Raw genomic sequence first — 115,343 nt, 5'->3', positions numbered from 1 at the left:
TTATCTGTTCGCACCTGACGCCTTAGAAATGTACCCAGATGGCAAACGCAGTCAGACACAGATCGAAGTCATGGGCTTATCTGACATCCTATGTGGCGCATCGCGTCCAGGTCACTTTGTTGGCGTTGCCACCGTGGTAACAAAATTGTTTAATATTGTTCAGCCAGACTGTGCCATATTCGGTAACAAAGACTTCCAACAATTAAAAGTCATTGAAGACATGGTACGAGACCTAAGTTCAAACGTGCGTATCATAGGCGTTGACACCGCTCGTAACGACGATGGACTTGCCATGAGCTCACGAAACGGCTACCTAACAGAAGAAGAAAGACGCATTGCACCAGCAATGTATCAAACACTGCTATGGGCGAAAGAGGCGCTCCTAGCAAACCGTGCGAGTCACGAGGACATTCGCGAACAAGCTCAGCAGAAGCTTGAAGCGGCTGGTTTCCGTCGTGATTATTTCGAAATCCGCGCACAAGATAATTTACAAACACCGTCAGAAGAAGAGAAACGCCTGGTCATTTTGGCTGCGGCACACTTAGGCAGTGCACGCTTGATTGATAATTTGCGTGTAGAGCTATAACTTTGATTTCTAGGGAGATTGTAATGGGCTCACCCACAGAATTGACTGCTTGGCAGAAATTAACAGAGCACAAACAAGAAATGGCGTCTGTTAACATGACATCTTTGTTCGCCGCAGACCCCAAACGTGCCGAAAAATACACGACTCAAGCGGCAGGTTGGACATTGGATTACGCAAAAAACCGCGCCAATGAAAAAACCCTGTCGTTACTGACGGATCTAGCAAAAGAGGCAGGGTTAGAGAGCGCTATTAAAGGCATGTTCAGCGGCGCGCATATTAACAATACCGAAGATCGCTCTGTCTTACACATCGCTCTACGTGCTAGCCAAGCGCAAGAAACACTGCTAGTAGATGGCGTCAACGTCCTCGCCGAAGTACGCGCAACACTGAAACAAATGGAACAATTTGTTGCCCAACTACACAGCGGCGAATGGAAAGGCTACACAGGCAAACGCATTACTGATGTTGTCTCTATCGGCATCGGTGGCTCTTACCTTGGCCCCAAAGTGGTTGCAGAAGCCCTAACACCGTACAAAAAAGACGACATCAAGGTTCACTTTGTTGCCAATATTGATGGTTCAGACATCACAGGCAAACTAAAACAAGTCAACCCTGAAACCACCGTTTTTGTGATTTCATCTAAAACGTTCGGCACTTTAGAAACCTTATCCAATGCCAACGCGGCGCGTGACTGGTTCCTAAGCAACGGCGGCTCACAAGAAAACGTCAGCAAACATTTCGCTGCCGTGAGCTCCAACGTGAAAAAAGCCGTTGATTTCGGCATGGCGAAAGAAAACATCTTCCCAATGTGGGACTGGGTTGGCGGACGCTACTCTCTTTGGTCAGCGATTGGCTTACCTGTTGCTATTGCCGTTGGCATGGACAACTTCTACGCCTTGCTAGACGGCGCTCACCAAATGGACGAGCACTTCCGCACCGCCCCGTTTGAAGAAAACCTCCCCGTTATCATGGGTACGCTGGGCGTGTGGTACATCAACTTCCACAACGCCCAAACCCACGCCTTGATTCCTTACGACCATTACCTTCGCGCCATGCCCGCTCACATTCAACAGCTCGACATGGAAAGTAACGGTAAAGCGAATCTATTAAACGGCGATGGCGTAGAAACCGACACAGGCCCAATCATCTGGGGTGGCGCTGGCACCAACGGTCAACACGCTTACCACCAGTTATTGCATCAAGGTACTCGCCTTGTGCCAGTAGACTTTATCGCCCCATTGGCGTCTCACAACCCCATTGGCGAACACCACACACAATTGTTTGCTAACTGCTTAAGTCAGTCGCAAGCCTTGATGGTGGGTAAAACCCTTGAACAAGCAGAGCAAGAGCTTCGCGATGCTGGCGCAACAGACGAACAGGTTGCCAAGATTGCACCGCACAAAGTGATCAACGGCAACCGCCCAAGCAACACGCTACTGACCGACAAAATGACACCCGCCACCGTGGGGGCGTTAATCGCGCTTTACGAGCACCGCACTTTTGTCCAAGGTACCATTTGGGGCATCAACTCATTCGATCAATGGGGCGTTGAACTGGGCAAAGTATTAGGAACCGACATCTACAACCGCCTAGTTAGCGACAGCGACAACAGCGCACTGGATGCCTCCACCCAAGCACTGATCAACGCGTTCAAAAAAGCTCAATCTTAACCGTTTAGCTTTTTATACAGCGCTACTAAAAACACCAGCCGAGGCTGGTGTTTTTATTTATCTTAGAAACAGAACAAATCGTAGGACATCATAAGCGACAGCGTAATGTGCCATTGAAAGCGAAACTTTCATGTAGATTGCAGCTTCAACCCGACAACTCTTCCCTACATCACACGACACCAAATCGTAGGGCATCATAAGCGACAGCGTAATGTGCCGTTGAAAGCAAAGCTTTCATGTAGGTCGCGGCCTCAGCCCGACAACCTCTCTACATCACATGACACCAAATCGTAGGGCATCATGAGCGACAGCGTAATGTGCCGTTGAAAGCGAAACTTTCATGTAAGTCGCGGCCTCAGCCCGACAACCTCTCTACATCACATGACACCAAATCGTAGGGCATCATGAGCGACAGCGTAATGTGCCGTTGAAAGCGAAGCTTTCATGTAGGTCGCGGCTTCAACCCGACAACCTCTCTACACGTCAAAACCACTGGCCTAAAGCAAATCATAAATGAAGAAGTATAGCTGCTAGAACCAGTGCTCAAGAGTACTTTCAAAATTACACTCACACATCCTTAACTAATCCTGAATATCTCTCCACCTCAGAGACGCTTTCAGAGACCAAATTATCAACATGGGCGAATAATTTAACGAATAATCTTAGGTCAATATTAAGGCATTTTATTGTAACTTAAAAACAGGTATAAAAGTTTCTTAAAAGGTGTAATAGGCGATACAATCAATGCGATCTAGAAACTGTTTGCAAATCTAGCTTTTTATTGATCGTTTCTTTGAGTTTTTCCACGCCCCGATAGCCTGAACCCGATGAGACAAATGACTCTTCTCCAAATATGAGTTATGGCAGCGGTTTAAGATCGTGTACATCCGCGGATATTGTCGTAATGCTGTGTACCGATCCTCGTTTCACATCGATACCAATATTTGCTTTCAGGCCAAATAAACATTGCTTTCCCTACTGCGTTTAATGTTTTCAGAATCTTGTGTTTTGAGCCGAGCTAGCCACTTCAATGGTGGTTGCATCAATGATCGTGCCTTCTTTGAAGTAAATACCAGTATCAGACAACCATTTATGTACTCATTCATATGGCCAAGAAAGAGTTCTTTTCGGGTTTCTCGACGTTTGCTGGTAAATTCAGTATCGGCGAAGGAGAGCTTGTTCATGCTGGAGATGAATCATCGTTGGCTTAAGTTGGCAAGATTATCTCATGTTCCCGACTTAATCGCATATTCCCTAATTTACAGTTCACTTATCAACGCCAGTTCTTATTATCTTTTCTGGGATCACTTTATAGAGACATAAGAAAGTAGAAATGCTCTATGCTACGTATGTGCCATTATCCACCTACATATCTCTAGTTTCTAATTACAATCACCTTAGTCAGCATTAATTAATACTCATTTTCAAACCTACATCGTTAAATATATCAACCATTACCAGCTCTATTTATTTGAAGTTACGCCATTACCCCAACTATTCCACTTTCCTTCTAGGAAAGGCTTTTTTGTAATCTATATTTAAAATTGAAAATATAGATTGGCGATAATTTTCCTGTATTTTATGAGTTTTTTCATAGTGCTGAGTACGGATAGATACAATTCTATTCATGAATAAATGTTTATCTTTCGAGTAATTTTTTACCATAAATTCCAGCTCAGATTTCATGTGAAAATCAAATTTTTCTGCACTATCTAAAAGGTAAAAATATTTAATCAGGTGGTATGCCGCTGTGGACTTTTGATCACAAAGACTAATAATGATTCCTTTGAGTTCAGGTTTATTTATGGCTTTCACTGATTTTTCAATAGACATTAAAACCCACAACATAGCTCTTACCGTTAATAAGCTTTTAATCTTCTCTTTAAGAACAAACTCGGACTCACTCGCATCGTATTCATCTGATTTTTTATACTGTTCAAACACATAGCTTGCTAGTGCATCTATTTCAGAAGAGTTCGCGACAATAACAGATGCCATCCGTAAACTTGCATCGCAGATAATCTCAATAATTTCCTGCAATTTAGCTTTTTTTAAACTTCCCGTCTTGTTTTTCAAAATCTGACTTAGTATTTCAATATTTTTATTACATTGAAATACTTGATGCATCATCTTGTCTGCGGCTGCTATACTTTCAACTTCACGATCATCTTGATGGTGGGCTTCTTCATGTTTGGTTCTATTCTTTCGATCTATGGTACGCTCTTCACTTACCTCACCAGTTCTTGCTATCTTTTCTGGGATCACTTTGTTGACGATCGCTGAAAAAATAACAGTTTCTTCTTTCGAAAGCGTAACTGGTTCAACATTATCAATAACACATGCTGTATGAGTAAGTATTTCATCAATCAAATCCATATCATTGGCATGATGAATAGTGAAAATCAGAATTAGTGAGTTATGCTTAGCAAAACTTGAATTGACCATTTCATGAATAGCATCTTTGTTCGCTTGATAATTTTCGGCTAGATATTTACCGAGAAAATAGTAATAAGTGTAGGCGATAGTGAACTTAACAGAGCTATTTGATTGAAAAAGTAACCCAGAACTATCAAAAAGTCGGTTCTTAACCGATTCTTTCATTAAATATTCATTTGAATAATCTCTATAAAATTCTGCAAATTGAAACTCTGAAAGTTGCGAGTTATCACCTTTCTTAAATATTTCATATGCAAAATTAGAGCAAAAAGTGAATGCGGATCCAATTGCGCTATCTTCATTATTAATACCGGACTTAATTAACCTAGCAAGTATTAATGCATGATAGCAGTGACCATATGCTGAAATCTTTAAATCCTCAGGCATAAAACTTTCAAAAGTCTGTAGAATAGATAAAATAAAAAAAGGATAGCGAGGAAGTACCTTATTATTGATTACAATAGCATTTACTTTATCTTCTAATTTGTCAATTAAAGTATAATCGACCTCGTCCGTGCCATCTTTAAGAGAGACCCATTTTTTAATTAGCTCTTCTTGTTTGCTATGACAAAATGGCTTTAAGTTTATCTCTCGGAATTCAGCAAACCTTTCGTCGTCAGAGTAGTAAGATTCATAAATATCAGAGCTAGAAAAGACAGAAATGTTAACGAAGTGTTCTTCAGCATATTTAATGAGCTCGGCACATTTAGAGTCTTTCGATAAGTTATCAAAATAGATACGTTTGTTTGTACTCTCAAACCAACAATTGAAGTCTCCGGTTTGCTGGCTGAAGAAAATTTCCTGTAGTATTTTACGTTTATCTTTACCTGTACCGACTTCATCAAAGTCAACCATTAAGCTAGGCTGCGATTGATCAATATCATTGATATAGAGCCAAGAACAAAACTTTGTTTTTCCTGACTGACTATCCCCAACAACAAATTGCCGACTTTCAGAATGAAAACCGGCAGCATCATCGATGTCTATTTCAAGGCCATTTTTGTTAACTGGGTATGCATAAAGATTTGGGAACACAAATATTTCTTTAAGAGAAATATCGTTTTCTTTGGCAGAGCAAAACTCAATATTGCAAAGACGAGACTTAGTAGCTTCATTTAGCTGGAAGTTTTTTTTTAACTCGTTAGCAACAGCTTTGATTCTTTCGTATACATCATGCCATGCTTCCTCTCTGCTCAACCAAGTGGAAACAGGCTTACCTTCATAAGGTATAGCCTGATATACTGACATATTATCAAAATCAAGCCACCCACATGTTTTTGCAATAATTGGTATTAATTGCTTGTTAGGCTGTGTTTTAGAAAATTCTATAGCTTTATGCCACTCTTCAATACAAGCATCAGAGCTAAGCCAGTTGGGAGTCACTAAAAAGACTACTATTTCAGCCTTTTCAAGACTTTTCAATATTTCAGATTTCCATGGTTGCCCTGCCAATATTTTACCGTCATGCCACTGTTCGATTATCCGATTTCTAACCAACATAGATAAATGGACTTCCAGCTCACGCCTATCGTCATTATCTTTATGGCAGTAACTATAAAAAAAACTAATCGGGTTATGTTCCATTGCTTTTTTCCTTGTTAGTCAACACGACTAATAAAAAAATAATTCAAAATATATTTTTTACTTAAAACGTAATTAAATATACTTTACCTAACTCAATGTCATTCTCAGTTGATCTTGAAGCTCTTCTAGATGAACAACTAATACATGTTGATAGTAATCAAGAATTTTTCGAAATATCGTTAAGAGGCACTAGCTCTAAAAGTAATTATTCTAATTTATCTATACGACCGCTCCTCCATGAATAGGTAATGAAATGGTGAGCTTCTTTAAAGTTAACCAAGTTAACCAAGTTAGCCTAAAATACAGACTAACTCAATTAATATTAGCAAATATAGCTCCAGCAGTATTGTAGTGGCCGCACGCAGGGCGAGTACAAACTTTTGGTTATATAAAATACCATTTAGTTTGATGCGAAATAACGACGGGAAGTAACTGGATTTAGAGGTTATCTTGTGCTTCGATTGACCCGAATTCACATGTAATAGGATGTCCCATTGGAACTCATTCGCAGCCTCGGTCAAGTTAAAGAAACGCGTTCACACATCAACCAAGTCTACCCAATACAAGAGGTCAGCTTTCTGTTGCTAGTCGCCGTTAGTTGTGGTCATCAGGGCTGGTCTGATATCGAAAATTTCGGCAACGGCAATCTGGAGTGGCTACGACGTTATTTTACTTACGAAATTGGCATTCCAACTTGCCAAAATATTGCCTGTGGCGGTTAGGGTCAGATGAAAATTAACTCTGTTACTTAGCCCCCCAATAACATGATTTTTTTATTGAGTAGTGATGCGCATCACGCTACACTTCATTCATGATTAAATCATTTAAACACAAAGGCCTTAAGAAGTACTTTGAAACAGGCAGTGCTTCCGGCATTCAAGCAAAGCATAAAAGTAAGTTACGTATGCAACTTACTGCAATTGATACCGCCCAAGAAATTGATGACATCAATTTACCCGGTTTTAAGTTACATCCCTTAAAAGGTGACCGTGATGGGATTTGGTCTATTACTGTAAACGGTAATTGGCGCATTACTTTCGAGTTTATTGATGGCAATGCTTATATTCTCAACTATGAGGACTACCACTAATGAGTATGCATAACCCTCCGCACCCAGGTGAATTCATATATAACGTCTATCTTGAACCTGCAGGCTTGAGTTGTCGATATTTAGCCAAACAACTGGATGTGGCTTCTTCGACGTTAAATCGAGTTTTAAAAGGTCAAAGTGCTGTATCACCAGAAATGGCGCTGCGTTTATCAAAAGCATTAGGCAGAACACCCGAAAGCTGGTTAGCTATGCAAGACAATTATGATCTTTGGCATGCAAAGCAGCACCTAAATTTAGCCAATGTACATGAAGTCAATTTCGCAATGACTTGAAGCCAAGCATTCCTACGCCATGTGTTAGCAAAACATTATGGCAAGTTATCAAACTCGATTAGACAAAAGAACTCTGAAAAGATACAAAGCAATAAGTTTGCTATCAGCATGAGTAAAGAGACAAAATCAGGAAGGAGCACTTATTATTGGTCTTGTAGATTTAAAATTAGCCGTAACGAATGCCGAGGCTTGGAAGTCGACTATCCTTGCCAAAATTGGCAGTGCCAATATCAAGGTAATGCGCATGGACGGCACACCATATCCAGACGAATCACATGATTACCCAGAAGGGCTTTTAGTTGTTGATGGTCAACTCAACCTTAAAGTAGGCTCGGACGAGATTACAGTTCGCGCGGGTGAGATTTTTATTGTTCCAGTTGGCATCGCACATTCCGTGACTTCGGGCAGTACAGGTACATTGGTTATTCTTGATGCATAAACCCTAGCCAATTAAGGTCAGGTGAAAATTAACTCAGTCGTCTCTTTCAACTGCCTGCGCTGTATCAAAAAATACCATCAAAATACAACTCCCCTCTTTTCAGTGCTATTCTTTTACCCAATCGCGGAGGATATACAATGACTCAAATAAACAGAAACATCGTTGAAGATGCGTTATCGCTCTCAACGAACGAACGGGTAGAGCTTGTCGAAAAGCTACTTGAAAGCTTAGACGCACCGAATGCTGAGCTAAACGCTATTTGGGCACGAGAGGCAGATGCTCGGATTGAAGCGTATGAAAAAAAACAGCTAAACTCCAAGCCCTTGTCTGAAGTGCTAAGTAAATATAAATGAACGTAGAATTTTTAGACATCGCCGAAAGGGAACTCGATGATGCCTTCAAATACTATGATGGTATTTATAAAGGCCTAGGATTGAGATTCATTGCTGAACTAGAGTCGTCGATAGAACGAATTAAATTACACCCAGATGCTTGGCAAAAAGCCAGCGCAGTTACGAACAAGTGCTTACTTAACCGATTCCCATATTCAATTATTTATCAAATTAAAGGCGACTTGTTACTGGTCGTTGCTATTGCCTCTAGCCACCAAAGACCTAACTACTGGGCTAATCGAACGAGTAGCTAGAACGAAAACAAAAACTCAATAGTGATATCTCAACTGAGCGATCAAAATCGCATCATCTTGATATTTATAAACAATTCGGTGTTCATCATTGATGCGACGAGACCAATAGCCTGCAAGGCCATGCTTTAAAGGTTCAGGTTTACCAATCCCTTCATAAGGCTCGCGCTGAATCTCTTTAATCAGCAAATTAATCCGCTTTAATACTTTCTTATCTGTGCTCTGCCAGTAAAGATATTGATCCCAAGCCGCGGTAGAAAACGTGAGTTTCACTCGATTAATTCTCTTTCAACACCTTTCCCAGCTTCCAGTTCAGCAATAGACTCCAACAAAATTCTGGCGTTCGCTGGTGAACGTAGCAAGTAGGTCGTTTCTTGCATGGCTTCATAATCTTCTAACGACATCATCACCACTGGGCTTTCGCTTTTACGCGTGATAATGACTGGCGAATGATCATCACAAACCTTAGCCATTGTCTTAGCCAAGTTAGCCCGAGCAGTGGTATAACTAATAGCATCCATCATTTATTTCCTGTACTTAATTCTGTACCACTGAGTATAAAGTAAACACCTAAAGTAAATCAACAACTCACCCGCAGCCGCGATCAGTGAAACCCTTCTAATCAGGTAGTAACACCAATCCATACCTCGCGTTCCTGCCGCCGCCTTCTAGGCGATATAAACAGCCTTTTTCAACCAAGTCACCAAGGTCTCGAGTGGCGGTGGCTTTGGAGCTGCTGGTGATGCTGATGTATTTTTTGGCACTAAGTTCACCTTCGAAGCCGTCGGATCCAGCATTAAAGAGCTTGTTAAGTACTTTCTTTTGGCGTTCGTTCAGTTCGGTGTGTTGATGTTTTTCCCAAAATCTGGCTTTCTTCAATACAAAGTCGACTTTCTGAGCAGCTTCTTGCTGCGCGAATAGAACGGAGTCGACAAACCATTTTATCCAGTCGGTAATATCTAAATTGAGTTGGCTGGCTTTGTTTAGTCCATCGTAATAGGCGTTTTTGTCTTTCTCGATTATCGTCGATAAGCTGAGTAATGGCGGTCGGTTGAGGTCTTGAGCCAATGCCATTTCGGCAATCGCTCGCCCTACTCGACCGTTGCCATCATCAAATGGGTGGATGGTTTCAAACCACAAGTGCGCAATCGCTGAGCGAACAGGACCAGAGAGAACGATCTCTCTCTCTGCTTTTAATGGGTTCGAGCAGTTAAACCAATCTAGAAATCGGTTTATTTCTGTATCGACTTGATGCGCTGGCGGCGCTTCGTAATGCACTTTCTCATAGCCAATTGGGCCTGAGACGATTTGCATAGGTTCTGTGGAATCTCGCCATTGACCGACTTTAAGGCTACGAGGCAGCAGACTGTTTTCTTGCTGCGGAAGGACTAATTGATGCCAATGAAACAAAGTGGCTTTTGTGAGTTCTCCAGCGAAGCTATTACGCACGTCGACCATCAACGCCGCCATGCCTTCTGCCCGCGGATCAGCGACTCGCGTTGGTGGATTACTCAAGCCTAAGAAGTTCTTGATAGAAGAGCGCACGTCTTCACGATCCAAACGCTCGCCTTCGATCTGGCTAGTGTTTATGGCTTCGCTCACCATGAGGTCGATATAAGCATCGTACTGCAACGTCTTTTCCAGTTGGCCTATTCCACCAGACAAACGACCAGCCTCTAATGCGTACTGATACAAAACATTTTGGCATTGCGTTTCATCAAAGGTGAAGTTTGGCCAATCAGGATGTTGCCAGCTGTATTTCATAATATGAGCCGATTAAGTAAACTATTCAACTCAGGATATCATTATATTATGAGCCGAATAAACTTATTATTCGGCTCAAGGTTTTTATTTAGTCGCCAGCGGAAGTCATCAAGACACAACGCCTGACTTTTCAATGCTATCTTTTCACTTAATCAATTGGACAAAGAACGTTAGAAAAGATACAAAAACCACCAGAGCAACAAACGAATTCAAGAAGGAGCGTAGAGGATTAAAATGGTAGATTTTACAAATGGTAAATGGATTTTTGAGCCAAAATTGAGTGAGGTGAGTCTAGACTCAGTCTCTATAACCACTGAGCCGAACACGGATCTCTGGCAACGTAGCTACTATGGCTTTCGTAATGACAATGCTCCCGCATTACAGATCGAATCTGGTGAAAACTTCACCTTTACCGCAAAAGCCAGTTTTATTTACCAAACTCAATTTGATCAATGTGGTCTTATTATCTATCTCGATAGTGAAAATTGGTTCAAAGCCTCAATTGAATACGAAAACCAAGCATTTTCAAGACTAGGAAGTGTCGTAACGAATTTTGGCTATTCAGATTGGGCCACATCAGACATCCCTCTACCAAAAGAAATCTGGTATCGCTTAAGCCGCCGAGGGGCAGACTTTCTGATTGAATCATCATTTGATGGTATTGTTTTCAATCAAATGCGCGTATTTCATTTGCATCAGCTTGGTGAGACAACAGTCGAAATGGGCAAATGCAACCCGCCACAACCCGCAGAGAAATCGGTAAAATTTGGTGTATATGCGTGCAGCCCTCAGAATTCATCTTTTACCGCTACATTCACCGACATGAGTTTAGAGCCGTGTAAATGGCTAGCCCACTCCGCCTAAACCCAACGTCAAAGATGAAATTTGGCCAATCAGGATGTTGCCAGCTGTCTTTCATCGTGTGAGCCGATTAAGCGAATTATTCGGCTCACATGGGAATTGGTCTAGGAAACCGCCCTCACCAACCAACCTTTCATCTCCTCTAAGTCGTTTTTATGGTCTGGAAAGCGCTCAATAAGCGAGTCGACGCAAGCGGCGATGGCATCTGGTCGATACATTACGCCAATCAGTTTTTCTGCCAGTTGTTCGATTGGATCTGGGAACAAGCTGTCGGTGAAGGTTTGTGCCGCAGTAATGTGCGCGTTATTCAGATCGAGGTGAATCTCCACGCCACCCCATTTAAAGCGTTCGTCTAGCGTGTGGGTAAATTGAGGCGATTTACCAAAGTTCCAATCCCAACTTTGTTGCTGTTCAAATTTTTCAAGGAATCCTGGCAGATCAGGCAAGGCTTCAGGAGAAATTTCTTCTATGACGGGTGTTGTTTCATCAAAGTATTCACAAAACGCTTCGACAATAGCGTCACAGACACGCTGATGGTCAATCGTCGGATACAAGCTGTTTAGGTTGGTGACTCGAGAGCGTACGGAAGTAATGCCTTTCGACTGGAGCTTTTTTACATCAGGATTGAGATAATTGGCTAATCGGCTTAAATCTGCGTGCAGCAATAATGTACCGTGGTGAAAGCCACGATCTTTGGTTTCTTTGTAGGCGGAGCCAGAGAATTTACGCATCTCTTCTCCTTCTCCCACCACTAAATCGTTTCGACCATTGGCGTAGCCTTCAATGCCAAGTTTTTTCAAGCCTTGCAACACTATCTCAGTAGACACTTCTTTGTTGTATTCCGGCTTACCAGCCATGAAGGTGAAATTTGTATTACCCAAATCATGAAAAACCGCGCCGCCACCACTTTGGCGACGCGCAAGATGAATCTTATCTTGCTCCATATTACTAATATTGCATTCTTTCCAAGGGTTCTGAGAGCGACCAATTACCACAGTGTCGGCATTACGCCACAGAAACAACACGCGCTGATCCGCTGGCATAGAGCGAAAAATACAATCCTCTACTGCGAGATTAAAATGAGGGTTATTGGAGTGGGAAAGTAGAATTCGACTAGCCATGACACTTTCTCTTTAAATATCGGTAAATAAGTACACTCGATGTTAATAACATCCGTTCTTATTTACAACGACTTAGTTAGCCGCAAAGAAAAAAGGACAAACATAAAAGGGTAAATCACTTCTAGCGATTTACCCTTTTTAATAAAGACTTAAAAATAAGTGCTTTTATAGTCTAAATTTAGCGACTTCTTGGTTAATTTGTCGCCCTAAATCATGCAATTTTTTAGCCTGTTCGGCGGCAAGTTTGCTTGCATCTGACATCTCATCACCAACACCTCGAATGGTTTCGGTGTTGCGGCTAATTTCAAGTGTAACAGAAGATTGCTCTTCAGCAGCCGTCGCAATTTGTGCTGCCATATCATTGATTTTGTTAATAGAGTCAAGGATTTGTCCCAAACTTAGATTGGCCTCTTCTGCATCTGAAACACTCTGATTGGCCATTTCCTTACCTCTATCGGTCGCTTTGACAGCACTTTCTGCAGAAGCTTGTAAAGACTCAATCATACCTTGAATTTCTTGAGTTGAGCTATGCGTACGTTGCGATAAAACCCTTACCTCATCAGCTACCACAGCAAAGCCGCGACCTTGTTCACCAGCCCTGGCCGCTTCAATTGCTGCGTTTAGTGCAAGCAAGTTAGTTTGCTCAGATATGCCACTAATAGTTGATAAAATAGAGTTAATACTTTGCACATGCTTATTTAAGTCACCAATAATTTGACTTGCTCGGCCCACTTCTTCCGCTAAAATTTCTGTAGAGCGTTGACTTGTCTCAACTTCTTTACGGCCTTTCTCTGTTATCGAAACACAATCTCTAGCAGAATAAGCTGTTTGCTCTGCATTGGTAGATATTTCTTGAGTCGCAGACGCCATCTCTGTCACTGCAGTCGCTATCATGTGAATTTCACTTTGATGGCGTTGCAACCTCTCGTTTTGCTGATCTGATACTTTAGATACACCACCAGCTTCAGACAGCAAATCTTTAGAGGTATCACTCAAACGACTTATAATGCCATGCAACTGCTCGACAAATCGGTTAAAACTCGTAGCCAATTGACCAATTTCATCGCCACTTTTAACCTCTAACCGAATCGTTAGATCTCCATTGCCATTTGCAATTTCATCTAAGCTTTTAGTAATGGTGCTGAGATTTTCCAACATTACCTTCAATAACAAAGACATAATAATCAAAATGACGACCAAGATGATAAAACTAATAATTACCTGACTTATAAGCTGACTGCGTACTGGGGCAAATAATGTCTCTTTATCCATTACTAATATAAGAGACCAGTTTGAATTAGGGATAACTGTCGCATAAATAAGTCGATCACGACCATCTAATGACATATCTTGAAGCGTACGTTTAGAAACAAGTTTCTCTAACAAACTGCCAGCAAAGTTTTCATTTAGCTCTGACGCTTTTTTACTTTGTAATGTCGAATCCGGATGCGCAACTATTTGGTCACTTTTGTCGACCACTACAGCGTAACCATCACCTGGAACGTTGAGCTTACTAACAAAGAGTGTAAGTTGTTCTAGGGTAAGGTTGGCACCAATAGCACCAATAAACTGATTATCTTTTTTTACGGCTTCTGATAATGTAACGACATACTCATTGGTACTGGCAGAAACAAATGGAGATGCCAAAAAGCGTCCATTAGACTCTTTTGCCCCTTTATACCAGCTTCGAACACGAGGATCATAGTTAGGTGGATTCAAATTAGGATCATTGCGATACATTTCGCCTTCTTCATTACCAAAATAAGTAATGGAGAAACCTAACCCTTCTCTGACTTGGTCTAATAATATATAAGGTTTAATTTCAGGATGTTCTGCGATACTTTTCGCTAATTTAGATACCGCATTTTGTCTATCTTTGAGCCAGTTCCCTACGTTATCGCTAAATACTTCAGACACAAGATCAACTTCCCCCTCAAGAGCTGACTCGATATTTTTTTGTAACGTAGTAACACTTTGAATAACTAAAGCTATAAAAAAAACAACAAAACAAATAACAGTAATGACAAGAATTTTTTTGCGTAGTGAGAAATTTTTCATAATACCAATCCATCGACCTTAAAGAGACATGCTTTCGCAGGCACAAATTTCATTTATTTTAATTTTAGATAAGATTTGCATACACCTTCAATAGACTAAAAACGCGCTCCATAGGTCAATAGCTATTACCATCGATCATAGAATAACCAATCAATTAAAGTCAAAAAAACTTAGTTAATTATTGTGAGTTGACGTTAGATTTTGTGTACTAAAAATAGACTCCTATCAATAAATTTTAGGCATAAAAAAACCACGATGTTTTCACACCGTGGTTTTTAGGAAAGAGCCTAATACATTAAATGTATTCGACTTTTTCAATCTCATATATTACTTCACCACTGGGAACTTGAATGGCGACTTCGTCACCTTCCTCTTTCCCGATTATGGCTTTTGCGATTGGCGATGCGTAGGAGATTTTCTTCTCTTTTACATCCGCTTCATCATCACCGACGATCTTATACGTGACGGTTTCTTCGGTATCAACATTAAACAGCGTTACTGTCGTGCCGAAAATCACTTTGCCTGATACTGGCAAAGATTTCACATCAATCACTTGTGAATCAGCCAACTTACCTTCGATCTCTTTAATACGACCTTCAGCAAATCCCTGTTCTTCACGAGCAGCATGATATTCTGCGTTTTCTTTTAAGTCGCCATGTTCACGCGCGGTTGCGATGTCCGAAATCACGCGAGGACGGACGACAGTTTTCAAGTGATTCAGCTCTTCTCTAAGACGAGCTTCACCTTCTACTGTCATTGGTACTTTTTTCATTATTTCCCCAAGTGCAAATCTTGCAGTCTTCTTACTTTTGTTTCACCTGTTAGGCTAATCGCCATACTCGTTGCTTCAGCACCAGCCAATGTCGTAGTGTAACAAACCTTGCGCTGTAAAGCTGTACGACGAATAACAGAAGAATCTGCAATCGCTTGCGTACCAGACGTGGTATTGATGATGTAATCAATCTCGCCATTTTTCATCATATCCACGATATGAGGGCGACCTTCATTCACCTTGTTCACTTTACGAACTTCAACACCATGTTCCGTTAGGTATTTCGCTGTGCCTTCTGTACCAACAAGGTCGAAACCAAGCTCAGCCAGACGACGAGCCACATCAACCGCGCCTTCTTTGTCCATATCACGAACACTGATAAAAGCACGACCAGAGGTTGGCAATACCGTACCACCGCCTAATGCGGCTTTACCAAAGGCCTCAGCAAAAGTATCACCTACACCCATGACTTCACCGGTAGACTTCATTTCAGGCCCAAGAATCGGATCGACGCCTTGGAACTTGTTGAATGGGAAAACCGCTTCTTTCACGCTGAAGTAAGAAGGAATGATTTCTGTGGTGAAACCAAGTTCTTCCAGTGTTTTACCTGCCATCACCAAGGCAGCAACTTGCGCCAAAGAACGACCGATACACTTAGACACGAAAGGCACAGTACGTGATGCACGAGGGTTCACCTCGATCACATAAATCTCGCCATCTTGCACCGCAAGCTGAGTATTCATCAAACCAACAACGCCAAGCTCCAGCGCCATGTTTTTGATCATCTCACGAATGTCATCTTGCACTTCTTTTGACAAAGAATAAGGAGGCAAAGAACACGCAGAGTCACCAGAGTGAACGCCCGCTTGTTCGATATGCTGCATAATGCCGCCAATCACAACTTGCTGGCCATCACTAATACAGTCGATATCAATCTCAATCGCCGCATTCAAGAAGTGATCTAGCAAGACAGGGCTGTCGTTAGACACTTTCACGGCGCTGGTCATGTAACGCATCAATTCTTTTTCGTTATACACGATTTCCATCGCACGACCACCTAGAACATAAGATGGACGAACCACTAGCGGGTAGCCGATTTCAGCGGCTTTCGCAGCCGCTTGATCAACACTGCGAACGGTCGCGTTATGAGGCTGTTTGTAGCCCAAACGCTGAATCATGCTTTGGAAACGCTCACGATCTTCTGCACGGTCAATAGACTCAGGCGTAGTACCAATGATTGGCACGCCTTCGTTTTGCAAGGCACGAGCAATTTTCAGCGGTGTTTGACCACCGAATTGAACGATCACGCCTTTTGGCTTTTCTTTACGAACGATTTCTAACACGTCTTCAAGCGTGACTGGCTCGAAGTACAAACGGTCAGACGTATCGTAATCAGTCGATACGGTTTCAGGGTTACAGTTCACCATAATGGTTTCGTAACCGTCATCGCGTAGGCCTAACGCGGCATGTACACAGCAGTAGTCAAATTCGATACCTTGACCGATACGGTTTGGACCACCACCAAGAATGATGATTTTTTCACGATCCGTTGGCGCTGCTTCACACTCGTCTTCGTACGTTGAGTACATGTAAGCCGTGTTGGTCGCAAATTCTGCCGCACAAGTATCAACACGCTTATAAACCGGGTGAACGTTCATCAAGTAACGACGCTCACGCATCGACTTTTCCGTCACACTCAACAAGCTAGCAAGACGCGCATCAGAGAAACCTTTGCGTTTTAGACGACGAATCACGTCGTACGTCATGTCGATCAGACCTTTGTCTGCCAACGCCGCTTCTTCTTTGATCAAGTCTTCGATTTGCACCAAGAACCAATGGTCAACGCCAGTAGCTTCGTACACTTCATCAACGGTCATACCAGAACGGAAGGCATCACCAATGTACCAAATACGGTCAGAACCCGGAGATTGAAGCTCGTAAGCCAATTTCTCTTTGCTGTTTTCTTCCGCGAAATCCAACTGAGGATTGAAACCGTCAGAACCTACTTCTAAGCCGCGCAAGGCTTTTTGCAAAGACTCTTGGAAAGTACGGCCAATCGCCATCACTTCACCAACCGATTTCATTTGCGTCGTTAGACGATCATTGGCTGTTGGGAATTTCTCAAAAGTGAAACGAGGAATCTTGGTAACAACGTAGTCGATTGCTGGCTCGAAACTCGCTGGTGTTTGGCCGCCAGTGATGTCGTTTTGCAACTCATCAAGGGTGTAACCAATCGCCAATTTCGCCGCGATTTTTGCAATCGGGAAACCCGTTGCTTTCGATGCCAAAGCGGAAGAACGAGACACACGAGGGTTCATCTCGATAACCACCAAACGACCTGTTTTTGGGTCCATACCGAACTGTACGTTGGAACCACCCGTTTCTACACCGATCTCACGCAATACCGCCAAAGAGGCATTACGCATGATTTGATATTCTTTATCGGTCAGGGTTTGTGCTGGCGCAACCGTGATAGAGTCGCCCGTGTGAACGCCCATGGCGTCAAAGTTTTCAATCGCACAAACAATGATGCAGTTGTCTTTTTTGTCGCGGACAACTTCCATCTCGTACTCTTTCCAACCAATCAAAGATTCATCGATGAGCAATTCGTTGGTTGGCGACAAGTCCAAACCACGAGTACAGATTTCGTCGAACTCTTCCATGTTGTACGCGATACCACCACCGGTGCCGCCCATGGTGAAAGAAGGACGGATAATACATGGGAAGCCAACTTCCGCTTGCACTTTCAGCGCTTCTTCCATGTTGTGAGCAATACCCGCACGTGGACATTCAAGACCAATAGAGCGCATCGCTTTATCAAAACGGCTACGATCTTCCGCTTTGTCGATCGCATCGGCTGTTGCACCGATCATTTCCACATTGTATTTTGCTAATACACCGTGACGCTCAAGATCTAAGGCACAGTTCAGTGCCGTTTGACCACCCATCGTCGGTAGAACCGCATCTGGACGCTCTTTTTCAATGATCTTTTCTACGGTTTTCCACTCGATTGGCTCGATGTAAGTCGCATCGGCCATCGCTGGGTCTGTCATGATAGTGGCTGGGTTAGAGTTCACCAGAATAACGCGAAAGCCTTCTTCACGAAGCGCCTTACACGCTTGCGCACCCGAATAGTCAAACTCACAAGCCTGACCGATAACAATAGGGCCCGCACCTAAAATTAAGACGCTTTTTATGTCAGTACGTTTTGGCATAATATTTCGCTCCGCTCCTACTTTTAGGCTTTAGTGGCTTTGATGTTTTCAATAAACTGATCGAACAGAGGCGCCACATCGTGTGGGCCTGGGCTCGCTTCAGGGTGACCTTGGAAGCTGAATGCACTCTTATCAGTACGTGCGATGCCTTGCAAAGAACCATCGAACAAAGATTTGTGAGTCATCACAAGGTTAGCTGGCAAAGTCTCTTCATCTACCGCAAAACCGTGGTTTTGGCTGGTGATCATCACTGTGCCTTTTTCAATCGCTTGCACCGGATGGTTTGCACCGTGGTGACCAAACTTCATTTTCTTCGTTTTCGCGCCAGAAGCCAAAGCCAACAGCTGATGACCAAGACAAATACCAAAAACAGGAATATCCGTTTCTAAAATTTCTTTAATAGCTTGAATCGCATAGTCACAGGGTTCTGGATCACCAGGACCATTTGATAAGAAAACACCATCTGGATTCATCGCCAAAACATCTTTTGCGGGCGTCTTCGCTGGCACCACCGTTAAACGGCAGCCACGCTCAACCAACATACGCAAAATGTTACGTTTTACACCGTAGTCATAAGCCACTACGTGGAAATCAAAAGATTCTGGTGTGGTGTGACCTTTCACAAGATCCCACGTAGACTCTGTCCATTGGTACGCTTTCTCAACCGTTACTTCTTTGGCTAGATCCATGCCCTTCAAGCCTGGGAACGCCTTGGCAGCAGCAACCGCAGCCGCTTCATCTAGGTTTTCACCTGCCATGATGCAACCAGCTAATGCGCCTTTCTCACGTAGAATACGCGTTAGCTTACGTGTATCGATGTCAGCAATACCCACCACGCCTTTGCGTTTCAAATAAGAGTCTAGAGACTCTTGTGAACGCCAGCTACTTGCTACTAGAGGAAGATCACGAATGATCAAGCCTTCACACCAAATTTTGTCGGATTCTTCGTCTTCAGAGTTAACGCCAGTATTCCCGATGTGGGGATAGGTCAGGGTGACCATTTGTCGAGCATAGGAAGGATCAGTAAGAATCTCTTGATAACCAGTCATCGAAGTGTTAAATACCACTTCAGCCGTTGAGGAGCCATCTGCTCCGATCGACACCCCTTTAAAAATCGTGCCGTCTTCCAGAGCCAGAATCGCTGATGTTGCCAAAGGAACCTCCCATTTAGAGCCTTTCAGGTTGCAAAAAAGCGAGATAAACCGGCGGCTCATCTCGCTTTTAAGAAATTGCGTTTTTGCCGTGCATCTGTTGATGGATAACCAACAGATCTCGCGTTCAAAAAATCTGCCTAATTCTACTCTTATACGCCTTTAGCGTCCACCGAATTGCCGCCAAATCTGGTAAAAACACGGAATTTGCCTGCATTTTTTCTTGACTTCTTAGTCAAGAATAAGCAAGACGCAAAATAACCTCTTTAGCACAACAATCCATCGGCCACATTTTTAGCGGCATCGTATCCCTTTAAGTTACCCAACACAGTCAATGAGAAAACCATCGCCGCCGCAGGACCTTTACCAGTCAAAATATTACCGTCCATCACCACAGGCTCATTGGCAATGTATTCTGCGCCAATCAGTCCTTTTTCAAATCCTGGGTAACAGGTTGCTTGTTTATCAACCACAAAACCATGGGTACCAAATACCACGGCTGGTGACGCACAAATCGCCGCTAATAAAGCGTCTTGAATGTCATGTTTTTCCAACATATCGATCAGCAATTCGCAATCACGCAAATGTTCCGCTCCGGGCATGCCACCCGCCAGCACAACCGCATCAAAAATCTGATCCGCCACATCGGTCAATACCACATCAGCCTCGAGCTTTGTGCCATGCGCCATCACAATGTGCTTTGACTCATGAATACTCGCCACCGTAACGTCTACACCGCCACGTCGCAATACATCGATAATCGTAATGGCCTCAATATCTTCATTGCCATTAGCAATAGGAACCAATACCTTGCTCATACTTTACCTCTTTCCAATACATTAAATTCATAAAAGCGTTAAACAACGACTTCGTTTAAAGGCTTTCTATTTTCAGTGTAAACAAACAGGCCGCTTCGCGCCCGAGCGCTGTTTGCCCTTTTTTTTCTATTTGATAATAATTTTTCCGACGCCCAACCAACTCGAACCCCATGGATTCGTAAAGCAAAATAGCGCCGTGATTCGACTCGCGCACTTCTAACAAGAGCTCATTAACGCCTTGCTGCACGACCGCATCTGACCAAACCATGATCAACTTTCTAGCCAGCCCCTGTCTACGGAAAGAGGAATCAATCACAATTAATTCTAATTCGGACTGATCAAGCACCACCGATGCAGTTAACCATCCAACGATGGATTTTTGTGTGGCATCCCCTAATTCAACCAGCCAATTTTGGCGTATCTGCAACGCCTCCGCGACTAAACCTTCCCCCCAAGAATGAGGGTTAGACAAGGCATCAAGCTGAATAATGGGCTGTAAATCGGACTCCGTCGCCAGACGAATAGAAATAGAAGGTATCATAAAATAGAACGCCTCATGGAAGGCTAAAGATTAACGGAAAAGGCTCGACTGCATAACGTCCCATGCTTCCTTGCGCAATTCGGGGATACGATACAACTCAGACAAACTGACAATACGCGCGGTAGGATAGTGTTTTAATGGGCTTTCAGGTGCTAAGTCTTCCACCAGCTGAGTGATTTGTGCACCAGCCAGTACCAACAATGGCGTGTCAGGAAAGTCTTTTACTAAACGCCCCACATAACTTTCCAAGGCGCCAAATAACCAATCTGTGCGCTTCCAAAAATGGGGATTTTTCAAAGCACCTGGCCACGAAAATGCACTGCCCTGCCATTCATTAATCGGCTGTTTCAATAAGGCTTGACCCATTTTTAACGCCAAACGTTCTATCTCTTCCGCTTGAGAGAATACTTCGGGTACATCGCTCAAAATCAACAGCTTATTTGATAAAGCATAAGCATAAATATTGAGCCGCGTGATGTGAGTATTCAAAGCTGGATCTGGCTCAACCACAATATCGACAGCCAACTCTTCGATTGGCTGTAAATCTTCAACAATGATTTCCGGTCCTGCATTTAACTGTTCACGCAAATGATGCACCAAGGGGTCTTTCTCATCCGTAGCGCGTTTCTCAACTGGAACAGAAACGGGTTCTACTGCCTTAAACCCCGCAGATGATGGCGGCGGAACAAAGCCCGCAGCGGCCTCAACGGCAATCGGCCAGGGCTGAATCGGCATAAACACCGTCCCTGTCACGCTGTCTGAAGAAGACAGCCAAGACACCACCCCCATTTGCGCTAAGCAATGCGTTTGAAAAGCCTGTTGAGGTGGTAATTCGCGGGACATAATAACCTTAATCGCAGTCGTAAAAGTGCACATTCATCGAGTTGAATATTGGTAAGCAAATATACTCGCTTACGCCAATAGATGCCACTTGATGGCCTAAAGCTTGCTAGAGATCTTTACGCAACAGCTGTGTATAATCACGGCCAATTTTGAGAAAACTCCTAAAAGGTATAAAAACATGGTGTCTTTGTTATCTCGTTTAATAGTGATCGCTGCGGTTTCAATAAGTAGTAGCCTAAGCTTCGCCAACAACTTGCCAGACCTAAAAGGTCGCACTATTTTAGCCGTCACGGAAAATGCCTACACGCCACTTAACTTTGTCGACCCAGCCACTGGCGAAGGCATAGGTTGGGAATACGATGCCATGAACGAAATTGGCAAACGCTTAAATGCCAAAATCGAGTGGCATCTAAGCAGCTGGGACACAATGATCCAAGCCGTCAAACAAGGCCAATACGATGTCGGCATGGACGGCATCACCATTAATGAAGAGCGTGCCCAGCAAATTGACTTCACCATTCCTTATATGACGTCTCAACAGTTCATGTTAGTTCGCGCGGATGAAGATCGCTTTAATGATGCCAAATCCTTTGCGGCCAACCCAGATCTTCAGTTTGGCGCGCAAGCTGGTACCACCAACTTTTATGTCGCCGTCTACGATGTGCTTGATGGCGATGAAAGCAACCCACGCATTACCTTATTAGAAACTTTTGGTGCTTCCGTCCAAGCCCTAAAATCTGGCGATGTGGACAGCGTATTAATGGACGCCGCATCGGCTCGTGGTTACATCGGCGCCAATCCGGGTGCGTTTAAAATCGTTGGCGGTCCATTGGGCTCCGAAGACTTTGGTTTTATCCTAACCCCCGGCTCAGACCTTGTTAAACCCATCAATGCCGCCATCGAAAGCATGAAAAAAGACGGCACACTGGATGCGTTGAACAAAAAATGGTTTTTCGACTATAACCAGTAAGCCCAACGTCATCAGCACAGAGTAACGGATCGTCTACTGTTTAGACCGTCCGTTTTTTTATTAATGACGACCAAGGAATGGTCCTGCTATGAATTGATTATGCCCTTTAAAAACACCGTAGAACGCACACCTTGGTGGTTAGTCTCTATCATCATCCTTGCTCTGATTCTATTATGGAACATGGTGGCGGACGAAAGCTACCAACGCATCGCCAGCGCCCTTAGCGAAGGACTATTCACCACCATTGGGGTCACATTTGCGGCTTTTATTTTGGCCAGTTTGCTTGGTTTACTCATTGCACTGGCTGGGTTTTCTCGTCATCGCATACTTCGTGAATTCGCCCGTTTTTATGTGGAAATCTTCCGCGGCATTCCCGTCCTAGTGCTCTTATTCTACATCGCCTTTGTCGGCGCACCGGAAATGGTAAAATTCTATAATTGGGCATTACAAATACCGATTGAAGCGGGCTGGATAGAAAAAGCCACGACAAGAGATTTCTCTCTACTGTGGCGCGCCATTATCGCCCTTGCCATCAGCTACAGCGCCTTCATTGCCGAAGTATTCCGCGCAGGGATTCAAGAAGTTGGCACAGGACAAATAGAAGCCGCAAAAGCATTAGGCTTATCCAACTGGCACCGCTTCCGCCTCATCACCCTACCCCAAGCCATGCGCAAAATCTTACCGCCCCTTGGCAACGACCTCGTCGCCATGATCAAAGACTCCGCACTCGTCTCGGTATTAGGCGTACAAGACATCACCCAACTCGGCAAAGTCTTCAGCTCCTCCACCTTCCAATTCTTCGAAACCTACAACGTCGTCGCCTTCATGTACCTCGTACTCACACTCAGCTTATCGTTATTGATCCGCGCCTTTGAAGCGCATTTGAGACGCAATGATCATCATTGATTAAAACGAGAAAAGCCAACACTAGGTTGGCTTTCGATGAATAACTAAGGGTCATTCTATTTCGTAACGGATACTGACTTCATCATCTTGTCTATTAGCTTCATATTCATACCCCTTAGCTAATTCATCTAGTAATCTAGCTGTTGTGGGATACTTACTTCTAACTTTATCTGCATAGCCTTTATACCGATCAACTAGTACTCTTTCCTGACGACCTCCCTCACTAAATGCTCTTGAAGTCACGCCTCTATTGTTATAAACCCCTGTTGAGAAACCCCGGCGAATGATATCTGAGTCTTGATCTTCAAGCAGTTCACAAACTGAGAAACAAGGCCATATATCTTCTTGTTCATGTGGACACTGTGATATCCACTCTCCAATGATAGTATCAGTTACTGTTTCTCTGTCGTGATCTCGTCCAAGCTTACGTGTCTCTGCAACCCAAGAGTTGAATTGACTCTCATCAATCGTATTATTCTCCAATTGTCCAGGCACACCTTTTATATGATGTAATATTCTCCAGGAAAATTCGGCAAGATTTTCATTCGATATAAAGCCATCATCAGCATTTAACAACTCTCCTTTTATTGGATGAGAATGACGGATTAATTCAAAAAACATTTTCGGGTTAATTAATAGTTCTTTTTTTAAATTAGGTGGAGTGAGTTGCTCAGTATCATATATTGAAAAATAGATAAACTCTAAATAAGCCAGTTCGCTTTGTGAAAAAAAAGTACTCTCTGACACACTCTCAATTGCTTTTCTTACACTGTAAGAATCAGGAAAATCGACACCTTCCTCTACAACCGTCATCATACTTTTCAAGATATTATAAACCAGCTTTGGCTCAGTCTTTATAAAGTCATGTGGAAGCATCGAGAATGCAGAAATATAACGATGATTTTCAATATATTTCAATAAAATCAACTCAAATACATCATCACTTATACCAAATTTAAATTGCACCTTACGCCAGTAGCTATCCTGCACCTCACGATTCTGCCTATCAACAAGTTCAAATGTCTGTTTGATTGGCCGCAAACATGTGAAAAGAGATACTTGTTGATCAATATTCAAACCAAAATCTGCTATTTTTTCTTCTAGTATAGCCAAAAGCCTTACTAAATTTTCATTTTCCACTGCGTTTATGATGCCTGATACAAATGCATCTTTATACTTAGCTCCTTCTTCCAAGAACTGTTCTATTAACAATTGAACTAATGCTTCTTCTGTTAAACCAAGGTCGCATTTTACTAAATGAAAACCTAATAAATGCTGTTCATTGACTAGAGTTCGAAACTCTTTAATACCTGAAACACCGCGTTCAAATACAATATGCTTAATGGCCTCAATTCTACGTTGAGAGAGCAACTCCTCCATAGCACGAAAATCCCTTCTATCTCCTTCCGGTAAATGCCCCCCTAAACCAAATAACCAACGATAGCGAATAAACAAGTCCTCAGGTTGATTCGAAAAATATATTTTCTCCAATTCTTGGAAGCCTTCATCAATTTCATCATTAACTTTTTTTCTTTGCTGAAGATTCAAGAGCGATCTCAATTCCATAAGGGTTATTTCTTTATCTAAATCGTCAAAATCAGCAACACTCCTCACTAAACTAATTAATCTCTGCTTGAACTCACCCTCAAATGCAAAATAATTTTTCAGTAGCTTGGCTATTCGTTTGGGCTTTCCAACTGCTAACTTGAGAATTGTCTCTCCTATCCAAGATAAGTAATGAGGGTAATAAGTTCCTTTTTCCGAATCACTTCCAGCATCATCCTCTCGCCATTTTGGTTTAGCATTCTGCATCCAAAAACCACCCAATGGACTTGGAACCAAAGAAAGTAGAAACGTCCATGAAAAATCAGGATACTTGCGAATAACTTGCTCCAGTATTTCTATTTTTTGTTCTGGAATTGCTAATGTTGCTGCTGACACAGCTCTATAAAAAGACTGCAATGTAGAAAATGGAGAATTTGACCAGTTTGATTGCTTAGGTATTTTATTAAGCTCTATTAATATATAAGTGACTCTAGGTAATTTACTGGCATTCCAAGCAATTACTTCAAGAGACCACAATAGCCCGCTGTACCAACACTGGCCCATTGCTCCAGAACTGGTTGTATTTGTTATCAATGCTGTGACAGATTTGTCTGGACGACGTAAGCTCTTTTCTAAACAATCAAGGTAAACGTCAGGTGATGCCTCTGCCAAACGAGGCAGGTAACTTGAAAGAGACATCCAACGGCTTTCATCGACATCAAATAATAATTCTCTTACTAAATCATCAATACCGCGACTAATCTCTCGACTATTCGAAGAACCTGAATTCTCACCAAATACCTTTAACCTACTTAGAGAATCCAATATTGATTCAATTATTACCCCTGATTCATTTCGTACTTTTTTATAAATAGCTGCCATGAACCTCTGCTCTTCCGGCAGTTCCAGCTGAGGATCATCTAGTTCTAATATTGACTTACAAAGTATAAAAAACTGACAAAATAAAGACGAAGGAATAGTCGGGGTAATTAAATACAATAATTCTATCGGGGATTTAGCTTTCCATATATTACTTATATTTAAAACGGGAGAGTCATCTATATTCACTAACTTCGCTAAAGCATTTTCGATAATACAATAAGGCTTATTAGTAAGTGCTTCAATAAATGCTACATCGCCTTTTTTGTCAGAGCTCCATGCTCCAATTAACATAAGTATCGCTAAGCAATCACTATCATTTTTTTCTATCCAGCCGGGAGTCTTAATTGCTGGGTTATTAGCTTTAATCCTTCTATATACAGACCAAGATCGGCCTGTAGAAGACGTTAATCTCCTAGCATCACTCTCCTCTTCTCCTAGTTCAATCAGTGCTTTTTTAAAGTCATCAGGCTTCAGTCTAGTCACCACGATTCTGTTAGCAGCATTTTCAAAAGGGGTGTGCGGATCACCATGACAAACTGGTTGGATAACTGTCATCCCTTCCCTTGAGCTAGGAGCATATTTTGAGCCATAAGTATCAGAAATACATAATTTAATATTGGGATTGCGGTCAACAAAGCGCCAACCTTCATCTTCGGTGACACATGCCGCATTACTCTGGATTGGATGATCACTTAAAACTGAACAACAAAAAGCAATTGCTTCTTCTCGGCTATCCGCCTCAACTACAATAAGTGGCTTTTGATGTTCTATTAATTCTTTTAGTTTTTCGATTGCAGGTTGTCTTTCAGACGTAATAGCTTGTCTGGATATGGGTGGACTAGAAGCTTTACTCCAAGATACCCAAAATTTACTTAATGATGTAATGCCAAATCCAGTTAGACCCAATATTTCAGCGAATTCGATAGCAACGCTGGGAGTATTCTCAAGCCAAGTTTCTATATCATCCGCATCAATCACTGATACTGTTTGCCATTCGCCTAGAGATGTTTTTTCTTGTTGCCATATCTCCTTCTTATGCCACCGTCTAGGAGAAACAAAAACATAGTGTGTATTTTCTCTTTCTAATTTTGGTAGTTGCTCTACGCGCTTATTGAAATCATCATTCGCTTTTGAAGTGATACCAGAATTACAACCAATTTCCCAAACTGAGTCGCCCTCAGGAACCCAAACACTAGCACTGCTTGATGTAACTTTTCCATCCCAGCCTGGCCGATATATTGAATCTCCCGCAGGCATAGCTAACGCTGTCAGCTGATTCGTTGACGAAATAAGTTTACGAATCAGACGTGGAAGTTCAGCTTGAGCATCGCGAGTATCACCCCACGCCTCAATTTGATTTGCTGTTATCTTCATAACTTAACGACTCCCTCCGCAATACGATTAGATGACTTCCTAACTTCTGGCGCTTGGCGCTTGGCGCTTAACTAGAAGTCCTGATTAATTCTTTTGATACTAAGACGCTTTTCCATTTACCACCACAAAAAAACAACGTGAAGTTAGTTTTTGAATGATGTAGATGGAAACAAGAATAGCCCGCCACCAGCAACCCAAACACTCGAGTGAATAACATTCCGACGAGGTAGGCGGTAGTTTCGAGGAGGAATGTTATTCGGTCGGTGGGAATCAACGCAGTTCGAGTAACAAGAACAACCCCATCCTAGCCTTCCCCTTGAAAGACAAAAGGGGAAGGAACAGAGACGCATCGCCAATAACTCGAACATCATGAGCAAATAACATTCCGACGAGGGAGGCGGTAGTTTCGAGGAAGGAATGTTATTCGCTCTATGATTACAGCAGCTTAGCCATTAAACACTGGGATAATGTCTCTGCCGTATTTGGCGATGATTTCTTCTTCGTCGCCGCTGTCTAGGTAGATGTTGAATTGCGTGGTTCCCGCTGTTTCTAGGTCTTTGATCTTGGCGATATGGTCTTCGACGCTTCCCAATACACAGAAGCTTTTGACGATATCTTCGGTGATAAAATCGAGATATGGGTTGTCGCTTTGGCCGTGTTTTGAATAATCATAACCGCGACGTTTTTCGATGTAATCGGTTAAGCTTTTTGGCACTAAACCTGAATCACTGCCATATTGCTCAACGATGTCTGCTACATGGTTGCCGACCATGGCAGGGAACCATTTGGTGTGTTCGATACAATAATCCATGTCACCAAAATACGCTGGCGCGGCCGCTTGAATTTTGAAGTTGGACATATCACGACCTGCCTCCACTCCAGCGTTAATAGCTTGATCCTTAAACCATTTTACCAAATCTGGATCACCAATTTGTAAAATCAAACCATCACCAACTTCACCAGCGGTAGCCAAGGCTTTCGGGCCATACGCGCCAATCCACACAGGCAATTCATAACCTGTCGCCCAGGGCAATTTAACCGGTTCTGGGCATTCGCCGTATTCCACTTCTTCACCACGCACCATGGCTTTTACCTTGATGGTAAATTCCGCAAGACGCGCCAAGGTCGCAGGTTTTTTGCCCATTACTCGCATGGAAGAATCACCACGACCAAGACCGATGTCGAAACGGCCATTACTTTGATGCGCCAAGCTGGCGTATAAGCTAGCCGACAAAGACCAGTCACGAATATTTGGGTTGGTCACACAAGGGCCAAATCGCATGGTTTTAGTGTGTTCCATACACATCGCCATGGCGACAAACGACTCACGCCACAGGATATGTGAATCGTAAAACCAGCAATAAGTGAAACCCGCCGCTTCCGCCTGACGAACAAGATTTCGTGCGCGATCTGGGCTGACGAAGCCTTTAAACGTAATACCGAATTCCATAATGTGTTCCTCTTGTGATTATGCTTTTTTAATATTTTTAAAAATTAAATCTGTTCTAAATAACTTTCCGCGATGCACTGACCACAGTAGCCATAAACTAGTGTCCATCTGGTGGGCAGATACGCACCCCCGCATGACTAAACGGCACATCTTTCGACATGTTCAATCGAATCAAAATCGGCGTTAGCGCTTCTACGCAGCGAGCACTGTCTGCCAAGCCTGCGTTGTAGGCTTTGGTGCCCATTTTTTCGATCAAATCCATAACGCGTTTTTTCGCTTCAAGGTCATTGCCGCACACCAAGATGTCGCAGTTGATGGCACGCGATAAGTCATTCAAAGTCACTGCAGAGACGTTATGTAAGGCGCCCACCACAGGAATGTCGTCGCCCAATAACAACTGCGCCGATTCCGTTACCGAACCTGCCTCTGGCATCACCACGACTTTTGGATTACCTGGCGCCAATGGCACAACAATGTCGACCAAGGTTTTGCTAACCAGCAATGGCGCTAAGGCAGTTAAGGTGTCGTCATGTCCACTGTAAGGCACCGATAAAATCACCAAGTCGTCTGCGGCTTTGGTGGCGTCTTCCATCGACAATCCCGTAATGTCAGCTTTGCAATCCAGTTCCGCCAACTTAGTGACAAGCTGCTGCGCGGTTTCTGCTGCCTTGGCGGGATCACGAGAACCCAATACCACGCTGATACCAGCCAACGCCAAACGCAAGGCCAGCCCTTTCCCTTGCGGACCGGTTCCGCCAATGATGGCGACTTTATTGCTTACTTCATTTTTCATCGAAAAAGATCCTCGTTGTGAGCACGAATCAGGTCTCGGCTCGAACTGTCGGTTTTTGGCCAAGATAGGCCACGAAAAATAATCACTGGCGATTTAGCCCTTTTCTCCATTAACAACCCAGACGCCGCCGCAACTTCATCGGCAAAGGCCGGCACAGTGACACTCAACGGTCGTCCAAACGCATCCAGCTCACCCAACATGTGAACCACACCCGGCACATTCGCCAAGCCAATCGCCACGTTGGTTTGCCCCAGCCGCCACGGACGACCAAAGGTGTCGCTGATCACCACGCCCAAATCACAGCCAAAATGCGCCTCTAATTTGTGACACAGTAATCGCGCACTTTTGTCTGGGTCTTCAGGCAATAAAATCAGTTGTCCGGGATGATCGGCATTCGATTCATCCACCGCCGCATTGGCGCAGATATAGCCATTTTTATGCTCGGCAATCAGCACGCCCTCTTCTTGTTCAGGCCGTTTCATCGCTCGCACAATTCGGCTTGATTGAGAGAGAATCACCTCGACTTTACGCGGGTCTTTATTGACGGTTTTCGCCAACTCTATCGCCTCTTCACTAGGGGTAATGTCATCTAAATAGGCGAACGCACCTTCGCTTTTCGACACCACTTTTTGCGCGATGACCAGAATATCTCCCGCCAACAAGGTTTGATTTTGAGCACTTAAGGTATCAATAATGATTTGCGCCAAATCATCGCCTTCTCGAAAGTTCGGTAAGCCCATTAGACGAAACATGCTCATAGAATCAGGCATAGTGGTGTTCCTTAACGAACGTCTTCTTCATCAATGACGAACCCGTGCTGCGCCATGCTTTAAAGCGCTCAGGTTGACGGATCACGGCGACTTGCAGGTCTTCGCTCTGATCAATATCCAAGGCAAGATTGCTAAGATGAAGACTGCGACAAGCCAGTCGGTTATTCAGGGCGTTGGCTTGGTGAACCGCGGCAGAATCACAGCCGTATTCAAATTGAATGGCATCCGGTGGTGATGTCAGTAAGGCATTGGTGCCGCCATCTTTGGCAACCGCAATCACCACACTGGCGTCTTTTGCGGCCGACATCAGCGCGACAAATTCCGCAGGATCGAGCATGGCAATATCACTCGGGACAATCAGCATGCTGTCGTAACCCGTCTGTTTTACCCAATCACAGGCAAAATCCAACGCGCCGTTTAAGCCGTTTTCCCCATCATCAAATAAGGTGTTGGCTTCATAAGTCTGAGCAATCGCCAACACATCAAGAGACTCGCTGACCACCAGCACGTCTAACATGGGAAAGTGACGCTGAAAAAACGCTAGGGTGTTTTCAAACAGCGTGAGAGACAAACTTTCACGAGCTGCATCCGACAAGCTACCAACCAATCTTTGTTTGGAACGTTTAGGCGCTTTCATCGGAATCACCACACAAAGCTTGTCCACGAAAAAAGGAACCATTGAAGATGATGTTTTTAAAAAAGAAGTCATTAGGCCGCCCTCTGCTTTTGATGAGACAAAGCAAACTCGACCACTTTCGTGAGTAACGCCGTTTTCTCCTCAGGGGTTTTCATTAAGGTTGGTGTGACTAATACATCCAGACCTTGCGCTTGCAACCACGCGGCGTCTTGCTGATCAAGATCGTCAATCACAATGGCCTGTAAGAATGTGCTGTAACAGTCATAGATGCCTTTTGAATCAACGCTTTTGCCCGCATTTTCAAGCATTTTATCCGCTGGGCCTTTTACTGTTTTTCCACCAATTAAAGGTGAAATGGCAATAATATAAGCACCGCTTTTTTCCACCGCTTGCTGAATGTCCGGTACGGCGAGAATCGCTCCAATGCTAACAATCGGATTACTCGGCGCGATTATAATCAGGTCGCTACTGGCAATTTGCTCTAAGGCTTGAAGCGTTGGTTTGGCTTTTGCGATGCCTTGATACTCGATATCCAGCACGTCAGACTGACAATGTTCACGCACAAAAAACTCTTGGAATGACAACCAACCCTGTGGTGTTTTCACTCGGGTTTGCACTACATCGTTGGTGGGCAACAGGATAGGTATGCTGACGCCATGACGTTTTGCCAAGCGTTCTGTTATTTCACTGGCGCTGACGCCTTGGTGCTTTAAATTCGTTCGGTAAATATGCGTGGCGAGATCCAAATCCCCCAGAGTCATCCAAGTGTCTTGCCCTAAGGCTTTTAGCTCGGTGAGTACTTGATGCGTTTCGTTTTGACGTCCCCAACCTTGCTGACGGTCGATCTGATCGCCCAAGGAATAAATCAGCGTATCGATATCTGGCGAGACCCAAAGACCGTGAAATTCATCGTCGTCAGCAATGTTGCCAATGATCTTGGTCGAGCTGGCGTATGGACTTTTTGCCAAACCTTCGGCGGCTTTCGCACCACCTACACCACCCGCCAATAAGGTAATTTTCAAGTCTGACATCACGCAACCCCTTGAATCGCAATGCGGTTCGCTAATGGTGCTTTGATGCTATTGGCGGCTATTGGGTAATCTTTTACGATGTCATATTTGGTGCTGCGCTGTACCGCATGCAAACCCGCTGCGTGAATATTGGCCACCATGTCTTCTGGGAAGACTTCTTGACCATGCGTTGCCCCAGCCGCGCGGGAAATGCTTTCATTCATTAGGGTGCCGCCCAAATCATTGGCACCGGAACGCAGCATTCTGGCGGCTACATCGGGGCCCATTTTTACCCATGAGGCTTGAATATTATCGATATGACCTTGCAGCATCAGGCGAGCAATGGCGTGCATTTTGAAATGCTCGTCTTGCGTTGGGCCAGGGCGAACCTTGTCTGGGCTGTCCTTGTATAAACGAGTTTCGTAATGGATAAAACCTAACGGCACAAACTCAGTAAAGCCACCGGTTTCCTTTTGAATATCGCGCAATAATTTAAGGTGATTGGCCCAATGGATCGGCTGATCTACATGGCCGTACATAATGGTCGACGTTGTCGGCACGCCAACCGAATGGGCGGCTTTGATAATGCGTACCCACTCTTCTGTAGTAAGTTTATTTTTGGTCAGTTGTTTACGTACTTCGGTATCTAGAATCTCTGCCGCCGTGCCCGGCATAGAACCCAAGCCAAGATGTTTTAACTCGGTCAAAAACGCCTCTGGTTCGAGGCGGCCTTTTTTGCAGCCATACCAAATTTCAAATGGCGAAAAGGCGTGAATATGAATCTCTGGCACACGTTTTTTCACCGCAACAATCAACTCACGGTAATAATCAGGGCCAATATCGGGATGCAATCCGCCCTGAATACAAACTTCTGTCGCGCCGCGATTCCAAGCTTCTTCGGCTCGATCAGCCACTTGCTCAACGGTTAAAAACTCCGCTTCTTTGTCGCCTTTTTCTTTGGCGAAGTTGCAAAATCGGCACCCCATGTAACACACATTGGTAAAGTTGATATTGCGGGTAATCACAAAGGTGCCCACATTCCCGACGCGCTTTTCACGCACTCTGTCAGCCGTATCGAGTACCGCTTGCGCTTCTGCGCCTTGCGTAGCAAACAAAGTACAAGCGTCTTCGACGCTCAGCTCTTCGCCCAATAAAGACTTATGCAAAATTGTTCGAACGGCGTCGCTTACTTGAGCATTGTGTGGCATTAACGAAAATAGGTTCATGCGATGACTCCTCCACTTACTTGAGCTGCATGGCTAACCAGCGACGCGACTCGTTGCGTTAAATTAGGGGTTAGATATTTATTGTCCTGCTGCTGGAAACGGTCATAAATGGTCAAGCGTTCTGCCAGCGAATAGCCCAACCCTTCACAAGCTTGCGCGACACTGCTTATTTGCGGCCAGGCTCTTTCTGGGTTGATAAAATCTTTGGTCAAAGGCGAAATGCCGCCCCAATCGTTGATGCCAGCATTGATGTAACAGCCGTATTCGACTTCCAAATTAGGCGGCGCTTGTATGCTGATGTCATCTGGCAAGATCAAACGGGCAACGGCGATGGTACGCTTCATGTCGTCTAAATTGGGTTCTTGATAGTCGGCCATCGCGGTGCCTGCTTTGGCGCGAAAGTTCTGAATAATGACTTCTTGAATATGTCCATAGGCCAAATGACGATCACGAATGGCGATAAGACTGTGTACTCGGTCTGCCCAGCTTTCACCAATGCCAATCAGAATGCCTGTGGTAAAGGCAATATCAAGGCGACCCGCTTGCTCTATGGTGTCGAGTCGACGTTTGGGAGTTTTATCTGGGCAAGCATAATGAGCTTGGCCTTTCTTAAGTAACGTATTTGACACATTTTCTAGCATCATACCCATGCTAGCCGCGACGGGTTTCAAGCATTTCAGCTCGTCAAAAGACAAAGCGCCTGCGTTAACATGCGGTAATAAGCTGGTATGAGTTAAGACACTTTCACATTGATCATGCAGATAATCTAAGGTGCTGCGATAACCCAAATGAGCCAATAGATCACGGGCTTTTTGATAACGTTCTTCGGGGCGCTCTCCCAAACTAAACAAGGCTTCTTTACAATCGAGTGCTGCGCCCTCGTGCGCGGTTTTTAGCACTTGCTCTGGCGTCATGTAATTGGCGTGAGGTGAATCTGGCGATTGTACAAAGGTGCAATAACCGCAGGTATCACGACACATATTGGTCAAAGGTATGAAGACTTTTTTGGAGTACGTAAGTTGTTTACCCCAAGCGTTATCACGCTTTTTGGCGGCTTCTTGGCAGAGTGCGTACAAGTCTGGCCCAGTCGCAAACTCATAAGATATGGCTTCAGAATCAGAGATCATACTCACTCCACGCGTTGATGATTAGAAGAGATTAAATTAACTTTTTTTACCATTTGGTATAAAAATTAATAGCAATCATTTTGCGTGGAGTAAATTGTTTTTATTAGTGCAAAACCCGCCCCAATAAAGGGCTAGCGCTCTAAAGTTCAGTTAAGTAAAAACTTAACCAAGAGGTTAAGATGATGAAAAGTGGCATTTTTCTGCACATTCTAAATGCACATAAAACACTCAAAAAAACTTAAATGGAGGAGAAAACTCGTCTGAAAATATTTTTAATTATTTTTTTTGGCACCAAGAGCGCGCACAACAAAATCCGTCACCGCTAACTCTGCTCGCTCAAAGTCCGCCTCTTCAAGGCGACTTTTGCCGAGTAAGACTTCCATTTGCACCGAGAAATCCGCGTAAGTTTGGGTGGCCGCCCATATGGTAAAAAACAGATGTTCGGGATCGATTTCTTCAATTAACCCTTTATTTATCCAAGACTTAACCAATACAACATCACGGTCGAACTGAGGCTTTAAATGGCTAATGAGGTACTCTTTTAAGACAGGTGCACCACTGATAATCTCATGGGCAAACACCTTAGAACCATTTGGATACAGTCGAGAAAGCTGCATTTTTTCGCGCACATAACGACGAATAACGGCTTCGGGGGTATCGCCTTGAGCTTCTAAAAAAGAAAGCTTTTCAATCCATATATCGAGCATCTCTTTCAACACGCGTTGGTACAGTAACTCTTTGTTTGGAAAGTAATAAATAAGATTTTGCTTAGAAATATTGGCCGTCGCCGCAATGGCTTCCATAGAAGAACCGCTATAGCCTTTTTCAGCAAAAACGAATTCGGCAGAACGTAATATACGCGACTCTAACTCTTCTCTATTCATTGATTGTTTTGTGCGTTTCACTTTTTTCTCAACCAAAATCCAATCTGCCTTACATCAAAAGATGCTCTTTTTTAAGTCTTATAAGACGCTGTTTTTATTAAATATTATCTTTTAAACAGGCTTTAAAATAACACAGTCAGATGCTTCAAACGAGCCTTTCTCAGCAAAGTTGATTAAAACTTGGCCTACTTATTGCTGACCGGAAAGACAAGTTGTTGATATTTTTTTATCGGCATTTTTTACCTTTTGGTAAAGATATTGGAAACAGAAGTAGGAGCTAGTAATGCAAGACCTTCGTATCAACAAGCAGCGCCTTTGGGACACCTTAATGGAAATGGGCGACATTGGCGGTACAGAAAAAGGCGGTTGTAACCGTCTTGCAGGAACAGACTTAGACAAGCAAGCCCGCGACCTTTTTGTATCTTGGTGCAAAGCCTGCGGCTGTAGCGTTGAAGTCGATAAAATCGGCAATATCTTTGCCCGTCGCGCGGGAACAAACAATGATTTACCGGCTGTCGGCACCGGCAGTCACCTTGATACCCAGCCGACTGGCGGTAAGTTCGACGGAGTCTTTGGTGTGCTTTCTGGTGTTGAAGTACTGCGCACATTACATGAAAACAACATTGAAACCCCCACTGCGATGGAATTTTCCGTTTGGACCAACGAAGAAGGCTCACGTTTTCAGCCTGCGATGCAGGGCTCTGGTACGTATGTGGGTCGCTTCGATTTGGAAACCGAATTAAACAAAACCGACGTCAATGGCATTCGCCTCGGCGACGAGTTAGAGCGCATTGGTTATTTAGGCGAGATGGAATTAGGCAGCCGACACATGGGCGCATTTTTCGAAGCGCACATCGAACAAGGGCCAATTTTAGAGGATGAAGAAAAAGCCATTGGTATAGTTCGACTAGGCCAAGGCATCCGCTGGTACAACATTGAAGTGGTCGGTCGCCCTTCTCACTCTGGCACCACGCCTATGCATCTTCGCAAAGACGCCATGCTCGCAGCGGCGGCTATCGTGACTGAAATGAATGCCATCGCACTGCGCCATGAAAATGGCTTAGGCACGGTAGGCTTTATGCAAGTTTGGCCAAACTCCCGCAACACCATTCCGGGCAATGTGAAATTCAGCGCCGATCTGCGCAACCCTAAGCCGGATGTTTTGCTCACCATGCACGAAGAACTCGTGGCGTTTTGCAAGGAAATCGCCCTCGATCATGGCGTTGAAGTGAACCTTGATCCTTTCTGGTATTTCGCACCTGTCGAGTTTAACGCGTCCGACGACGTAAAAGCCGCCGCAGAAAAGCTCGGTTATAGCCATATGGACATTTACGCAGGTGCAGGACACGACGCTTGCTACATGGCGGATCTGGTGCCAACTGGGATGATATTCACGCCTTGTTTGAATGGCATCAGTCACAACGAAGCGGAATACAGCTCACCAGAAGAATGCGCCGCTGGCGCCAACGTGCTGCTGCACGCCATGCTCGAAGCCAGTGAACGCATCGCCAAAGAGCACCAATAAAGCATATGTATAAGTCATTGAAAGACAAGAGAAGACAACAACGAACCATTGAATGAAATCATCCCCATAATCAGAAAATAGAAAAGGTGGCAATCATGACCAGCAAGTCTGTTAAACAAGGTGAGTTTTATGAGTTGGAGGTTGGTAGCGACCTGCAACAAAGTTCAGCGTATAACGACGATTTAGCGCCAACCAAAGTCAAAGATCGTACATGGAGCAAGTGGCATATTGCCGCGTTATGGGTCGGTATGTCGATTTGTGTACCAACTTATACCTTGGGTGGTGTTCTAACCGCCTACTTCGGCTTGTCGGTGATGGAAGCCTTGTTTACCATTCTTGTGGCTAACATTATCTTGCTGGTGCCACTGACACTAAACGCCTATCCTGGTACAAAATTCGGCATTCCCTTCCCTGTGTTATTACGTTCATCCTTTGGCATGGTTGGCTCTAACATTCCTTGTTTGATTCGTGCCTTGGTTGCGTGTGGCTGGTTTGGAATTCAAACCATGTTTGGCGGCCTAGCGATTCATTTATTCTTATCTGCCGTGTCGGATGGTTGGGCAAGTTTAGGAGGCGTCGGAGAAGTGATCGGCTTCTTCATTTTCTGGGCGCTGAACATGTACGTGGTGATCCGTGGCGCAGAATCGATTAAATGGATGGAAACCTTATCTGCACCCTTGTTATTGATCGTTGCCATTGGCCTGATGTTTTGGGCAAGCGACAAGGTCTCCTTTACTGAACTACTGGCCACACCAGCAAGCCGTCCTGCCGATGCGGGCTTTATGGGGTATTTTCTTGGTGGTCTCACCGCCATGGTGGGCTTCTGGGCCACCTTATCATTGAATATTCCCGATTTTAGCCGCTATGCAAAATCACAAAAAGATCAGGTCATTGGTCAAATCGTTGGCTTACCTATCACTATGTTCTTTTTCGCGGCCTTAGGCGTGGTGCTCACCGCTGCGTCTACTACATTGGTTGGCGAAACGATTTCTGATCCAATCTCTTTGATTGGTAAAATCGACAGCCCATTCTGGGTCGCTGTCGCTATGATCTTGATCGTGATTGCGACACTTTCCACTAACACTGCCGCTAACGTGGTGTCTCCCACTAACGACTTTCAGAACTTAGCCCCAAAACTGATTAATCACACTCGTGGTGCCTTGCTTACAGGCTTCATTGGTATTTTGCTAATGGGCTGGGAATTACTCAAAAAATTAGGTGCCTTGGAATCCGATGTTAGTGTTGAAGGTATGTATTCCAACTGGCTATTGGGGTATTCAAGTTTACTTGGTCCAATCGCCGGCATCATGATTGTCGATTATTTTTTAATCAAACGTCAGCATTTAGATTTGGTCGCATTATACACACCAGACAGCCTTTATCCTGCCTTTAACAACGCAGGGCTGATCGCCTTTGCCGTACCTGTTTTGATTACGCTAGTAGCATTGAATGTACCAACACTGGGCTGGTTTTATAACTACGGCTGGTTCACTGGTGCTTTCACTGGTGCCATCGTGTATTTCATCCTTGCCAACATGCAAACGGCTTCGGCCACTCAAACTGACGCGTTGCCGTCATAACTATCATTCCCTCAGCGGCATCGCTTGATGCCGCTTATATTTTTCAACTGGAAAAGGACGACACATGAGTAGTCTATTTATAAAAGGTGGGACGATCGTCACCCACGAAGAAAGCTTCAAAGCCGACATTCTTTGCAAAGACAACAAAATCGTCGAGATCGGTGACATCAGTGTGCTACCAAACGATGTTGAAACCATTGATGCCACTGGCAAACTCATCATGCCAGGCGGTATCGATCCACATACTCACATGCAGTTACCTTTCATGGGCACAGTCGCAAAAGACGACTTTGCTTCAGGCACAGTGGCGGCGCTCGCCGGTGGCACCACCACTATTATCGACTTTGTCATTCCCAACCCTCAGCAGTCCTTGTTAGACGCGTATCATCAATGGCGTGATTGGGCGAAAAAAGCCCATGCAAATTACAGTTTCCATGTCGCCATTACCTGGTGGGATGACACAGTCGCAGAAGAAATGAAATTATTGGTAAAAGATCATGGGGTAAACAGCTTCAAACACTTCATGGCTTACAAAAATGCCATCATGGCGACCGATGATATTCTAGTGGCGAGCTTCACCAAGTGCCTAGAGCTTGGCGCCATTCCTACCGTTCACGCCGAAAATGGTGAGTTGGTGTATCACTTACAAAACAAACTCATGGCGGAAGGCATGACAGGCCCAGAAGCGCATCCTCTATCGCGCCCTTCTTCTGTCGAAGGCGAAGCCGCCAACCGTGCGATCAGCATTGCTAACACACTCGGCGCGCCAATCTATCTTGTGCACGTTTCCACCGAAGAAGCGGTCGACGCCATTCGTTACGCCAAAGATCACGGCCAAACTGTATTTGGCGAGGTGTTAGCAGGTCATCTCACCGTTGACGAAAGTGTGTATCAGAACCCAGATTGGGCCACGGCGGCGGCGCATGTTATGAGCCCTCCGTTTAGACCCAAACACCACCAGGATGCCCTTTGGAAAGGGGTTCAAGCTGGCACATTACAAACCACCGCCACCGATCATTGTGCTTTCTGTGCGGAACAAAAAGCCATGGGCAAAGACAACTTCGCACAAATTCCGAACGGCACAGCAGGCGTGGAAGAACGTATGATGGTGCTCTGGGAAAAAGGCGTCAACGAAGGCAAAATCACCATGAATGAATTTGTCGCCTTAACTTCGACCAATACGGCGAAAATCTTCAACATCTACCCAAATAAAGGCTGTATTCGTGTTGGGGCTGATGCCGATTTGGTGATTTGGAATCCTGCCGCAACTAAAACGATTTCCGCGAAAACCCACCATTCGAAAATCGAACACAGTATTTTTGAAGGCATGGAAATCCATGGTGTGCCAGAAACCACGATTTGTAACGGCAAACTCGCTTGGCATAACAATGTACTGATGGCCGAATCTGGCGATGGGAAATACATAGATCGGCCAGTATACGCGCCTTTCTACGAATCATTAAGAAAGCGCAAAGAACTGAATAAACCCAAAGCCGTTGTGCGTTAAAGATAAGCAAAAACAACCTCATCCTAACCTTCCCCTTAAAAGAAGGTGTCGCAGGAGGTAGTCAGCGAAGGTTGGATAAGTTTTGTAGGTCGCGGCTTTAGCCCGACAAGACGTGAATTGTCGTAATGCGTTTTTTGTCGGCATAAATGCGCGACCTACAAGATCAACGGAAGTCGTTTTGCGACCCCCTATTGAAAGAGGAAACTAAGCGCTAAAAAACGAAGGTAACCAAAGCCTGTAGCACGACAAAAGACATAATGCCGGCCAAAATGTCATCCAGCATGATGCCGAAGCCGCCATGGACGTTTTTATCAACCCATGAGATAGGCCAAGGTTTCAAAATATCGAATAGGCGAAATAACACAAAGCCCAGCACGATATAAAACCAACCCGCAGGCGCCAGCCACATGGTGATCCAGAAACCAACAAATTCGTCCCAGACGATACCAGCATGGTCATGTACGCCCATGTCTTTCGAGGTTTTACCACAAAGATAGATTCCCACCAGCGATGTCACTACCAGTACGATGAAGTACGCTGTGGCGGTTAAATCTTGTAGGAACCAGATAAACAAGGGCACAGCAGCAAGCGTACCAAAGGTTCCTGGTGCTTTTGGCGCGGCACCAGAGCCAAGGCCAAATGCCAAAAAATGTATCGGATTACGCCATACCGACGCGGGGGCAGAGTTTGCCATGAAGCTTTACCTACTCGTTAAATTAAAAATTAGAAGTGTTGCCAGCCTGTTATCTCGCCATCATAGTTTTGAATCACAAAACCCTTGTCGACAATTTCCCCCACCTTGGTACAAGGCAAGCTAAGTGTTTGAGTAATCAAGGCTATTTCAGCGGCTTGTGCTTTTGGTGCGGTGAAGCACAATTCGTAATCATCGCCACCCGTTAGCGCCAATGCCACCGCCGTTTCAGGTTGCCAACGACTTAACTCAGAGGAAATCGGCACACGATTCGCATCGATATTCGCACCAACACCAGAGGCTTTGAGTATATGCTGGATATCTTGCGCAAGGCCATCGGAAATATCCATCATGGCATGCACCACGCGCTTCAGTGCCATACCGGCAATTAGCCTTGATTGCGGTCGCCAGTAACGATCATAAAAATAATCAAAGCGCTCACTCGATACTTGCAACTCACCCGTCACAATCGGCACCGCGGCCGCGGCATCACCAAGCATTCCCGTCACATAAATATCATCACCGACTTTTGCCCCACTGCGCTTTACTGCCATATCGGGTTCCACATAACCGTGCACTTGTAGCGTGATGGTTAACGGCCCTTTCGTGGTATCACCGCCCACTAAGGCCAAGCCAATCGGCTCAGCCAGTTCCGCCATGCCTTGCGCTAGACCCGCTAACCATTGCGGATCAGATTCAGGTATCGTCAACCCCAAGGTGAAAAATGCGGGCTTGGCCCCCATGGCCGCCAAGTCACTCACACAGCTTGCCACCGCACGGTAACCAATATCCACAGGATCCGCATCGAAAGGGAAATGTCGCCCTTCGACCAAGGTATCCATGGAGAATACCAAACTCTGACCTTGTGGCACTTGCACTTGCGCGCAATCATCACCGATACCCAACAAAAGATCTCCACGCCCTTGCGTACTCGCCATGACAGACGCTTGAAAGATATTTTGTATCAACTCGAATTCTCTCAACAGAAGATCCTTGCTTATCTCAATTAAAGGTTAAATAAAAGGCATTTGCTGAGCAGTAAACGCACGTCTATTTTAAAACAGAAAGGATACCGTAATGTCAGCAGTCTGTCAGAAGCAAAAAGGGCAGATTGCTGAGTACAACCTGCCCTTTTGGGAATGCATCATTACCACAGTAAAAAAGCGTTAATCTTCAGAACGCTTAGCCCGTGTCTTAGGCGTTGGGATCACTTCTAGATAAAAAGATTTCCAATGCTGGCTTTGTGCCGAGCTAATATTGGTATTGATATCGCCTTCGTGAATCGCACGCGCCTTGTCAGCGGTTTGACCAAATTTGCAGTTAAATCCCCAAAAATCCGCACCATCTGGCAAGGCTTTATTACGCTCTGCTTTGATGTACTGCTTAACTTCATTTTTCGCTTCTTCAATGAGGCGCTGGTATGGCTTTTTTGGGTGAGACAACACAAAGTTCTTTTTCATTATGATCCTAAAAATATTGGGTAAGGCAGCGTAACCACCTTGATACCCGCCTATGATAGCGGGTTAAGAATGAACCAGCCATGAATAAAACAGTAAAATAGTTAATCAGAAACACTTTACTCAAGACTTTATTCTAAGCGCTCCACTTCAATGCCAAGCGCTTTCGCTCGCGTCATCCACATTTTGCGCGCTAACGCTCGCATGTTTTCAACGCTATCCATTTCATCCATGATTTCCACACCAAGCAAGGTCTCCACTAAGTCCTCAAGAGTGACAATTCCTTTTGTCCTTCCATATTCGTCAACCACTAATGCAATATGCTGCCGCTCATTAAGGAAGCTATCCAACAGCATTGGTAACGATACTCCTTCAGGAACCACGGTAATATCACGCTTTAAAGACTTAAGTGTTTCATCATGTTGATCCGCTGCTTTGCTTAACAAAATATCATCTCTCAGAACAAAACCTGTAATATCGTCAAAATCGGACTTATAAACAGGCAAACGTGAGAACGGCTTATTTTTAATGAGTTCAAATACCTCCGAAACGGTTTTGTTCTCTGAAAGTGCGAAAGCGACAGTTCGGGGCGTCATAACATCCATAGCTTTTACAGACCCATAGCGAAACAAATTACCAATAATTCTAGATTCACTATCATGAATTTGTCCGCCTTCTTTACCAAGCTCTGCCATGGCAATAAATTCATCTCGACTAAAATGATGCAGCGTCTTTCCGTGAGATATTAGCTTAGTCAGCTTCTCTGAAACCCACACGATAGGATAAAGAATGACAATAAGGCCCTGTACAAAATGCATCATAGGCACAACAAGCTTTGACCAATAAATAGCACCAATGGTTTTAGGGACAATTTCAGAAAGAAAGAGAATTGCCATAGTCATAACCGCTGAAAATACACCAAACCACGCACTCCCAAACACCGCTGTTGCTTTCGCTCCTGCCCCAATCGCCCCAGCCGTATGCGCAATGGTATTGAGCGTTAAAATAGCCGCAAGTGATTGATCAATATTGTCTTGTTTTAACCGCTTTAAACGCGCAGCGTTTTTCGGTTGTTTTTCTTTGAGACCTTCAACATAAGAAGGCGTAATACTCAACAATACAGCTTCAGCTACAGAGCAAAGAAATGAAAAACCTATCGCTGTCAGAACATAAACAATTAATAATAAAGCATCTGTACTCACTATCGACATCCTCACATTCACATTTTGGCTACTTCTAGGCTATTCATCATTAATTTGATAACCCGCTACAACTCCGTACTTAACCTAAAACACATTGCTAGTGCCCTGACTAAATCCAGATATCGCGCTTCTGCAAAAAAGACTTTTCTGTGGGTTTTAAGGCACTAAAGCTATGTTAATTTAGTCTGCAATTAGGATATTAGGTTCAAATAAAATGAGAAGCTCTAAAACAAATAAATGACAAAATACAGTCTCCAATAGAGTTGTTACTTCTTAGGCTGGTTAAGCGCCTAAAAATAAAAAATAGGCATAAAAAAGCCCCGTTACTAACACGTAATAACGGGGCTCTTAACTGTCTTTTAATGACGCTTTCAGAAACGTTTACATAATCGTTTTTCGATTATTTGTTCGACTCTTTATTCGCTTCTCGGCGAGCGGCGATTTCTTCGCGGCGCACGCGTTGTGCTAGTTTGTCTAAAATGCCATTAACGTATTTGTGGCTTTCGGTCGCACCAAAGGCTTTGGCAAGTTCAACACTTTCGTTGATCGCAACACGGTAGGGTACGTCTAAGCGTTGAGACAATTCATACGAACCGATACGCATCACCGCCAACTCGATTGGATCCAGTTCGCTTAATGGACGATCCAGTAGCTCTTCAAACAAAGCGTCCAGTTTCTTAGCGCTGGCGGTTACACCTTGTAGCAATTCACGAAAGTAGACTTTGTCACAAGAATCCATATCTTGATCTTGATCCATCACGAACTGAGTTTCTATCTCGCTAACCGCTGTTTTGTTCATTTGCCATTGGTAGACGGCTTGTAATGCCAAACGACGAGAAGCACTGCGCAATTGCGAACGTGAAGGTTTTTTATCCTTACGTTTTGGTGCTGGAGTTTGGTCGTTTGTTGTTTCCACTTCGCTCATTTTTTGCCTCAATTGTCCAGACCACGCAGCTTTTTGAGCTGGCGCTTTTGCCTTTTTGGCTTTTGTCTGTTTGGCTTTTGTTTGTTTAGAAAATACCCTTGGTTGTTAAAGAGCGACCAGATACGGCTTTTAGACAGCATCTGAGTCATATCGACCAAAGGTACGAATATATGGGTTGTCTTGGGCGCAGATTATAGCAACATTTATTCTAGGTTTCTCGGCAAAGTTGGCGAAATATCGGCAAGAAAAAACGATTTCTACCGATTTTTTAAAAAAAGCCTAAAAAAGCAATGACGTTACTTTTGCTTATTCTTCTGTCTCGTCATCAAAATCTTCGTCTAAATAACTTGGCAGGTACACCAAACGCACATCTTGCCCAACCTGACGCACGGATTTGAGCGTTAGCTCAACCGCTTCGTCCATGGTTTCCAACGGCAATTTAAACAAGGGACGCGCGCTGGAACCCAATAATTTCGGCGCCATATAAACAATGATTTCATCAATCAAACCGGCGGCCAAAAATCCACCCGCTAATTCCGCACCCGCTTCGACTAAGACTTCGTTGATACCCGCATCGGCAAGTTGCTCCATCGCGTCCAATAAGTCGAGTCGACCATCTTCGCCACGAGGCACAAAGCGCACGGTGACGCCTTTTTCGGTCAGCACTTCTAGATGCTCTTCTTCTACTTCGTCTTCGACGGAAAACACCCATGCCTGATGAGTTGGGTAAAGAATTTTGGCTTCAGGAAGGATAGACAACGCCGTGTCCATGATGACACGAATCGGCTGACGCACGCTTTTGGGGTCCGCTTCTTGGTCGTTATTATCAATGCGAACCGTCATGCTTGGATTATCGGCTAAAACAGAACCAATCCCCGTCACAATAGCATCACTTTGAGCACGCAAACGTTGTACATCAAGACGCGCTGCCGAATCGGTAATCCATTGGCTTTCGCCAGATTCCATTGCCGTGCGGCCATCCATGCTCATGGCAAGCTTCACTCGCACATAAGGAAGACCTTCACGCATGCGCTTGAGGAACCCCGGATTCAATGCCTCACATTCCGCTTCTAGAACCGGGCCGGTAATTTCAATACCGGCTTTTTTCAATTTCGCTAAGCCATTACCAGAGACCTCTGGATTTGGATCTTGCATACCATAAACAACACGTGCCACACCGGCTTTGATCAAGGCGTCGGCACAAGGTGGCGTTTTGCCTTGATGACTACAAGGCTCCAAGGTAACGTAAGCCGTTGCACCAACCGCGTCGTGTTTTGCGTCCGCCAAGGCATTGACTTCCGCATGACCTTCTCCCGCTTTGACATGAAAGCCTTGGCCAATGATTTGCTGATCTTTGACCAACACACAACCAACACGTGGGTTTGGATGCGTGGTATAGCGGCCTTTTTTCGCGAGCTGAATGGCTTTTGCCATCCAATATTCATGGTTATATGTCATGCTTTGTCTTCTTTTTCCGATTCAGGGGCGTTTTGTTTTGCATCTGGAGCAATAACGCGGTGGTTTTCTAGACGGTCTATTGCTTCACGAAATTCACTGATGTCTTTAAAACTGCGATACACTGAAGCGAAACGCACATAGGCCACTTGATCAAGGCGTTGCAGCTCTTCCATCACTGCTTCCCCCGTCCAACGAGACGGCAATTCGCGTTCACCAGTGGCTTGCATTTTTTCCTTGATACGGGTGATCGCGGTTTCCACCGCTTCAATGCTGACAGGGCGCTTTTCAATGGCTTTGAGAATGCCATTACGCAATTTGTCTTCATCAAAGGCTTCACGACTACCATCACTTTTGATCAGTTTCGGCATTTGTAATTCAGCCACTTCGAACGTGGTGAAGCGCTCTTGGCAATGGATACAGGTACGACGGCGACGCACTTGAGCGCCTTCAGAGACTAACCGAGAATCCACTACTTTCGTATCTTGAGTTCCACAAAAAGGGCATCGCATGGTGCTTCCAATATCGCTAATTTGGTGTAAGAATGCCTGAAAATTAGGCCATCGTGTGATGGATGAAATCATACCAACCCCGCCATAATATAGCTACCAAGCTACTGTGTGCGCTTTTATCATTCTTCATTCTAGAAGATTGGATGAATTTATAAGGATTTATATGCCGTTCGCAGAATTATCGGGCTTGGTTGCGGCCTTATGCTGGACTGTTTCTAGCTTGATGGCACCAGGGCTAATCCAGCGCTTTGGCACCATGCGCTTTAATACTTTTCGTATTGTCATTGCCAGTTCCATTCTTTTGGTCATCTGCGTAATCTCCCAACGATTCAATGCCACCTTGTGGCAACATGCCGAAATCATCATGCTGTCGGGCCTATTGGGGATTTTCATTGGCGACACCATGTTATTTAGTGCAGTACATCGTCTTGGCCCTCGCCGCACTGGGGTACTCTTTGCCACCAATGCCCCCATGTCGATTCTATTAGGCTGGTTATTTCTAGGGGAAAATCTGTCTTTCAACCAGCTGTTTGCCTGTGGCTTAGTATTGGTCGGTGTGGTGATCGCGATTCTATTTGGACGTAAAAATAGCCTACATGCTTGGGAGCAAACCAAGGGGAAATTGAGCGTAGGCATTTTGCTCGCGCTTGGCGCAGCACTTGGTCAGGCCAGTGGCGCCTTGCTGAGCAAACCGGCCCTCGTGGATGGCGCAGATCCGATTGCCGTCTCCGCATTACGGGTCGGGACAGGCGCACTGGCTCTTGTTCTGGCTTACGGCTTATTTTATCGACACAAACAACCAGCCGATGCGATTCCCTTTAGCCAACTCACGCGCTTTGATTTCATGGGCATTGCCGCCCTTGCCACGATCGGCATGGTCATTGGCATGAGTGTCTTGGTCTGGGGCGTCGGCAACGCAAACGTCGGGATCGTTACGACACTGTCGGCGGTCGTTCCCGTACTGATTCTCCCAGGGTTATGGATTACCACAGGACAGCGCCCTGCTTTTGGCGCATGGGTTGGGGCAATTTTCGTTGTGGCTGGCGCGGCTTTGATTATTCTGAAATAGCCACGATTGTGCTATTCTTAACGCACTCAATTTTCAATCGGCTCTCCAGCGATCATCCAGCTTTGTATTTGGCATATCATGGAGTGTTTTAACGAAATCCTTGCACGATAGTCATTGTGCTAGGATTTCTAATCATAGGATAAGTTGACTCTTTATGGCTCAGTTTGTATACAGCATGAATCGCGTTGGGAAAATTGTTCCGCCTAAACGCGAGATTCTAAAAGACATTTCTCTTTCATTCTTCCCTGGCGCTAAGATCGGTGTATTGGGTCTTAACGGTTCTGGTAAATCAACGCTATTGCGTATCATGGCGGGTGTGGATACCGAGCATAATGGTGAAGCACGTCCAATGCCGGGCATCAAAATCGGCTACTTGGAACAAGAACCACATCTTGATCCAGAAAAGAACGTGCGTGGCATTGTTGAAGAAGCCTTTACTGACGTGATTGAGGCCATGGCACGTTTGGATGCCGTCTATGCAGCATACGCAGAACCCGATGCAGACTTTGACGCCCTAGCAAAAGAACAAGGTCAGCTTGAAGCCTTAATCGAAGCGAAAGAAGGTCACAACCTAGATCGTGCCCTTGAAGTTGCGGCTGATGCCCTACGCCTTCCACCTTGGGACGCCAAAGTAGAACACCTTTCTGGTGGTGAGCGTCGCCGTGTCGCGCTTTGTCGTTTGCTATTAAACAAGCCAGATATGATCCTACTAGACGAGCCAACCAACCATTTGGACGCCGAATCTGTAGCTTGGCTAGAGCGCTTCTTAAAAGATTACCCAGGCACCGTTGTGGCGATTACCCACGACCGTTACTTCCTAGATAACGCCGCTGGCTGGATTTTAGAATTGGACCGCGGCCATGGTATTCCATACGAAGGCAACTACTCGTCTTGGTTAGAGCAAAAAAATGCTCGTCTAGAACAAGAAGCAAAGCAACAAGCCTCTCACCAAAAAGCCATTAAATCCGAGCTTGAGTGGGTTCGCCAAAACGCCAAAGGCCGCCAGTCTAAATCCAAAGCCCGTTTGGCTCGATTCGAAGAAATGAACTCACAAGAGTTCCAAGATCGTAACGAAACTAACGAATTGTACATTCCACCAGGACCACGTCTTGGTAACAAAGTCATCGAAATCGAAGGCGTTAGCAAAAGCTTCGAACACAAGATGCTACTAGAAGACTTCAACATGGTGGTGCCACAAGGCGCTATCGTCGGTGTGGTGGGTGGTAACGGTGCCGGTAAATCTACCCTGTTCAAAATGATCGCTGGCATCGAAAAACCTGATACAGGCACAGTGACGTTGGGCGAAACAGTACAACTGGCTTACGTTGACCAAATGCGTGAACTGGATGGCGACAAAACCGTGTTTGAAGAAATCGCAGATGGCCTAGACATGATCACGGTGCACAACTACAAAGTACCGTCTCGTGCTTACATTGGCCGCTTTAATTTCAAAGGATCTGATCAACAAAAATTGGTTAAGCATTTGTCTGGTGGTGAGCGTAACCGTTTGCACCTAGCGAAACTGCTTAAAGAAGGCGGCAACGTATTGCTACTGGATGAGCCGACCAACGACCTAGACGTAGAAACTTTACGTGCTCTGGAAGACGCCCTACTGGCCTTCCCAGGCGCCGCGATTGTTATTTCCCACGACCGTTGGTTCCTAGACCGTATCGCAACACACATCCTAGCGTACGAAGGCGATTCTAAAGCCGTCTTCTTCGAAGGGAACTACGCAGAATACGAAGCCGACTACAAAAAACGTACCGGCAACGACGCCACACCAACGCGTATTAAATACAAACGTATTGATGCGTAATTCTATTTAATAGGATTGGTTGGGGTTGAGAATGGAAAACCGCTTGCAGAAATGTGAGCGGTTTTTTATGCGACGTTAAGTGCAGTCAACTCTTTTTAGTATCTAGCTTCTTTATAAGTTCCATCATCAATTCATGTGTATTGATAGGATAGGAATCTATATTAGTTTTTGTAAAATCTCTTGCAGCAAACAATCTGTTAGCTATTTCTATTTTAATTTTGTGCTGCTCTTCTTCAGGTAATGATGCTATATAAGGTGTTATTGCTTTCAAGTCTAGTGAAATTTGCTGGTGTTCATATTGTTGAGCTCGATGCTTTGTTGATTCTCTAGCCAAGTACGCTGCGGGTATAGATAACATTACAGCGAGAACAACGCGAAAAATAGAACTCTTCCATTCAAAATTAGTATTAGTTGTCTCCCAAAATGAGTAAGCAACGATGGCAACTATTAATCCCATACAAGCTAAAGACGCGTACCTCATCCGATCAGCCATCAACTTTTCATCACCAGCACTGGTCTCGAAATCCCCTGCGATTACTCTGCCTGATGCATGACCTAATATATCGTTAATTTGGTTCTCTTTGACTTCAATTTCTTTTAAGGCATTACTATATAAGATAGAAACTTTTTCTATCTCTGTCTTCATTTCAGTTTCTAGCAGTTTTGACCTTTCACTAATCTGTATGATTTTAACTTCATTTTCGTTTAATAGTTTCTTCACTCTTTCATCATGCTTTGCACTTTGAATAAAAAGTTCGTTCAGCTGGTCCTTTGCAGATTTAAAGCTATGAAAACTATCTAATCCAATACTTTCATTACTACTTAATGAGCTATAACCAGCAGCTGCTAATAGATCATTTGATTTCTCCACTAATTCAGTGCTCAGAGAGCCAACTCTTCCATCAGACAATCCAGATTTCAAAACAGCAAAACCTAGCTCTACTCCTTGTCGAGGAACTTGTATTAATCGATAAATTATATTTTCTCTGGTATTTCTATTTTTAGCAGTATCATTGTAATTATTATAATCGGAGGTAGCACCATAAAAGCGGTCTAGACTCTTTCTAATTTCTGCATTCTGGTGGAGCGACTCATTATTTTCTATTCGGTAACGAAGCTGTGAAACCAGTTCCATAATTTCATGAATTTTTTCATCTGCGCTTAAAAGTATCTCTTCCATTTTCATTCCCATATAAAATTCTATTCATGATGGCTGCAATATTAAACAATAACTTCCACCGATTTTTGCTTCTCTCAAAAAAGCATTTTCAGCGCTGCGTCTCTGGGTTTGCTTTCGCCTTGTTTTGACTCTGACGTCTAGTGACAGAACATAAAGCATCAAACTGGCGCATGATAGTTTTATCAATCGCATCCGCTTTTTTAAGGCCTTTAGCTGTTTTATGCACAGAATGTAAAATATCACTCATGACTACGCCCTCTTCGTTTGGCAAAAAAGATTAGGTTAACTGTAGCATTTTCTTCGACGCTTCCGCCAAGAATCCTGAACGCGATTTGTATCTTGGATTAGCGGCCACCATTTTGTCGATTTTGGTGATCAGCAGATGCGGTAGGGTTACGTTAATTTTTTCACTTTTTCCAAGCAATGGGGTGATGTCTATATTCACCACAGTCCACACGCCATCGACGTAATCTGGGTTATCTTTATGGACTGAGATTGAACTGGCTATTGGAATGTCTTCACCGTCTTCTAACAAGAGTTCAAGATGAGAAAAGATCGCTTCTTCGGCAATCTCTAGTGCTTCATCAAATGTATCGCCAGCCGAAAAGCAGCCGGGCACATCTGGCACAATCACCCCGTAGCTAACGCCGTTATCGGTATGTAATACTATTGGATATTTCATTGATCGTACCTCTGCTAAAGCCACTAATGAGTTTAGTTGAGCTGAGCTTGTTTCTTTATGCTATTAAAAGTACCAATCGGTAATTTTTAAATTAAATAAACTATAACTCCAATAACTCTTGAGGTGAATGGCGACAACACTAGAAACAAAAAAGCCGCGAACCTTCCAGTAAGCAGCTTCTATAAACAGAGTCGGGCGCTATACAATGTCTACACTAATTAACGTGCCATTTGATGCAATGACTTCGTTTTTGCCCAAGCATGAATCGGTTGTAATAAGTCCGTTAAGGCTGCCTGTCATGAAGAAGAAATCATCGATATAGCCTCGACGAACACATTCTTGTACGCCCTTCAACAGCACCGCCTTTTTCTGTTCGAAAAAATCGGTGCCGCTGGTTGAGTAGTGGTAGGTTTGTCCACTTTTGAGAGAAAAATCACTTGCGATAGGTTGGCTCGACACTAAGATGCCGTAGTTGTAATAAAAGTCACAAGATTGATAACTCTTGTCATTAATTTTGGGACGTAAAACCTCTATAGCAACAAGTGGCTGGCTGTGGCTAACGGCGTATTCAATATCACTTGCCAAGAGTGGAACACTGCACTGATAACAGATTTCCACTTCGATACCAGATAACTTGTCTTTTGGTAGCTGAGCGCCCTGATTCTGGAAAATTTGAAAGTCAAAAATAGGCGATAGAATAAAAACACCGGAATCCTCAACGACTTTCCAGCCTTTGATGACGGCACCTTTGCTGGTGAGTTCAGCGATCAACTGATCTTGTGCATGACAAATATCGTCGTAGCTGTCTAGGATAGAAGTAAATACACCCTCTTTAAAAGCACTAAGAATGGCGGAGTATTCTGTAAAATTCATCAATGATCCCTTAAAAAAAATTTCGCTGTCAAACACCATTGCCTGAAGCCTGAGGACGCGCCCCACGGGTATTTAAACGAATACGATAAATGGAAGTAGAAGCGGTAATATACAAGGTCTCTCCTTGGTGATTAGAAGACCTGTCTGTCGCAAAAGTGCAGTTAGATACTTTCTCCGGCACCCCTATTTTGCCTAATAATGTGCCATCCGTGTGGTAAATCTGAATACTGTCTTCCGACGAGGTATAAACCCAACCTTGTTGATCCACTCGAAAGCCATCGGCTAACCCCGGTGACACCACGGCAAACAACCTTTCGTTACTTAGCTTGCGCCCCTGCTCGACATCAAACACTTTAATATGATGATTTCCCGAGCCGTCTTCTCTTAGCGCCGCAGAAGTGTCGGCGATATAAAGTTTTGATTCATCTGGTGAAAAGGCCAAACCATTTGGTTCTTCAATCGTATGACAAACAACGGATAGCTCACTGGTGATAGGATCAAAACGATAGACGAAATTCCCCTCTTGTTCAGACTCTGCTTTATAGCCTTCTACATTAGATAAAATGCCGTAAGGTGGATCAGAAAACCAAACAGTACCATCTGACTTCACCACTAAATCATTTGGTGAGTTCAAACGCTTACCAAGATATCGGTCAACTAACGTAGTTGTCTCACCTGTTTGCAAGTCGGTTTTCTCAATAGATCGACCACCGTGACTGCAATGCAATAGGTTGCCCTGCAAATCTAGATAATGACCGTTGGTAAAGTTAGCAGGCGAACGCCATACCCTTAGGCCTTTCTCCTCGTTCCAACTTAATATTCTATTGTTAGGAATATCACTCCATAATAGGGTTTGTGAATGATCGAGCCAAACGGGTCCCTCACTCCATGTTGCTCCGGTGCATACTTTTTCTAAGTCTGATTTTCCTAATAAAATCGATTCTATTCTGTCATCAAATTTTTCCATGGCGATCACCGTTACCTCTACAAGCACTGTAAATAAATCAATGAAACGCCCCTTTCAACAAATGAAAAGGGCATTAAAACGTTAACTATTTCCAAATGGCTTTGTAGTGTTCACGATAATTGTTGTCTGGATCGAAAATATCGTTTTGACCACCGTCAAACTGAATATTCTCCGGAGTGACTAAGTGTACAGGGGTCGAAAAGCCACTGTCAGCAACGCCCGCAAAGGCTCGGTTTAGTTCATCAACAACTTGCCAACCATGCATATTAAGTGGCTCTGGTACTGTACCTACTTGGTTAAAATTAGATCGAATACGCGAGTAAGCCGATTGACTGCCATCACCAGCGGATATATTGCGGGGTAGCTTATCCGCAGGCAGGCCCGACGCATTTAATGCCGACCCGATGTAATCAAAATAAAGATCATTGATCCCCAAAGAGTAAGTCCACTGACCTTGATGACGCTGCAACAAAGAAGTCGTTAGCTGAGGCATGCGTGTTGACGTATCTGATAATGGCGTGTCTTCCACAGAGATCAATGTACATCCGCTACATTGCTTAATGACATTTGCCATGGCGTCTGATTTTGCGATCGCAACGGCATAAGCTGAATCAGTAAAAATGACAACACCAGCCTTACCATTGGAGCCTGCCACAGCGGCTAATGCCGCAATCTCAGCCACATCATCCGCACTAGTCGTAATGTTAGAGAAGAGATTTTTGCTTGGAACGGGACCTGGGGTTGGCGCAGAATGCCAGCCCACGACCTTAATGCCCTGTTGTGTTGCGGTTTCCAGTGCTGCTGATTGTTCGTTCACATCAAAGCCCCCTAATACAATACCGTCCGGCTTTAATGCTATCGCTTGGTTAAACGCCGCGGTACGGCCAGATACAGTGCCCTGCCCGTCTAGAACACGAACGTTCCAACCAGTCCAGACTGCAGCCTCTTCTACACCATTACTAACACCAAGTACCCCACCGTTACGCATATCAGATGCTAAAAAAACAATCGTTTTTCCAGACACAGCTTTAGGACCGGTTGTTGGGCCATCCCATTTATTATAAGGAGCCGTGGCCGCTTGAACTTTTGCTTTTGCCATCTCTAAAAAATCATCCGCCTTGGCGCTAGTCGCTCCCATGGCAAGTAATATAGATAAACTCAAAGTGCTGTATTTTAAAATTGACTGATATTTTTTCATGACAACCTCATTCGTATTTTTTGTTTTTATACATCGCAGTTAAATATCGAACCCATTAACGCGCTTCCCTACGCCTTACTACTCACTCTTTTTAATAAGTCGTTTTATACGACCACCTCGGCGCTGAGCGTACCCAGCAATACCGATGGATATTAATAACGTTGCGCCGTTAAACAGAGGTTCAATATAAAAGGCACCACCTAGCTGCTGAATGCCGGAAATACCCACTGCCAGAATAGAGACCCCAATAAGAGTACCAAGTACATTAACGCGCCCCGGTCTGATCGTCGTTGAGCCAAGAAAAGCCCCAACTAACGCGGGTAAAAGAAATTCCAAACCGACATTCGCTTGACCAATACGCAGTTTCGCGGCCAACAGTACTCCCGCAAAAGCGGTCAATAGCCCAGAAGTAACAAATGCCCCAATGACATATTTTCGGGCTGGAATACCATTCAAATCCGCTGCTCTTGGATTCGCACCAATCGCATAAAGGCAACGACCTAGAGGCAAGCGTTCAGTGACAATCCATAGCAAGATAGCAATGCCCATCACGTAGAATGCAGGTGCAGGTAAACCCAAAAAGAAAGCATTTGAAAGAGAATAGAAATCGGCATCCAGTGAACCAATTACCTGACGCCCTCCGGTATACCAAAGTGCAACGGAATAGATCACTGTGCCTGTACCTAACGTGGCAATGAAGGAATCAATTTTCGCCATTTCAACTAACAGGCCATTCAGAAGACCAAACAGCATGCCACAAACTAGAACGACGAAAACCGCCATTTGCCAGCTCATGCCAAATTTGGTTTGAAGGCTAATCGCTAAAATGTGCCAAAGCACAATGCCATAACCAACGGTTAGATCCATCTTCCCCGTTAACATGGGTACCATCGCAGCCAACGCGAGAATCGCGATAATGGATTTATCACTTAAAATTGAGCGTAAATTCAGCATAGTCGGAAAAGTATCCGGCAATAATACGGAAAAAAATAAGATCAACAGTAGGGTTAAAATAGGTAAACCATACACTGGAAGATAGCGCCCAAAATGAGAAAGAAGTCCCTCACCCGCTGAATTTTTATCGTTATGGTCCGGCTCTAATGCCGTAGATTTTATGGAAGTTGTCATTGTCTGCTACTCACTATAATTGTTATTTTAGTTCATCAACTTTTTGAATTAACTGGGCAAATTAATTAACAGCACCATCTGCCGAAGCCACCTCCAGCATATTGGCAAAGGTCATCTCATTTTCAGTTAACTCTTTATGAATGCACCCTTTGCTAAACACATAGCAGCGATTACAAATCTTCTCTATTTCTTCAAAGTCAGTAGACACCACAATCACAGTGAGGCCATTACTCACCGAGGCTTTGAGCAAATTATAAATTTCTGCTTTTGCTCCCACATCGACACCCGCTGTAGGCTCATCCAAAATCAAGACTCGCTTATTTAAGTTTAACCAACGCGCCATAATGACTTTTTGCTGATTACCGCCACTAAGATTCTCAATGGTTTGGTCAGGATCTCTTGGACGCACATCAAAACGATCTATCAAATCACTCGCAATATTCTGCTCTTTGGATAAGGTATTTAATGCAAATAAAGGAGGGTTACCCAACAAGGGGTTAAGAAAAAAATTGTCTTGAACCGACATGGACATCGCAAGATTCTCTGCACGTTCGCCAGCCACATAACCGATACCAGCATGAATGGCAGCGGAAGTAGAGTCTAGGCTGAGCAATTTGCCATCTAGGCGTACTTGACCATTAAATATTGGATAATCACCAAACAAAGCCCGTCCTACTTCCCCTTGACCGCCACCACGTAAGCCAATCAGACCGAGGATTTCACCTTGTTTTACGTAGAAAGAAACAGGGCCAACGTTGCCCGCTTCAAAGTTAGAAACGTCAAGTACAGTTGGCGCGCTAGGGTCTACACTGAGACGCTGGAAATCTTTTTGGGCATTCCCCACAATCAGCTCTACTAATGCTTTCGCCTGCATACCCTGAGTGGCGCATTCTGCAACCAAACGACCATCACGCATAATCACCATGCTATCGGAGATTTCCATGACTTCGTCTAATCGGTGAGAAACATAAATCATGCCAACACCTTTCTGACGCAAATCACGAATCACTTCAAATAAGCGCGCCACATCGGCGGCAGGTAAACTCGCAGTAGGTTCATCGAGAACAAGAATTTTTGCTTTGCAATACACTGCACGCGCAATGGCGATAAGAGACTGTTCTGCACGTGATAAGCGAAATACTCGAGTACGTGGATCAATGTCTGCGTTAACACTGGCTAACGCCTCTGCGGCACGTGCGTCCGTTGCTTGCCAATCAATTAAGCCAAACTTTTTACAATATCCCATGGATAACGCCATGTTTTCTGACACTGTCATCCAGTCGACTAAACCTAAGTCTTGATGAATGAAAGCAATCTCATCATGGTGTCTGTTTTTTTGATCTAACTTGACGCCTTGATAGAGGATCTCACCCTGATCTTCTTGATAAATACCCGCTAAGGTTTTGATCAAAGTCGATTTACCGGCACCATTTTCCCCCAATAGCGCCACGACAGAATGCGAGCCTACATTAAAAGACACATCATTCACGGCCAAACTATTGCCAAAACGTTTGCTCACATTCTTAAACTGCAAAAGAGATGTTACTGACTTTTGTTGTTCACAAGCTTCCAACATGACCTCTCCCCACTTACATTATTTTTATTGTTAAGTAATCGATGTCTATTAACGCTGATATTTACCCGTCTTACTGTGTGAGTTGTTGAATCTGACTCCAAATATCAGGGTGAATCTCAATGCCACCGGCTTTTTCATGCTTATCAATAAAGGCTTGTATTTTGGATCCAGCAATAGAAACCTCACCACTTTCAGCAGGCTCTGATGCCAAAACATAGTCACGAATACGCTGCATTTCTGCTGCAAACTGGTTTTTTTCGATGGTTTTGCTTAGGTCAATGGCAATCAAGAATTGCGATACACCAAACTCACCGTCTTGATCTTCGGTAATGGCCGGAACTGAGCGGCCGCCTGTGATGGCCGTTAGCATCATATCTAGCACGATAGACATAGATGAACCTTTCCAAAAACCCATTGGAAGAACACGTTTGTTTTCCCAAATAATATGAGGGTCTTTGGTCAAATTGCCTTCATTGTCATAACCACCAACAACAGGCAATTCTTTATCGGCTAAGACATGATTCTGTAGCTGACCATAAGAGAATTGAGACATAGAACAATCAACCAATACAGGGGGCTCACCTGCAATGGCCATAATCAGCGGATTGGTTCCGATGCGATGATCTTTCCCTCCCCAAGCGGGCATTACAGCAATAGAGTTTGTCGCCGCAATACCAGCAAAGCCTTGGCGAGCCATTTCCAATACATAAGCTCCACCGCGCATCCAATGATTTGAATTACGCATACCGACCATACCAATGCCATACTCACGGGCCAATTCCATGGCACGATCAGCACAAATTAAACCATTCAAAACACCCGGCCCATAATGACAATCCCACTGCTCTAGTGCGCCCATCTGATTGACACATTCTGGGATAGCATTGAGCTGAATTTGCCCTTTATCTACTTGACCAATAAAGACCGGAAAACGATTGATACCATGAGAGTAAACCCCTTCATTCGCCATATCTGCGAAACCTGTCGCTAGACGTTTAGCCATGTCAGACGCCATGTTTCGAGATAAGAGAATTTTTTCATACGTATTTTGAAGTTGTTCTACCGAAATGATAGGCATAATAAGCGCAACCTTAATTCCGTATTACGGAATATATTGTTATTGTATTTCCGTATAATGACACAAAGCCAGAATATGTGAAGCTTTTTTAATCAACTTTTATATTTTTTATTCACAGACAAAGCTAATCGCTTAATTTTTAAATAAAAATTAAGCGATTGAATATCGAGGAAGAACATTTGAAAAAAAAGGGGAAGAGACAATTCATCAGTATTGCTCACTAACAGAGCAAACGATTACTCTCTTAATAGACGCAACTAAAGCAGTAAACCAGATTCATGAGCAATACGTTCAAGCGTGGCCTTGGCATGAGCAATGTCTTCATACCAATGATCATTCTGCGCCCACATTTCTATGACAAAAGGCGCCGCATAGTCTATTTCTGCCAGCGTTTTAAAAATGGCATGAAAGTCAACTTCACCTTGACCAATAACCAAATCACGGAACTGCCCTTTGCACTCAGGTGAGACGCGTAATGTGTCTTTGAGATGAATTTGTACAATATGATCTTGACCAAGTTTTAACTCCGTTGGCACATCATGATTCCAGCCAGAAATATTGCCCACATCCGGATAAGCCATGAAAAACGGAGAAGGAATTTCGCGTTTCAGCACCTCAAACTTGCTCAAGGAATTTAAATACGGCGTATCCATGATCTCTACACCAAGCAAGACACCCGCTCTCTCAGCCATTTTGACAGCACGTTGCATGCCTTCTACAAAACGACGATGGGTTTCTTTTGACTGCGGTTCATAATAAACATCGTAGCCCGCCATCTGAATACAACGAATACCAAGCTTGTAAGCCAATACAATGGCCTTTTCCATAATCTCAAAAGCGCGCTCCCTTACCTTATCGTCCATCGAGCCAAAAGGGTATTTACGGTGAGCACTCAAACACATTGATTGCAGTGGCATATCCAGTTCAATGCAAAGATTTCTGAGCGCATAAATGTCCTCATCAGACCAATCCAAGCGGGCTTGTCGGTCCACGGTTTCGTCGACCGATATTTCAAGAAAATCAAAACCTAACGCTTTGGCATTAACTAAACGCTCACGCCAGCTCAGCTCAGCAGGCATTGCTTTTTCATAAATACCCAGACGGAACTTCTTTGCAAAATTAATCACAGCATCACCTCAAAATAGTTTTGCCTCGATGAGCTTGGCTGTTTTTGCTATCGTCTCAGCCAAAGAATCAAAGCCTAATCGAGCCATCTTAGGCGTCAGTGATGACACACTAATGGCGTAAATGGGCATTCCATCTTTATTGAAAACTGGAATGGCTACGCAGGAAATACCTGCTTCATTTTCTTCATCATCAATTGCAAAACCTCGCTCTCTGACTCGTTCCAACTCTTGAAAGAATGCGCCTTTTTCCAGGATGGTATTTTCCGTTAGCTGTCGCATTGTGTTGTGATTACGCTGCCAGTAAGCTTCGCGTATCTGGTCTGAGGCGAAGGCTAAAAAACATTTACCCGCGGCTGAGCAGTAAGCAGGCGAATGCAAGCCAATATAGGTTCGAGTACGAAACGAAGCATTGCTTGGTTCTAACTTGTCTTTGAAAAGGATGTTATCCCCATCAAACGCCAAGAAATTTACCGTTTCATTAATGACATCAAGCAATTGCGTTAAATAAGGTTTCACAAAACCAGTCACATCTGAATTTAACGCCACCTGCCCCACATGCAATAGCTTCATCGTTAGTCGATAATCACGACCACTGGATAGCTGAGTGACATAGCCCGCACTTTCATATGTTGAAAGAATGCGATGGGCTGATGACTTGGTCATCCCTGTTTGCTTAGCAATCGTCTGCAATGACGCACCATTGGGAAATTGACCTAAAAACTCCAATACACTTAACGATTTTAGAAGTGACTTTATTTGTTCACTCATTCATACCTACCAATATTTTTCAATTTCATTATGGAAGGATTCAGCAATCGAACGTCCTTCTTCACTGACCAATGCACGGCCTGCAATAAAAGACTTCACTTTAAGATCTTTAAACAAATACAAATCTTCAGGCACAATGCCACCCGTGATAGATAATTCGATGCCTAAATCCGATAACGCTTTCATTTTTATTAGATCTTCTTGCGTCCATGTCACACCCGCTAATTCAGCGTCTCTTGAACGATGATAAATAGCTTGTGTAATGCCCATCTCAACCCAATCCTTAGCATCCTCTAATGTCCAGTGACCATATAGCTCAATTTGAATTTCACCAGAACATTCTTCAGCCACTTTATAGGCTGCGCGAATGGTCTCTATGTGTGCCGCTGCACTCACAGTGACCCAATTAGCGCCTGCCGCCAATGCCATTTTCGTTAAAATAGCACTGGCATCGGTGATTTTCATATCACAAACAATAACATGTTGCGGGTATTTTTCGCGCAGCAAAGTGACACTTTTCACCCCATGAGCGAATGCCAAAATAGTACCTATTTCAATAACATCCACATAATCGGCAATATTTTCTACAGATGCCATCGCTGTCTGTATATCAGTGGCATCTAATGCGATCTGCAATAAAGGTTTAGTCATAGCGATTCCTTCAATAATGAACATTTTAATTAGGCTTTTTCAAACTTTTGACTTTCGAATTCTTTGCTCTCAAATTCTTTAAAGAGACTAACTAGCTGCAAATAACGCTGATACTTGTGTTGGTAAGCTTGATAGTGACGTGGATTAGGCTCTATTCGTTTCGTCTGAATGTTCATCGCAGCTAAGCCCAATTCAATGCTAGCGTATTCACCAACGCCCACCATTGCCATCAACGCCGCACCTAAAGACCCCGTTTCTTCGATACTAGGAATTTCCACCGACATCCCCGTTAAGTCCGCAAGCATTTGCATCCACACCTCAGAAGTCGTTGTCCCTCCCGTCACTCTAAGAACAGAAGCACGAGGAAAACGGGCACGCATTCGGTCTAAATGAAGGTTATGACAAAACAGAATTCCTTCCCAAATAGCTTGAATCAAATGACCTTTGGTGTGATGGGCTTGTAAACCATAAAAGCCTGATTTAATACCCAACCCCATGTTGGAACCATAAAGAAAAGGCACAAAAAATAATGAGCTCGTTGCTACAGGCAGCGCCGCCACCAATGCCTGATTCCCCAAATGGTCAATTTCACCATTTTTGCCTAGGTAATCATGAAACCACTCATAATTGCTTGCTGACGTTGGACTAGCATCATGAATAATATATTGCTTATCCAAGACATAATGACCATACACATAGTTGTAATTCGACTCTTCTATGTCTAATTCAGAAGGAATACCAGTCGCAATACCTGAGGTCACAGCCCAAGTACCTGTCACATAATTAAGAGTATCCTCATTAGCATTAATACCAGAGCAAATCGCAGTCGAAACAACATCAAACAAGCCCCCAAACACCGGAGTACCTGCCTCTAAACCAGTTTCTTCAGCCACTTTTTGAGTGACATAGCCCGCAAGCTCATCAGGTTTAATAATCGGAGGAAGTGCGGAAAAAACTTCCTCAATACCAAACACTCTCAGCAATTCAGGATCATATTCACCGCTAGTAGCATTAAAGAAGTTACTCTCTGATATATTGGTTAATTCAGCGGCGATGTTACCGGTCAGGCGATAACGTAGATAATCGTGTGCCATCAAAATAGCACCAATTTGTCGATAGTTTTCCTCTTCGTTGTCTTTTAACCAACGCACAATGGAAACAGGGTGCCCTGTCCATAAGGTTTGTAGTGTCATCGGATAAATAGCTTCAGGGATTTTGTCTTCTTGCCACTTTTTCACAATACCAAGGGATCTGGAATCCGACGAGATAATACCATTACGTAAATTTTCGCCCTTTTTATCTAACAGATATACCCCTTTTCCTTGGGCTGAAATACTCAAGCCTTTTATATCCGCAGCTGCAATATCAGCAGATTGAAGCAGTTTAACAATGGCGGATTTCGCGTCACTCCATAAATCGTCTAGGGCACGTTCTACCCAGCCTTGTTGCTCGTTAAGCACTTTCGCAGACACTTTCGCAATGGCTATTTGCTTACCATTACTGTCTAACAAAGCCGCTTTCATAAAGGTACCGCCAGAATCTAAGCCAATAAAATAATTCATCGGTCTTCTCCTTCAGACAGAAAAAGCTGATCTATTAAGTCTGCTAACACCCAATCATCATCGTTCGTTGCTGCGGTGACTCTATCCGCTAACTGCTGTATAGCCTCATCAGCATTCAACATAGCAACGCCCATTCCAGCCAACATCAACATAGAGATGTCGTTATGGTGATCACCAACAGCCACTACTTGCTCTGCTAAGATGTCTTTTCCTTCTAGGTACTTAGCTAAAGCAGCGCCTTTAGTATTACCAATTCGTGCAAAATCTATTCGATTTGTCCAAGAATATTCCCCATTAAAGTGCTGCTGCACAAAAGGCAATCCGGCAAAATGATCAGCACTCTTACCCTCAACAACAAATTTCCACACATGAGGATGGTGTTCAATTTCGTGATGAAAATCGTTAATTTTATGTATTTGCGGACGATTTTCTCTTGGAAAGGAATTTGCCCATTCAGATAACGATTCCACATATGGCAAAGGACGATATTTCGAGTGAAGCATGGCATTAGTAACATACATAACTGTCGTCAAATCATGCTCTGCGGCGAGCGAAACAAACTGTCTCGCTACGTCTTTTTGCAAAGCATTGTGTTCTAACACTTGCTCATTTTGATAATCGTAAACATAAGTACCATTACAGCAAATAATCGGTGTTGTCAGGCCCAGCTGCTGATAATAAGGCCTCGCTGTCGTATGGTGCCGTCCTGTTACTATTAGAACGGGGATGTGCTCGGCTAAGATGCGAATTTTTTCAATCAAGATAGGACTAATAGTACGATCAGATTTTAGGACAGTTCCGTCTAAATCAAGCGCCAATAATTTATACATAATCTCTACTTCTTTTGACCATAATAAGCATTCTTGCCGTGCTTACGCATGTAATGTTTATTCAGTAGTTCGTCTTGTACTTTGATTTGCTGATTCAACGCCCGAGTGCCAATCGCCATCGCAGAGATTTCTTCTAACACCACGGCATTATGAACGGCATCAAATGCATTTTTTCCCCAAGAAAAAGGCGCATGGCCAGAAATAATGGCACCGGGAACCGCCTCTTCATTAATACCTCGTCGGTGGAACTCCTCAATGATCACAAAGCCTGTATTCTTCTCGTAATCATTCGCAATTTCATCAGCTGTCAACATTCTAGTGCAGGGAATATCACCGTAGAAATAATCCGCATGAGTCGTGCCTAAGGCAGGAATATCTAATCCTGCTTGCGCCCATATAGTCGCATGGCGTGAATGGGTATGAACAATACCGCCAATCGTTGGAAACGCTTTATAAAGCTCTATGTGCGTCGCAGTATCGCTCGATGGATTCAGACTCCCTTCAAGGCGCTGCCCATCTAGATCAATGATGACAATATCGTCGACCGTCATTGCACTGTATTCCACACCAGACGGCTTAATCGCAATCACACCTCTGTCTCGATCAATTTCTGACACATTGCCCCATGTGAAGGTCACTAGACCATATTCAGGTAGCTGTAAATTGGCCTTCAATACTCTTTCTTTTAATGTCTGATACATGATGATTCTCGAAAAATAATCTGCATATAAGGATTTTCTAGCTTATTTAAAACGCCTCTAGACTCGGCACTTAAACGAATAGAAAGCACCGAGCCAAGGCTTTATGACTACTTTGATGCGGCTAAAATATCGTTGATCATTTTGTCACCATGCTCTTTAATAAAGGCATCCCAAACAGGCTTAACGGCTTGCTGGAAAGCCGCGCCATCGACATCTCGGTTGACTTTCATGCCATCTTTTTCCAATTGAGCAATCATAGAATCTTCTTTTTCAATACTCAGCTTGCGCTGCATCTCAACAGCTTCCTGCGCAACTTGCGTGATAATCGATTGATTCGCAGGGCTTAATTTATTGAAGGACTTTAAGTTCATCGTAAAGGCAAGAGGCGAATAAGCGTGTTGAGTCAAACTTAAGAATTTCTGCACTTCATAAAACTTAAAAGACAAAGTCACGCCGATAGGATGATCTTGTGCATCAACAACACCTGTTTCTAGTGCGGTATAGAGCTCCGAAACCGGAATTTGGGCCGGATTCGCACCTAGCATATTAAACATATCGTTTAAGGCTTTAGAATTATTGACCCTCATACGTAAGCCTTTTACATCAGCGGGAGTACGAATTGGCCCTCGGCTATTGGTCACATTACGATAGCCATTTTCTGGGTAACCTAGACCTTTTAAATCAAAGGCTTCCATTTGTTTAGAGACAGACTGACCTACCTCTCCATCTAACACTTTGTAAGCAGTTTGGCGATCAGGAAACATAAAAGGCAAGGTAAATGCAGCCGATTCAGGTAATAAGCCGGAGTAGTTATTCAATCCAACAATGGAGAAATCTACCAACCCAAAACGTGTGCTCTGAATCATTTGCTCGTCATTACCAAGCTGACCCTGAGGAAAGATATTGATTTTCACATCACCGTTCGTACGAGCCTCTACCTCTTTCTTAAAAAAAACGGACATATCTTGTTGCAGATCTGACTCGGGAGCAGCATGAGCTAACTTTAATGTCGTCTCTGCAAAACCTGAATTTGATAAAACAGCACACGAAACAACGGATACCAGACCAACACCTTTAAATAATCTTTTTATTGTTTTCATTATTTTCTCCTTGGGTTATCCAATAATAAATTTCATCGGAACAGTGATGATGCTAGGAAATACTATGAAGAGTATTAACAGCAAAACATAAGCGCCTATGAAGGGTAAAATGCCCTTCACAGAGGTGGAAATAGAGACTCGAGACACGCCGCACACGACATTTAAAACCGTGCCAACAGGAGGCGTAATTAGGCCAATCGAGGTGTTAATAACAAACATTAAGCCAAAGTAAACCGGATCAATTCCCGCCATTTTGACGATCGGCATTAACAACGGAACTAGAATTAAAATTGTCGGACTTAAATCCATCACCATACCGACTAAAAAAACCAGCAACATGATCACTGCCATTAACAAACGAGGGTTATCTATCATAGGGGCTAGAATTTCAGCCAGTTGTTGAGGAAGTTGTGCCACAGTAATCAACCATGCAGCGACCATGGCACACCCAACTAAAAACATCACCATCGCTGTAGAACGCCCTGCCCGACCCAGTACGTAATACAAACGTTTGAAGCTCAGCTCTTTATAGATAAAAGCGGATACGAAAATAGCGTACACAGCAGCGACAACCGCGGCTTCTGTTGGAGTAAATATACCGAAACGAATACCACCCAAAATGATAATCGGAAGAAACAATGCCCAGATTCCGTCTTTTAACGCTGCTACTTTCTCTTTTACGGTGGCTTTTTTCTGTAGTGTCAAATTCTCTTTGCGGACAATAAAACTCCATAGAAACACCAGTGTCACACCCATTAACAAGCCAGGAACAATACCGCCAATAAACAAGTTCTTAATGGAAATACCACCCGCAACACCAATCAAAATGAGCGGAATAGACGGTGGTATAACTGGGGCAATAATGCCACCAGACGCCAACAAGCCGATGGATGAGCCTTCTGGATAATTGGCTTTCTTCATCATTGGATAGAGGATACTGACCAAGGCAGCCGCATCTGCTACCGCTGAACCAGACAAACCAGCTAATAAAATAGAAGTGAAAATTGCGACATAGCCCAGTCCACCTTTACGATGACCCACAAAAGTATTAGCAAGACGCACAATACGTTCAGAAAGACCACCTGTCGCCATTACCTCCCCTGCGATCAAGAAGAAAGGAATCGCCAACAAGGTAAAGCTATCTACACCACCAATCAGTGCCTGGGACAAAATGTCTGCACTAAACAAATCCATATGTAGCATTAGCGCCATAGAAGACAGCAATAAAGCAAAAGAAACAGGCAGGCCCAGTAAAATAGATAAGATCAACACGCCAAGAAATATAAACAGAGTCATTCGTCATCCTCCTGTTCCAATAACCAGCTAGGATTAAAGATTCGAACCAGAGAAATCAGACCAATCAGCAAACCTGAAATTACCCCAGCTAGTGCAAATAATGCCGATGGTAGACCTGTTAACGGAGAGATATTATGCCAATTGGCTAAGGTTTGATTTAACGCACCAATGAATAACATGCTAGATGAAATGAGAATAACCAACCAAATAAGTCGGTTTAAAATCGGCACGGCAGATGGAAAAAAACGTTCAGAAAATTCTGTTACGGCAAGATGCTCTCCCCGACGCAACACAACGGCGGCTCCCAACAAAACAATCCAAACCAGACCTAACCGCGATAATTCAACAGATGAACGTATACCTGATGAAAAACCATAACGCAGAACCACATTGGTAAAGACCAGTACCACCATCACAGCCAAAATACTTGTGATCAGTACGTCAATAATCTTCCACATCCACTTTATTATTTTTTTCATGGTGTAAAACCTCTAAAAACTGAATGGGAAATCCCATTAACTGCTTTTTATACTTATTATTTTCGTTTGATCGTTTACTGTCAGAGTGTAGAAAACAGTAAAATCGACATTTATTCCGCAATACGGAATAATTTAAAACGATATTCCCGTATAATGACACAAAAATAAATTAAGTGAAGCTTTTCTGTACAGTTTTTTAGAAATTTGCGACTTAAGAAAAATAGGCATAAAAAAACTGCCTATCTTGATCACAAAAGATAGGCAGTTCAGTAGCGTGCATTAAAAGCGTATTTTATAGATCATAAAAAACATGACCCTAAATGAACTACCGCTTCTTCAAGATACCACTAGCAATGACGACGCCAATGCTGACGAAGATGAGTCCGGCGATAGAATAGCCTTCTAGGTGTTCGCCAAGGACTGGGATGGCGATGAGGGCAGCGAGTACGGGTGTGAAGGCGCCGATGGCGGCCATATTTTCAGCGCCAAGTTTTTGGATGGCGTAGCCATAGGAGAATCCGGTCATCAAGCCGACAAGTAAACTTTGCACAAGGATTTGCCCTGCTAACATGTCCCAAGACGCCTCAGCCAAGCCACTGGAAACCAGACCTGTTGCCCATAAAATAGCCAAAGCAATGAATGATACCAAGCCCATCAGCGCGGTTGAGACTAATGGTGGTAAGCCAGCAATCCGTAAACTGACGGTATACACCGCCCAGAAGAAGCTGGCTGCCAGCAGTAATAAATCGCCTTTCCATGTGTTTTCAGGTGCAGTCAGCAGCGACAAGCTGAACAAAACCAGAACTCCAGCACAGACAAAACTCAAGCCTATTTTGCGTTCACGGCTCACTTTTTCTTGATAGAAAAGCACGGCCAACAAGGTTACGAAGAAGGGAAAGGCACCAAGAATCAGTAAACCTGCGTGAGACGCTGGCGCGTATTTCAAACCGGTCGCGCTGAGATAAAAAAACGGCAACCCTGCACCACAAATGATACCGAGCAAAAGAATAGGAGATACTGCTTTAACCTGAGCTCTAGCGCGCCATAAGAAAGGAAACAGTAATAATGCTGGCGGAGAAAATCGCAGGATACCCAAATCGAAAGCGGTCAAAGTGTTGGTCATGCCGGCTCGCATACTGACCAACCAAGAGGCCCAAATCAAAATGCTCACGAACGCGGCACAGAGACCAAGACGAAAACCCCAACCCGTGGCGTATTGTTTGTATTTTGGTGGTTCTTGAGCGGACATGGTTGATGTGTGTTGTGTGACTGTTTGCGGCATAACCACCTCGCGGGAAATCGATAAGATTATTATCTGCCTTTACCTGCGAGCATGTCCTTGCTATTTAGCCTCATAAAAGGCTATTTTTTAGCATATAACACCCAATTAAAACCAATTAATTACTAAGTATGCCAACATGGATAAAACCGATCTAGACATTCTCTCCCATTTACAGTCCGATGGCCGTCTGACCAACGTTGCCTTAGCGGAAGAAATTCATCTATCGCCCTCGCCTTGTTTACGCCGCGTGAAGCAGCTTGAAGACACGGGTGTGATCGAGGGTTATCACGCCCGCATTGATCGCCAAAAAGCCGGTTTTTCCATGACGGTGTTTGTGGAAGTGCGTTTGAAAAGCCATGCTGGCGACAAACATATCGTATTTGAAAAAGCGATTTTGGAGATGGAAGACATCATCAGCGCGCATTTGGTATCTGGCATTGCAGACTACCGGCTCGAAGTGGTCGCGGTGGATCTACAAGATTACGAGCGTATTTTGAAAGCCTTGCAGTCCTTGCCTCATGTCAAAGACATTCAAAGCCACTTTGCCATTCGTTCAGTGAAAACGGCGGCACCATTGCCTCTAAAGAGAATGTCCACATAAGATCTCAAATGGGGCCTAATAAGCAACAAAACCGCTTATCTATCGATAAACGGTTTTGTTGTTAAAACGGAAAGCGTTATTTTTAGACTTTAAAACTGCCGACTTGCTGATCCAAAATTTTATATAACTGTGTAATGTCTTTGGCTTGCTGTGCTAGTAGGTCAGAGACAGATTGAACCGAGTCGGTTTGATCTTTCAACGACACCATGTTGCGGTTGATGTCATTAGAAACAATCGATTGCTCTTGCGTCGCTTGCGCTGTTTGAGCTGCCATTGCTTGAACTTTTGCAAATGACGCCTGTATACCGTTAAATATTTTAGTCACTTCACCAAAGTTGGTAACCGTAAACTCAGCATTGTCACGACTGTTTTGAATCGCTTTAGAGGATTCTGTGACATTGATTTTTAATTGTTCAATCATGCCTTCAATTTCATTGGTGCTGTCTTGGGTACGGGTCGCCAAGGTACGAACTTCATCCGCAACCACCGCAAAACCACGACCTTGTTCACCCGCGCGCGCTGCTTCTATCGCCGCATTCAGTGCCAACAAGTTGGTTTGTTCGGCAATATTACGAATCACTTCCAAAACAGAGGCGATACTTTCTGAACTTTTTTGTAACTCACCGGAGCGACCAAGGGCAATCTCGATATCTGCCACGAGTGTTGTAATAGCGTGTTGAGATTTATTGACTGCTGCCATTCCATTTTGTGTCAAATTATTCGAATTTTTCGCCTCATCCGCTGTATCACGTGCTACCGTCGCCATTTGTTGATTGGACATATCCATTTGGTGGCCAGCACTGACAATCGAAGCGGATGCATTAGATAGTACCGTAGTAATGCCTGAGGTTTTAGCCGCTACTTTATTTAGCTGTCCCGTCATTTCTCCCAAGGAATCAGACTGTTTGTGAATGCTGCTGATAATCCCTCTTAGACGATCCACAAAGTCGTTAAACTCTTTGGCAAGATCACCTAGCTCATCGTCAGTCGAAAACTTAATACGTTGCGTTAAATCGCCATCGCCCTCGGATATTTCACGAATGCGATGCGCCAAGTACGTCACTTGATTTGCTAGCGTTTTAGGGGTTCTGTAGCTAAACCAAGCGGCCATCAACAAACCAAGTATCACGATAACCAACGCAAACTCTTCAAAAACAAAAACTTGTTCTTCTATACGCTTCTTGGATAAATCTGCATGGTTGTTGACCGCTTCACCGGCTTTGTCTAGCATATTCCGCAATGCTTGGAAGTCTGTATTGGCTTTTTGTTCTGCCGCATCAAATCCTGGCTCACCCGGCTTCAGAGCCACAAACGCATTTGACGCATTTAGCCAAGTATTGAAGGCTCTTTCAAACTCTCCTAAAGATTGATAAACCTGTGGCTCATTCGCTAAATACTGGCGAAATAAATTAAAACGATCTTTTACCTGCTGTGCATTTTCAACGCGATCTTTTTCTTCATTAGCAAGATTGCCAATGCCAACCACAATTCGTTGCTCTGCAAGCTTGGCTTGGTAAAGGTCGCGATCCGCGTTTAAAATGGCAGCTGAGGCTTTTCCATAGGATTCAGCTTGTGCATTTAGAGCGGCGTTTAGTTGATTAATGATGTATCCCATCGATACGGATGCAACAATAAAGATAACACTCATAATCAAAACAGGTACCGAACTTTTTACTCTGATAGAATTTAAACGCATTGCTTTGTCTCCTAACAAAAACTATCGCTTTTACACATGTGATTAATGATAGAGTTGTTGATGCCTGAGAGGCAATGTGGATTAACAATTACCTACATTTATACTGAACTAAATAACGTATTAATACGTTTCTATTGACTTAACTCAATAAAAAACTAACTCATTGACCTTATTAACTTTATTTAAATGAAAAGCAAACTTTACCGATTGATAAAAATAGCGCTAAGCCGTAAAAGATCGCTTAGAAAATGAGAGCAGGATGGCAAGATTTTTCTGATAAAAACCATGAAAAGAGTATTTCAAAACATGACTTTTCCAACTCATAGCGCCAAACTTGCTCTAGCCGCTTGGTTAGAAACACACACCGAGTTTCGGCTACCCACTCACGCAAACGATCTGTCTAGTGCCCTCAAAGAGCTGGAAACCTCACCTCAATCCACCAGCTACCTAGCTCAGTTTATACGACTCAAACGCTACTTTAATCATGCGATTCTAGGCTTACTGGTCGTCTGTTTTTTGTTGGGTTTTATGGCGGTTCCGCCCGCTTTTGCGACAAGCCAATCCAATCAGGTGAATATTTTCTGGCTGTTCATTATCTTATTAGGATTTCATGCCCTAAATTTTGTCGTTTGGTTTGTCACTATGATAGCCACCATGAGACAAAACACAGAAAGCAAAGGTATGTTGCTAGGTCTACTGATGTTTCTTAACAAAAAGCTAAGTAAGCACTCACATATCAATACACACGTAAGTGCCGCTTACCTACACTGGCAGTGCGCCACGCGATCAAATAAGTGGTTAGTTAGCAGTATTTCTCACGGTGCGTGGGGGTGCTATTTATTAGCTGGCTGGCTTATGACCTTGCTCCTATTACTGACTAATCAAGTCAATTTTGTCTGGGAAACCACGTTATTAAGTGATGGTGCTTTTATTCAATTAACACAAGCCTTAAGCATTGTTCCTCAGTGGTTTGGCATGACTCTGCCAAATCAATTTGATATTCTCGCTAGCCGAGTGGATCTCGTTGCGCAAACGGCTAGCACAAGACAACATTGGGCGAACTTCTTGCTCGCAAGCATTATGTTTTATGGCGTCCTGCCTAGACTGATTTTCACTGTTTTCTGCTTGAGCATGTATCACATTAAACGTGCGACACAACCGCTTAGCACTCAGGAAAAAATCATTCAAAATCGCTATCGCCAACCAGAAAGCCAGCGCCGCACTGTCCTAGATGCGGATCATCACAGAGTAGAAAGTGGCTCTAAAAATATGGACGAAGCGCATAAGAACACGCTTCCAGACAGCGCCTATTCACACAACTGGGCTTTATTTGAATGGAGCCAAAACAAGCCTGAGTGCTTACACTCAGCCTCCTCCGTGTCTTTATTAAACAACCGAGAAGAACAGGATCGCTTTTTAGCCTCGTCCAGCGACGAGCCTATGTATGTTCTGGTCAATGCTGGACAGAGTCCTGATCGTGGCACACGACGCTTTTTCTCTCGAGCGGCCACGGTATATCCTTCATTATTGATGGTGATAACGGACGATAACAACGCCACATTTCTCGAAGACTGGCAGCGCCTCGCCAGAGAAACACGCCTTCACTCTTCACAACTCAATCAAAAGGACTAAGCCGTGTCGATTTCCCTTTTAGTGGTTGGCCACGCGAACACAGGAAAAACCTCCTTGATCCGTACTTTACTGCGCAAACAAGATTTTGGTGAAGTGAGTGACAGAGCCGGAACCACTCGCCACGTAGAAAGCGTTAAGATCAAAATTGGCCAACAATCCGCCATCACCTTGACCGACACCCCAGGATTTGAAGATTCTATTGGTCTTTGGCAAATCCGCCATTCAGACGCCTTTCGTTCTTATCAAGGCGCGGACTGGTTACTGCCCTTTTGTGAAAGTTCGTTCGCACGGGAAGAATTCGAACAAGAAGCAAAAATTCTAAAACAATTAACGAAAGCCGATATCATTTTATACGTGATTGATATCCGCCAAGCACCGTTAGGCAAATACCTTGATGAGCTGGCCTTGCTGGCCAGCGCCAATAAACCCATTATTCCTATTTTGAATTTCAGTGCATCGACCAGTGCCCATATGGAAGCATGGCGTAATGTCCTCGCTGAACGCCATTTGCATGCCGTCATAAAGTACGACACAGTGGCGTTTTATTTTGAAGATGAGAAGCGCCTCTATCAAAGTATTCAGAGCTTAATGCCTGAGGACTATGACACTCTAGCTCATCTCATTAAATCGCGCGAAGACGCAGCCCAGCTGCGTAAAACCATGGCAAGCCATCAATTGGCAGGATTGCTATTAAAAGCCGCCAGCACTCGTATTGAATGCACCTGTTATCCACCAACAGACGATGACTCGCAGATGTTTGAAAATAAAATACGCACACTAGAGAGTCACTTTATCCGTCAACTTTTGCGACTTTATGAATTCCAAGAAGAAGACTTAGTAGCCACACCGCTGGCCATTCAAAATGACCGCTGGCAACAAGATATATTTGCGAAAGAAACACTGAAAGAGTGGGGAATAGAGAGTGGCACCAGTGCGTTAACAGGGGCGGCAATTGGCGCAGGCATTGATGTCATGTCGGCAGGATTAACGCTAGGAACAGCCACAACCATTGGCGCTTTACTCGGCGCGACGTGGAAAACAGGACAGCATTATAAAGACACCCTGAAAAGCAAGCTGACAAAGCGCTACTTCTTGTGCTTGGATCACGCAACTCTGACACTCTTGTGCTTACGTGGACTCAGTGCCATTCACCACTTACATCAGCGTGGTCATGCTACACAAAAAGCTTATGAGCTCAATGCTCAAACGCAAAATGATGACTTAATTGCTCACATAAAACCGTATTGGAAACAGGCCCAACAGCACCCAGAGTGGGCAACACAAGAGCTGTCGGATAGCCACCCGAGCTTGCAAAAGTTACAAAGTCACTTAGAAAAAACGCTTGAGAAAAATACCGATTAACGATTAGTGAGCCTGCTGGAGTTCGCGATCTAAACGTTGCTGAGTGTCGTGCATCTGTTGCTCGCATTGTTTCATTAAGCTTACTACGTCGATCTCTTGTAATCCTGAGGTCTCAATCGGTGGTAACATTTCAACCAGTACTTTGCCATTGTCCCAACGGTTTAACTGCACTTGACCGTGGGTACTACTACATACCACCGGTACAATCGGAACGCCCGCTTGTACCGCGGCATGAAAAGCCCCCCTTTTGAAAGGCAACCAGCCGCGTCCTCGACTGCGAGTACCCTCTGGAAACATCCAAATAGACAGTCCCGTTTTTGTCATGCTAGAGACAATCTGATCAATGGTGGCAATCGCTTGTCGCCGATTTTCTCGATTAATCAGGAAGTTACCACTGGCCCAATACAAAATACCAAAGAATGGAATCCAACGTAGGCTGGTTTTACCCACGGTCACAACCCCTTTTGGCACAACCACAGCCAAGGTAAATAAATCAAAGTTGTTCTGGTGGTTCGCCACGTAGACGGCTTGAGGAATATTTTTTGCGGCTTGCGCCACTCGACCTTCAACCGATAAACCAAACAGAGGGCCTACTTGCGCAAACACTCTGCCCAAATAATACACACGATTTTTCGACCATAACGTCAGCAGGCAAAACACTATGCCAAACAGTGTTACCCCAAAAACCAGCAATAATAGCAATGTCATCCGTAGCAAAAGCAACATATTGGTGTCAACCTTCCTTAACAGCTTGAAAGATTCATTATTGTACACCTCAGGAAACGACCGTTTTTCCAATACCGTCGCGAAATAATCGCCTAGAGATGTACGTTTTAGTGCTTATGAAAAGCCTCGCGCCACTTATAAAACTCCTCTGCAATCAGAGGTTTGGAATAAAAATAGCCCTGTATCTTATCACAATGATATTGGTTTAAAAGTACCACACCTTCGGCATTTTCAGCGCCTTCCGCTGTTACTTGGAAGCCCAGGCTATGGGATAAATCGATAGTGGCTTTGGTAATAAATTCATCGCCTTTATTGGTATCAATGTATTGAATAAAGGCGCGGTCAATTTTCACTTCATTCACGGGCAATTCACGCAAATACGATAACGAAGACTGGCCTGTACCAAAGTCATCAATAGCAAGATGAATACCCATTTTTTGCAGAGCATTTAAAACATTAATGACTTTCACACGGTCTTTCATCACCGCACTTTCCGTGACCTCTAAGGCCAAGGCCCGCGTCGGCAAGCCATTTGCTTTTAACGCCTCCGACACCATAGTCGGCAGTTGCTCATCCAACAGATCCAAAGCAGATAGGTTCACCGCCACACGAATTTCGTCGCCTTGAGACCACCATACGCTCAACTGTGCTAGGACGGTATTAATCACCCATTGAGTCAGCTGCTGAATGTTACCCACACGCTCTAATAAACCAATAAACTCATCTGGTGGAAGAAAGCCTAATTCAGGGTGAATCCAGCGAATTAACGCTTCCGCTTCGTGACAATCATTTAATGCCACCCCCACTTTAGGCTGATACACCACAAACAATTGATTGGATTGCAACGCCATTGGTAGATCACGAATAATCGTTAACTGACGACGGTGGTTTTCATCCTGACCTACTTCATAAAACACGCATAACTCATTCGAATCTCTGGCTTCATCGGCCACAATGTCCAATCGTCGCATTACGCTATTAACACTCGACGTTGCATGCTCAAACGGCAATACTGCAATACTGATGTCCAAACGAATACCTGAACCCGTTTCCACTTCAAACTCTTCATTGAATAAACACTTTAACTCAATGCAATCGTCTACAGTAATGGGACGGTCGAGAATCAATAAGAATTTGTCACCACTTAATCGCGCCAACATACTGACTGACGACCATTTTTGCAGGCGCTCAGCCACTTTAGAGAGCAATATGCTGCCCGCATCAAACCCCAGCATATTGTTAATGTGTTTAAAGTGACGAATATTAACCAACACCAAACCGCCTTGTTCTTTGGGCAGCTGCTCACTTAAATATTGCTCGACAGCACTCTGATTAAACAACCCCGTCAGTTGGTCATGAGAAGCTCGATAGGTCAGCTCAGCCTCCCTATTAATAATAGAATCCTGCATGGTCTTCATGGTATTGGACAAAACACCAAATTCCCCTGCGATATCCGGTGCCTGTACTGGACCTTTCGTACCACCCAGTCCTATTTGTGCCGCATAATCCACCAATCGATTAATGGGCTGCGTCATATTACGAGCAAGCGCCACACCAAATAACAATGCCAATGCCAACGCACCAGCAAAAATTAACACCAACTGACTACGGGTGTTATTGTAGCTTGCGAGCCAAGGCCCATAGGGTAAATGAATGATCCCCCATTGAGTTGGGATACCTAAATCCACACCAAGTGACAAATAGTTTTCACCATCGGAAAACACAGGAGACTCAAGAATATTTTCAACATCACCAATACTATTAAATAGCCTTACCTTCTCATCCGTTGGCAAGGTTGAAAAGCCTGCCAATTTTTCTTCATCATTGGTCTCATAAACAAAACTAATATCCAGCCCTGTGACGTTTTTAATTTGTTCAGCTAACGCCTGATCCAATAAAAACGCCATACCTACCCAAGCAATGATATTGGGGGCTCTTACAGGCACCAACACCAATTGATAAGCACGATTGTCAAAATCAATCATGGTGCTGATCGAAGCGCCGCCAGAGCGACGAGCGGACAACACAAGCTCAGAGATGGCACTGCTCATGTTCACTTCTTGGGTCACACTGATCATTTCACCTCGTGGTGAGACCAAAAGCGAAATGTCAGCATTAATACGGGCACCATGATTTTGTAGAACAGACTGCAAGGTGCCTGTTTCTCGCGTCGCTACCGCTTGTTTAAAGCCAAAATCTGACGTTAGTATTTCAACGCCTTTGGTTAACTGCTCCGCGCGTGCTTCCAGTAATAAGTCAAATACTTTGCGCGAGACATCAATAGAGTCTACGCCCTGCCTGTAATTGTCTTTCTTTAATGATGATAATACCGCCAACGCGGTACCCAGCTGGGCTAGCGCAAGCAGTATTAAAACAAACATAATCAGTCGTGCTTGAAAGCTTTTCAATACTCTAAAACCTCTTTGATGCTAATGACCTAGGCTGCTGAGCAGACGCTCAAAAAACACGCATATCTATGGATAATAGGGCCAATTTAAATTGTATGCCATATTCTCATGAACGATCTTGTATTTACGCAAAATTTAACATAAGTTATCAATTTAAACTTCTGTTAATTCACTTATGAAAGATCAAACGTACCGAGTTTATCAAGCCATCAAAGTCGATCCACTTGCTTCACAGCAAGCCATTGCAAACCGACTCAACATGAGCCGAGAATCCGTCGCCGGTCATATCATGCAGCTGACTCGACAAGGCTATATTTTAGGCAAAGGCTATTTGCTTGCTGAGCAAAACACCTATGTTGTTCTAGGGGGGGCCAATGTGGACATCAACGGCCATAGCAGTAAAAACCTACATTCACATGACTCAAATCCAGGCACTATTAGCCAAAGCCCAGGCGGTGTCGGACGTAATATTGCCGAAAATTTGGCACGTTTAGGCGAACATGTACATTTGATCGCCCCCATCGGATTAGATCAGCGTGGCGATTGGCTTATCGAACAGACCCGTTTGAGCGGTGTGGAAACGCACAACGTCTTACGTCATGAGACATTACCCACAGGCACCTATCTCGCCATCAATGACAGCAATGGCACCCTACAAGCCGCTATCGCTGACATGCGCATTATCGATAACCTAGAGGAACAAAAGCTCATCAGCAAACAAGCGCTGTTACAAAGTGCTCATCGTATTATTATCGATGCCAATTTGCCCGCTGATATTATTGCTTGGCTCGCCCAACAACCGCTATCAGCCCATTTTATCGCAGACGCAGTTTCTACCGCAAAAGCGCCTCGTTTACGCGCTATATTGCCTAAATTAGCCGTGCTCAAAGTCAATCAAGACGAGGCTCGTGCGATTCTCGATTGCACCGAATCCGACCCAGAACCCCTCGCAAAGGCCTTAGTATCGGAAGGGGTTGGGCAAGTCTTACTCAGCCTAGGCAGTCAAGGCCTACTTTACGCAGACACGCAACACACGGTTCGACAAGCTTGCTACCCGACTCAAGCCGTTAGCGATACAGGAGCCGGAGATGCACTATTAGCGGGCTATTTAAGCGCTTGCCAACAAAACATGAACCTAGATCAATCACTGTCTTTTGCACTGGCCTGTGCCGCCATGACACTAGAAAGCCCTCATGCCAATAACCCAGAACTGACTGTTCAAACTGTTACCCAATGGATAGAAAAACAATGAACCAATACCTAGACATACACCCAGACGTTGCCGCTGCGCTTGCCGCAGGAAAACCCGTTGTTGCACTCGAAAGTACCATTATTTCTCATGGTATGCCGTGGCCACAGAACGCCGAAACCGCCAAAAAAGTGGAACAGATCATTCGTGATAATGGCGCAGTGCCTGCCACCATCGCGATCATTGATGGTCGACTAAAGGCAGGATTAAGCAACGACGAGATCGACACCTTAGCGAAAGCCGGTTTATCGGTCACCAAGTGCTCTCGTCGTGATTTACCCTTTGTCGTGGCTCAAAAACAACACGGCGCCACAACGGTAGCCGCTACCATGATTATTGCCGCCATGGCAGGCATTAAGGTTTTTGCCACTGGCGGCATTGGTGGTGTTCATCGCGGTGCACAGCAAACTTTTGATATTTCTGCGGATTTACAAGAATTGGCGAAAACCAATGTCGCTGTTGTCTGTGCAGGCGCAAAATCCATTCTTGATCTTGCGCTAACCCGTGAATATTTGGAAACTCAAGGCGTGCCAGTATTAGGCTATAAAACCGATGTACTGCCTGCTTTTTACACCCGTGAAAGTGATCAAACGGTAGATTACAACATGCAGTCTGCAGGTGATATTGCCGACTTCATTAAGGCAAAATGGGGAATGCAATTGCACGGCGGAGCGATTATTGCGAACCCAATTCCGGAAGCCTTTGCAATGGACAAAGCCGCTATCGATGCAGCAATTAATCAGGCATTGACGGAAATGGAAGCGCAAGGTGTCGTTGGTAAAGAATCAACGCCCTTTTTACTTGCACGTGTTGCAGAGTTAACCGGTGGTGACAGTTTAGCGAGTAATATTCAATTGGTGTTTAACAACGCACGTTTAGCGGCCGAGATCGCTTCCGCACTTTAATCAAGTGAACGACATGGCAAACACCTAGGTTTGTCATGTCTAAACTGGCCTCAGCTCTGCCAATAATTGTCTTTCCAGTAGTCGATTTGATCGTCAGCCAGAAAACTCCAAGCAACAAATCGACTGATTTTTTGACCTTGCGCCATATCAATCGTCTTCACCTGACGAGCACCCACTTCTTTTAAGCTACGATATATCGTCTCTAAGTTCGCCTGACGCGCCACTAAAGAAGTAAACCAAAAGCAACGATCAGCGTATTGCGCACTCTCTTTAATCATTCGTGCGACAAACCCCGCTTCACCGCCCTCACACCAAAGCTCTGCCGCGGTACCACCAAAATTCAGCACGGGCTTTGTCACTACTTTACCTTTTACACCACGCCATTTACGTTGTGACTCATCCACCATCGCTGATTCACTGGTATGAAACGGCGGATTGCATAAGGTCAAGTCAAAGCGGTCTTTCTCTTTCCAGACACCATCAAACAGCTTGGCCGGTTGCGTTTGTAAACGCGCCACGATCGCGCCTTTTAAACAAGCATTAGACTTCACTATGGTGTCACAGGTTGCCACAGCAACAGGATTCACATCGGAACCAACAAACTGCCAGCCATATTCTTGATGACCAATAATCGGATACACGCAGTTTGCTCCAACTCCCACATCTAAGACTTTTACCCCTTTTCCTCGAGGAATGACACCTTCATTACTAGCGGCTAATAAATCGGCAAGGTAGTGAATGTAATCAGCTCGACCGGGAATTGGCGGACAAAGATAGCCAGGTGGAATATCCCAAAAAGCCACGCCATAAAAATGATTGAGCAAGGCACGATTTAATGCTTTTACGGCATTGGGATTGGCAAAATCAACCGACTCATTGCCGTATTGATTCAGTTGAATGTAGTTGGAAAGTTCTGGGCAAGAATCCGCCAATAAAGCAAAATCGTAACGCGCACGATGCGGGTTGCGAGGATGAAGCTCTAATTTGTTAGTGCGTTTGCTTTTTGTATTCTTGCTTTTTAAGACCACAGGGATGCCATTGTGTTAAACCAAAATGCGAGTATAACCGAATTCCTCATCAGGGACTAAATCTGCTGATACGTCATCACTCTAGAATATTACGGCTCTGGATAAGGAATTAATGTTTTTGCAACGTCTTCAATGAGTGTTCTAAACCATTTTACAGCAGGGTCTTTCTCAATACTTTTGGGCCAGCTTACAAAGTATTTGGAATCATAAGCAAATCTCGATTTCTGCATAATGATTAGAACTATTATGCATTGGCTTTAATCCCTAAGGAAAGCCAATATGACTTTTCTGATTTTCTCTCGTTTTATAAGGCTATTGTCATGCCCACTGCCAAGCAGACGTTCCTGTACGGTCTTTTTTTTAGCGCTGTTACTGTGCTCTTTTGGGGGATGCTACCTATTGCGTTAAAACTCTCTGGCCACTTTTCCGACCCCATCACGCTCACTTGGCTACGTTTCTCTGTCGCGGCTCTTATATTGGGGTTATGGCAGTGGCGGCGAGGAAAGTTAAATGAATTTAAATGGCTAACAAAACAGGACTGGCTACGGCTTTTGGCCGCTGGAACCTTTCTCATCATTAACTACACCAGCTTTGCATGGAGCTTAGACTTTTTATTACCTGGCTCTGCACAATTAAGTTTTCAAATCGCCCCTCTTTTCCTCGCTTTAGGCGGATTATTTTTCCTAAAAGAACGCATTAACTGGCAGCAGTGGTTGTGTTTTGTCGGAATTGGCTTGGGCATGTTGATCTTCTTTCATCCCGTTATTGGACAAGATGGTCAAGGCTCAATGTGGGTTGGTTTTGCTATTATCCAACTGTCTGCTGCGGCTTGGTCTCTGTATGCTTTATTGCAAAAATCATTGTTCAAACGCCTCGCCCCGACAAATATTTTGCTGGCAATTTATGTTTATGCCTTGATCGTGATGTTGCCATTCTCATCGCCCAGTGAGCTATTGAAAATGTCTTCTGACGACGCTTGGATTGCGGCTTTTTGCTGCCTAAACACATTGGTCGCATATGGTGCGTTCGCACAAGCCATGCGTTACTGGCAAACCGTACAAGTCAGCGCTTCCATTGCGTTGACACCCGTAATGGCCTTTATATTAACGGAATTGTGTGTGGCGTTAGGATGGTGGTCAGGCAGTATCAGCTCTTCTCATGCCGACTTATTAAGCTTATTTGGTATGTTGATTGTGATCGTCAGTGCCATTAATGTGCAATTGATCAGCGCGAGAGTGCAACGTAAAGCAGCTTTAATGACAAAGGCACTGAATGAAGCCGTCTAGCCTTCCCTTATCCATCCTATAACCAAAGCGTAAACGGCATAATAGACAACCCCAGAATTAAAATAATCGCAATCAAAGTAAAAAAGGCTTCCGCTGGATTTTGGCGAGCATGCTGTAAATACCCAAGAATCCACTGCCCAAAAGAAATAGGACGCATGGTTTGGGCACGAGCCATTTGATCTTCGCGGATTAACTCCCGCGCTTTGGTGGCTTGTTCCTTGTCTTTTACCCACAAGCCAGCCATGGAGACTTGCCAGCGACCTGCAGAAGTTTCATAAAAGTCGATATCGTGATCCGCTAATAATTGACGAATATCATCCGCTTCTTCATCTGGAACATATTTCAGCCGAAAAACCAACGTCGCCATAGAATACAACCTTACGCATAAAAATGAGCGGTAGAGAGTAAGAGATGCCAGACAATATTACAATCTTGTACTGTCCTGCTGCATGTTAGCAGCGTGCTCTTCTATCCAAGCGATCACCTGCTCTTTGGGTAATGGCCGACAGAAGTAGTACCCTTGAACTCTGTCAACCCCAAGCTCTCTGACGGCATCAAGCTGATCCTCTCGCTCCACGCCTTCCGCTACCAACTTCATGTTTAATTCTTTTGCCAGCTTAGTCACCGAGGTCAATATCTGACGGGTAAACTGGTCGTCTTTTAGACTCGCAATGAATATCTGGTCCAACTTTAAGGTGTCATATGGGAAACGACGCAAAAAATCCAATCCCGCATAGCCAGTGCCAAAATCATCTACCGACAAATGAATGTCTAACGCTTTAATGTGTTCAAAACGACTCACCATAAGAGGCAGATCAATGGCATTTAAGGCACTGGTTTCTGTTACTTCAAGACCTAAACGCCCTTTTAGCTCAGGGTATTCATCAAGAATACTGGCCAAATTCGGCGCAAAACTCTCTTTCAATAAGCTGTGTCTGTCTACATTCACCGAGATATTAATGTCGCGCAAGGGTGCTGGATAATCTCGATAAAAATCCCCCACTTTACGAATCACCATCCACGTTAACTCATCGATCAAACCAAGCCGATCCGCCATATCAACAATCACAAGGGGAGAAACTTGACCATGATGCGCAGAACGCCAACGAATCAGGGCTTCCATTTCATATTGCCCCTCCACGTTCAGCGATACAATGGGCTGAAAATACACCTCCATGGCATTATTTTTAATAGCTCGTTTGACGCAATGCCTTAGAGAACGTCGGTAATAAGCAGAAATAGAATATCCACTGCAAAAAATAATAGCCAACAATAGCCAACACACAAACATAAAGGGCCACAGTGCTAGCAAGCGACTCTCATATAGATCGGTTGTTAAAAGCACCTCTAATTCGATTGCCCAGTCATCAAGCGTCTCTTTTTTGGTTTCTAACAGACCAGACACAATATGGTTTCGATTAGAGAACAACACTTGCTTGCCAAGGGTTAATTCATACGCATAATCAGGCAGCAATATTTGATCCACCGTCATCGCAAAACTGCTTGGCGGTGCTAAGCCATTCACCCCCAGTCCGTCAGGTCTTTGGTAAAAAGCAAAAAAGGTAGACTCTCCCAAGGTATTCGAATTCATCAATGATACGGTTTTACGATCCTTGCTTTCCTGTATACGTGACACGATTGATTTATAGACAGAAATATTAATGGGCCCCAAGTTAGAGCAATAGACTTTAAAGTTGGCATTAAAAAGCCCAAATTCTTTAAAAATAGGAGAATAAAAAGTGGCGCGTCGTAAACGGTCAATGTCCGCTTTTTCACACATTACATCGCTGCTATCTGCTACCTGTTGTAACTCTGTAAAAATACTGTCCATGTGCTGTGACAAAGCATTTCTTGCCATATCGGTTCGTTTGTCTAAGTCATTTAATAAAAACACATAAAGCCCAGCAGCAAAAAAAAGAGCCGTAAACAACACAGAAAGTAAACCACACAACAAAATCATCTTCTTTTCAATAAAGGCTAGTGCCCCGATGTCGCTCAACATACCACCGCTTCCCTCCTCTTCTGTTCCATCAAAATAAAGCTCACACTGTCCACGACGACTTCGTATTGTGACAACAAACCCCGACTGTTTACAGAGACACCAACAAACGCCCATAAAAAAGACCGCATCAAGCAGTCCTTTAATATATAGCATATTACGTCAACTAATTGCCGTGTATCTCTATGAGGGCCAGTCATAAAGCATCCTACGTATTATTCACTTTATGACATGGCATAAGGAACCTTGTCTTGAATAACATAAGTTAGTTGGATACTTTTTCAATCACGATAGAAAGATAACCAACTTCAACACCGAACTTTGTCATGACTGACTCGTTAATGACAACGCCATCTTTGACCATATACATGCGATCATCTACATTCACCTCTATCAAGTCACCGTCGTACTGAACTTGTAAGACATAATTCATAAACAGGGCATTGCCGGCTATTTTTACGTCACCGGAACCGATCACATCATTCGCTGTTGCCGTATATTGACCTTGCGCATTCGGTGTCATGGTCCAAGTACGATTTTGGACTTCACCATCATCAAAAACAAAGACTTCGGCTAACGTTCCAACGCCATTTTCCCAGCTCCCTTCTAAAGTAGCATTAAAATAACGAATCACTTCACCACTGCGGTTTTTCAAAATACCATGCGCGGTTAAAGGTCCCGAAAAAAATGTTTGTAACTCAAACTTAGGCTCATTTTTAGCGTACAGAGAGACATCTGGGGTTGAACAGGCGGTTAACAGCAACATGCTCAGCACGACCGCCATTATTTTACTTGTGATAGAACACCATATGTTTTTCATAGTCATTTCCTTAGAATCTGCACTGTCATAGACAAAATAAAAAAGCGTCGCAGTGATGTATTAAAAATAATGATACTGAATATCTACACTCTGGTATTTGCCATTTTCATCACAAATGTTGGCGCGACCAGTAAAACGCAATAACGTCTTTTCTACAGGATCATAGGCAACCACAATCGGGTCCACGGCCATTTTCACGAACCAAGAGATGGGAGATAGCGCAAAACAAACCGCCTTATCCTGAGTTCCATCAAGGCACTCGGCTTTAGCAACTCGAAAAGAAAAAGTCGTTTGTTGGCTAGGCACCAAATACTCGATGTCCATCTGTTTGCCTGTCTTTAAGGTGTCCCAATATTGCTTAACAAAGCCATCAAAACCGGCATCAACGACAATACCAGCCACCAACGGAATGGTACCCACTTCAGGCTGTGCAGTACTATTTTCTAAATAGTTCACTTGCAAGCGGTTATTTACCTGTTTGACCTCTATGGTTTCTCCATTGCGTTCATTAACCTGAGAAAAACTGGGTGCGATGCGCGACTGAGAATAATCGAGCGTTTTATTTGCAAAAACACGACCATCTGGCTCTGAATATTCCACTTTATGGCTATTGTCATCGAGCATTTGATGCGTTTCTCGATACAATAATGCGCCTGTTTTCAAACTATAAGCACTGCCTACTATTTTAGAGAAGGCAGCATCACCAGCGGCTGGCGTATCAGCTAAGCTGTAGGCACTCAATAATAAAGAAAAAAACAATGTCACAAAGGACCGCTTCTGCGGCAAACACACAAAAGATAGCTTCATTTCTCACCCTTACATTTTAGATTACGCCATACCCTTACTTATCATCAAGTGAGATCATTATCAGGTAAACTGAGCACTGATATGCAAGCAAATACGAGAAAATTTATGCATCAAACAATGCCCATTTCTCGCTAAGCCAGATCCCCAAAGGTATCACCAACGACCAAACAATCGCTACAATCAATAAAGTCAGCCCAATAGGTTCTGCTAAACTAATACCTGACAGCTTTGCTCCAGCAAAATAACTCAATGTCGGCCCAATAGCACCCATTAACGCACCCAATAGATACCGAGAACGAAGAAAAGATAGACTGTGGGCAAATAACGTAGCAACACTTACCCAAAGACACAGCAACCAAACAGGCGGCCATTTTATTGAGTCTAGATTATTGGCAGAAGAGGAAAATATTCCCACCTGAAACAAGGTGCCATCCACCAAGAGACCCAACATTAAAAAGACCGCAAATAGACGCCATTCTCTTCGGGTATGCATAAAATAACGATCATGTAAGAACAAATACAGAATGGTGACAGCGAGAGCCCAAAGGTTTCCCGCTAGTAAACAGATGAACCAAACTGTTTGAAATAAAATGGCATTCAGTAAAGATTTCATGCCATATACTCCCTTCAATTTGCCGCAATAGACAAACGATGATCGGGTTTCGCAAACACAAATTGCCCTGTACTAATGGCGCGCTCTTTGAAACCGCCTTCGCAATAAGCCAAATAAAAGTCCCACATACGACAAAACACGTCGTCAAATCCCATGTTCGTCACTTCATGACGGGCCGCATGAAAACGCGTACGCCAATCGGCTAGAGTTTTCGCATAGTGTTCTGTAATGTCCTCAAGACCGACTATTTGCATATCTGTTTTTGAGGCTATTTTATGAGCAATCACTTGATTTGATGGTAAACATCCGCCGGGGAAAATGTAGCGCTGGATAAAATCAACGGAACGGCGTGCATAATCATAACGTTGGTCAGCAATGGTAATGGCCTGAATCACCATCACGCCGTGCGGCTTCAACAGCTCGCTGCACTTAGAGAAATAACTGTCATAGTATTCATGGCCCACCGCTTCAATCATTTCGATAGAAACAAGCTTATCGAATTGACCTTGCAAATCACGATAATCTTCAAGTAACAAGGTGATCTTATCTTGTAAACCTTCTGATTCTACTCGCGCCTTGGCAAACTCATACTGTTCTTTGGAAATGGTGGTCGTGGTCACTCGGCAGCCATAGTGCTTCGCCGCATGAATCGCCATACCGCCCCAACCCGTGCCTATTTCCAATAGATGGTCGTCTTTGCTCAATTGCAACTTTTGACAAATTCGATCCAATTTATTCACCGACGCTTCTTCCAAAGAAGAATTTATCTGTGGATAAACGGCCGATGAATACATCATCGTAGGGTCTAAAAATAAAGAGAAGAAATCATTGCCTAAATCGTAGTGGGCGGAAATGTTATCTTTGGAGCCTTTCTTGGTATTAGCGTTCAGTTTATGAACAATTTTCGCACCAATACGACTCCAAATAGGGCGTTTAGCATCCATTTTATTAATCAAACTGAGATTGGCCACCATCAAACGAATCACTGCCACCACATCAGAAGAAGACCACCAGCCTTTCATATAGGCTTCGCCAGCACCAATACTGCTGTTTAGGAATACATCACGATAAGCATGAATATCGTGAACTTGAATATGCGCGATATAACGGGTGCTGTCCTTGGCTTCTCCGAAGGTATAGGTTTTGCCATTCTCATCTAAGGTTAGATGTCCAATCTCCAATTTTCCTAACATCGCAAACACCATCTTGCGTGCTAACGTATCAAACCATGTTGTTGTGTTATTTTTTCTCACTTTCTGATTTTCCATACTAACGGAGTTCATAATGATTAATCTCCTAAATGCAATTTTTCTACCTATTTGATCTTAGTGGTAGACGATGAGTTTGGATGCGAATAAAAAGGCACCTTTTTTATCCATAACTTTAGTGCTTGCCAATAAATGCCAAAGGCCACTTGCATTGTCATGACAGGATAACGAAACAACACCTTGGCCATGGTAGAAGACGTTAACGGCATTCGAGTCAGCGATAAGGTGGCATCAAACACACACTTTTCCCCTACCAGCTCTTTATTTTGCATGTGCACTGCTAATTTTTTATGAGGAACATTACTTCGCCAATCGTAAAAATGTTCCATCGGATGAAAAGGCGATACATGCATAGCCTTGTTAAATTGCATACGCTGCGTAGACTGAAGCGGATCACATTTTAAAACGTAAGGTATTTTTTCTCGCCAAGGGGTGTTGGTTACTTCAAGCAACATGGCTTGTAGTCGCTCATTGTTATCAAAACAGTAATAAATAGTGATCGGATTAATAATAAATCCGAAGTACCGACAATTTGTCAGCATACGTACTGGGCCTGATAGATCCAAACCCAAACGCCCATTCACTTCAGATAACACCGCCTGTTTAATGGATACAGACGATTCACCAAAGTAATCTTGGCGAGAAAATCGAGCCAAGGACCAAGGCTTCATAGACCACCAAGGACTCATTCCCAGCACATTACCTAACTCATCCAAATCGAAATACATCATAAAGACACGATAACGAAACGCATGAGCACGCGGTAAAAAACGACGATGCCGCACAGTGCCATAATATATGGCGCTGTGCTTAGGCAAAAAATCTACCATGTGATTCCCAATCCATTCGCAACACGCACGCCGCTCCAACAACCATCTTCATGGAAACCATTACGCCAATAAGCCCCACAAAACCAAGTTTTATTAACACCATTAATATCTGACCAACGATCTTGCGCCTTGATACCTGCCAAGGTGAAGGTAGGATGAGAATATTGAAAGCGCCCGACTATTTTGTCTTCTGCAATCATATCTGTCTGATTCAAGGTCACCACATAAGTCGTATCACTGGAAAAATGCTGCAAAATATTCATATTGTAGCTGAGCGTCGCAGGCTTAGTGCGATCTTTTCCAAGATGGTAATTCCAACTGGACCAGGCAAGTTTTTTCTTCGGCAATAATCTTGTGTCAGTATGAAGAACGACATCGTTATTTCGATAAGGAAGTGCCGATAACACCGCTTGCTCGTCTACAGAAGGGTCCGCCAACAAAGCCAACGCCTGATCACTATGACAAGCAAACACCACTTGATCGAAGGCCTGCGTAGAACCATCTGCAAAGTGAATCACCACATTGGTTTCAGAGCGATGAACCTTGTCGATCGTCGCGCCAAGCTGGATACGATCTTTAAAGGTGTCAATCAAAGGCTTTAAGTATGCCGATGAACCGCCTTCAATAACTCGCCATTGTGGACGGTCATTGACACTTAATAAGCCATGGTTTTTAAAAAAACGTACGAAAAACACCAAAGGAAACGCCATCATCTCATCCAGCGTTGACGACCAAATTGCACTTCCCATCGGAATAAGATAATGACTCGCGAAACGATGGCCGTAGCCCTTTTCTTGCAAGTACTCCCCCAGCGTCACACCTTCTTTTAGCTGCCCACTTTCTAGATCTTGGATCGCTTCCTTGTTGAAACGAAGAATGTCTTTTAGCATGCCAATAAAAGAAAAGTTCAACAGGTTACGGCGCTGCGCAAAGAGCGTATTGAGATTATTACCACCATATTCCAGTCCTGTGTCCTGACAACTCACACTAAAGCTCATTTCTGTTGCCTTAGAAGCCACTCCCAGCTCATCCATTAACCGAATAAAATTGGGGTAAGTCCAATCATTGAAAACAATAAACCCTGTATCAATTGCCCGAGAGCCTTGCGCTTCTTTTACTTCCACCGTTGCGGTATGACCACCAATACGATCGGCCGATTCAAATACCGTTATGTCGTGTTGTTGTTGCAAAAGATACGCACTGGTTAAGCCAGAAATCCCTGAACCAATTATGGCAATTTTCACTCATTGTCCCCTTAGAATATGTGTCGTCATTAAACCAGCCAAGCTGATACAGTCGTCTACTGTTACTGGTTATGTTACTGATTAGAATTTTTTTTAGGTGCCAACATAGACAACCATAATTTTGGAAAGTGCCGCCCTGCCCACAACATGGCAGATAAACGCTTGGGAAAGGCAAATTCAAAAGGACGAGAAGCCAATGCGGTAAACATTCTTTTCGCGGCGTCATCGGATGACATTAAAAAAGGCATGGAAAAGGTATTTTTTTGCGTTAATGGCGTGTCAACAAAGCCTGGCAAAAGACAAGTTACGTCAATATTGAATTGCTTTAAATCCATGCGCAAAGAGGATAGAAAGTAACGCACAGCCGCTTTACTAGCACCATAAGCTTCGGCTTGTGGGAAAGCCGCCTGAACCGCTTGCGAACTCACGCCCACCAAATGTGGACGCGAAGATTGTTTTAACAAGGGCAAACACACATCCACACTGTTCACCAATCCAAAAAAATTGACTGACATGATTCTATCCATCATTTTCCAATCAGGATCGGTATCCGTCATATCGAGGTATTCACAAGTACCCGCGTTTAAAATGACACAATCTAAATGCGCGGTGTGCGACAAGAGCGCTTCTCTTACTGCATGCACTTGGCTATCGTCAGAGATATCAAAAGGAACAAAGGTTAAGCTCTCATAAGTCTCTGACAGAGAAACCAACTCACCTTTTGTTCTCGCACTTGCTATCACTTGCCACCCAGCGTCTAAATACTGCTTTGTTAACGCTAAACCAATTCCGGAACTGGCGCCAGTAATCCACACAATACCTTTGTCCATTCTCATCTCCCTTATTATCTCCTCAAACTATCTGGCTAAGCGTTTTTTCAACCCTTTTACTGCCGTTCCCAACAAAGGCACGTGTTCGTATATCAACTGACCAAGGTCATACACGTCTTCGTGAAAATAAATGCGCTCATTAAACTGTACCTGACTCATGCCGCGTACTGTAATGGTTTTATTGCCTAGCTTGGGGTGTTTAAAATGCATATTCCATTTGATGTAGGCTGTATTTTCAGATACGAGCTGATCCAAATATTCAAAGCGCCCACTGTGAACGTTGACACACATTTCGGATAAATAAGCATGTAAGTTCTCAGCGCCGCGCAACTCATGTACGGGATCTTTAAAAAGCACATCTTCAGTGTAAACATCACCCATTTTGTCTAGCTGCGGATGCTTCACGTCTTGATAAAACATCTTAAAGCGCTCAATTAACAAAGAATTGGAAGCCATATTTGCGTCCGTCATATTCATCACTTACCTTAGCTATTTACCCAATAGGGCATGTTTTTGTGTCACCATATTGTATTTAACGCACAAACGCCCAATTTGGATCACTTTTAAGGCTAATTTAAACACTACTATTTAAATAAATAAAAGTGATCCACACGAATAAAGACAGCGTATATTTGATACAGCGCAAACTAAGCGTATGACAATTTTGCTTTTTGGAGCGATAAATGGAACGCGCAATTCAACTACCCAACGACGAACAAAGAGTCACGGACATATATGCCGTTGCTGAACATAGAGATCAAGCCGCCTTAGGTCGTTTGTTCGATCACTATGTTCCTAAAGTAAGATCCTTCTGTCTTGCCGCACAACCCGGTGCTAATTTAATGGCCGATGACATTGCGCAAGAAGTCATGATACGCATCTGGAACAAAGCACACACTTACAAACCTGAATCGGCGTCACTCAATACTTGGGTATTTACCTTAGCGAGAAATGCTCGTATTGACTACTTACGTCGGAACAGTCGGCATCAATCGGACATTGATCCGGAATACCTTTGGGAATATGTGATTGACGAAAACGCCGATCCATTTAAAGACGCACAGCAAAAAAGAGACCAAGAGCGTATTCAGCAAGGCTTAGACAAATTACCGCCAGACCAAAAGCAGGTTTTGTCAAAAGTCTATCTAGAAGGCAAAACGCACAAGGAAGCCGCTGAAGAATTATCTCTTCCTCTTGGAACGATAAAATCTCGGGTTCGCCTTGCTTTGCATAAACTCACTATTTACGTTAAGAGGTAGTATCGATGATCCACTACCATCCATCGATTGAAATACTCACTGACTACGCTGCTGGTTCACTCCCTCTGGCGCATTCCTTGTGTGTGTCCACACACCTAGAACACTGCCCTGAATGCCAACAGCAAATCAGAAAATTGGAAATGCTTGGCTCACACCTGTTTGATCAGGTACAGACGGAGCACCGTCAACTCAGTAACCTGAAAGACAGTTTCTTTAAGAACCTAGCGCAACAGCCTAGTCCAAAAGAGAAGCATAAGGTATCGCCGCAAGAGGACAAAGCGATTCGATGGGATGATTACGCCATTCCACGTAGCCTGCGCCAGTTCATTACCAAAAGCTACGACGATCTAACTTGGACACGCCTGTCACCCTCGTTTAAGATTGCCACGCTTTACAATGAAGAAGGTGGGGCACAAGTTGCTCTAACCAGAGTGAAAGCAGGCGCGCATATGCCCACTCACACTCATACAGGTGACGAAATCACCCTTGTATTACAAGGAGCATTCTCGGATGAAAGTGGCATTTATCGCCAAGGTGATTTCATCAATCGTGATGCCAGTCATAAGCACAAGCCGATAGTCACAAAAGACGCGGAATGCATCTGTTTGACTGTGCTAGATGCACCTATTGAGTTTACGGGTTGGTTAACAAGGTTGTTAAATCCGATTATTCGCCGTTACCATCCTCATTCTCACTAATAACAGGATGGCTCAACGCTACTCAAGATAGATACACGATTGCAGACGTTAGCCAATAACAAGCAAATTTTATGAAATTCTGGTATAGTCCTTGTTCAATCTAAAAACAAGGACTATTTATCATGGCAACTAAAAAGAAACAGCCGGCTGCTTCGGAAACTTCGGAATCCATTGAAAAGCAAATGCAAGAGTTTCTTGCGCGCGGTGGACAGATAGATAAAATCGATTCAGGGGTTAGCGGACAATCTCAGTTAACAGGATCACGCCACATTTCTCTTGGTAACAGCAAAACGAAAGCTCAATAAGCTTTCGTATTTTGTTTATCCGGTTGAAAATGGGTTAGTAAAAGAACACTCGGTACAAGCCAACCCTTGAATAATCAAGCCCTTGGTTTATCTAGCGTTCTTTTTCTCTAACTCGTATGCCAAGCCAATAGACAATGCCTGCGCCAAACAAAGCGAAGAAGACAACGAACGAAAAGACTGAATTTCAGCTTCTTTGACGACAAAACAAACCGACGCAATGGACGCCAAAGGGCTTATTTGATTGTCTGTAATCACAATAAGAGGCACCTTTTTGTCAGCCGCGGCTTTTGCCACCATCTGAGTTTCTTCCGCATAAGGATGAAAACTCACCGCAATCATCACATCGTTCTCATCCAACGCACTGGCTTGCTCTTTGTACATACCGCCCACGCCGTCAATCAAATAAGCCTTTCGATCAATATGACGTAATGCATAGGCAAAATAACTGGCCACAACAAACGCTCGCCTTACTCCCACAACGTGCGCTGCATGGGCTTGGGACAATATTTGTATGGCTTTATCCAAATCCTCAGCCGCGGTGGTTTCTCCCAGATGCCCAAGGGCAATCGCGTTTGCATGGGAAAATCGAGTTAAAAGTTGAGAAGGCGATTGTTCACTATTTTCATCCCCAAAAGCTTCTCTCGCCATACGAATTCGATCTTGGTAACTTGGCGCCTCCTCCATAAGATTTTGCTGAAATAATTTCTGCATTTCACTAAATCCGCTAAAACCAAAAGCATTAGCAAAGCGAACCCAAGTAGAAGGATGAACTCCAGCGTCTTTTGACAACACGGCAACCGTACCAAATGCTACGTCACTGGGCGCATCTAGAACAAACTCTGCCACTTGACGCAACCGCTTACTCAACTTTGGATAATGCTGTTTAATCGTCTCTTTTAAGTCCGTCAATGACTCTGGCGCAACGTCTGACATAAAATACTCTCTGTACTCAAAGTTCTCTCCAATAACCGCAAGCACAGCAGCATAATGAAACAAAGGGCGTATTAGGAGAGAAGAAATTATTGCAATTTTAGAATAAAAATTCTAACTTAGTGCTTACTAACATGTCTAGTATGAAACCGCTAGATATCGTCTCTAACTGAAGAAATCATATAAAAATAGGACTCGTATTTTGAACGAAGCTGATCGTAAATTTTTTCGCCCTAAATGGCGTCGTGTCGCCGCTACCGTCTTCTGTTTTGGCTGGACGCTGGTGGAATGGCTATCAGGAGAACCTTTCTGGGGGATTATTGCGGCCGGCATTACTTTTTATTGTTTATGGAATTTCTTTTATAAATTCGACGACAACCAAGAAACATCCGAATAAAACCAAAAGCGCGCTCTAATACACACCAGTAGTAGGCTATTTATCTATGGCTAGACGGCCCACCATTCAAGACTTAGCTGACGCAGCAGGCGTCAGTACCGCCACCGTTGATAGAGTACTAAACAGACGATCAAAGGTGAGAGAGTCCACGTCCCAGCGTGTACTCATTGCTGCAGAAGACATTGGCTACCATGCGTCTGGGCTACTCAAAAAACGTGTTCGAGAGTCCAAGCCCTGCAAACGATTATCCATTTTATTGCAACGCAGTAATGATGAGTTTTACACGACGATGGGAAAAGCCATTCGTCAAGCCTGTGCACAGGAGACACAGTTTCAGTTTGAGACTAACATCGTTTTTATGGATGAAGTAACGGCTGAATACATTACTAATATCATCATTGAGGAAAGTAAGCACGCAGATGGCATCGCGCTTGTTGCATTAGACGATCACATACTGAATCATCAGATTGAAACACTGGTTGAACAAGGTATTCCCGTTTTTACTATTTTGTCTCCTCTATCTACCACCACCACAGGTCATATAGGTGTTGATAATCGCAAAGCAGGCCGCACTGCAGCTTGGGCGATCTCAAGATTAACAACAACACCAGGAGAAATTGGTATTCTTCTCGGAAGTCATCGTTATTTAAATCAAGATATTGCCGAAATAAGTTTTATTTCCTATTTCCGTGAGATTCAGCACTCTTTTCAGTTGCTCCCACCGCTAACCAACTTAGATGATGAAACACTGGCCTATCAAGCGACAAAAGCACTGCTCGACAACCACCAAAATCTGATCGCTATTTACAGTGCTGGAGGTGGCGTAAACGGTATTATAAACGCATTAAAAGAAGTCCAAAAAAATCAAAAGATAACCCTTATTTGTAACGAACTCACCTGCGACACACGTTTGGCGTTATGTGACGGGACAATCGATATGATCCTCGCCACTCCGGTACAAAAACTTGCACATAAACTTTCCGACTTATTTGCCGAATTCTTCAGCCATAAAAGCCCCAAAATACTTGCCCCTGTTCAGCTTTCTGTCGAACTACACATTGCTGAAAATATATAAAAACTCGTTTAAACATTACCTACCAACACATTAAAAGAATAACGTAAACGCCAGCACGCAAAATTGGTTAAAAACAACGCAACAGCAGAGATAAAAAAGCAGCTTAGTCAACACTAAGCTGCAATGGGAGTATAAATGTATCTGACTAGACAATGCTCTACTCTAAGTGGTTTTCTTACGTTTGTTCTGGCGTTGTTGATCAATGATAACCGCAACAACAATGATGGCACCTTTGATTATGTCTTGATAATAGGCATCAATGCGTAGAAACGTAAAACCGGAAAGCATAACACCCAAAATCAAAGCACCGATCACCGTCCCCGCAATACGACCTCGCCCACCAGACAAAGACACACCACCAATGACCGCAGCGGCAATCGCATCCAATTCATACATCAGTCCCATACCAGCCTGCGCTGTTTTAATGCGTGCAATAGCCACCATGGCAGCCAACCCAACCAATAAACCCGCAATGGTATAAACCTTGATTAAGTGACGATCTATATTAATGCCTGATACACGCGCGGCTTGAGGGTTTGCACCTATAGCGTAGGTGAATTTTCCAAATCGGGTATAGCGCATGACCACATGAAAAATAATGGCCACAATAATAAAGATAACAACGGGCATCCAACGATCTAAGGCATTCCCTAACATGGCAAATTCATTGGTAAAACCAGACACAGGGCTACCATCGGTATACCAACGAGCCACACCTCGAGCCGACACCATCATGCCTAATGTGGCAATAAACGGGGGTATACGCGTTTTTGTGATGAGCCAACCATTCACAAAGCCAGCCAATGCCCCAACCGTTAAACCCACCATCAAGGGTACAAAAAAAGGTAAATCTGTTAGCGCTGGAGAAATGACCTTGGGCCAGTTACTGGATTGAGCAAACGTTGCAGCAATCATGGCCGACATCGCCACCACGGACCCAGAAGACAAATCTATTCCTCCGGTTATGATGACCATGGTGACCCCTATGGCAATAATACCAATAACAGAAACCTGTAATATGATGATTTGCAACCGACTCATATTCATTAAAAAGCTCTGACCGACAAAAATCCAGCCGAGTATTTCAAACATAACGGAGATGCCAATCAAAACTAATAAAATACTGACTTCCGCAGGTATACGCTTTTTCTTTTGCGCATCTGGGTTGTCGTTTACTTCTTTCATGGTGTTGTCTAACGTCGTCATAAGAACCTCTTATTTTTCTAATTCTTGTGCTATTGAGCGGCCAAATTCATTACCGATACTTGATCTGCTTCTGAACGATCTAAGATGCCAGTCACACGCCCCTCATGCATAACCAGTACGCGGTCACTCATCCCTAGTACTTCAGGTAACTCAGAAGAAATCATGATAACCGCGACCCCTTTATGGGCTAACTTGGTAACCAGAGAATGGATTTCAGCTTTTGCTCCAACATCAATACCTCGAGTGGGTTCATCTAAAATCAAAATACGTGGATGGGTCAGTAACCAACGAGCAATCAACACTTTTTGTTGATTGCCACCTGAGAGGTTCTCGATGGCTTCTTCCATGTTTGGGGTTTTTACGCGTAACTTTTTGCACAAAGCTTCAGATTCTTCGTTCAGTCTTCTTTGATCAACAAAACCACCGCCACCGACAAAATGCTCATGCAAAACAGCGGACTGAATGTTTTCTTGAATGTCCAAAGACAAGAAACAACCTGTTTCTTTTCGGTCTTCTGTTAAAAACGCCATCCCCTTCATTATCGCGTCGTTAGGATTGTTGATATGGACTTCTTCGCCCTCAATCCACACGGAGCCTGAATCTGCAGGAGTGACACCAAAAATGGCCTCTGCGACATTGGATCTACCTGAACCGACAAGACCTGCAAAGCCTAATATTTCGCCGGCTCTCACATCAAATGACACATCATGAAACACACCACTAAGGGTTAAATTTTTAACCGATAAGAGGACATCACCAAGCTCAACCTCCTCTTTTGGAAACATCTGATCCACATTGCGACCCACCATCATTCGGATGATTTCATCACGGGTGACGTCAGCTGAAGCATGCGTGCCAATGTATTTTCCATCACGAAACACAGAAAACTCATCGGCTATTTCAAATAACTCACTCATTTTATGAGTGATATAAACAATACCAATACCTCGTTTGCGTAAGCCTCGAATAATCTCAAATAAATGCGCCACTTCGGTCTCAGTAATAGCAGACGTCGGCTCATCCATGATCAATACATCCGAGTTAAAAGACACGGCTTTGGCGATTTCAACCATCTGACGATTCGCCACAGACAAGGTGCTAATCTCAGCCTCTGGATCCAGCTTAATATTAAGACGGACGAATAATTCTTCCGTCATGCGGGCCATTTTGGCATGATCAATAAAGCCAAAGGCATTGGTTGGCTCTCGTCGAATCCAAATATTTTCGGCCACTGTCATTTGATTCATCAACAGTAACTCTTGATGAATCATAGCAATGCCAGACTCTTGCGCTTTCAGAGGTGTTTCTAAGGTAACCGGCTCTCCTCTTAATCTCACTTCGCCACTATCTGGCTGATAAATGCCGGCAATCACCTTCATCAAGGTGGATTTTCCCGCACCATTTTCCCCCATTAACGCATGGACCGTACCCGGACGAATTTTCAAACACACATCGTCCAATGCCAACACGCCAGGAAACCCCTTGGACACATTGACAACTTCTAATACATATTCACACGAATGGTCTTTGGGAGGAGTTGCGCCATTCACAGACACGGTTTCCTCAACTGCTGCGCTATTCATAACGCAATCCCTCCTATTTTTATTTTAATTAAAAGCGTTTTTTCTTATGAAGATGCTTACAGGTAATCGTTTAAATTTTCAGGTGTGACCAATTCAAACGGTACCCATACTTTACGGTCCACGCTTTGACCATTAATGAGCTTAACGGCTGCATCTACAGCACCACGACCTTGCCCATCAGCACTCTGAAAAACCGTTACATCTAACTCACCCGCTTTCATGGCAGCCAAGCCGTCAGTAGTAGCATCAATACCTGCAATCACAACGTCATCCATTGAACGACCAGCGGCTTTTAATGCCTGAATCGCACCGATTGCCATTTCGTCGTTGTTTGAGATAACCGCGTCAAACTGGATACCGGCGGCAATCCAGTTCGTCATCAAATCGCTGCCTTTGGTGCGTGACCATTCCGCTGTTTGTTGCTGAACCACTTTTAGGCCTGAGCACTCTGGAGTAGCGATAACATCATGAATATCTTGTGTGCGCTGTAACGCCGCTTGGTTCGTTAACTCACCCATCATGACGACGATGTTGCCCTTGCCATTTAATAGGCGACACACTTCTTTTGTCTGAAGCGTTCCCGATACTTTTTCATCAGACGCCACAAAGGCTTGATTATCTGGAAGCAAATCAACGTTGATAGGTTGGCGATTAACGTAAATGAGGGGAATACCAGCGGCTTGGGCATCATCAGAAATGGATAAGGTTGCATCGGTATCAACAGGGTTAATAATGATGGCATCCACACCAGAAGCGATGAAATTCTGAACTTGATTTAATTGATTACCAACGCCATTTTTGGCGTCCTCTATTTGAACATCAACCCCCTGCTCCTTGGCGGCTGATTGAATGCCATTGCGCAAAGTCGTCAAAAAGTTATCGTCAAACAAGGCCATTGAGACACCAATTTTAAGATCCGCAGCAGACACTGATGTTGCGATAACTGAAGACGCGATGGCAGTAAGAAGTAGTTTTTTCATTATGCGATTTCCTCGAAAGTAAGCGCTGACACGCTCTAATTGTTTTTATTTTTTCCGGTAAAACGCGTTTAGAGAGCCGACTAACACACACTGTAAAGCATGCTCTGGGTCTCTAAACATTCGACTGGTTTATATCATCGCGATAGAAATCATTCGAATACGTATATTCCACAAAACATCAATATAGAATATACGTTCCAATTTGATTGATATTGCCACCGTTGTCAAGTCTAAAATGTAATTTAATAGCAGAGTAAAACCGCCTCCCATTTTGTCTTCCTCTGTCACACCTTTTAACACGCTCAAAAGTCATGGGTAGGCCAACACGGTAAAGAAACACCTAAGTATTATTTTCTAGAAATGATGTTTTTTGATGGAATATGAGGGAATAACAACAAACCTGATTGACGATATTTTTTTTTCAGAGCTACTATAAAAATGGAAAAATAATTCTAAAACCCACTTCGCATAGGGCTTATCTTAATAAGATGAATCATGAGCGATACTCAATAAAGGTGTTAATTCATGTCCACACTCCCTAAATTTGGTTTAAACCACATGGTTTGCCCCGCTTACTCTTTGAAAGACTTTCTCATGTTTTCATCACAACTCGGAGCGCAAACCGTTGAGTTTCGCAACGATGTTGGTGAAAACAGTCTAACCGATAGGGCGTCTGCTGAAATGGCAGGTCAACTTGCAAACGAATTAAACATTAAAGTGTTATCCATCAATGCACTCTACCCTTTCAACGTATGGAATGAAGAACGCGCCCAACAAGCCCGTGAAATGGCGACTCTGGCAAAGGCAGCAAAGGCGGAAGGTTTAGTCGTATGCCCTTTAAATGATGGTAATGAGGTAAGCTTCGACGACCTCAAATACGCGCTTTCTGAACTCGCAAAAATTCTCGAAGAATTTGATCTAAAAGGTTTCGTAGAACCATTAGGCTTCCCAATATCTTCACTTCGTTCTAAACGCGTGGCTATAGAAGCCATTGATGCGATTGGCCAGCAAGATAGATTCTCTCTCGTTCACGACACATTTCACCACAAAGGCGCTGGTGAAGAGGAATTCTTTCCCGAGCGCACGGGGCTCATTCATATCTCTGGCCTAGAAGACGACATAGCTTTCAACGACATGCTAGACGGCGACCGAGTGCTAGTCGGTCCCAAAGATCGTTTAGACAATATTGAGCAGCTCCGCACTTTACTGGCAGCAGGTTATGCAGGCCCAGTGTCATTCGAACCTTTCTCTAAAAAAGTGTGGGACCTTCCAAACCCAAAACAAGCGGTTCAAGACAGCATTGATTTTGTGAACCAATCATTAACTCAATAATCACTGACCAAATTCCTTCTATAAAAATACATTTAAGGTTTTTATGACTATGAAAATTGCACTCGATCCTTACATGCACCGCCACCTTTCTTTGGAAGCGCTGTGCAGAGCGACAAAAGACATGGGTTACGACCACATTGAATTGTCTCCTCGTGCTGACTTTTTACAATGGTGGACTCGTCCTCGCGTTTACCCTGAGCGCTTGCAAAGCTTTAAAAAAGCCATGAAAGATCACGACATTTCATTGTCCACTCTCCAGCCCATGTATCGTTGGTCTAGTCCATACGAAGACGAATGGAAAATGGCCATGGACAATTGGAAACGAACCATTGAAATCGCCGTCGAACTGGGTAACCCATTATTAATTTCTGAATTTGGCCGTGGTGGTTCTCCTGAACGTTCCAATGCAGACCGTCAAGGCATTCACACACCTGAAGCGTGTGAAAATGCCTTTTGGCGTTCAATGGACGTGCTGGTTCCTCTGTTGGAAAAAGAAGGGCTGACCTTATGTGTAGAGCCGCACCCAGAAGATTGGGTGGAAGAGATGGCTCCTGCTATCGATATCATCAAAACCATTAACTCGCCGGCGGTTCAGTGCTCTTATATTGCGCCCCACTCTTTCTACTATGGGGAGGATTTAGCCGAGACGATTCGCGCCACCAAAGGTGTTTTGCAGCATGCACGAGTAGCAGATACCTACAACCATAAAGGCTCGTCGCAGCTACGTTATATCGTCAACCCACCTGGCTCTAATGCTCGCGTCCACCAGCATTTAGACATAGGAGAAGGTGAAATTGATTGGGATACCTTCTTTAAAACCCTGCATGAAATTGGCTTTGATGGCGTGCTGTCCAGCTGCGTCTTTGCATGGGATGAAAGAGCGGAGCAATCGTCTCGTTTTATGCGCGATGAGATCCAGCGCTACGTCGACAAGTATTGGAAATAACCAACCGTTATAAACAACCCGCGCTATTAAAATAATGATAAAGGAAAGCAACATGACACTTAAAATTGGCGTAATTGGCACCGGTGCTATCGGCGCAGACCACACTCGACGCATAACAAATGCACTCACCGGCGCAGAAGTCATTGCACTGACGGACGTGAACCAAGAACAAGCAGAAAAAGTAAAAAAATCATTAGGACTTAACGCAACCATTTATAAAGATGGCCATGAGCTGATTGAAAAAGGCGACGTAGATGCTGTATTGGTAACGTCATGGGGCGGCACTCACGAGGAATACGTACTGGCCGCCATCAAAGCCGGCAAATACGTATTCTGCGAAAAACCATTAGCAACCACAGCTCGAGGCTGTCAGAACATCATAGACGCTGAAATGGCCGCGGGAAAGCGCCTTGTACAAGTTGGCTTCATGCGCCCATACGACTCTGGTTACAAAATGCTAAAACAAGCCATTGACTCTGGTGCTATTGGTGAGCCATTAATGATTCACGCAGCGCACCGAAACCCAAGTGTACCTGAAATGTACATCACACCGATGGCGATTCATGACACGCTTATCCACGAATTAGACGTATTCCGCTGGCTACTAGATGACGAATATGTGTCTGCCCAAGTCGTTTTCCCTCGCAAATCAAAATACGCTCACAGCAAAGTTGCCGACCCACAAATCGTCATGCTGGAAACGAAGAAAGGCACTCGCATAGACGTAGAGGTTTTCGTGAATTGCCAATATGGTTACGACATCCAATGTTCTGTCGTCGGCGAAGAAGGTGTCGCGAATTTGCCAGAACCTCAAGCATTAAGCATGCGTAAAAACGCCAACTTAGGACAAGCCATCCTAACGGATTGGAAAGACCGCTTTATTGAATCCTATGATGTTGAACTGCAAGACTTCATCAATGGTGTTCAAGCAGGTAAGTTGACTGGCCCCTCTTCATGGAATGGCCTTGCTGCCGCGGTATCTGGCGATGCCTGTGTGAAAGCCCAAGAAAGCGGCTTAATTGAACCAATCAACTTGCCTAATCGCCCAGAGTTCTACCGTTCATAGCCTTGCCTTGTCGCCATGCCATCACATGGCGACCCTTCCAAAGTAGGCGATTCCGTTCCCTGCATTGGCATGACGTGTTTTTATAAATCTCATAAAAAACAACAAAACATTGTTTTATATAGTTTTTTTATAAAAAAACATTATGGAAAATTTTGTTCTAATATATTGAAAATATAGAATATATATTCTATTATCTTCGAAGGTAGTTTACACAATAAAAAAAACAGCCACTTCATTTTCGACAAAGTACTATTCACCTTGTTGTCATTTCGGCTGATACAGGAGATGAAGAACCATGCTCAAAGATAAAACGTTAGATCTGATTTGTCTTGGACGCGCTGCGGTCGATATGTATTCAGAACAAATAGGCAGTCGTTTAGAAGATGTCAGCAGTTTTGCAAAATATCTCGGTGGCTCTTCTGGCAATATGGCCTTTGGTACGGCTCGTCTTGGCTTAAAAAGTGCGATGCTCACTCGAGTGGGCAATGAACACATGGGGCGCTTTGTTAGAGAAGAATTAGCCCGTGCAGGTGTCGACACCAGCCATGTTATTACAGACCCAGAGCGCTTAACGGCGTTGGTCGTATTAGGCATCAAAGACCAAGACACTTTCCCACTCATTTTCTACCGCAATGATTGTGCTGACATGGCCGTGAGTAAAGACGACTTTGATGCGGATTTTATTGGTTCAGCCAAAGCCCTCGTCATTACAGGCACTCATTTTTCAACAGAAAGTACGTACGAAACCAGTAAACAAGCCATTGCTTATGCTAAACAAGCAGGCACAAAATGCGCTCTGGATATCGACTATCGCCCTGTTCTTTGGGGACTAACCAACCCAGGCGATGGTGAAACCCGCTTTATTTCCAATGACAAAGTCTCAGCACACTTGCAAAGTATTCTGGCGGATTTTGATCTGATTGTTGGCACAGAAGAAGAAATACATATTGCGGGTGGCAGCACAGATACCATTACCGCACTGAAAAAAATCAGGGCGCTCAGCAAGGCCACGATAGTGCTGAAACTGGGTTCTCAAGGTTGCACCGTACTGGAAGATGCGATTCCTGACACAATGGACGACTTTGAACGACATATTGGCGTTCGCGTTGAGGTACTCAATGTGCTTGGAGCAGGCGACGCTTTTATGAGTGGCTTCTTGCGAGGCTGGATACGCGGCGAATCCGCCGAAAAGTCTTGTGCTTATGCCAATGCATGTGGCGCTTTGGTGGTTTCGCGTCATGGTTGTGCTCCCGCCATTCCAAGCGCAGAAGAATTGGACAACTATCTTGCTCGTGCGGCACACATTAAACGTCCGGATTTAGATCGTGAACTGAACCATCTACACCGAGTCACCACAGAAAGGCTACCTTATGACTGGCAAGACCTGTGTATTTTTGCCTTTGATCATCGTAAACAGCTCTTTGATATGGCTCGTGAAGAAGGTGCCGATCCGGTCCGAATTAAGACGCTCAAACGTCTATTAGTCGATGCCTTAGATGTGGGTTCTCGTCAGCTAGGAGGCAGTCAATATGGCGTCTTGATTGACGATACTTATGGACAAGATGCACTCAATGCGGTGACGGGGCGCGGCCTTTGGATTGGTCGTCCAGTGGAACTTCCAAGCTCTCGCCCTATCGAGTTAGAAGGCGGCCGGAGCATCGGTTCTCGCCTAAAAAGCTGGCCAAAAGAGCACATCGTAAAATGTCTCGTTTTCTACCATTCGCAAGATGAAATAGACCTACGCGTCGCACAAGAACGCCAAGTTGTTGAGCTCTATAACGCATGCTGCGCTTCGGGCCATGAATTGTTATTGGAGATTATTCCACCACGAGACAAAGCCTTTGATGACAGCCTTTTCACAAATGCCATGAAACGTTTTTACCACCTAGATGTTCGTCCAGATTGGTGGAAGCTGCCACCTCAATCAAAAGCAAATTGGCAAGCGATTACAGACATTATTCAGCATCACGATCAACACTGTCGTGGTGTGGTCATGCTAGGTTTAGACGCGCCCATGAACGAACTCAAAGAAGGCTTCGCTAACAGCGCGGGATTCGACATTTGCAAAGGCTTCGCGGTGGGTCGTTCTATTTTTAGCGAACCGAGCCGAGAGTGGTTAGCAAATCGTTATAGCGATCAACAATTTATCGATGCCATCGTGTCGAACTATTTGGAACTCGTCTCTTATTGGAAAGAACGCCACACCGCTCAGTCTCACCAGAAGCAGCCACAACAGAAACAGGCTTAAAGGAAATTCACATGACAACAATACAACTTACCATGGCCCAAGCCGTCGTCCGCTTCATGATGGCGCAAAAGATAGAAACAGAGAATGGCATTCACCCCATGTTTGCTGGCGTATGGGGGATTTTTGGTCACGGTAATGTCGCCGGTCTTGGCGAAGCGCTTTACCAAGTAAAAGATAAACTACCGACTTATCGCGCACACAACGAACAAGGCATGGCGCATGCCGCTATTGCCTTTGCAAAAACCAAAAATCGCCAACAGATGATGGCTTGTACCGCCTCAGCAGGCCCTGGGGCGGTGAACATGGTGACGGCAGCAGCCGTGGCACATGTGAACCGTATTCCTGTCTTGTTTCTTCCGGGCGATACTTTTGCCACTCGTATGCCAGATCCAGTGCTCCAACAAGTCGAAAGCTTCCAAGACATGACCATTACGTCGAATGATTGTTTTCGCCCAGTCAGTCGCTTTTTTGATCGCATTACACGTCCTGAGCAGCTGTTAACCTCATTACCGCAAGCCATGCGCGTGCTCACAGATCCGATAGAATGCGGCCCTGCCACCTTAGCCTTACCGCAAGACGTGCAAACGATGGCATTCGACTACCCTGTTAGCTTCTTCGCCGAAAAGGTCCATCGTCTACGCCGCCAAACGCCAGATTATTACGAACTAAACGACGCGCTTAAACTGATTCGACAAGCCAAAAAACCAGTCGTTATTGCTGGCGGTGGTCTTCATTATTCTGGCGCACTTAAAGAGTTCGATAGCTTTGTCAGCCAATTCAAACTGCCAGTAGGTGAAACACAAGCCGGCAAAGGCGCCCTGCCTTGGGATCATAAACACAATATGGGAAGCGTAGGCGTCACAGGCGCGGCCTCAACAAACAGCCTATGTGCTGACGCGGATTTGATTATTGCCGTCGGTACTCGCCTTGGTGACTTCACCTCAGGCTCTCGTTCTCTTATCCATTCTAATGCAAAAATTGTCAGCCTAAACGTGGCTTCCTTTGATGCCATCAAACATAAGAGCCAAGCGCTAGTAGGAGACGCAAAAGCAACTCTGCCACTATTAAGTAACGCACTGCAAGGCTGGAAAATAGAGTCTTCTTGGGTTGATAGAGCCGAAAACGAGCGCGCCAGTTGGCAACATATTGTCGATCAAGCGACCATGGATAAAGGCACAAATTTGCCCAGTGATGCCGAGGTCATTGGGGCCGTCAATCGCGCAGCTGACGAGAAAGACATGGTGGTGTGCGCAGCAGGTGGTTTACCAGGTGAATTACAAAAATTATGGCGGACGCGTTACCACCGCGGCTACCACATGGAATACGGCTATTCCTGCATGGGCTATGAATTGGCCGGTGGCTTAGGTGCCAAAATGGCAAGCCCTGAATCCGAAGTGTTCGTCATGGTGGGCGACGGTTCTTACCTAATGCTCAACTCAGAAATCGCTACCTCTGTCATGTTAGGCCAAAAAATCATCGCTGTTGTGCTAGACAACCGAGGCTTTGGCTGTATTAACCGTTTGCAACAAGCCGGTGGCGGTGCAGGCTTTAACAACCTTTTAAACGATTGTTTTAGTGTGCCTGAAGGCGCGCCTAAAACCGACTTTGCGGCTCATGCCAGGGCACTTGGCGCTAACGCTGAAAAAGTCGCCAACATCGCGGAATTAGAGCAAGCCCTTGTGCGCGCTAAGAGCTCCCCTATCAGTTATATCATCACCTTAGATACCGATCCGCTGAAAACGACAGCAGAAGGCGGACATTGGTGGGATGTCGCATTAGCTGAAGTCTCAGAGCGCAAACAAGTCAGCGACGCTCGCAAGGAATACGAACTACGTAAAGCAGCTCAATTTAAACACTTGTAATACTGAACATCATTTCGCATTTACTGATCGGAGAATAATAATATGAGCGTCAGAATCGGCATTAACCCATTAACTTGGACAAACGACGACCTACCCACACTGGGCGCAGAAACCTCCCTTGAAACCTGTTTAACAGAAGGCAAACAAGCGGGATTTAGTGGCTTTGAGTTAGGTCAAAAGTTCCCTCGCACACCAGAAGTACTTGGCCCTATTCTAAAAGCACATGGTTTGGACTTGGTTTCAGGCTGGTTCAGCGGCGAATTATTAACGCGCAGTGTCGAAGAAGAAATTGAGGCCATTAAGCCACATCTTCATTTATTGAAATCCCTTGGTGCAAAAGCCATGGTGTACTGCGAAGTAACGGGATGTATCCATGGACAAATAGAAACCCCCTTATCGCATCGCCCTATTATCAGCGAAGAAAAAATCGCTGAGATGAGTAAAAAACTCACTCAAGTCGCAGACTACTGCCTATCTGAAGGGGTGCAAATTGCTTACCACCACCATATGGGAACCGTCATTGAAAGCCAACACGAAGTTGATTTATTGATGAAACACACTGGTCATTCTGTTGGTTTGCTATTAGACACAGGTCATATGACGTTTGCTGGTGGTAACCCACTAGAAGTTCAAGCAAAACACGCGGATCGCATTATTCACGTACATTGCAAAGATCTTCGCCCTGAGATCTTAAAGGACGCTAAGAACCGCGATATAAGCTTCTTGAATGCCATGTTAAATGGCGTATTTACTGTACCTGGCGACGGCTTTATCGATTACAGCAGCTTGTTCAAACAACTTAAAGCCAGCAACTATTCTGGTTGGTTAGTGGTCGAGGCAGAGCAAGATCCAGCCGTTGCGCACCCATTAACTTACGCCACAATGGGGGCAAACAACCTAAAAGCGCTATGCGCTGAATCTGGGATAGACATCGTCCAATAATCACCGGCTTTTATTCGTGTCGTTAACGCTAGAGCACCCAAGTTAACGACAACAAAAAACACATGCAAACGTTAGGTACTCTCATGCAAACATTAGGTAACTACATTAACGGTCAGCACATGGCCAGCCAAAGCGGTCGCACGGGCCCAGTTTACAATCCAGCAACGGGGGCACAAAGTCTTAACGTTGCGCTGTCTAGCGCCGATGAAACTCGCACCGCGATTGCCTCAGCACATGAAGCGTTTAACACATGGAGCAAGGTCACACCGCTTAACCGTGCTCGCGTTATGTTTAAATTTAAAGCCTTGTTAGAGCAGCACGCAGACGAAATCGCCGCGATGATCACCAGCGAGCACGGCAAAGTTTTTTCCGATGCCAAAGGTGAGTTAACCCGTGGTATCGAAGTCGTCGAATTTGCTTGCGGCATTCCACACCTACAAAAAGGCGAGCATAGCCTGAACGTTGGCCGCGGTGTCGACAGCATGTCTTTGATGCAACCACTTGGCGTTTGCGCTGGCATTTCACCGTTTAACTTCCCTGCTATGGTACCAATGTGGATGTTCCCGGTCGCTATTGCTTGCGGTAACACCTTTGTGATGAAGCCTTCAGAAAAAGATCCTTCCGTACCGCTGCGATTAGCCGAACTACTGACCGAGGCTGGCCTACCTGATGGCGTTTTCAACATCGTTAATGGCGACAAAGAAGCGGTAGATGTACTGCTAACGGATGAACGAGTTCAAGCAGTGAGCTTTGTTGGCTCAACACCTATTGCTGAATACATTTACGCAACCGCTTCTGCCCATGGTAAACGCGTACAAGCACTGGGCGGCGCTAAAAACCACATGATCGTCATGCCAGATGCCGATCCAAGCCAAGTCGTTGGTTCCCTCATGGGAGCGGCCTACGGCTCAGCGGGTGAGCGCTGTATGGCGATTTCTGTTGCGGTTTGTGTAGGCGACAGCGTGGCCGATAATTTGATCCACAGCTTAAGCTCTGAAATCGATGCTATGCGAGTCGGCCCAGGTATCGGCTTACCTGAAGAAGCGCACATGGGTCCCGTCATCTCCAAAGAGCATTGCGCAAAAATCAAAGACTACATCGGCATTGGTGTGGAAGAAGGCGCGACGTTGGTACGCGATGGCCGCGATTTTGTCTACCCAGGCAATGAACATGGTTATTTCGTTGGACCAACCTTATTCGACAATGTCAAACAAGGTATGCGCATCTATAACGAAGAAATTTTCGGCCCTGTTTTATGCGTCGTTCGGGCCACCAGCTATCAAGAAGCCTTGGATATGATCAATGCCCACGAATACGGTAATGGCACGTCAATCTTTACCCGTGATGGCGATACCGCTCGTCAGTTCTGTGAAGACGTTCAAGTGGGCATGGTGGGCGTCAATGTGCCCATTCCTGTGCCCATGGCCTTCCATAGCTTTGGCGGCTGGAAACGTTCTTTGTTTGGCCCGTTGCACATGCATGGACCAGATGGCGTGCGTTTCTATACTCGCATGAAAACCATCACGGCCCGCTGGCCAACGGGCCTTCGCGCTGGCGCAGAATTTTCTATGCCAACCATGAAGTAGCGAATTTACTCGAGCTCAGTCGCCGATTGTTTTTTGTTTAACTCTCTAGTCAGCGACTTTTGGCCCACCTTATTGGTGGGCTTTTTTTTCACCTTCATGCTTGAAAACTTTTGGTCACATACTCGCCACACAAACGTCACGTCTTTGTCACATTGACACTCTACCCTGCTTAGTATGACATCTGAAATCTTATTAGAGCGGAGTACGACTGTGATACAAGTTGAGCGAATGATTGCCAGTAAATCGCCTCAGTTTTTCGACAAAAGCCCTCTTATCACTCGCCCAACGTTAAGCCTGTTAAAACGCTTATTCCACGAAAGTGAAGTCAATCAATTCCTGGAAAAAAACCACGGCTGTGTCGGCTTCGAATTTATTGATCGTGTACTGGATCACTTCAACTTTAGTTACCAAGTGAGCCAAGTTGATCGACGCAACATTCCTGCCAGTGGCCGCGTTATGATTATCGCCAACCACCCACTTGGTGCTTTGGATGGTCTTGCGTTACTTCGATTAATTGGTGAGATCCGTCCTGATGTAAAAATCGTCGCCAATGATTTGTTGATGGGCTTTGATGGTTTAAAAAAACTGGTCTTACCGGTCGATAATCTCGGTGGCAAAACCGGACGCCAGCAACTTAAAGCCATCATGAGCTGCTTACACAATGAAGAAGCCGTGATTATTTTCCCAGCCGGAGAAGTGTCGCGGATGTCACCAAGCGGTGTAAAAGACCAGCAATGGAATCAGAACTACCTTAAATTGGCGCAGAAAACCAACAGCCCATTATTGCCCGTTCACATCGGCGGACGTAACTCCATGTTGTTTTATACCAGTTCTATTTTGTATCGCCCATTGTCTACGCTGCAGCTTGCGAACGAAATGTTTCGTCAGCGAAATCGCAAAATCCCCATGCAAGTAGGCCAAGCTATTCCGATTCAAGAATTGGCACAATTACCGTTAAGCGATAAAGAAAAAAACAAACTGGTCAAACGCCATTTGTACCGCATTGCCAAAGGCAGAAAACCGCTGTTAAAAACAGAAAAAACCGTCGAGCACCCGCAAAACCGACAACTGATCAAACAAGAGTTAAAACTGGCAGAACACCTTGGCAGTACCAAGGACAACAAACAAATTTATCTGTTTGATTACGACCCTATGTCAGTGACGATGAAAGAAATTGGGCGCTTGCGCGAGATTGCCTTTCGTAAAGTCGGTGAAGGCACAGGAGAGCGTTCTGATCTGGATAAGTTTGATCAATATTATCGCCATTTGATTTTATGGGATGAAGAAGAGCTAGAAATCGTTGGTGCATACCGTATTGGTGAAGTCGCAAGCTACATGAAATCCGATACACCAAATCGCATCTACAGTGCCGAGTTATTTCAATACTCTTGCGATATGGAGCCTTACTTCGAGCAGGGAATTGAATTAGGACGCAGTTTTATTCAACCCAAATATTGGGGCAAACGCAGTCTGGATTATTTATGGTACGGCATTGGCGCTTATTTGGATAAACACCCTGAAATACGTTACATGTTTGGGCCTGTGAGTCTAAGCAACAGTTATCCGCAAGTGGCAAAAGATTTTATTGTCTCATTTTATAAACTGTATTTTGCCGATAAAGAGCACTTGGCACGCTCTTTTACGCCTTACCAAGTCAACGCCGAACATGCGGACATTATTTCCGATATTTTCAGCGGTGAGGACTATGAAGAAGATTTTAGACTACTAAAAGAGCAGCTCAGTCACTTTGGCGCCAGCGTACCAACCTTGTTCAAGCAATACAGTGAACTTTGTGAGCCCGGTGGGGTTCGCTTCTTAGACTTTGGCGTCGATGCCGACTTTGGCTACTGTGTAGACGGTTTGGTCCTAGTAGACCTTAATACAGTCAAAGAAGCGAAAAATAAACGTTACCGAGGGCACAACAGCGGCACTCAGGCTTAATACCCTAGAATGCCCTAGCGTGAATCGTGGTGATGCCCTCGTGAATGAGAATGGTGACCATGGGAATGGTCATCCTCTTGTTCAGGGCGTTTAAAGACAACCAGATAAATAATCTTAATGACCAGCATCACACTTAACGCAATAAGAACGACCATTTGAATGTCCATCACAACACCTCGTTATTTTTGTTGGTGTCATTTAACTATAGGACATAAATCCGTTTATATTGTGAATTTTCGTTTCAATTGTGTATGAGTGCCGTAAGCCCCAGAATAGCGCACTGGGGAACGATTAAAGCTAGGAATACGCTTTAACCAGATAGCAGAAAACGCTCATTGAGACTTTTATTATTATAAATTAATTAGTTATAAAATATGGCGTAAGCTTTGCTTGCTATTTGCACTAGAAGCTCGCTTCAAAAGCACATTTCGTTGTACTCAGGCTTTTGCAGTAGCCTTACTTTTTTTGTCTATCACTAGACCATGGAGCTGGAAATGATTGAGAAAACCTACTTAAAAACCAAACCAGAATGCAAAGTGAAATTTGCCCTACCGGCCGACAAGATTGGCGAGGCCAAAAGCGTCGCTGTTGTTGGTGATTTTAACAACTGGGACAGCGAAGCCAATCCAATGAAAAAACAGAAATCTGGTGTGTTTGCATCGACAATCAGTTTGGAGATCGATACCTCGTACCAATTTCGTTATGTGCTAGATGGTACCGAATGGCTCAACGATGACATGGCAGATGCCTATGTTCCAAGTCCAATAAGCCCTGATACGAATGGTGTTATTAGCCTGTAATCCCCTTCCTATACCTTCGTAATACGATTAAAAAGCCCGTCTCGGCTCAACATTTGAGTCGAGACCTAATACCGTTCACCGCATATTTTGCTCATTCTGAGGCATCTCATAACCTTTCTTTCCTATCGCTCTAAAACGCCATTTTTTTGCCCTAAAAACACGAATTCATGGTTTCAAGCTGCAATTTATAGTCAAAATATGTACAATTGTTTTTATTAAACGCGCGTTTAATAAAAATTCAAATACTTCAATGATCCTAAACAGAGCATTGAAACAGACAAAAAGAGGCACAACATGGCACATCAGCAGCAATACATTCATGGCCGCTACCATGCATCCACCAGCGGTGAACACTTCGAGACAATCAACCCAGCCACAGGCGAAGTGATTGCAACAGTAGAGCACGCAGGACAAGCTGAACTCGATGCTGCTGTTGAATCTGCCAAACAAGGCCAAAAAGTCTGGGCCGCTATGAGCCCTGTAGAACGCGGACGTATTCTTAAAAAAGCCGCTGAGCTATTGCGTGAAAACAACGAAGAGCTTGCCCGACTTGAAGTACTAGACACAGGAAAACCCTTACAAGAAGCCATTTGCGTGGACATTCAAACAGGCGCGGATGTTATCGAATATTACGCAGGCCTAACGGATAAGATCCAAGGGGATTACCAAGACCTTGGCAATGGCAACTTCTTCTACACTCGCCGCGAGCCACTGGGTATTTGCGCTGGCATCGGCGCGTGGAACTACCCGATTCAAATCGCTATGTGGAAATCCGGTCCGGCCTTGGCCGCTGGTAACGCAATGATCTTCAAACCGTCTGAAGAAACGCCACTTACTGCGCTTAAACTGGCTGAAATCTTTACCCAAGCAGGCTTACCCGATGGGGTTTTCAACGTCATTCAGGGCGACGGTCGTACAGGCCAAATGATCACCGCACATCCTGATATTGCAAAGGTTTCTTTCACAGGTGAAGTAGGCACAGGCAAAAAAGTCATGGCCGCTTCAGCGCAATCGTTGAAACAAGTCACCATGGAATTGGGCGGTAAGTCTCCGATGATTATCTTCCCTGATATGCCAGTGGATCAGGCCGTGTCTGCCGCCATGTTGGCGAACTTCTACACCCAAGGCGAAGTGTGCACCAACGGTACTCGTGTCTTTGTTCACGCTGATATGCTAGACGCCTTTACCAAAGAGCTAAAAACACGCACCGAAGCCATGATCATTGGCGACCCAATGGACATGAACACGCAAGTCGGTGCCTTGATTTCCAAAGACCATATGCAAAAAGTCTTAGGCTATATTCAAGCCGCTAAAGACGCTGGGGCGACCTTGTTATGTGGCGGTTACCAAGTCACGGAAAAGGGCTTAGACAAAGGCGCGTTTGTGGCTCCGACTGTCTTCACCGATTGCACTGATGACATGCCACAAGTACGCGATGAAATCTTCGGCCCTGTGATGTCAGTACTGAGCTTCACCGATGAAGACGAAGTAATCGCCCGCGCTAACGACACCAAGCTTGGCTTAGCGGCTGGCGTCTTCACCAAGGATTTCGCCCGCGCTCACCGTGTGATCAATCAGCTACAAGCGGGCATTTGTTGGATTAACGCATGGGGTGCTTCGCCTGCGGAAATGCCAGTAGGTGGCTACAAAGAGTCTGGTATTGGCCGTGAAAACGGCATCGAAACCTTATACCACTACACACAAAACAAGAGCGTCTATGTCGATCTAAACGACATTCAAAGCCCTTACTAAGCGAGACGCTTACTTAGACCCTAATTACAACGAGATAAGTATGGCAAACGAAACGTACGATTACATTATCGTCGGTGCTGGCTCCGCAGGGTGTGTGCTAGCAGATAGACTGACAGAAAGCGGCGAACACAAGGTGCTGCTATTGGAAATGGGCGGCTCAGATAAGAGCGTCTTTATCCAAATGCCAACCGCCTTGTCTTACCCAATGAACACGACAAAATACGCGTGGCAATTCCACACAGACAAAGAGCCGGGTCTTGATGGCCGTGAAATGCATTGTCCACGAGGCAAAGTATTAGGCGGTTCATCGTCCATTAACGGCATGGTGTATGTTCGTGGTCACGCTTGTGATTTCGACCAATGGGAAGAAAACGGCGCCAAAGGCTGGAACTACCAAACTTGCCTGCCCTATTTCAAAAAAGCCGAGACATGGAAAGGCGGTGCGGATTTATACCGTGGCGGCGAGGGGCCATTGTCGACCAACAACGGCAACGACATGACCTACAACCCGCTTTACCAAGCCTTTATCGATGCAGGCGAGGAAGCCGGTTACGGCAAAACCGACGACTATAATGGCTACCGTCAAGAAGGCTTTGGCCCAATGCACATGACGGTAAAAAATGGCGTGCGAGCTTCGACCTCCAACGCCTATTTACGTCGTGCCATGGCGCGCCCTAACCTAACGGTAAAAACGGGCGTGCTAAGCCATAAAGTCCTCTTTGAAAATGAAAAGGCCGATGGCAAAAAAGCGGTTGGCATTGAGTTCAGTAAAAACGGCCAAACTCAACAAGCCACTGCTAGTAAAGAAGTGATTCTGTCGGCAGGTTCCGTTGGTTCACCACAGTTGTTGCAACTGTCTGGTGTCGGTCCAAAAGAGGTGTTGGAAAAAGCAGGGGTGCCTGTACTGCACGAACTGCCTGGTGTGGGCGAAAACTTGCAAGACCATTTAGAAGTCTACTTCCAGTACTACTGCAAACAGCCTGTGACGCTCAACAGCAAACTTGGCTTGATCAGCAAAGGCTTGATCGGTACACGCTGGATGTTGTTTAAAACAGGGCTCGGCGCGACCAACCACTTTGAATCCTGTGGTTTTATTCGCTCTCGTGCGGGGCTAAAATGGCCAAACATTCAATACCACTTCTTGCCTGCGGCCATGCGTTACGACGGCCGAGCAGCGGTAGAAGGCCATGGTTTCCAAGTACACGTTGGCCCGAACAAACCAGAAAGCCGGGGCAAATTGTGGATTGAATCGTCTGATCCAGCAGCCAAACCTCGCATCTTGTTTAACTACATTTCCACCGAACAAGACAAGCAAGACTGGCGCGACACGATTCGCCTAACCCGCGAAGTGCTGCAACAATCTGCGCTAGACGATTACCGTGGCGATGAAATCCAACCAGGGATGCACATTCAGAGCGACGCGGAAATCGACCAATGGGTAAAAGAGAACGTGGAAAGTGCGTATCATCCATCTTGTACCTGTAAGATGGGCGACGACAACGACCCAATGGCCGTACTTAACGAGCAATGCCAAGTGCGAGGTATTGAGAACCTTCGCGTGGTGGATTCGTCAATCTTCCCGACCATCACCAACGGCAACTTAAACGCACCCACTATCATGGTGGCCGAAAAAGCCGCCGACATGATCCTTGGCAAAGCACCACTGCCAAAACTCGACGCGCCAGTTTGGATTCACCCTGAATACGAAACTAAACAGCGTTAAGACTATTAAAAAAATCAAAAAGCCCCAAATTGCGAGTAATGCAACTTGGGGTTTTTTAGTATCTCTATTTTCGCTTAATGATGGCATTCAATCATTAAAGAGATGTTGAATATTACTCTTAATCAATATCAGAATAAGGCACTTTTCTAATAGCTGATTTTTTGAGAAAACCAAGAACCTTCACAGTTATAAATGTCTTTCCATGTGCCTTTCGCAGTTTCACCATCAGCTGTCAATTGCCCCGTAAAATTTACAACCGAAACATCAGAATAAGCAAAGCCTCCAGAAATAAAGCCAGCTGAATTTATTTTTCCTGACACTAAATACTTATGCTGAAAAGTCCCCACTAGCTGCCCTGCTATGTTTTCATACAAAAAGCTAATGGTACCAATTGCATCAGAGCAAATACCCTGGGAATGTGTCTTAGTCTTAGTAACGGCAATAACCTTGTGAATAATTCGAGGATTCCATTTCTCACTCACAGGTTCATCCGGCTCACTCTTCTCTACCCCATTTGGCGCAACACACCCAGCTAATAAAAAAACACAAATACAAACAAGCCAGAACCTCATAAAATTATATCCTCCTGTTCCACCTACCGTTAGAAATTGACGATATGCACCAACTTCATTAAGTCTAATCTGATTTTTTTCTCTATATAGTTTCGTCTGTTTTTTATAATCAATCATTCTAAATCTCCATATACTTCACCTCAATACTCTTGCCAAATTAAAAAGGGTATAACTCTTATAAAATGCTGATCTAACTCCTTACATCGCTTAACAAAATACGGATCATGGCTAAGAATAAGCCTAAAAGTTAGGCTAGAGCCTGTCGAACCCAAACCGCAATAAAAAGGTATGATGAGAAAAATACAATATAAACCAAGGTAATCCTGTAGTATTAATTTTGCCCCCCCCCAAAGAAAACTGGGATACCAATGGGTCAGCATTGGCACACCAACAATCAAAGAAAAAAATAAGCCTAATAGAATAAGGCTAGTTCTTCTCTTAATATGCTTTTTTTCTTTTTTGGTGCTATAGGGGGGCACTCTGGAAGCGGTTTTTCATATCCTAGCCACATAATATTCTCCATAAATGATCAAAATTAAACTTCGGAAAAACAGTCTATTTACTAAAATCATTGGTTGTGTTTTTTAATAGTTGATACAAATCTTTTTTTTGTTGATCTGTGATGTATTTAGCGATTTCAATTTCTTTACCCTTTTCCATCATCACAAGGCAGATTTGAGATTTCTTTTCTTCTAAATAAATGGCTTTCATTTCTGATAAATCAAATTCGATATGTTGTCTTTTGAAAAAAAACGATTTCCAAAAATCAAAATAGCCTGAACCAAAGCCGATAAATAACGGAGGTATTCCACTATCGTACGTTAAACCATTATCAGTAATCTTGATTGTTAAATCCGTCACCTTTGTCAACAACCTATGCGCCATTTTTAGAAGAACAAAGAAGAGAGTTATAGTCGAAATAACACCTAGAAACAAACCAAAATCCAACGCATCAAAGTTTAACATTTGGTATATTTTAAAAGTGTTCACTAACGCAACACCTGAGAATAAAACAAAAATCAATGCCAATACATAACGAGTAGCGCCCAAATTAACGTAGCTAATCGAGAGGATAGCAACGTCATTGTATTCTTCAATTTTTATATCTTTAACGTGCGAAGTTTCAACCTGCATAACGGAGATTCCTTATATTCACAGTA

At 44.2% G+C, this 115,343-nt stretch carries 106 protein-coding genes (1 of these 106 running past the window's edge); 38 read left to right on the top strand and 68 right to left on the bottom strand.

Annotation, left to right across the window (positions count from 1 at the left end):
• Positions 1 to 586, top strand: partial view of a pantoate--beta-alanine ligase gene (gene panC, locus DKT73_RS13775; protein WP_111639136.1) — the 3' portion only. Its footprint begins 263 nt before the window's first position; the window shows 586 of its 849 coding nt (coding positions 264-849); its start codon lies beyond the left edge, outside the window; its stop codon occupies positions 584 to 586.
• A gap of 23 nt (positions 587 to 609) precedes the next feature.
• Positions 610 to 2,256, top strand: a complete 1,647-nt coding sequence (pgi, locus tag DKT73_RS13770) for a glucose-6-phosphate isomerase (RefSeq protein ID WP_111639135.1) — start codon at positions 610 to 612, stop codon at positions 2,254 to 2,256.
• A gap of 1,494 nt (positions 2,257 to 3,750) precedes the next feature.
• On the opposite strand, the gene DKT73_RS13765 is transcribed toward pgi, so the two are convergent.
• Complete coding sequence (locus DKT73_RS13765) at positions 3,751 to 6,276, bottom strand: TIR domain-containing protein (protein WP_111639134.1); 2,526 nt, start codon at positions 6,274 to 6,276, stop codon at positions 3,751 to 3,753.
• Between the two features lie 494 nt (positions 6,277 to 6,770).
• Between DKT73_RS13765 and DKT73_RS13760 the strand changes: the two genes are divergently transcribed.
• From DKT73_RS13760 to DKT73_RS13735, 6 genes are all read left to right on the top strand, one after another.
• Positions 6,771 to 6,998 (top strand): transposase family protein, encoded by a 228-nt coding sequence (locus DKT73_RS13760; RefSeq protein WP_111639133.1) that lies wholly within the window; start codon positions 6,771 to 6,773, stop codon positions 6,996 to 6,998.
• A gap of 89 nt (positions 6,999 to 7,087) precedes the next feature.
• Positions 7,088 to 7,366: a type II toxin-antitoxin system RelE/ParE family toxin gene (locus DKT73_RS13755; protein WP_111639132.1), complete on the top strand. Its 279-nt coding sequence runs from the start codon at positions 7,088 to 7,090 to the stop codon at positions 7,364 to 7,366.
• Complete coding sequence (locus tag DKT73_RS13750) at positions 7,366 to 7,659, top strand: HigA family addiction module antitoxin (RefSeq protein ID WP_111639131.1); 294 nt, start codon at positions 7,366 to 7,368, stop codon at positions 7,657 to 7,659. Before DKT73_RS13755 ends, DKT73_RS13750 begins: the two co-directional genes overlap by 1 nt.
• 244 nt (positions 7,660 to 7,903) lie before the next feature.
• Positions 7,904 to 8,098 carry a cupin domain-containing protein gene (locus DKT73_RS13745; RefSeq protein ID WP_198666628.1) on the top strand — a complete coding sequence of 65 codons (195 nt, stop codon included), beginning with the start codon at positions 7,904 to 7,906 and terminating at the stop codon, positions 8,096 to 8,098.
• A 137-nt stretch (positions 8,099 to 8,235) separates the two neighbouring features.
• Complete coding sequence (locus DKT73_RS13740; RefSeq protein ID WP_111639129.1) at positions 8,236 to 8,451, top strand: addiction module protein; 216 nt, start codon at positions 8,236 to 8,238, stop codon at positions 8,449 to 8,451.
• Positions 8,448 to 8,744 carry a type II toxin-antitoxin system RelE/ParE family toxin gene (locus tag DKT73_RS13735; protein WP_111639128.1) on the top strand — a complete coding sequence of 99 codons (297 nt, stop codon included), beginning with the start codon at positions 8,448 to 8,450 and terminating at the stop codon, positions 8,742 to 8,744. The genes DKT73_RS13740 and DKT73_RS13735 overlap by 4 nt, the downstream gene beginning before the upstream one ends.
• A gap of 15 nt (positions 8,745 to 8,759) precedes the next feature.
• On the opposite strand, the gene DKT73_RS13730 is transcribed toward DKT73_RS13735, so the two are convergent.
• The 3 genes from DKT73_RS13730 to DKT73_RS13720 form a co-directional block, all read right to left on the bottom strand.
• Positions 8,760 to 9,014 carry a Txe/YoeB family addiction module toxin gene (locus tag DKT73_RS13730; protein ID WP_111639127.1) on the bottom strand — a complete coding sequence of 85 codons (255 nt, stop codon included), beginning with the start codon at positions 9,012 to 9,014 and terminating at the stop codon, positions 8,760 to 8,762.
• The gene (locus DKT73_RS13725; RefSeq protein WP_111639126.1) at positions 9,011 to 9,262 is read right to left on the bottom strand and encodes a type II toxin-antitoxin system Phd/YefM family antitoxin; all 252 of its coding nucleotides are present in this window, start codon (positions 9,260 to 9,262) and stop codon (positions 9,011 to 9,013) included. The genes DKT73_RS13730 and DKT73_RS13725 overlap by 4 nt, the downstream gene beginning before the upstream one ends.
• Positions 9,263 to 9,359: 97 nt before the next feature.
• Positions 9,360 to 10,505: a Fic family protein gene (locus tag DKT73_RS13720; protein ID WP_111639125.1), complete on the bottom strand. Its 1,146-nt coding sequence runs from the start codon at positions 10,503 to 10,505 to the stop codon at positions 9,360 to 9,362.
• Between the two features lie 234 nt (positions 10,506 to 10,739).
• Here DKT73_RS13720 and DKT73_RS13715 point away from each other — a divergent pair, with 234 nt between their 5' ends.
• Positions 10,740 to 11,369, top strand: a complete 630-nt coding sequence (locus DKT73_RS13715; RefSeq protein ID WP_198666627.1) for a DUF1349 domain-containing protein — start codon at positions 10,740 to 10,742, stop codon at positions 11,367 to 11,369.
• A gap of 101 nt (positions 11,370 to 11,470) precedes the next feature.
• Here DKT73_RS13715 and DKT73_RS13710 read toward each other — a convergent pair whose 3' ends face one another.
• The 8 genes from DKT73_RS13710 to DKT73_RS13675 all read right to left on the bottom strand — a co-directional run bounded on the left by DKT73_RS13710 (position 11,471) and on the right by DKT73_RS13675 (position 21,885).
• Entirely contained in the window at positions 11,471 to 12,487 is a 1,017-nt protein-coding gene (locus tag DKT73_RS13710; protein ID WP_111639123.1) for a lipoate--protein ligase, read from the bottom strand.
• Between the two features lie 165 nt (positions 12,488 to 12,652).
• Complete coding sequence (locus DKT73_RS13705) at positions 12,653 to 14,545, bottom strand: methyl-accepting chemotaxis protein (protein WP_111639122.1); 1,893 nt, start codon at positions 14,543 to 14,545, stop codon at positions 12,653 to 12,655.
• Positions 14,546 to 14,840: 295 nt separating this feature from the next.
• A complete protein-coding gene (gene greA, locus DKT73_RS13700) occupies positions 14,841 to 15,317 on the bottom strand; it encodes a transcription elongation factor GreA (RefSeq protein ID WP_111639121.1) in 477 nt (158 codons plus the stop codon).
• Positions 15,317 to 18,532 (bottom strand): carbamoyl-phosphate synthase large subunit, encoded by a 3,216-nt coding sequence (carB, locus tag DKT73_RS13695; protein WP_111639120.1) that lies wholly within the window; start codon positions 18,530 to 18,532, stop codon positions 15,317 to 15,319. The genes greA and carB overlap by 1 nt, the downstream gene beginning before the upstream one ends.
• A 23-nt stretch (positions 18,533 to 18,555) precedes the next feature.
• On the bottom strand, positions 18,556 to 19,686 hold the full coding sequence (carA, locus tag DKT73_RS13690) for a glutamine-hydrolyzing carbamoyl-phosphate synthase small subunit (RefSeq protein WP_111639154.1): 1,131 nt from the start codon (positions 19,684 to 19,686) through the stop codon (positions 18,556 to 18,558).
• A gap of 263 nt (positions 19,687 to 19,949) precedes the next feature.
• Complete coding sequence (locus DKT73_RS13685; protein ID WP_111639119.1) at positions 19,950 to 20,501, bottom strand: DJ-1 family glyoxalase III; 552 nt, start codon at positions 20,499 to 20,501, stop codon at positions 19,950 to 19,952.
• Between the two features lie 55 nt (positions 20,502 to 20,556).
• Entirely contained in the window at positions 20,557 to 21,042 is a 486-nt protein-coding gene (locus tag DKT73_RS13680; protein WP_111639118.1) for a GNAT family N-acetyltransferase, read from the bottom strand.
• Between the two features lie 30 nt (positions 21,043 to 21,072).
• Positions 21,073 to 21,885, bottom strand: coding sequence for a hypothetical protein (locus DKT73_RS13675; RefSeq protein WP_111639117.1), 813 nt, complete (start codon positions 21,883 to 21,885; stop codon positions 21,073 to 21,075).
• Positions 21,886 to 22,063: 178 nt separating this feature from the next.
• Between DKT73_RS13675 and DKT73_RS13670 the strand changes: the two genes are divergently transcribed.
• Complete coding sequence (locus DKT73_RS13670) at positions 22,064 to 22,855, top strand: transporter substrate-binding domain-containing protein (protein WP_111639116.1); 792 nt, start codon at positions 22,064 to 22,066, stop codon at positions 22,853 to 22,855.
• Positions 22,856 to 22,954: 99 nt separating this feature from the next.
• The gene (locus DKT73_RS13665; protein ID WP_111639115.1) at positions 22,955 to 23,761 is read left to right on the top strand and encodes an amino acid ABC transporter permease; all 807 of its coding nucleotides are present in this window, start codon (positions 22,955 to 22,957) and stop codon (positions 23,759 to 23,761) included.
• 51 nt (positions 23,762 to 23,812) lie between these two features.
• Here DKT73_RS13665 and DKT73_RS13660 read toward each other — a convergent pair whose 3' ends face one another.
• From DKT73_RS13660 to DKT73_RS13620, 9 genes are all read right to left on the bottom strand, one after another.
• On the bottom strand, positions 23,813 to 27,562 hold the full coding sequence (locus DKT73_RS13660; protein ID WP_111639114.1) for a hypothetical protein: 3,750 nt from the start codon (positions 27,560 to 27,562) through the stop codon (positions 23,813 to 23,815).
• A gap of 445 nt (positions 27,563 to 28,007) precedes the next feature.
• Positions 28,008 to 29,012: a TIGR03842 family LLM class F420-dependent oxidoreductase gene (locus tag DKT73_RS13655; RefSeq protein ID WP_111639113.1), complete on the bottom strand. Its 1,005-nt coding sequence runs from the start codon at positions 29,010 to 29,012 to the stop codon at positions 28,008 to 28,010.
• Between the two features lie 97 nt (positions 29,013 to 29,109).
• Positions 29,110 to 29,805 (bottom strand): NADPH-dependent F420 reductase, encoded by a 696-nt coding sequence (npdG, locus tag DKT73_RS13650; RefSeq protein WP_111639112.1) that lies wholly within the window; start codon positions 29,803 to 29,805, stop codon positions 29,110 to 29,112.
• Positions 29,802 to 30,575: a coenzyme F420-0:L-glutamate ligase gene (gene cofE / locus DKT73_RS13645; RefSeq protein WP_111639111.1), complete on the bottom strand. Its 774-nt coding sequence runs from the start codon at positions 30,573 to 30,575 to the stop codon at positions 29,802 to 29,804. The genes npdG and cofE overlap by 4 nt, the downstream gene beginning before the upstream one ends.
• Positions 30,568 to 31,284, bottom strand: coding sequence for a 2-phospho-L-lactate guanylyltransferase (gene cofC, locus DKT73_RS13640; protein WP_111639110.1), 717 nt, complete (start codon positions 31,282 to 31,284; stop codon positions 30,568 to 30,570). Before cofC ends, cofE begins: the two co-directional genes overlap by 8 nt.
• The gene (cofD, locus tag DKT73_RS13635) at positions 31,284 to 32,243 is read right to left on the bottom strand and encodes a 2-phospho-L-lactate transferase (RefSeq protein WP_111639109.1); all 960 of its coding nucleotides are present in this window, start codon (positions 32,241 to 32,243) and stop codon (positions 31,284 to 31,286) included. Before cofD ends, cofC begins: the two co-directional genes overlap by 1 nt.
• On the bottom strand, positions 32,243 to 33,448 hold the full coding sequence (gene cofH, locus DKT73_RS13630) for a 5-amino-6-(D-ribitylamino)uracil--L-tyrosine 4-hydroxyphenyl transferase CofH (protein WP_111639108.1): 1,206 nt from the start codon (positions 33,446 to 33,448) through the stop codon (positions 32,243 to 32,245). Before cofH ends, cofD begins: the two co-directional genes overlap by 1 nt.
• Entirely contained in the window at positions 33,445 to 34,575 is a 1,131-nt protein-coding gene (gene cofG / locus DKT73_RS13625; RefSeq protein ID WP_111639107.1) for a 7,8-didemethyl-8-hydroxy-5-deazariboflavin synthase CofG, read from the bottom strand. The genes cofH and cofG overlap by 4 nt, the downstream gene beginning before the upstream one ends.
• 272 nt (positions 34,576 to 34,847) lie before the next feature.
• Positions 34,848 to 35,480, bottom strand: a complete 633-nt coding sequence (locus tag DKT73_RS13620; RefSeq protein WP_232827881.1) for a TetR family transcriptional regulator C-terminal domain-containing protein — start codon at positions 35,478 to 35,480, stop codon at positions 34,848 to 34,850.
• A 262-nt stretch (positions 35,481 to 35,742) separates the two neighbouring features.
• Between DKT73_RS13620 and DKT73_RS13615 the strand changes: the two genes are divergently transcribed.
• The 3 genes from DKT73_RS13615 to hydA all read left to right on the top strand — a co-directional run bounded on the left by DKT73_RS13615 (position 35,743) and on the right by hydA (position 40,071).
• Positions 35,743 to 36,984, top strand: a complete 1,242-nt coding sequence (locus DKT73_RS13615; RefSeq protein WP_111639105.1) for a Zn-dependent hydrolase — start codon at positions 35,743 to 35,745, stop codon at positions 36,982 to 36,984.
• 95 nt (positions 36,985 to 37,079) lie between these two features.
• Positions 37,080 to 38,564 carry an NCS1 family nucleobase:cation symporter-1 gene (locus tag DKT73_RS13610; protein ID WP_198666626.1) on the top strand — a complete coding sequence of 495 codons (1,485 nt, stop codon included), beginning with the start codon at positions 37,080 to 37,082 and terminating at the stop codon, positions 38,562 to 38,564.
• 64 nt (positions 38,565 to 38,628) lie between these two features.
• A complete protein-coding gene (gene hydA, locus DKT73_RS13605) occupies positions 38,629 to 40,071 on the top strand; it encodes a dihydropyrimidinase (RefSeq protein WP_111639103.1) in 1,443 nt (480 codons plus the stop codon).
• Positions 40,072 to 40,282: 211 nt separating this feature from the next.
• Here hydA and DKT73_RS13600 read toward each other — a convergent pair whose 3' ends face one another.
• The 7 genes from DKT73_RS13600 to nrdR all read right to left on the bottom strand — a co-directional run bounded on the left by DKT73_RS13600 (position 40,283) and on the right by nrdR (position 46,313).
• Positions 40,283 to 40,765 (bottom strand): phosphatidylglycerophosphatase A family protein, encoded by a 483-nt coding sequence (locus DKT73_RS13600; protein ID WP_111639102.1) that lies wholly within the window; start codon positions 40,763 to 40,765, stop codon positions 40,283 to 40,285.
• A gap of 29 nt (positions 40,766 to 40,794) precedes the next feature.
• Positions 40,795 to 41,745, bottom strand: coding sequence for a thiamine-phosphate kinase (gene thiL, locus DKT73_RS13595; protein WP_111639101.1), 951 nt, complete (start codon positions 41,743 to 41,745; stop codon positions 40,795 to 40,797).
• Between the two features lie 183 nt (positions 41,746 to 41,928).
• Positions 41,929 to 42,222, bottom strand: a complete 294-nt coding sequence (locus DKT73_RS13590; protein WP_111639100.1) for a DUF6172 family protein — start codon at positions 42,220 to 42,222, stop codon at positions 41,929 to 41,931.
• A gap of 128 nt (positions 42,223 to 42,350) precedes the next feature.
• Entirely contained in the window at positions 42,351 to 43,421 is a 1,071-nt protein-coding gene (locus DKT73_RS13585) for a hemolysin family protein (RefSeq protein WP_198666625.1), read from the bottom strand.
• A gap of 400 nt (positions 43,422 to 43,821) precedes the next feature.
• Complete coding sequence (nusB, locus tag DKT73_RS13580; RefSeq protein ID WP_111606666.1) at positions 43,822 to 44,346, bottom strand: transcription antitermination factor NusB; 525 nt, start codon at positions 44,344 to 44,346, stop codon at positions 43,822 to 43,824.
• Positions 44,347 to 44,652: 306 nt separating this feature from the next.
• On the bottom strand, positions 44,653 to 45,804 hold the full coding sequence (gene ribD, locus DKT73_RS13575; protein WP_111639098.1) for a bifunctional diaminohydroxyphosphoribosylaminopyrimidine deaminase/5-amino-6-(5-phosphoribosylamino)uracil reductase RibD: 1,152 nt from the start codon (positions 45,802 to 45,804) through the stop codon (positions 44,653 to 44,655).
• A complete protein-coding gene (gene nrdR, locus DKT73_RS13570; protein ID WP_111639153.1) occupies positions 45,801 to 46,313 on the bottom strand; it encodes a transcriptional regulator NrdR in 513 nt (170 codons plus the stop codon). Before nrdR ends, ribD begins: the two co-directional genes overlap by 4 nt.
• A gap of 163 nt (positions 46,314 to 46,476) precedes the next feature.
• On the opposite strand from nrdR, the gene DKT73_RS13565 reads away from it, so the two are divergent.
• Both DKT73_RS13565 and ettA read left to right on the top strand, forming a co-directional pair.
• On the top strand, positions 46,477 to 47,382 hold the full coding sequence (locus DKT73_RS13565; protein ID WP_111639097.1) for a DMT family transporter: 906 nt from the start codon (positions 46,477 to 46,479) through the stop codon (positions 47,380 to 47,382).
• A gap of 154 nt (positions 47,383 to 47,536) precedes the next feature.
• Positions 47,537 to 49,198: an energy-dependent translational throttle protein EttA gene (ettA, locus tag DKT73_RS13560; RefSeq protein ID WP_111639096.1), complete on the top strand. Its 1,662-nt coding sequence runs from the start codon at positions 47,537 to 47,539 to the stop codon at positions 49,196 to 49,198.
• 85 nt (positions 49,199 to 49,283) lie between these two features.
• Here the strand turns inward: ettA and DKT73_RS13555 are convergent, their stop codons facing one another.
• From DKT73_RS13555 to DKT73_RS13470, 19 genes are all read right to left on the bottom strand, one after another.
• Positions 49,284 to 50,378: a hypothetical protein gene (locus tag DKT73_RS13555; RefSeq protein WP_157959190.1), complete on the bottom strand. Its 1,095-nt coding sequence runs from the start codon at positions 50,376 to 50,378 to the stop codon at positions 49,284 to 49,286.
• Positions 50,379 to 50,466: 88 nt separating this feature from the next.
• Entirely contained in the window at positions 50,467 to 50,625 is a 159-nt protein-coding gene (locus DKT73_RS20215) for a hypothetical protein (protein ID WP_198666624.1), read from the bottom strand.
• A 30-nt stretch (positions 50,626 to 50,655) separates the two neighbouring features.
• Positions 50,656 to 51,060: a type II toxin-antitoxin system HicB family antitoxin gene (locus DKT73_RS13550; protein ID WP_111639094.1), complete on the bottom strand. Its 405-nt coding sequence runs from the start codon at positions 51,058 to 51,060 to the stop codon at positions 50,656 to 50,658.
• A 198-nt stretch (positions 51,061 to 51,258) separates the two neighbouring features.
• Positions 51,259 to 51,933 carry a hypothetical protein gene (locus tag DKT73_RS13545; RefSeq protein WP_157959189.1) on the bottom strand — a complete coding sequence of 225 codons (675 nt, stop codon included), beginning with the start codon at positions 51,931 to 51,933 and terminating at the stop codon, positions 51,259 to 51,261.
• A 28-nt stretch (positions 51,934 to 51,961) separates the two neighbouring features.
• On the bottom strand, positions 51,962 to 52,900 hold the full coding sequence (locus DKT73_RS13540) for an SMP-30/gluconolactonase/LRE family protein (RefSeq protein WP_111639092.1): 939 nt from the start codon (positions 52,898 to 52,900) through the stop codon (positions 51,962 to 51,964).
• An 85-nt stretch (positions 52,901 to 52,985) separates the two neighbouring features.
• Positions 52,986 to 54,098 carry a substrate-binding domain-containing protein gene (locus DKT73_RS13535; RefSeq protein WP_111639091.1) on the bottom strand — a complete coding sequence of 371 codons (1,113 nt, stop codon included), beginning with the start codon at positions 54,096 to 54,098 and terminating at the stop codon, positions 52,986 to 52,988.
• Positions 54,099 to 54,176: 78 nt separating this feature from the next.
• Entirely contained in the window at positions 54,177 to 55,226 is a 1,050-nt protein-coding gene (locus DKT73_RS13530; RefSeq protein WP_111639090.1) for an ABC transporter permease, read from the bottom strand.
• Between the two features lie 61 nt (positions 55,227 to 55,287).
• On the bottom strand, positions 55,288 to 56,802 hold the full coding sequence (locus DKT73_RS13525) for a sugar ABC transporter ATP-binding protein (RefSeq protein WP_111639089.1): 1,515 nt from the start codon (positions 56,800 to 56,802) through the stop codon (positions 55,288 to 55,290).
• Between the two features lie 70 nt (positions 56,803 to 56,872).
• On the bottom strand, positions 56,873 to 57,880 hold the full coding sequence (gene yiaK / locus DKT73_RS13520; RefSeq protein WP_111639088.1) for a 3-dehydro-L-gulonate 2-dehydrogenase: 1,008 nt from the start codon (positions 57,878 to 57,880) through the stop codon (positions 56,873 to 56,875).
• 257 nt (positions 57,881 to 58,137) lie between these two features.
• The gene (locus DKT73_RS13515; protein ID WP_111639087.1) at positions 58,138 to 59,007 is read right to left on the bottom strand and encodes an L-ribulose-5-phosphate 3-epimerase; all 870 of its coding nucleotides are present in this window, start codon (positions 59,005 to 59,007) and stop codon (positions 58,138 to 58,140) included.
• A gap of 9 nt (positions 59,008 to 59,016) precedes the next feature.
• Positions 59,017 to 59,775 carry an IclR family transcriptional regulator gene (locus tag DKT73_RS13510; protein ID WP_111639086.1) on the bottom strand — a complete coding sequence of 253 codons (759 nt, stop codon included), beginning with the start codon at positions 59,773 to 59,775 and terminating at the stop codon, positions 59,017 to 59,019.
• A gap of 6 nt (positions 59,776 to 59,781) precedes the next feature.
• Entirely contained in the window at positions 59,782 to 60,426 is a 645-nt protein-coding gene (locus DKT73_RS13505) for a 3-keto-L-gulonate-6-phosphate decarboxylase UlaD (RefSeq protein WP_111639085.1), read from the bottom strand.
• A 29-nt stretch (positions 60,427 to 60,455) separates the two neighbouring features.
• Positions 60,456 to 61,988: an FGGY-family carbohydrate kinase gene (locus DKT73_RS13500; protein ID WP_111639084.1), complete on the bottom strand. Its 1,533-nt coding sequence runs from the start codon at positions 61,986 to 61,988 to the stop codon at positions 60,456 to 60,458.
• Positions 61,985 to 62,818, bottom strand: a complete 834-nt coding sequence (locus DKT73_RS13495) for a Cof-type HAD-IIB family hydrolase (RefSeq protein ID WP_111639083.1) — start codon at positions 62,816 to 62,818, stop codon at positions 61,985 to 61,987. Before DKT73_RS13495 ends, DKT73_RS13500 begins: the two co-directional genes overlap by 4 nt.
• A gap of 5 nt (positions 62,819 to 62,823) precedes the next feature.
• Positions 62,824 to 63,519, bottom strand: a complete 696-nt coding sequence (locus DKT73_RS13490; RefSeq protein ID WP_111639082.1) for an L-ribulose-5-phosphate 4-epimerase — start codon at positions 63,517 to 63,519, stop codon at positions 62,824 to 62,826.
• Between the two features lie 107 nt (positions 63,520 to 63,626).
• Positions 63,627 to 64,619 (bottom strand): TRAP transporter substrate-binding protein, encoded by a 993-nt coding sequence (locus DKT73_RS13485; RefSeq protein WP_111639081.1) that lies wholly within the window; start codon positions 64,617 to 64,619, stop codon positions 63,627 to 63,629.
• Between the two features lie 15 nt (positions 64,620 to 64,634).
• On the bottom strand, positions 64,635 to 65,915 hold the full coding sequence (locus DKT73_RS13480; protein WP_111639080.1) for a TRAP transporter large permease subunit: 1,281 nt from the start codon (positions 65,913 to 65,915) through the stop codon (positions 64,635 to 64,637).
• Complete coding sequence (locus DKT73_RS13475) at positions 65,912 to 66,394, bottom strand: TRAP transporter small permease (RefSeq protein ID WP_111639079.1); 483 nt, start codon at positions 66,392 to 66,394, stop codon at positions 65,912 to 65,914. Before DKT73_RS13475 ends, DKT73_RS13480 begins: the two co-directional genes overlap by 4 nt.
• Positions 66,395 to 66,719: 325 nt before the next feature.
• Positions 66,720 to 67,676 carry a DMT family transporter gene (locus DKT73_RS13470; RefSeq protein WP_111639078.1) on the bottom strand — a complete coding sequence of 319 codons (957 nt, stop codon included), beginning with the start codon at positions 67,674 to 67,676 and terminating at the stop codon, positions 66,720 to 66,722.
• Positions 67,677 to 67,812: 136 nt separating this feature from the next.
• On the opposite strand from DKT73_RS13470, the gene DKT73_RS13465 reads away from it, so the two are divergent.
• Positions 67,813 to 68,277 (top strand): Lrp/AsnC family transcriptional regulator, encoded by a 465-nt coding sequence (locus DKT73_RS13465; protein WP_111639077.1) that lies wholly within the window; start codon positions 67,813 to 67,815, stop codon positions 68,275 to 68,277.
• An 82-nt stretch (positions 68,278 to 68,359) separates the two neighbouring features.
• Here DKT73_RS13465 and DKT73_RS13460 read toward each other — a convergent pair whose 3' ends face one another.
• On the bottom strand, positions 68,360 to 69,973 hold the full coding sequence (locus tag DKT73_RS13460) for a methyl-accepting chemotaxis protein (RefSeq protein ID WP_111639076.1): 1,614 nt from the start codon (positions 69,971 to 69,973) through the stop codon (positions 68,360 to 68,362).
• A gap of 306 nt (positions 69,974 to 70,279) precedes the next feature.
• Here DKT73_RS13460 and DKT73_RS13455 point away from each other — a divergent pair, with 306 nt between their 5' ends.
• Together DKT73_RS13455 and DKT73_RS13450 are read left to right on the top strand one after the other, a co-directional pair.
• Complete coding sequence (locus DKT73_RS13455) at positions 70,280 to 71,605, top strand: DUF2868 domain-containing protein (protein WP_157959188.1); 1,326 nt, start codon at positions 70,280 to 70,282, stop codon at positions 71,603 to 71,605.
• Positions 71,606 to 71,608: 3 nt separating this feature from the next.
• Entirely contained in the window at positions 71,609 to 72,967 is a 1,359-nt protein-coding gene (locus tag DKT73_RS13450) for a DUF3482 domain-containing protein (RefSeq protein WP_111639074.1), read from the top strand.
• A gap of 3 nt (positions 72,968 to 72,970) precedes the next feature.
• Here DKT73_RS13450 and DKT73_RS13445 read toward each other — a convergent pair whose 3' ends face one another.
• Both DKT73_RS13445 and DKT73_RS13440 read right to left on the bottom strand, forming a co-directional pair.
• A complete protein-coding gene (locus DKT73_RS13445; protein WP_111639073.1) occupies positions 72,971 to 73,693 on the bottom strand; it encodes a 1-acylglycerol-3-phosphate O-acyltransferase in 723 nt (240 codons plus the stop codon).
• Positions 73,694 to 73,800: 107 nt separating this feature from the next.
• Positions 73,801 to 76,101, bottom strand: a complete 2,301-nt coding sequence (locus DKT73_RS13440; RefSeq protein ID WP_232827880.1) for a bifunctional diguanylate cyclase/phosphodiesterase — start codon at positions 76,099 to 76,101, stop codon at positions 73,801 to 73,803.
• Between the two features lie 175 nt (positions 76,102 to 76,276).
• Here DKT73_RS13440 and DKT73_RS13435 point away from each other — a divergent pair, with 175 nt between their 5' ends.
• Together DKT73_RS13435 and DKT73_RS13430 are read left to right on the top strand one after the other, a co-directional pair.
• Positions 76,277 to 77,353 (top strand): carbohydrate kinase, encoded by a 1,077-nt coding sequence (locus tag DKT73_RS13435; RefSeq protein WP_111639072.1) that lies wholly within the window; start codon positions 76,277 to 76,279, stop codon positions 77,351 to 77,353.
• A complete protein-coding gene (locus DKT73_RS13430) occupies positions 77,350 to 78,255 on the top strand; it encodes a pseudouridine-5'-phosphate glycosidase (protein WP_111639071.1) in 906 nt (301 codons plus the stop codon). Before DKT73_RS13435 ends, DKT73_RS13430 begins: the two co-directional genes overlap by 4 nt.
• 50 nt (positions 78,256 to 78,305) lie before the next feature.
• Here the strand turns inward: DKT73_RS13430 and rlmF are convergent, their stop codons facing one another.
• Complete coding sequence (gene rlmF / locus DKT73_RS13425) at positions 78,306 to 79,283, bottom strand: 23S rRNA (adenine(1618)-N(6))-methyltransferase RlmF (protein ID WP_111639070.1); 978 nt, start codon at positions 79,281 to 79,283, stop codon at positions 78,306 to 78,308.
• A 320-nt stretch (positions 79,284 to 79,603) separates the two neighbouring features.
• On the opposite strand from rlmF, the gene DKT73_RS13420 reads away from it, so the two are divergent.
• Positions 79,604 to 80,569 carry a DMT family transporter gene (locus tag DKT73_RS13420; RefSeq protein ID WP_111639069.1) on the top strand — a complete coding sequence of 322 codons (966 nt, stop codon included), beginning with the start codon at positions 79,604 to 79,606 and terminating at the stop codon, positions 80,567 to 80,569.
• A gap of 16 nt (positions 80,570 to 80,585) precedes the next feature.
• On the opposite strand, the gene DKT73_RS13415 is transcribed toward DKT73_RS13420, so the two are convergent.
• The 10 genes from DKT73_RS13415 to DKT73_RS13370 all read right to left on the bottom strand — a co-directional run bounded on the left by DKT73_RS13415 (position 80,586) and on the right by DKT73_RS13370 (position 89,451).
• Positions 80,586 to 80,936, bottom strand: a complete 351-nt coding sequence (locus DKT73_RS13415) for a DUF6164 family protein (RefSeq protein ID WP_111639068.1) — start codon at positions 80,934 to 80,936, stop codon at positions 80,586 to 80,588.
• A 57-nt stretch (positions 80,937 to 80,993) separates the two neighbouring features.
• Positions 80,994 to 82,724 (bottom strand): EAL domain-containing protein, encoded by a 1,731-nt coding sequence (locus tag DKT73_RS13410; RefSeq protein ID WP_232827879.1) that lies wholly within the window; start codon positions 82,722 to 82,724, stop codon positions 80,994 to 80,996.
• Positions 82,725 to 82,833: 109 nt separating this feature from the next.
• Positions 82,834 to 83,388 carry a DUF3833 domain-containing protein gene (locus tag DKT73_RS13405; RefSeq protein ID WP_111639067.1) on the bottom strand — a complete coding sequence of 185 codons (555 nt, stop codon included), beginning with the start codon at positions 83,386 to 83,388 and terminating at the stop codon, positions 82,834 to 82,836.
• Between the two features lie 60 nt (positions 83,389 to 83,448).
• Entirely contained in the window at positions 83,449 to 84,195 is a 747-nt protein-coding gene (locus tag DKT73_RS13400) for a hypothetical protein (protein WP_111639066.1), read from the bottom strand.
• A gap of 103 nt (positions 84,196 to 84,298) precedes the next feature.
• Positions 84,299 to 84,808: a DUF2878 domain-containing protein gene (locus tag DKT73_RS13395; protein WP_111639065.1), complete on the bottom strand. Its 510-nt coding sequence runs from the start codon at positions 84,806 to 84,808 to the stop codon at positions 84,299 to 84,301.
• A 14-nt stretch (positions 84,809 to 84,822) separates the two neighbouring features.
• Positions 84,823 to 86,091 carry an SAM-dependent methyltransferase gene (locus DKT73_RS13390; protein WP_111639064.1) on the bottom strand — a complete coding sequence of 423 codons (1,269 nt, stop codon included), beginning with the start codon at positions 86,089 to 86,091 and terminating at the stop codon, positions 84,823 to 84,825.
• 32 nt (positions 86,092 to 86,123) lie between these two features.
• Positions 86,124 to 86,906 (bottom strand): DUF1365 domain-containing protein, encoded by a 783-nt coding sequence (locus tag DKT73_RS13385; protein ID WP_111639063.1) that lies wholly within the window; start codon positions 86,904 to 86,906, stop codon positions 86,124 to 86,126.
• Positions 86,900 to 88,150 carry an NAD(P)/FAD-dependent oxidoreductase gene (locus DKT73_RS13380; protein ID WP_111639062.1) on the bottom strand — a complete coding sequence of 417 codons (1,251 nt, stop codon included), beginning with the start codon at positions 88,148 to 88,150 and terminating at the stop codon, positions 86,900 to 86,902. Before DKT73_RS13380 ends, DKT73_RS13385 begins: the two co-directional genes overlap by 7 nt.
• Before the next feature lie 74 nt (positions 88,151 to 88,224).
• Positions 88,225 to 88,980: an SDR family NAD(P)-dependent oxidoreductase gene (locus tag DKT73_RS13375; RefSeq protein WP_232827878.1), complete on the bottom strand. Its 756-nt coding sequence runs from the start codon at positions 88,978 to 88,980 to the stop codon at positions 88,225 to 88,227.
• A gap of 27 nt (positions 88,981 to 89,007) precedes the next feature.
• On the bottom strand, positions 89,008 to 89,451 hold the full coding sequence (locus DKT73_RS13370; protein ID WP_232827877.1) for a nuclear transport factor 2 family protein: 444 nt from the start codon (positions 89,449 to 89,451) through the stop codon (positions 89,008 to 89,010).
• A 212-nt stretch (positions 89,452 to 89,663) separates the two neighbouring features.
• On the opposite strand from DKT73_RS13370, the gene DKT73_RS13365 reads away from it, so the two are divergent.
• The 3 genes from DKT73_RS13365 (at position 89,664) to DKT73_RS13355 (ending at position 91,242) form a co-directional block, all read left to right on the top strand.
• Positions 89,664 to 90,239 (top strand): RNA polymerase sigma factor, encoded by a 576-nt coding sequence (locus tag DKT73_RS13365; RefSeq protein ID WP_111639059.1) that lies wholly within the window; start codon positions 89,664 to 89,666, stop codon positions 90,237 to 90,239.
• Between the two features lie 5 nt (positions 90,240 to 90,244).
• A complete protein-coding gene (locus DKT73_RS13360) occupies positions 90,245 to 90,937 on the top strand; it encodes a ChrR family anti-sigma-E factor (protein WP_111639058.1) in 693 nt (230 codons plus the stop codon).
• 122 nt (positions 90,938 to 91,059) lie between these two features.
• Positions 91,060 to 91,242: a PFL_1563 family small protein gene (locus DKT73_RS13355; RefSeq protein WP_024025667.1), complete on the top strand. Its 183-nt coding sequence runs from the start codon at positions 91,060 to 91,062 to the stop codon at positions 91,240 to 91,242.
• An 87-nt stretch (positions 91,243 to 91,329) separates the two neighbouring features.
• On the opposite strand, the gene DKT73_RS13350 is transcribed toward DKT73_RS13355, so the two are convergent.
• Complete coding sequence (locus tag DKT73_RS13350) at positions 91,330 to 92,175, bottom strand: MurR/RpiR family transcriptional regulator (RefSeq protein WP_111639057.1); 846 nt, start codon at positions 92,173 to 92,175, stop codon at positions 91,330 to 91,332.
• 199 nt (positions 92,176 to 92,374) lie between these two features.
• Between DKT73_RS13350 and DKT73_RS13345 the strand changes: the two genes are divergently transcribed.
• Both DKT73_RS13345 and DKT73_RS13340 read left to right on the top strand, forming a co-directional pair.
• Positions 92,375 to 92,569: a hypothetical protein gene (locus DKT73_RS13345; protein WP_332871656.1), complete on the top strand. Its 195-nt coding sequence runs from the start codon at positions 92,375 to 92,377 to the stop codon at positions 92,567 to 92,569.
• A 46-nt stretch (positions 92,570 to 92,615) separates the two neighbouring features.
• The gene (locus DKT73_RS13340) at positions 92,616 to 93,644 is read left to right on the top strand and encodes a LacI family DNA-binding transcriptional regulator (protein WP_111639055.1); all 1,029 of its coding nucleotides are present in this window, start codon (positions 92,616 to 92,618) and stop codon (positions 93,642 to 93,644) included.
• A 162-nt stretch (positions 93,645 to 93,806) separates the two neighbouring features.
• On the opposite strand, the gene DKT73_RS13335 is transcribed toward DKT73_RS13340, so the two are convergent.
• From DKT73_RS13335 to DKT73_RS13325, 3 genes are read right to left on the bottom strand one after another with little or no spacing between them, the layout of a single operon-like run.
• Positions 93,807 to 94,850, bottom strand: a complete 1,044-nt coding sequence (locus DKT73_RS13335; RefSeq protein ID WP_111639054.1) for an ABC transporter permease — start codon at positions 94,848 to 94,850, stop codon at positions 93,807 to 93,809.
• Between the two features lie 29 nt (positions 94,851 to 94,879).
• Positions 94,880 to 96,433 (bottom strand): sugar ABC transporter ATP-binding protein, encoded by a 1,554-nt coding sequence (locus tag DKT73_RS13330; protein ID WP_111639053.1) that lies wholly within the window; start codon positions 96,431 to 96,433, stop codon positions 94,880 to 94,882.
• Between the two features lie 56 nt (positions 96,434 to 96,489).
• The gene (locus DKT73_RS13325; RefSeq protein WP_111639052.1) at positions 96,490 to 97,413 is read right to left on the bottom strand and encodes a sugar ABC transporter substrate-binding protein; all 924 of its coding nucleotides are present in this window, start codon (positions 97,411 to 97,413) and stop codon (positions 96,490 to 96,492) included.
• A 525-nt stretch (positions 97,414 to 97,938) separates the two neighbouring features.
• Between DKT73_RS13325 and DKT73_RS13320 the strand changes: the two genes are divergently transcribed.
• The 8 genes from DKT73_RS13320 to DKT73_RS13285 all read left to right on the top strand — a co-directional run bounded on the left by DKT73_RS13320 (position 97,939) and on the right by DKT73_RS13285 (position 109,336).
• Complete coding sequence (locus DKT73_RS13320; RefSeq protein ID WP_111639051.1) at positions 97,939 to 98,745, top strand: TIM barrel protein; 807 nt, start codon at positions 97,939 to 97,941, stop codon at positions 98,743 to 98,745.
• 49 nt (positions 98,746 to 98,794) lie between these two features.
• Entirely contained in the window at positions 98,795 to 99,691 is an 897-nt protein-coding gene (locus DKT73_RS13315; protein ID WP_111639050.1) for a sugar phosphate isomerase/epimerase family protein, read from the top strand.
• Between the two features lie 52 nt (positions 99,692 to 99,743).
• On the top strand, positions 99,744 to 100,757 hold the full coding sequence (locus tag DKT73_RS13310) for a bifunctional inositol 2-dehydrogenase/D-chiro-inositol 1-dehydrogenase (RefSeq protein WP_111639049.1): 1,014 nt from the start codon (positions 99,744 to 99,746) through the stop codon (positions 100,755 to 100,757).
• A gap of 295 nt (positions 100,758 to 101,052) precedes the next feature.
• A complete protein-coding gene (locus DKT73_RS13305) occupies positions 101,053 to 103,005 on the top strand; it encodes a bifunctional 5-dehydro-2-deoxygluconokinase/5-dehydro-2-deoxyphosphogluconate aldolase (protein ID WP_111639048.1) in 1,953 nt (650 codons plus the stop codon).
• Positions 103,006 to 103,016: 11 nt separating this feature from the next.
• A complete protein-coding gene (gene iolD / locus DKT73_RS13300) occupies positions 103,017 to 104,867 on the top strand; it encodes a 3D-(3,5/4)-trihydroxycyclohexane-1,2-dione acylhydrolase (decyclizing) (RefSeq protein WP_111639047.1) in 1,851 nt (616 codons plus the stop codon).
• Between the two features lie 42 nt (positions 104,868 to 104,909).
• Complete coding sequence (iolE, locus tag DKT73_RS13295; RefSeq protein WP_111639046.1) at positions 104,910 to 105,809, top strand: myo-inosose-2 dehydratase; 900 nt, start codon at positions 104,910 to 104,912, stop codon at positions 105,807 to 105,809.
• Positions 105,810 to 105,892: 83 nt separating this feature from the next.
• Positions 105,893 to 107,395, top strand: coding sequence for a CoA-acylating methylmalonate-semialdehyde dehydrogenase (locus DKT73_RS13290; RefSeq protein ID WP_111639045.1), 1,503 nt, complete (start codon positions 105,893 to 105,895; stop codon positions 107,393 to 107,395).
• A 210-nt stretch (positions 107,396 to 107,605) separates the two neighbouring features.
• Positions 107,606 to 109,336: a bifunctional ornithine lipid synthase OlsF gene (locus tag DKT73_RS13285; RefSeq protein ID WP_198666623.1), complete on the top strand. Its 1,731-nt coding sequence runs from the start codon at positions 107,606 to 107,608 to the stop codon at positions 109,334 to 109,336.
• A gap of 14 nt (positions 109,337 to 109,350) precedes the next feature.
• Here the strand turns inward: DKT73_RS13285 and DKT73_RS20065 are convergent, their stop codons facing one another.
• On the bottom strand, positions 109,351 to 109,503 hold the full coding sequence (locus tag DKT73_RS20065; RefSeq protein ID WP_157959187.1) for a hypothetical protein: 153 nt from the start codon (positions 109,501 to 109,503) through the stop codon (positions 109,351 to 109,353).
• A 327-nt stretch (positions 109,504 to 109,830) separates the two neighbouring features.
• Between DKT73_RS20065 and DKT73_RS13280 the strand changes: the two genes are divergently transcribed.
• The 3 genes from DKT73_RS13280 (at position 109,831) to betA (ending at position 113,611) form a co-directional block, all read left to right on the top strand.
• Complete coding sequence (locus tag DKT73_RS13280) at positions 109,831 to 110,136, top strand: isoamylase early set domain-containing protein (RefSeq protein WP_111639043.1); 306 nt, start codon at positions 109,831 to 109,833, stop codon at positions 110,134 to 110,136.
• A 294-nt stretch (positions 110,137 to 110,430) separates the two neighbouring features.
• Positions 110,431 to 111,888 (top strand): betaine-aldehyde dehydrogenase, encoded by a 1,458-nt coding sequence (betB, locus tag DKT73_RS13275; RefSeq protein ID WP_111639042.1) that lies wholly within the window; start codon positions 110,431 to 110,433, stop codon positions 111,886 to 111,888.
• A 40-nt stretch (positions 111,889 to 111,928) separates the two neighbouring features.
• Positions 111,929 to 113,611, top strand: coding sequence for a choline dehydrogenase (betA, locus tag DKT73_RS13270; RefSeq protein WP_111639041.1), 1,683 nt, complete (start codon positions 111,929 to 111,931; stop codon positions 113,609 to 113,611).
• A 146-nt stretch (positions 113,612 to 113,757) separates the two neighbouring features.
• Here betA and DKT73_RS13265 read toward each other — a convergent pair whose 3' ends face one another.
• Complete coding sequence (locus DKT73_RS13265; protein WP_111639040.1) at positions 113,758 to 114,300, bottom strand: hypothetical protein; 543 nt, start codon at positions 114,298 to 114,300, stop codon at positions 113,758 to 113,760.
• A gap of 438 nt (positions 114,301 to 114,738) precedes the next feature.
• Positions 114,739 to 115,317 (bottom strand): hypothetical protein, encoded by a 579-nt coding sequence (locus DKT73_RS13260; RefSeq protein WP_111639039.1) that lies wholly within the window; start codon positions 115,315 to 115,317, stop codon positions 114,739 to 114,741.
• Positions 115,318 to 115,343: the final 26 nt, after the last annotated feature.

It is taken from the genome of Marinomonas shanghaiensis (assembly GCF_003259175.1).
GTDB lineage: Bacteria > Pseudomonadota > Gammaproteobacteria > Pseudomonadales > Marinomonadaceae > Marinomonas > Marinomonas shanghaiensis.
Note: the sequence above shows the minus strand (reverse complement) of the source record. Positions and strands in the feature narration are given on the sequence as shown.

Bases quoted from the DNA above. Each gene is read 5' to 3' on its own strand.
- pgi (WP_111639135.1), top strand. From the start codon at position 610: ATGGGCTCACCCACAGAATTGACTGCTTGGCAGAAATTAACAGAGCAC.
- DKT73_RS13765 (WP_111639134.1), bottom strand. From the start codon at position 6,276: ATGGAACATAACCCGATTAGTTTTTTTTATAGTTACTGCCATAAAGAT.
- DKT73_RS13755 (WP_111639132.1), top strand. From the start codon at position 7,088: ATGATTAAATCATTTAAACACAAAGGCCTTAAGAAGTACTTTGAAACA.
- DKT73_RS13750 (WP_111639131.1), top strand. From the start codon at position 7,366: ATGAGTATGCATAACCCTCCGCACCCAGGTGAATTCATATATAACGTC.
- DKT73_RS13745 (WP_198666628.1), top strand. From the start codon at position 7,904: ATGGACGGCACACCATATCCAGACGAATCACATGATTACCCAGAAGGG.
- DKT73_RS13740 (WP_111639129.1), top strand. From the start codon at position 8,236: ATGACTCAAATAAACAGAAACATCGTTGAAGATGCGTTATCGCTCTCA.
- DKT73_RS13735 (WP_111639128.1), top strand. From the start codon at position 8,448: ATGAACGTAGAATTTTTAGACATCGCCGAAAGGGAACTCGATGATGCC.
- DKT73_RS13725 (WP_111639126.1), bottom strand. From the start codon at position 9,262: ATGGATGCTATTAGTTATACCACTGCTCGGGCTAACTTGGCTAAGACA.
- DKT73_RS13720 (WP_111639125.1), bottom strand. From the start codon at position 10,505: ATGAAATACAGCTGGCAACATCCTGATTGGCCAAACTTCACCTTTGAT.
- DKT73_RS13715 (WP_198666627.1), top strand. From the start codon at position 10,740: ATGGTAGATTTTACAAATGGTAAATGGATTTTTGAGCCAAAATTGAGT.
- DKT73_RS13710 (WP_111639123.1), bottom strand. From the start codon at position 12,487: ATGGCTAGTCGAATTCTACTTTCCCACTCCAATAACCCTCATTTTAAT.
- DKT73_RS13705 (WP_111639122.1), bottom strand. From the start codon at position 14,545: ATGAAAAATTTCTCACTACGCAAAAAAATTCTTGTCATTACTGTTATT.
- greA (WP_111639121.1), bottom strand. From the start codon at position 15,317: ATGAAAAAAGTACCAATGACAGTAGAAGGTGAAGCTCGTCTTAGAGAA.
- carB (WP_111639120.1), bottom strand. From the start codon at position 18,532: ATGCCAAAACGTACTGACATAAAAAGCGTCTTAATTTTAGGTGCGGGC.
- DKT73_RS13685 (WP_111639119.1), bottom strand. From the start codon at position 20,501: ATGAGCAAGGTATTGGTTCCTATTGCTAATGGCAATGAAGATATTGAG.
- DKT73_RS13680 (WP_111639118.1), bottom strand. From the start codon at position 21,042: ATGATACCTTCTATTTCTATTCGTCTGGCGACGGAGTCCGATTTACAG.
- DKT73_RS13675 (WP_111639117.1), bottom strand. From the start codon at position 21,885: ATGTCCCGCGAATTACCACCTCAACAGGCTTTTCAAACGCATTGCTTA.
- DKT73_RS13670 (WP_111639116.1), top strand. From the start codon at position 22,064: ATGGTGTCTTTGTTATCTCGTTTAATAGTGATCGCTGCGGTTTCAATA.
- DKT73_RS13665 (WP_111639115.1), top strand. From the start codon at position 22,955: ATGCCCTTTAAAAACACCGTAGAACGCACACCTTGGTGGTTAGTCTCT.
- DKT73_RS13660 (WP_111639114.1), bottom strand. From the start codon at position 27,562: ATGAAGATAACAGCAAATCAAATTGAGGCGTGGGGTGATACTCGCGAT.
- DKT73_RS13655 (WP_111639113.1), bottom strand. From the start codon at position 29,012: ATGGAATTCGGTATTACGTTTAAAGGCTTCGTCAGCCCAGATCGCGCA.
- npdG (WP_111639112.1), bottom strand. From the start codon at position 29,805: ATGAAAAATGAAGTAAGCAATAAAGTCGCCATCATTGGCGGAACCGGT.
- cofE (WP_111639111.1), bottom strand. From the start codon at position 30,575: ATGCCTGATTCTATGAGCATGTTTCGTCTAATGGGCTTACCGAACTTT.
- cofC (WP_111639110.1), bottom strand. From the start codon at position 31,284: ATGACTTCTTTTTTAAAAACATCATCTTCAATGGTTCCTTTTTTCGTG.
- cofD (WP_111639109.1), bottom strand. From the start codon at position 32,243: ATGTCAGACTTGAAAATTACCTTATTGGCGGGTGGTGTAGGTGGTGCG.
- cofH (WP_111639108.1), bottom strand. From the start codon at position 33,448: ATGAACCTATTTTCGTTAATGCCACACAATGCTCAAGTAAGCGACGCC.
- cofG (WP_111639107.1), bottom strand. From the start codon at position 34,575: ATGATCTCTGATTCTGAAGCCATATCTTATGAGTTTGCGACTGGGCCA.
- DKT73_RS13615 (WP_111639105.1), top strand. From the start codon at position 35,743: ATGCAAGACCTTCGTATCAACAAGCAGCGCCTTTGGGACACCTTAATG.
- DKT73_RS13610 (WP_198666626.1), top strand. From the start codon at position 37,080: ATGACCAGCAAGTCTGTTAAACAAGGTGAGTTTTATGAGTTGGAGGTT.
- hydA (WP_111639103.1), top strand. From the start codon at position 38,629: ATGAGTAGTCTATTTATAAAAGGTGGGACGATCGTCACCCACGAAGAA.
- DKT73_RS13600 (WP_111639102.1), bottom strand. From the start codon at position 40,765: ATGGCAAACTCTGCCCCCGCGTCGGTATGGCGTAATCCGATACATTTT.
- DKT73_RS13590 (WP_111639100.1), bottom strand. From the start codon at position 42,222: ATGAAAAAGAACTTTGTGTTGTCTCACCCAAAAAAGCCATACCAGCGC.
- nusB (WP_111606666.1), bottom strand. From the start codon at position 44,346: ATGAGCGAAGTGGAAACAACAAACGACCAAACTCCAGCACCAAAACGT.
- ribD (WP_111639098.1), bottom strand. From the start codon at position 45,804: ATGACATATAACCATGAATATTGGATGGCAAAAGCCATTCAGCTCGCG.
- nrdR (WP_111639153.1), bottom strand. From the start codon at position 46,313: ATGCGATGCCCTTTTTGTGGAACTCAAGATACGAAAGTAGTGGATTCT.
- DKT73_RS13565 (WP_111639097.1), top strand. From the start codon at position 46,477: ATGCCGTTCGCAGAATTATCGGGCTTGGTTGCGGCCTTATGCTGGACT.
- ettA (WP_111639096.1), top strand. From the start codon at position 47,537: ATGGCTCAGTTTGTATACAGCATGAATCGCGTTGGGAAAATTGTTCCG.
- DKT73_RS13555 (WP_157959190.1), bottom strand. From the start codon at position 50,378: ATGGAAGAGATACTTTTAAGCGCAGATGAAAAAATTCATGAAATTATG.
- DKT73_RS20215 (WP_198666624.1), bottom strand. From the start codon at position 50,625: ATGAGTGATATTTTACATTCTGTGCATAAAACAGCTAAAGGCCTTAAA.
- DKT73_RS13550 (WP_111639094.1), bottom strand. From the start codon at position 51,060: ATGAAATATCCAATAGTATTACATACCGATAACGGCGTTAGCTACGGG.
- DKT73_RS13545 (WP_157959189.1), bottom strand. From the start codon at position 51,933: ATGAATTTTACAGAATACTCCGCCATTCTTAGTGCTTTTAAAGAGGGT.
- DKT73_RS13540 (WP_111639092.1), bottom strand. From the start codon at position 52,900: ATGGAAAAATTTGATGACAGAATAGAATCGATTTTATTAGGAAAATCA.
- DKT73_RS13535 (WP_111639091.1), bottom strand. From the start codon at position 54,098: ATGAAAAAATATCAGTCAATTTTAAAATACAGCACTTTGAGTTTATCT.
- DKT73_RS13530 (WP_111639090.1), bottom strand. From the start codon at position 55,226: ATGACAACTTCCATAAAATCTACGGCATTAGAGCCGGACCATAACGAT.
- DKT73_RS13525 (WP_111639089.1), bottom strand. From the start codon at position 56,802: ATGTTGGAAGCTTGTGAACAACAAAAGTCAGTAACATCTCTTTTGCAG.
- yiaK (WP_111639088.1), bottom strand. From the start codon at position 57,880: ATGCCTATCATTTCGGTAGAACAACTTCAAAATACGTATGAAAAAATT.
- DKT73_RS13510 (WP_111639086.1), bottom strand. From the start codon at position 59,775: ATGAGTGAACAAATAAAGTCACTTCTAAAATCGTTAAGTGTATTGGAG.
- DKT73_RS13505 (WP_111639085.1), bottom strand. From the start codon at position 60,426: ATGACTAAACCTTTATTGCAGATCGCATTAGATGCCACTGATATACAG.
- DKT73_RS13500 (WP_111639084.1), bottom strand. From the start codon at position 61,988: ATGAATTATTTTATTGGCTTAGATTCTGGCGGTACCTTTATGAAAGCG.
- DKT73_RS13495 (WP_111639083.1), bottom strand. From the start codon at position 62,818: ATGTATAAATTATTGGCGCTTGATTTAGACGGAACTGTCCTAAAATCT.
- DKT73_RS13490 (WP_111639082.1), bottom strand. From the start codon at position 63,519: ATGTATCAGACATTAAAAGAAAGAGTATTGAAGGCCAATTTACAGCTA.
- DKT73_RS13485 (WP_111639081.1), bottom strand. From the start codon at position 64,619: ATGAAAACAATAAAAAGATTATTTAAAGGTGTTGGTCTGGTATCCGTT.
- DKT73_RS13480 (WP_111639080.1), bottom strand. From the start codon at position 65,915: ATGACTCTGTTTATATTTCTTGGCGTGTTGATCTTATCTATTTTACTG.
- DKT73_RS13475 (WP_111639079.1), bottom strand. From the start codon at position 66,394: ATGAAAAAAATAATAAAGTGGATGTGGAAGATTATTGACGTACTGATC.
- DKT73_RS13470 (WP_111639078.1), bottom strand. From the start codon at position 67,676: ATGCCGCAAACAGTCACACAACACACATCAACCATGTCCGCTCAAGAA.
- DKT73_RS13465 (WP_111639077.1), top strand. From the start codon at position 67,813: ATGGATAAAACCGATCTAGACATTCTCTCCCATTTACAGTCCGATGGC.
- DKT73_RS13460 (WP_111639076.1), bottom strand. From the start codon at position 69,973: ATGCGTTTAAATTCTATCAGAGTAAAAAGTTCGGTACCTGTTTTGATT.
- DKT73_RS13455 (WP_157959188.1), top strand. From the start codon at position 70,280: ATGACTTTTCCAACTCATAGCGCCAAACTTGCTCTAGCCGCTTGGTTA.
- DKT73_RS13445 (WP_111639073.1), bottom strand. From the start codon at position 73,693: ATGTTGCTTTTGCTACGGATGACATTGCTATTATTGCTGGTTTTTGGG.
- DKT73_RS13435 (WP_111639072.1), top strand. From the start codon at position 76,277: ATGAAAGATCAAACGTACCGAGTTTATCAAGCCATCAAAGTCGATCCA.
- DKT73_RS13430 (WP_111639071.1), top strand. From the start codon at position 77,350: ATGAACCAATACCTAGACATACACCCAGACGTTGCCGCTGCGCTTGCC.
- DKT73_RS13420 (WP_111639069.1), top strand. From the start codon at position 79,604: ATGCCCACTGCCAAGCAGACGTTCCTGTACGGTCTTTTTTTTAGCGCT.
- DKT73_RS13415 (WP_111639068.1), bottom strand. From the start codon at position 80,936: ATGGCGACGTTGGTTTTTCGGCTGAAATATGTTCCAGATGAAGAAGCG.
- DKT73_RS13410 (WP_232827879.1), bottom strand. From the start codon at position 82,724: ATGCTATATATTAAAGGACTGCTTGATGCGGTCTTTTTTATGGGCGTT.
- DKT73_RS13405 (WP_111639067.1), bottom strand. From the start codon at position 83,388: ATGAAAAACATATGGTGTTCTATCACAAGTAAAATAATGGCGGTCGTG.
- DKT73_RS13400 (WP_111639066.1), bottom strand. From the start codon at position 84,195: ATGAAGCTATCTTTTGTGTGTTTGCCGCAGAAGCGGTCCTTTGTGACA.
- DKT73_RS13395 (WP_111639065.1), bottom strand. From the start codon at position 84,808: ATGAAATCTTTACTGAATGCCATTTTATTTCAAACAGTTTGGTTCATC.
- DKT73_RS13390 (WP_111639064.1), bottom strand. From the start codon at position 86,091: ATGAACTCCGTTAGTATGGAAAATCAGAAAGTGAGAAAAAATAACACA.
- DKT73_RS13385 (WP_111639063.1), bottom strand. From the start codon at position 86,906: ATGGTAGATTTTTTGCCTAAGCACAGCGCCATATATTATGGCACTGTG.
- DKT73_RS13375 (WP_232827878.1), bottom strand. From the start codon at position 88,980: ATGGACAAAGGTATTGTGTGGATTACTGGCGCCAGTTCCGGAATTGGT.
- DKT73_RS13370 (WP_232827877.1), bottom strand. From the start codon at position 89,451: ATGACGGACGCAAATATGGCTTCCAATTCTTTGTTAATTGAGCGCTTT.
- DKT73_RS13365 (WP_111639059.1), top strand. From the start codon at position 89,664: ATGGAACGCGCAATTCAACTACCCAACGACGAACAAAGAGTCACGGAC.
- DKT73_RS13360 (WP_111639058.1), top strand. From the start codon at position 90,245: ATGATCCACTACCATCCATCGATTGAAATACTCACTGACTACGCTGCT.
- DKT73_RS13355 (WP_024025667.1), top strand. From the start codon at position 91,060: ATGGCAACTAAAAAGAAACAGCCGGCTGCTTCGGAAACTTCGGAATCC.
- DKT73_RS13350 (WP_111639057.1), bottom strand. From the start codon at position 92,175: ATGTCAGACGTTGCGCCAGAGTCATTGACGGACTTAAAAGAGACGATT.
- DKT73_RS13340 (WP_111639055.1), top strand. From the start codon at position 92,616: ATGGCTAGACGGCCCACCATTCAAGACTTAGCTGACGCAGCAGGCGTC.
- DKT73_RS13335 (WP_111639054.1), bottom strand. From the start codon at position 94,850: ATGACGACGTTAGACAACACCATGAAAGAAGTAAACGACAACCCAGAT.
- DKT73_RS13330 (WP_111639053.1), bottom strand. From the start codon at position 96,433: ATGAATAGCGCAGCAGTTGAGGAAACCGTGTCTGTGAATGGCGCAACT.
- DKT73_RS13325 (WP_111639052.1), bottom strand. From the start codon at position 97,413: ATGAAAAAACTACTTCTTACTGCCATCGCGTCTTCAGTTATCGCAACA.
- DKT73_RS13320 (WP_111639051.1), top strand. From the start codon at position 97,939: ATGTCCACACTCCCTAAATTTGGTTTAAACCACATGGTTTGCCCCGCT.
- DKT73_RS13315 (WP_111639050.1), top strand. From the start codon at position 98,795: ATGAAAATTGCACTCGATCCTTACATGCACCGCCACCTTTCTTTGGAA.
- DKT73_RS13310 (WP_111639049.1), top strand. From the start codon at position 99,744: ATGACACTTAAAATTGGCGTAATTGGCACCGGTGCTATCGGCGCAGAC.
- DKT73_RS13305 (WP_111639048.1), top strand. From the start codon at position 101,053: ATGCTCAAAGATAAAACGTTAGATCTGATTTGTCTTGGACGCGCTGCG.
- iolD (WP_111639047.1), top strand. From the start codon at position 103,017: ATGACAACAATACAACTTACCATGGCCCAAGCCGTCGTCCGCTTCATG.
- iolE (WP_111639046.1), top strand. From the start codon at position 104,910: ATGAGCGTCAGAATCGGCATTAACCCATTAACTTGGACAAACGACGAC.
- DKT73_RS13290 (WP_111639045.1), top strand. From the start codon at position 105,893: ATGCAAACATTAGGTAACTACATTAACGGTCAGCACATGGCCAGCCAA.
- DKT73_RS20065 (WP_157959187.1), bottom strand. From the start codon at position 109,503: ATGGACATTCAAATGGTCGTTCTTATTGCGTTAAGTGTGATGCTGGTC.
- DKT73_RS13280 (WP_111639043.1), top strand. From the start codon at position 109,831: ATGATTGAGAAAACCTACTTAAAAACCAAACCAGAATGCAAAGTGAAA.
- betB (WP_111639042.1), top strand. From the start codon at position 110,431: ATGGCACATCAGCAGCAATACATTCATGGCCGCTACCATGCATCCACC.
- betA (WP_111639041.1), top strand. From the start codon at position 111,929: ATGGCAAACGAAACGTACGATTACATTATCGTCGGTGCTGGCTCCGCA.
- DKT73_RS13265 (WP_111639040.1), bottom strand. From the start codon at position 114,300: ATGATTGATTATAAAAAACAGACGAAACTATATAGAGAAAAAAATCAG.
- DKT73_RS13260 (WP_111639039.1), bottom strand. From the start codon at position 115,317: ATGCAGGTTGAAACTTCGCACGTTAAAGATATAAAAATTGAAGAATAC.